At 41.0% G+C, this 115,343-nt stretch carries 113 protein-coding genes and 1 pseudogene (2 of these 114 running past the window's edge); 6 read left to right on the top strand and 108 right to left on the bottom strand.

Features of this window, described 5'->3' with window-relative positions; all coding sequences use genetic code 11:
• The 28 genes from ACKVDP_RS00615 to ACKVDP_RS00745 form a co-directional block, all read right to left on the bottom strand.
• Nucleotides 1-99: the beginning of a head maturation protease, ClpP-related gene (locus ACKVDP_RS00615; RefSeq protein WP_023387662.1), read on the bottom strand. Its footprint begins 600 nt before the window's first position; only the first 99 of its 699 coding nucleotides appear in the window; the start codon lies at nt 97-99; the stop codon falls past the left edge of the window.
• Between the two features lie 152 nt (nt 100-251).
• Nucleotides 252-1,310 carry a tyrosine-type recombinase/integrase gene (locus tag ACKVDP_RS00620; RefSeq protein ID WP_409226867.1) on the bottom strand — a complete coding sequence of 353 codons (1,059 nt, stop codon included), beginning with the start codon at nt 1,308-1,310 and terminating at the stop codon, nt 252-254.
• Complete coding sequence (locus tag ACKVDP_RS00625; protein WP_409226868.1) at nt 1,297-2,289, bottom strand: tyrosine-type recombinase/integrase; 993 nt, start codon at nt 2,287-2,289, stop codon at nt 1,297-1,299. Before ACKVDP_RS00625 ends, ACKVDP_RS00620 begins: the two co-directional genes overlap by 14 nt.
• Complete coding sequence (locus tag ACKVDP_RS00630) at nt 2,282-3,514, bottom strand: site-specific integrase (RefSeq protein ID WP_409226869.1); 1,233 nt, start codon at nt 3,512-3,514, stop codon at nt 2,282-2,284. The genes ACKVDP_RS00625 and ACKVDP_RS00630 overlap by 8 nt, the downstream gene beginning before the upstream one ends.
• A gap of 120 nt (nt 3,515-3,634) precedes the next feature.
• Nucleotides 3,635-4,870 (bottom strand): phage portal protein, encoded by a 1,236-nt coding sequence (locus tag ACKVDP_RS00635; RefSeq protein WP_409226870.1) that lies wholly within the window; start codon nt 4,868-4,870, stop codon nt 3,635-3,637.
• 70 nt (nt 4,871-4,940) lie between these two features.
• On the bottom strand, nt 4,941-5,243 hold the full coding sequence (locus ACKVDP_RS00640) for a hypothetical protein (protein ID WP_169788236.1): 303 nt from the start codon (nt 5,241-5,243) through the stop codon (nt 4,941-4,943).
• 130 nt (nt 5,244-5,373) lie between these two features.
• Nucleotides 5,374-6,909 (bottom strand): terminase large subunit, encoded by a 1,536-nt coding sequence (locus tag ACKVDP_RS00645; protein ID WP_458306232.1) that lies wholly within the window; start codon nt 6,907-6,909, stop codon nt 5,374-5,376.
• Nucleotides 6,910-7,084: 175 nt separating this feature from the next.
• Entirely contained in the window at nt 7,085-7,309 is a 225-nt protein-coding gene (locus tag ACKVDP_RS00650) for a DUF7678 domain-containing protein (RefSeq protein WP_023387159.1), read from the bottom strand.
• A gap of 14 nt (nt 7,310-7,323) precedes the next feature.
• Complete coding sequence (locus ACKVDP_RS00655; RefSeq protein ID WP_023387160.1) at nt 7,324-7,680, bottom strand: DUF7698 family protein; 357 nt, start codon at nt 7,678-7,680, stop codon at nt 7,324-7,326.
• 104 nt (nt 7,681-7,784) lie between these two features.
• Complete coding sequence (locus tag ACKVDP_RS00660; protein ID WP_023389182.1) at nt 7,785-8,096, bottom strand: hypothetical protein; 312 nt, start codon at nt 8,094-8,096, stop codon at nt 7,785-7,787.
• 2 nt (nt 8,097-8,098) lie between these two features.
• Nucleotides 8,099-8,341 (bottom strand): DUF4314 domain-containing protein, encoded by a 243-nt coding sequence (locus tag ACKVDP_RS00665; protein WP_023389183.1) that lies wholly within the window; start codon nt 8,339-8,341, stop codon nt 8,099-8,101.
• The gene (locus tag ACKVDP_RS00670; RefSeq protein ID WP_023389184.1) at nt 8,325-9,008 is read right to left on the bottom strand and encodes a hypothetical protein; all 684 of its coding nucleotides are present in this window, start codon (nt 9,006-9,008) and stop codon (nt 8,325-8,327) included. The genes ACKVDP_RS00665 and ACKVDP_RS00670 overlap by 17 nt, the downstream gene beginning before the upstream one ends.
• An 82-nt stretch (nt 9,009-9,090) precedes the next feature.
• A complete protein-coding gene (locus ACKVDP_RS00675) occupies nt 9,091-10,323 on the bottom strand; it encodes a site-specific DNA-methyltransferase (protein ID WP_023389185.1) in 1,233 nt (410 codons plus the stop codon).
• Nucleotides 10,313-11,479 carry a methionine adenosyltransferase gene (gene metK / locus ACKVDP_RS00680; protein ID WP_023389186.1) on the bottom strand — a complete coding sequence of 389 codons (1,167 nt, stop codon included), beginning with the start codon at nt 11,477-11,479 and terminating at the stop codon, nt 10,313-10,315. The genes ACKVDP_RS00675 and metK overlap by 11 nt, the downstream gene beginning before the upstream one ends.
• A gap of 21 nt (nt 11,480-11,500) precedes the next feature.
• Nucleotides 11,501-12,052 carry a P27 family phage terminase small subunit gene (locus tag ACKVDP_RS00685; RefSeq protein ID WP_023389187.1) on the bottom strand — a complete coding sequence of 184 codons (552 nt, stop codon included), beginning with the start codon at nt 12,050-12,052 and terminating at the stop codon, nt 11,501-11,503.
• A 104-nt stretch (nt 12,053-12,156) separates the two neighbouring features.
• Complete coding sequence (locus ACKVDP_RS13820; RefSeq protein WP_458306234.1) at nt 12,157-12,267, bottom strand: HNH endonuclease signature motif containing protein; 111 nt, start codon at nt 12,265-12,267, stop codon at nt 12,157-12,159.
• Nucleotides 12,222-12,596 carry a hypothetical protein gene (locus ACKVDP_RS00690; RefSeq protein WP_458306235.1) on the bottom strand — a complete coding sequence of 125 codons (375 nt, stop codon included), beginning with the start codon at nt 12,594-12,596 and terminating at the stop codon, nt 12,222-12,224. The genes ACKVDP_RS13820 and ACKVDP_RS00690 overlap by 46 nt, the downstream gene beginning before the upstream one ends.
• Nucleotides 12,597-12,649: 53 nt before the next feature.
• Nucleotides 12,650-13,288 (bottom strand): endonuclease domain-containing protein, encoded by a 639-nt coding sequence (locus ACKVDP_RS00695; protein WP_023389189.1) that lies wholly within the window; start codon nt 13,286-13,288, stop codon nt 12,650-12,652.
• Entirely contained in the window at nt 13,275-13,712 is a 438-nt protein-coding gene (locus ACKVDP_RS00700; protein ID WP_012065077.1) for a DUF1492 domain-containing protein, read from the bottom strand. The genes ACKVDP_RS00695 and ACKVDP_RS00700 overlap by 14 nt, the downstream gene beginning before the upstream one ends.
• Entirely contained in the window at nt 13,709-13,930 is a 222-nt protein-coding gene (locus ACKVDP_RS00705) for a hypothetical protein (protein WP_023389190.1), read from the bottom strand. Before ACKVDP_RS00705 ends, ACKVDP_RS00700 begins: the two co-directional genes overlap by 4 nt.
• A complete protein-coding gene (locus ACKVDP_RS00710; protein ID WP_023389191.1) occupies nt 13,927-15,171 on the bottom strand; it encodes a DEAD/DEAH box helicase in 1,245 nt (414 codons plus the stop codon). Before ACKVDP_RS00710 ends, ACKVDP_RS00705 begins: the two co-directional genes overlap by 4 nt.
• A 109-nt stretch (nt 15,172-15,280) precedes the next feature.
• Nucleotides 15,281-15,790: an HNH endonuclease signature motif containing protein gene (locus tag ACKVDP_RS00715; protein WP_023389193.1), complete on the bottom strand. Its 510-nt coding sequence runs from the start codon at nt 15,788-15,790 to the stop codon at nt 15,281-15,283.
• Nucleotides 15,768-16,052, bottom strand: coding sequence for a VRR-NUC domain-containing protein (locus ACKVDP_RS00720; protein WP_040907347.1), 285 nt, complete (start codon nt 16,050-16,052; stop codon nt 15,768-15,770). The genes ACKVDP_RS00715 and ACKVDP_RS00720 overlap by 23 nt, the downstream gene beginning before the upstream one ends.
• A gap of 155 nt (nt 16,053-16,207) precedes the next feature.
• Nucleotides 16,208-18,556 (bottom strand): virulence-associated E family protein, encoded by a 2,349-nt coding sequence (locus ACKVDP_RS00725; RefSeq protein WP_409226871.1) that lies wholly within the window; start codon nt 18,554-18,556, stop codon nt 16,208-16,210.
• Entirely contained in the window at nt 18,553-18,987 is a 435-nt protein-coding gene (locus ACKVDP_RS00730) for a DUF7768 domain-containing protein (protein WP_409226872.1), read from the bottom strand. The genes ACKVDP_RS00725 and ACKVDP_RS00730 overlap by 4 nt, the downstream gene beginning before the upstream one ends.
• Nucleotides 18,974-19,195 (bottom strand): hypothetical protein, encoded by a 222-nt coding sequence (locus ACKVDP_RS00735; RefSeq protein WP_409226873.1) that lies wholly within the window; start codon nt 19,193-19,195, stop codon nt 18,974-18,976. Before ACKVDP_RS00735 ends, ACKVDP_RS00730 begins: the two co-directional genes overlap by 14 nt.
• Before the next feature lie 14 nt (nt 19,196-19,209).
• Nucleotides 19,210-19,872: a Rha family transcriptional regulator gene (locus ACKVDP_RS00740; protein WP_409226874.1), complete on the bottom strand. Its 663-nt coding sequence runs from the start codon at nt 19,870-19,872 to the stop codon at nt 19,210-19,212.
• A 64-nt stretch (nt 19,873-19,936) separates the two neighbouring features.
• Entirely contained in the window at nt 19,937-20,509 is a 573-nt protein-coding gene (locus ACKVDP_RS00745) for a hypothetical protein (RefSeq protein ID WP_409226875.1), read from the bottom strand.
• Between the two features lie 453 nt (nt 20,510-20,962).
• On the opposite strand from ACKVDP_RS00745, the gene ACKVDP_RS00750 reads away from it, so the two are divergent.
• Genes ACKVDP_RS00750 through ACKVDP_RS00765 form a run of 4 tightly spaced genes read left to right on the top strand, consistent with a single transcriptional unit; the run spans nt 20,963 to nt 25,033 of the window.
• Nucleotides 20,963-21,829, top strand: coding sequence for a hypothetical protein (locus ACKVDP_RS00750; protein ID WP_409226876.1), 867 nt, complete (start codon nt 20,963-20,965; stop codon nt 21,827-21,829).
• 14 nt (nt 21,830-21,843) lie between these two features.
• Nucleotides 21,844-22,479: a hypothetical protein gene (locus tag ACKVDP_RS00755; RefSeq protein WP_409226877.1), complete on the top strand. Its 636-nt coding sequence runs from the start codon at nt 21,844-21,846 to the stop codon at nt 22,477-22,479.
• A 20-nt stretch (nt 22,480-22,499) separates the two neighbouring features.
• Nucleotides 22,500-24,788, top strand: a complete 2,289-nt coding sequence (locus ACKVDP_RS00760) for an AAA family ATPase (RefSeq protein WP_409226878.1) — start codon at nt 22,500-22,502, stop codon at nt 24,786-24,788.
• Between the two features lie 26 nt (nt 24,789-24,814).
• Entirely contained in the window at nt 24,815-25,033 is a 219-nt protein-coding gene (locus ACKVDP_RS00765; protein WP_025434906.1) for a helix-turn-helix domain-containing protein, read from the top strand.
• A gap of 112 nt (nt 25,034-25,145) precedes the next feature.
• Here ACKVDP_RS00765 and ACKVDP_RS00770 read toward each other — a convergent pair whose 3' ends face one another.
• From ACKVDP_RS00770 to ACKVDP_RS01025, 52 genes and pseudogenes are all read right to left on the bottom strand, one after another.
• Complete coding sequence (locus ACKVDP_RS00770) at nt 25,146-26,858, bottom strand: AlwI family type II restriction endonuclease (RefSeq protein ID WP_409226879.1); 1,713 nt, start codon at nt 26,856-26,858, stop codon at nt 25,146-25,148.
• A gap of 12 nt (nt 26,859-26,870) precedes the next feature.
• On the bottom strand, nt 26,871-28,781 hold the full coding sequence (locus tag ACKVDP_RS00775) for a Dam family site-specific DNA-(adenine-N6)-methyltransferase (RefSeq protein WP_409226880.1): 1,911 nt from the start codon (nt 28,779-28,781) through the stop codon (nt 26,871-26,873).
• Nucleotides 28,774-29,004: a helix-turn-helix domain-containing protein gene (locus ACKVDP_RS00780; RefSeq protein ID WP_025434903.1), complete on the bottom strand. Its 231-nt coding sequence runs from the start codon at nt 29,002-29,004 to the stop codon at nt 28,774-28,776. The genes ACKVDP_RS00775 and ACKVDP_RS00780 overlap by 8 nt, the downstream gene beginning before the upstream one ends.
• A gap of 536 nt (nt 29,005-29,540) precedes the next feature.
• Nucleotides 29,541-33,395 carry an InlB B-repeat-containing protein gene (locus tag ACKVDP_RS00785; RefSeq protein WP_409226881.1) on the bottom strand — a complete coding sequence of 1,285 codons (3,855 nt, stop codon included), beginning with the start codon at nt 33,393-33,395 and terminating at the stop codon, nt 29,541-29,543.
• A 567-nt stretch (nt 33,396-33,962) separates the two neighbouring features.
• On the bottom strand, nt 33,963-34,757 hold the full coding sequence (locus ACKVDP_RS00790) for an alpha/beta hydrolase family protein (RefSeq protein WP_409226882.1): 795 nt from the start codon (nt 34,755-34,757) through the stop codon (nt 33,963-33,965).
• Nucleotides 34,758-34,997: 240 nt separating this feature from the next.
• Nucleotides 34,998-35,525, bottom strand: a complete 528-nt coding sequence (locus tag ACKVDP_RS00795; protein WP_409226883.1) for a hypothetical protein — start codon at nt 35,523-35,525, stop codon at nt 34,998-35,000.
• 116 nt (nt 35,526-35,641) lie between these two features.
• Nucleotides 35,642-37,636, bottom strand: coding sequence for a RecQ family ATP-dependent DNA helicase (locus ACKVDP_RS00800; protein ID WP_409226884.1), 1,995 nt, complete (start codon nt 37,634-37,636; stop codon nt 35,642-35,644).
• Nucleotides 37,629-38,615, bottom strand: coding sequence for a hypothetical protein (locus tag ACKVDP_RS00805; RefSeq protein ID WP_409226885.1), 987 nt, complete (start codon nt 38,613-38,615; stop codon nt 37,629-37,631). Before ACKVDP_RS00805 ends, ACKVDP_RS00800 begins: the two co-directional genes overlap by 8 nt.
• 319 nt (nt 38,616-38,934) lie before the next feature.
• On the bottom strand, nt 38,935-39,246 hold the full coding sequence (locus tag ACKVDP_RS00810; protein ID WP_409226886.1) for a hypothetical protein: 312 nt from the start codon (nt 39,244-39,246) through the stop codon (nt 38,935-38,937).
• A 34-nt stretch (nt 39,247-39,280) separates the two neighbouring features.
• Nucleotides 39,281-39,589, bottom strand: coding sequence for a hypothetical protein (locus ACKVDP_RS00815; protein WP_409226887.1), 309 nt, complete (start codon nt 39,587-39,589; stop codon nt 39,281-39,283).
• 16 nt (nt 39,590-39,605) lie between these two features.
• Nucleotides 39,606-40,367, bottom strand: coding sequence for a DUF2089 family protein (locus ACKVDP_RS00820; protein WP_409226888.1), 762 nt, complete (start codon nt 40,365-40,367; stop codon nt 39,606-39,608).
• A 138-nt stretch (nt 40,368-40,505) separates the two neighbouring features.
• Nucleotides 40,506-41,849, bottom strand: coding sequence for a recombinase family protein (locus ACKVDP_RS00825; protein WP_409227181.1), 1,344 nt, complete (start codon nt 41,847-41,849; stop codon nt 40,506-40,508).
• Nucleotides 41,776-43,053 carry a recombinase family protein gene (locus ACKVDP_RS00830; RefSeq protein ID WP_409226889.1) on the bottom strand — a complete coding sequence of 426 codons (1,278 nt, stop codon included), beginning with the start codon at nt 43,051-43,053 and terminating at the stop codon, nt 41,776-41,778. The genes ACKVDP_RS00825 and ACKVDP_RS00830 overlap by 74 nt, the downstream gene beginning before the upstream one ends.
• A 167-nt stretch (nt 43,054-43,220) precedes the next feature.
• Nucleotides 43,221-44,201 carry an N-acetylmuramoyl-L-alanine amidase gene (locus ACKVDP_RS00835; RefSeq protein WP_409226890.1) on the bottom strand — a complete coding sequence of 327 codons (981 nt, stop codon included), beginning with the start codon at nt 44,199-44,201 and terminating at the stop codon, nt 43,221-43,223.
• A complete protein-coding gene (locus tag ACKVDP_RS00840; protein ID WP_409226891.1) occupies nt 44,188-44,604 on the bottom strand; it encodes a phage holin family protein in 417 nt (138 codons plus the stop codon). The genes ACKVDP_RS00835 and ACKVDP_RS00840 overlap by 14 nt, the downstream gene beginning before the upstream one ends.
• Before the next feature lie 61 nt (nt 44,605-44,665).
• Nucleotides 44,666-46,021 (bottom strand): hypothetical protein, encoded by a 1,356-nt coding sequence (locus ACKVDP_RS00845; protein WP_409226892.1) that lies wholly within the window; start codon nt 46,019-46,021, stop codon nt 44,666-44,668.
• Nucleotides 46,022-47,491, bottom strand: coding sequence for a hypothetical protein (locus ACKVDP_RS00850; RefSeq protein WP_409226893.1), 1,470 nt, complete (start codon nt 47,489-47,491; stop codon nt 46,022-46,024). It abuts the gene before it with no gap.
• Nucleotides 47,492-47,502: 11 nt separating this feature from the next.
• A complete protein-coding gene (locus tag ACKVDP_RS00855) occupies nt 47,503-48,420 on the bottom strand; it encodes a discoidin domain-containing protein (protein ID WP_409226894.1) in 918 nt (305 codons plus the stop codon).
• Nucleotides 48,413-49,711, bottom strand: a complete 1,299-nt coding sequence (locus ACKVDP_RS00860; protein ID WP_409226895.1) for a hypothetical protein — start codon at nt 49,709-49,711, stop codon at nt 48,413-48,415. The genes ACKVDP_RS00855 and ACKVDP_RS00860 overlap by 8 nt, the downstream gene beginning before the upstream one ends.
• Entirely contained in the window at nt 49,708-50,076 is a 369-nt protein-coding gene (locus tag ACKVDP_RS00865; RefSeq protein ID WP_409226896.1) for a hypothetical protein, read from the bottom strand. The genes ACKVDP_RS00860 and ACKVDP_RS00865 overlap by 4 nt, the downstream gene beginning before the upstream one ends.
• Nucleotides 50,076-52,259, bottom strand: coding sequence for a phage tail protein (locus ACKVDP_RS00870; RefSeq protein ID WP_409226897.1), 2,184 nt, complete (start codon nt 52,257-52,259; stop codon nt 50,076-50,078). Before ACKVDP_RS00870 ends, ACKVDP_RS00865 begins: the two co-directional genes overlap by 1 nt.
• 75 nt (nt 52,260-52,334) lie before the next feature.
• A complete protein-coding gene (locus ACKVDP_RS00875) occupies nt 52,335-52,820 on the bottom strand; it encodes a Csac_0668 family 2Fe-2S cluster-binding (seleno)protein (protein ID WP_409226898.1) in 486 nt (161 codons plus the stop codon).
• 269 nt (nt 52,821-53,089) lie between these two features.
• Nucleotides 53,090-53,488 (bottom strand): hypothetical protein, encoded by a 399-nt coding sequence (locus ACKVDP_RS00880; protein WP_409226899.1) that lies wholly within the window; start codon nt 53,486-53,488, stop codon nt 53,090-53,092.
• 13 nt (nt 53,489-53,501) lie between these two features.
• Nucleotides 53,502-54,353: pseudogene (locus tag ACKVDP_RS13825) on the bottom strand (major tail protein); the annotation flags it as partial.
• Between the two features lie 133 nt (nt 54,354-54,486).
• The gene (locus tag ACKVDP_RS00890; RefSeq protein WP_409226900.1) at nt 54,487-56,277 is read right to left on the bottom strand and encodes a reverse transcriptase/maturase family protein; all 1,791 of its coding nucleotides are present in this window, start codon (nt 56,275-56,277) and stop codon (nt 54,487-54,489) included.
• Nucleotides 56,278-56,857: 580 nt separating this feature from the next.
• Nucleotides 56,858-57,202, bottom strand: coding sequence for a hypothetical protein (locus ACKVDP_RS00895; RefSeq protein ID WP_409226901.1), 345 nt, complete (start codon nt 57,200-57,202; stop codon nt 56,858-56,860).
• Nucleotides 57,199-57,633 carry an HK97 gp10 family phage protein gene (locus tag ACKVDP_RS00900; protein WP_409226902.1) on the bottom strand — a complete coding sequence of 145 codons (435 nt, stop codon included), beginning with the start codon at nt 57,631-57,633 and terminating at the stop codon, nt 57,199-57,201. Before ACKVDP_RS00900 ends, ACKVDP_RS00895 begins: the two co-directional genes overlap by 4 nt.
• Before the next feature lie 5 nt (nt 57,634-57,638).
• Nucleotides 57,639-57,974: a head-tail adaptor protein gene (locus ACKVDP_RS00905; protein WP_409226903.1), complete on the bottom strand. Its 336-nt coding sequence runs from the start codon at nt 57,972-57,974 to the stop codon at nt 57,639-57,641.
• Entirely contained in the window at nt 57,971-58,282 is a 312-nt protein-coding gene (locus ACKVDP_RS00910; protein WP_409227182.1) for a head-tail connector protein, read from the bottom strand. Before ACKVDP_RS00910 ends, ACKVDP_RS00905 begins: the two co-directional genes overlap by 4 nt.
• Nucleotides 58,283-58,300: 18 nt before the next feature.
• Complete coding sequence (locus ACKVDP_RS00915; RefSeq protein WP_409226904.1) at nt 58,301-58,522, bottom strand: head fiber protein; 222 nt, start codon at nt 58,520-58,522, stop codon at nt 58,301-58,303.
• A 10-nt stretch (nt 58,523-58,532) separates the two neighbouring features.
• Entirely contained in the window at nt 58,533-59,732 is a 1,200-nt protein-coding gene (locus ACKVDP_RS00920; RefSeq protein ID WP_409226905.1) for a phage major capsid protein, read from the bottom strand.
• 18 nt (nt 59,733-59,750) lie between these two features.
• Nucleotides 59,751-60,446 carry a head maturation protease, ClpP-related gene (locus tag ACKVDP_RS00925; RefSeq protein ID WP_409226906.1) on the bottom strand — a complete coding sequence of 232 codons (696 nt, stop codon included), beginning with the start codon at nt 60,444-60,446 and terminating at the stop codon, nt 59,751-59,753.
• Nucleotides 60,443-60,919, bottom strand: a complete 477-nt coding sequence (locus ACKVDP_RS00930; RefSeq protein ID WP_409226907.1) for an HNH endonuclease — start codon at nt 60,917-60,919, stop codon at nt 60,443-60,445. The genes ACKVDP_RS00925 and ACKVDP_RS00930 overlap by 4 nt, the downstream gene beginning before the upstream one ends.
• 11 nt (nt 60,920-60,930) lie before the next feature.
• Nucleotides 60,931-61,059, bottom strand: a complete 129-nt coding sequence (locus ACKVDP_RS00935) for a hypothetical protein (protein WP_409226908.1) — start codon at nt 61,057-61,059, stop codon at nt 60,931-60,933.
• A gap of 35 nt (nt 61,060-61,094) precedes the next feature.
• Nucleotides 61,095-62,357, bottom strand: coding sequence for a phage portal protein (locus ACKVDP_RS00940; protein WP_313119630.1), 1,263 nt, complete (start codon nt 62,355-62,357; stop codon nt 61,095-61,097).
• 60 nt (nt 62,358-62,417) lie between these two features.
• On the bottom strand, nt 62,418-64,010 hold the full coding sequence (locus ACKVDP_RS00945; protein ID WP_409226909.1) for a terminase large subunit: 1,593 nt from the start codon (nt 64,008-64,010) through the stop codon (nt 62,418-62,420).
• Nucleotides 64,010-64,483, bottom strand: a complete 474-nt coding sequence (locus ACKVDP_RS00950; protein WP_409226910.1) for a phage terminase small subunit P27 family — start codon at nt 64,481-64,483, stop codon at nt 64,010-64,012. Before ACKVDP_RS00950 ends, ACKVDP_RS00945 begins: the two co-directional genes overlap by 1 nt.
• 79 nt (nt 64,484-64,562) lie before the next feature.
• Entirely contained in the window at nt 64,563-64,784 is a 222-nt protein-coding gene (locus ACKVDP_RS00955; protein WP_409226911.1) for a DUF4314 domain-containing protein, read from the bottom strand.
• A complete protein-coding gene (locus tag ACKVDP_RS00960) occupies nt 64,774-65,232 on the bottom strand; it encodes a gamma-glutamylcyclotransferase family protein (RefSeq protein WP_409226912.1) in 459 nt (152 codons plus the stop codon). Before ACKVDP_RS00960 ends, ACKVDP_RS00955 begins: the two co-directional genes overlap by 11 nt.
• Before the next feature lie 133 nt (nt 65,233-65,365).
• On the bottom strand, nt 65,366-66,256 hold the full coding sequence (locus ACKVDP_RS00965; RefSeq protein WP_409226913.1) for an amidoligase family protein: 891 nt from the start codon (nt 66,254-66,256) through the stop codon (nt 65,366-65,368).
• A 110-nt stretch (nt 66,257-66,366) separates the two neighbouring features.
• Nucleotides 66,367-66,690, bottom strand: a complete 324-nt coding sequence (locus ACKVDP_RS00970) for a hypothetical protein (RefSeq protein ID WP_409226914.1) — start codon at nt 66,688-66,690, stop codon at nt 66,367-66,369.
• On the bottom strand, nt 66,680-67,459 hold the full coding sequence (locus tag ACKVDP_RS00975; protein ID WP_409226915.1) for a hypothetical protein: 780 nt from the start codon (nt 67,457-67,459) through the stop codon (nt 66,680-66,682). Before ACKVDP_RS00975 ends, ACKVDP_RS00970 begins: the two co-directional genes overlap by 11 nt.
• Nucleotides 67,460-67,553: 94 nt before the next feature.
• Nucleotides 67,554-68,132 carry an HNH endonuclease gene (locus ACKVDP_RS00980; RefSeq protein WP_409226916.1) on the bottom strand — a complete coding sequence of 193 codons (579 nt, stop codon included), beginning with the start codon at nt 68,130-68,132 and terminating at the stop codon, nt 67,554-67,556.
• Nucleotides 68,133-68,167: 35 nt separating this feature from the next.
• A complete protein-coding gene (locus ACKVDP_RS00985; protein ID WP_409226917.1) occupies nt 68,168-69,421 on the bottom strand; it encodes a site-specific DNA-methyltransferase in 1,254 nt (417 codons plus the stop codon).
• A complete protein-coding gene (locus ACKVDP_RS00990) occupies nt 69,414-69,896 on the bottom strand; it encodes an RNA polymerase subunit sigma-70 (protein ID WP_409226918.1) in 483 nt (160 codons plus the stop codon). The genes ACKVDP_RS00985 and ACKVDP_RS00990 overlap by 8 nt, the downstream gene beginning before the upstream one ends.
• Nucleotides 69,897-70,174: 278 nt before the next feature.
• The gene (locus ACKVDP_RS00995; protein ID WP_409226919.1) at nt 70,175-70,534 is read right to left on the bottom strand and encodes an HNH endonuclease; all 360 of its coding nucleotides are present in this window, start codon (nt 70,532-70,534) and stop codon (nt 70,175-70,177) included.
• Nucleotides 70,535-70,539: 5 nt separating this feature from the next.
• Complete coding sequence (locus tag ACKVDP_RS01000) at nt 70,540-70,953, bottom strand: hypothetical protein (RefSeq protein ID WP_409226920.1); 414 nt, start codon at nt 70,951-70,953, stop codon at nt 70,540-70,542.
• 121 nt (nt 70,954-71,074) lie between these two features.
• Entirely contained in the window at nt 71,075-71,674 is a 600-nt protein-coding gene (locus tag ACKVDP_RS01005; RefSeq protein WP_409226921.1) for a DUF1492 domain-containing protein, read from the bottom strand.
• Nucleotides 71,671-72,198 carry a hypothetical protein gene (locus tag ACKVDP_RS01010; RefSeq protein WP_409226922.1) on the bottom strand — a complete coding sequence of 176 codons (528 nt, stop codon included), beginning with the start codon at nt 72,196-72,198 and terminating at the stop codon, nt 71,671-71,673. The genes ACKVDP_RS01005 and ACKVDP_RS01010 overlap by 4 nt, the downstream gene beginning before the upstream one ends.
• A 258-nt stretch (nt 72,199-72,456) precedes the next feature.
• The gene (locus tag ACKVDP_RS01015; protein ID WP_409226923.1) at nt 72,457-74,823 is read right to left on the bottom strand and encodes a virulence-associated E family protein; all 2,367 of its coding nucleotides are present in this window, start codon (nt 74,821-74,823) and stop codon (nt 72,457-72,459) included.
• 31 nt (nt 74,824-74,854) lie between these two features.
• Nucleotides 74,855-75,100, bottom strand: coding sequence for a hypothetical protein (locus ACKVDP_RS01020; protein WP_409226924.1), 246 nt, complete (start codon nt 75,098-75,100; stop codon nt 74,855-74,857).
• 63 nt (nt 75,101-75,163) lie between these two features.
• On the bottom strand, nt 75,164-75,373 hold the full coding sequence (locus ACKVDP_RS01025; protein WP_409226925.1) for a helix-turn-helix domain-containing protein: 210 nt from the start codon (nt 75,371-75,373) through the stop codon (nt 75,164-75,166).
• Between the two features lie 172 nt (nt 75,374-75,545).
• Here ACKVDP_RS01025 and ACKVDP_RS01030 point away from each other — a divergent pair, with 172 nt between their 5' ends.
• Nucleotides 75,546-75,974 (top strand): helix-turn-helix domain-containing protein, encoded by a 429-nt coding sequence (locus tag ACKVDP_RS01030; protein WP_409226926.1) that lies wholly within the window; start codon nt 75,546-75,548, stop codon nt 75,972-75,974.
• A 60-nt stretch (nt 75,975-76,034) separates the two neighbouring features.
• Here the strand turns inward: ACKVDP_RS01030 and ACKVDP_RS01035 are convergent, their stop codons facing one another.
• From ACKVDP_RS01035 to ACKVDP_RS01155, 25 genes are all read right to left on the bottom strand, one after another.
• Nucleotides 76,035-79,262, bottom strand: a complete 3,228-nt coding sequence (locus ACKVDP_RS01035; protein WP_409226927.1) for an SIR2 family protein — start codon at nt 79,260-79,262, stop codon at nt 76,035-76,037.
• A 55-nt stretch (nt 79,263-79,317) separates the two neighbouring features.
• Nucleotides 79,318-82,566 carry an N-6 DNA methylase gene (locus ACKVDP_RS01040; RefSeq protein ID WP_409226928.1) on the bottom strand — a complete coding sequence of 1,083 codons (3,249 nt, stop codon included), beginning with the start codon at nt 82,564-82,566 and terminating at the stop codon, nt 79,318-79,320.
• Between the two features lie 14 nt (nt 82,567-82,580).
• Nucleotides 82,581-84,578, bottom strand: a complete 1,998-nt coding sequence (locus ACKVDP_RS01045; protein ID WP_409226929.1) for an N-6 DNA methylase — start codon at nt 84,576-84,578, stop codon at nt 82,581-82,583.
• Between the two features lie 3 nt (nt 84,579-84,581).
• On the bottom strand, nt 84,582-86,360 hold the full coding sequence (locus ACKVDP_RS01050) for a DNA methyltransferase (RefSeq protein ID WP_409226930.1): 1,779 nt from the start codon (nt 86,358-86,360) through the stop codon (nt 84,582-84,584).
• A gap of 24 nt (nt 86,361-86,384) precedes the next feature.
• A complete protein-coding gene (locus tag ACKVDP_RS01055; RefSeq protein ID WP_409226931.1) occupies nt 86,385-86,600 on the bottom strand; it encodes a helix-turn-helix domain-containing protein in 216 nt (71 codons plus the stop codon).
• Nucleotides 86,601-86,843: 243 nt separating this feature from the next.
• A complete protein-coding gene (rlmD, locus tag ACKVDP_RS01060; protein ID WP_409226932.1) occupies nt 86,844-88,196 on the bottom strand; it encodes a 23S rRNA (uracil(1939)-C(5))-methyltransferase RlmD in 1,353 nt (450 codons plus the stop codon).
• A gap of 126 nt (nt 88,197-88,322) precedes the next feature.
• The gene (locus tag ACKVDP_RS01065) at nt 88,323-89,672 is read right to left on the bottom strand and encodes an MATE family efflux transporter (protein WP_409226933.1); all 1,350 of its coding nucleotides are present in this window, start codon (nt 89,670-89,672) and stop codon (nt 88,323-88,325) included.
• A 96-nt stretch (nt 89,673-89,768) separates the two neighbouring features.
• Entirely contained in the window at nt 89,769-90,275 is a 507-nt protein-coding gene (locus ACKVDP_RS01070) for a TDE2712 family protein (RefSeq protein WP_409226934.1), read from the bottom strand.
• 9 nt (nt 90,276-90,284) lie between these two features.
• Nucleotides 90,285-91,121, bottom strand: a complete 837-nt coding sequence (locus tag ACKVDP_RS01075) for a CvfB family protein (RefSeq protein ID WP_409226935.1) — start codon at nt 91,119-91,121, stop codon at nt 90,285-90,287.
• An 82-nt stretch (nt 91,122-91,203) separates the two neighbouring features.
• On the bottom strand, nt 91,204-92,871 hold the full coding sequence (locus ACKVDP_RS01080; RefSeq protein ID WP_409226936.1) for a phosphoenolpyruvate carboxykinase (ATP): 1,668 nt from the start codon (nt 92,869-92,871) through the stop codon (nt 91,204-91,206).
• A 148-nt stretch (nt 92,872-93,019) separates the two neighbouring features.
• Entirely contained in the window at nt 93,020-95,179 is a 2,160-nt protein-coding gene (locus ACKVDP_RS01085) for a DNA topoisomerase III (RefSeq protein ID WP_409226937.1), read from the bottom strand.
• Nucleotides 95,180-95,211: 32 nt separating this feature from the next.
• The gene (locus ACKVDP_RS01090) at nt 95,212-97,089 is read right to left on the bottom strand and encodes an ABC-F family ATP-binding cassette domain-containing protein (protein WP_409226938.1); all 1,878 of its coding nucleotides are present in this window, start codon (nt 97,087-97,089) and stop codon (nt 95,212-95,214) included.
• Between the two features lie 20 nt (nt 97,090-97,109).
• A complete protein-coding gene (locus tag ACKVDP_RS01095) occupies nt 97,110-98,471 on the bottom strand; it encodes an MATE family efflux transporter (RefSeq protein WP_409226939.1) in 1,362 nt (453 codons plus the stop codon).
• Nucleotides 98,472-98,581: 110 nt separating this feature from the next.
• A complete protein-coding gene (locus tag ACKVDP_RS01100) occupies nt 98,582-99,685 on the bottom strand; it encodes a YkvI family membrane protein (protein WP_409226940.1) in 1,104 nt (367 codons plus the stop codon).
• Between the two features lie 49 nt (nt 99,686-99,734).
• Nucleotides 99,735-101,033, bottom strand: a complete 1,299-nt coding sequence (locus ACKVDP_RS01105) for a glycine/betaine/sarcosine/D-proline family reductase selenoprotein B (protein ID WP_409226941.1) — start codon at nt 101,031-101,033, stop codon at nt 99,735-99,737.
• 15 nt (nt 101,034-101,048) lie between these two features.
• On the bottom strand, nt 101,049-102,335 hold the full coding sequence (locus ACKVDP_RS01110; RefSeq protein WP_409226942.1) for a glycine/sarcosine/betaine reductase component B subunit: 1,287 nt from the start codon (nt 102,333-102,335) through the stop codon (nt 101,049-101,051).
• Nucleotides 102,336-102,734 carry a GrdX family protein gene (locus ACKVDP_RS01115; RefSeq protein ID WP_409226943.1) on the bottom strand — a complete coding sequence of 133 codons (399 nt, stop codon included), beginning with the start codon at nt 102,732-102,734 and terminating at the stop codon, nt 102,336-102,338.
• Between the two features lie 211 nt (nt 102,735-102,945).
• Complete coding sequence (locus ACKVDP_RS01120) at nt 102,946-103,587, bottom strand: GntR family transcriptional regulator (protein ID WP_409226944.1); 642 nt, start codon at nt 103,585-103,587, stop codon at nt 102,946-102,948.
• 140 nt (nt 103,588-103,727) lie between these two features.
• On the bottom strand, nt 103,728-105,485 hold the full coding sequence (pyk, locus tag ACKVDP_RS01125; RefSeq protein WP_409226945.1) for a pyruvate kinase: 1,758 nt from the start codon (nt 105,483-105,485) through the stop codon (nt 103,728-103,730).
• An 11-nt stretch (nt 105,486-105,496) separates the two neighbouring features.
• Nucleotides 105,497-106,456: a 6-phosphofructokinase gene (pfkA, locus tag ACKVDP_RS01130; RefSeq protein ID WP_409226946.1), complete on the bottom strand. Its 960-nt coding sequence runs from the start codon at nt 106,454-106,456 to the stop codon at nt 105,497-105,499.
• 36 nt (nt 106,457-106,492) lie between these two features.
• Nucleotides 106,493-109,963, bottom strand: a complete 3,471-nt coding sequence (locus ACKVDP_RS01135; protein ID WP_409226947.1) for a DNA polymerase III subunit alpha — start codon at nt 109,961-109,963, stop codon at nt 106,493-106,495.
• Between the two features lie 80 nt (nt 109,964-110,043).
• Nucleotides 110,044-110,430, bottom strand: a complete 387-nt coding sequence (locus ACKVDP_RS01140) for a GrdX family protein (RefSeq protein ID WP_409226948.1) — start codon at nt 110,428-110,430, stop codon at nt 110,044-110,046.
• 14 nt (nt 110,431-110,444) lie between these two features.
• A complete protein-coding gene (locus tag ACKVDP_RS01145; RefSeq protein ID WP_409226949.1) occupies nt 110,445-110,705 on the bottom strand; it encodes an HPr family phosphocarrier protein in 261 nt (86 codons plus the stop codon).
• A gap of 1 nt (nt 110,706) precedes the next feature.
• Nucleotides 110,707-111,657: a DNA-binding protein WhiA gene (whiA, locus tag ACKVDP_RS01150; protein WP_409226950.1), complete on the bottom strand. Its 951-nt coding sequence runs from the start codon at nt 111,655-111,657 to the stop codon at nt 110,707-110,709.
• A 3-nt stretch (nt 111,658-111,660) separates the two neighbouring features.
• The gene (locus ACKVDP_RS01155; protein ID WP_409226951.1) at nt 111,661-112,071 is read right to left on the bottom strand and encodes an NUDIX hydrolase; all 411 of its coding nucleotides are present in this window, start codon (nt 112,069-112,071) and stop codon (nt 111,661-111,663) included.
• A 142-nt stretch (nt 112,072-112,213) separates the two neighbouring features.
• Between ACKVDP_RS01155 and ACKVDP_RS01160 the strand changes: the two genes are divergently transcribed.
• Complete coding sequence (locus ACKVDP_RS01160) at nt 112,214-113,251, top strand: M42 family metallopeptidase (RefSeq protein ID WP_409226952.1); 1,038 nt, start codon at nt 112,214-112,216, stop codon at nt 113,249-113,251.
• A gap of 228 nt (nt 113,252-113,479) precedes the next feature.
• On the opposite strand, the gene ACKVDP_RS01165 is transcribed toward ACKVDP_RS01160, so the two are convergent.
• The 3 genes in view from ACKVDP_RS01165 to ACKVDP_RS01175 are tightly spaced (at most 14 nt apart) and all read right to left on the bottom strand, a layout consistent with a single transcriptional unit that may run on beyond the window.
• Nucleotides 113,480-114,466, bottom strand: a complete 987-nt coding sequence (locus ACKVDP_RS01165; protein ID WP_409226953.1) for a gluconeogenesis factor YvcK family protein — start codon at nt 114,464-114,466, stop codon at nt 113,480-113,482.
• A 14-nt stretch (nt 114,467-114,480) separates the two neighbouring features.
• Nucleotides 114,481-115,332 (bottom strand): RNase adapter RapZ, encoded by an 852-nt coding sequence (rapZ, locus tag ACKVDP_RS01170; protein WP_409226954.1) that lies wholly within the window; start codon nt 115,330-115,332, stop codon nt 114,481-114,483.
• A gap of 4 nt (nt 115,333-115,336) precedes the next feature.
• On the bottom strand, nt 115,337-115,343 hold the 3' portion of the coding sequence (locus tag ACKVDP_RS01175) for a PHP domain-containing protein (protein ID WP_409226955.1). It continues 764 nt past the right edge of the window; 7 of the gene's 771 nt are visible here — the last part of the coding sequence; its start codon lies off the right edge, out of view; it ends in the stop codon at nt 115,337-115,339.

Genomic DNA, 115,343 nt, shown 5'->3' on the forward strand with positions numbered 1-115,343 from the left:
GTCATCATCAAACCATGAATCTTCGGCAATAACGCCGTCTAGATAAAGTGTTCGGACACCAGTGTTTTCATCTCGTGCCCAGTTCCAAAACTTCTTCATTAAGGTTCCTCCGTTTCTTTGATATTTGCGAACGCATTATGTGTAGCTACACATAACGCGTTTTATGTTGAGTAAGTGATTATGTTGAGAAAAAGAAAAGCACTGACATAAATCAGCACTTTTCAAGCTTCTTATTATTCAATTACTCAACATTATTTTTTACTGAAGTTCTTAAGCCAGTTAGCCATATCATCTTCAACTTTGTGCTCAGCAAAATCTAATGTTGACCGAGGCATTGGATCAGCTGGCTCCGGCATAGGAATTTCAACTTTGGACAAAGCATCTCTTTTCATTGCTGTATCTGCTCTTGCATACCGCTCAGTGGTATTGAGGTCAGAGTGCCCCAGAATATCACGGATGTATACAATATTATTTCCAGCCTGCAGCATATGCATGGCTTTGCTATGCCTTAAAGTGTGTGGTGAAATTTTTTCAGTAAAGAGTAGTGGATTGCTTTCTTTACCTGATTTCACGTATTTGTCCAGGATATATTTGATACCGTAACGGGAGAGTTTACCTCCTGAACGGTTTCTGAACACATGCTGTTCCTGGGCATCCATAAGATTTATACTCGATCGCTTCATATATTCAGTGAGATATTTCACTGTCTGTGGAAGAAGTGGAACAATTCTGGTTTTATTGCCCTTCCCCGTGATTTTTACGATAGGTGGGGCTTCAAAACGTATGTCCTTAAATTTAAGGTCAGTTATTTCGCTGACCCTGGCACCTGTATCGTAGGTGAATGCCAGCAATGTCAGGTCCCGGAGGCCGTCACTGGTAGCTGAATCTGGTTGGGAAAGCAAACAGCCCATTGCATCAGCAGACAGATATGACATGGAAGGCTTTGGTGTTTTCTTGAGTTTAACTGCATATACATCCTCTGAAAGTTTCAGGAATTCAGGATTTTCAATTGAAAGCCATCTGCAGAAACTTCTTAGAACAACAAACCGCTGATTACGTGAAGAAAGGCTGCATCCACGTGTCGTTTCAAGCCATTCAGCGAATTCCATGAGAATATCTTTTGTTAAAAATGACATTGGAAGCCTTTCGGGCATTATCTGTTTTTCTGATTTCATAAATATGATAAGTAGCGAAAATGTATCCCGGTATGAAAGGATGCTGTTTGTTGAAAGCCCGCGCTGGCCCGGCAGATATATAGTAAGGTATTTATTCAGATAGAATCCAAAGGTTTCTGCATTAGAATTCTTCATTTTCTTTCACCTCCGGAAAAATTTCTGGAAGGTGGAATTGCATACTGTCAGTTACTGTTGACAGCCGGTCTTCCGTCAATCGGATATACCGCTCAGTTGATTTGACACCTGAATGCCCAAGGTATGCTGCAAGGATAGGAAGTGCAACATAAAGGTCTTTGCCCTCATCACAGAGACGGTTCATTGTTACGACAGCAAATGTATGCCTGAAATCGTGTATCCTTGGCCCGCGTAGTTTTCCCTCATAAGGAATTCCGCTTTTCTGCAAAATCAGCCTGAACCGTTTATAAATGGAGCCCTGAGTAAGCACCTGTCCTGACCGGTAATAAAAAATAGGTGAATCTGGTCCTACATCATCTGACTGCCCGTCAACGTATTTTTTCATGACTTTTGCAAGAGAGCCACACATTGGAATTAGACGTTCTTTGTCAAGTTTTGTGTGTTTCAGTGTAATGATATTTGTATCAAAATTTATATCGTTAGCGGTAATGGCTAAAGCCTCTGAAATTCTGAGGCCGCAGCTATACAACAGGCGAAATAGCACCGGAATGCATCTATGAAGATTTGGATAAACCTTGGATTGCTCGAAGTTATCGACTATGCTCCATATAGCATTTAACTCATTGGCAGTAAAAACATGCGGGACAAAGGCAGTATTCCTTGAGTGCCTGATGTCAGGAAGGCGCATCTGGATATACCCAAGCGAAAACATGTATTCTGCCCATATCGCCATGGTTGCTGAATAATTGGATTTCGTTTTCAGGCTCCTGTTGTCAGATTCGTTAATCCAATTAAAAATAGCATCTTCGGGAAGGTTAGCCTCTGGATACTTCGCATTACAGTAGCGGATGAAATAACGAAATGATTTCTCTTCTGATGTGTACTTGAGACCTGTTGCCCGCTTAAATCTCAAAAAATCCTCGCAGAGCGGACCTAATTTAGTTACAGGTATCGGTTTTAATTTATTTTCATTATTCATAATCCGGTACCTCCAGTGAGCATTGGCGAAGTTTTTCAATATCAACCTGGATGTAAGTCGAAGCTGAATCCGAATTGACATGGCCTAAGATATTGCCTATCACATTTACAGGTGTATCCTTTTCAAGCAGCCTGCTGGCAAGGCTATGACGGAAAGAGTGTAGTCCGTGCTTTCTGCTATCTGTAACCTGGACTCCACTGCTTTCGTAGTACTTGTTAAACATGTGGTATACCATTCCAGGGGTCAACTTTTGGTATGGAAGCGTATGTCCTACAAAAATTTCTTTGGCAACAGTATTAGGCCTGCCATTCATCCAATAATCAATGATGGCTTTCCCTATTTGCTCTGACAAAGGAAGGGTCAATGGTTCACCCGTTTTTTGTTGTGTTAAATTGATGCAGCCGCGGTTCCAGTCTAAGTTCTCAATGGTCATCCCAAGGATATCTCCTGTACGCAACCCAAGATTTGCTGCTATTGCCATGATTGCATAATCACGTTTTCCGGTGGGATTTGCACGATCAATAGAATTGAGCATCTGTTCGATTTCTTCCCCGCTCCAAACTTTGTTAATTTTTGCTTTTGCATAATAGTGAATTCGGGGCACATGCTCTGAGAGGGTTTGCGATATTACCCCCTGCTTCAGGAAAAATTGAAGGCTGTGAACAAGCGTTCCCCGGATATTCACCAAATGTGCTTTTGAATAATGGGCTAGTGTCTTGAAGTATTCATACAAATGAACTGCTTCTATTTTATCTGGAGATACATCTCGTGTATGCAGGAAACAGGCGAAATGATACAGATTCAGTTCATGCTTCCTACAGGTCAGGTCAGCATAACCTAAGGATTTGCGTTCTTCTAAAAATTGGGTGCAAATATCCTTATACTCGTCCGGCCATTTTATTACTTCGCCGCGTGTGATTTTGGGAACAAAGCCATGCAGTTTGAAATCTGTTAGGGCTCTGAGAGCACGGACCTTTTGGGTCATATACGGGGATAAAGCAGTTCCGTCAACTTCATTTTCCCCAATAGCCATGTGATATTTTTCGAGCATATATTGCTCGGCTAGTTCGGCGCTGTATTGTGTAATGCCTCTACTAAGGCCAAAATTATACACGCTGCGCCAAGTTCGCATATAGCAAGTTACGGATGTGTAGGAATAGTTATTTTCCTCCATGTGGTTCCTTGCCATTTGCATGAGTTCTAGAAACTCAACATTGCTGTTCATAAAGAATCACCTCCATGAACATTATAAAAAATAATGTTGAGTAACTTTATAACTATTGATAATTTATGCGCTAAAAATCGATGTTTTGTAAGTTCGTTTATGAGAACTCAACATAATCACTTACTCAACATAAAACGCGCCTGCGTCCTGTAATTTAGTCATGGCGCCGTTGATGAGGTAGAGGTCGCCACCTAATGACTCTGGAATTCTATCCAGATTTTCAAGCTCTCTGATATCATTGGCACTCATCCAACCGTTTTGACGTGCCGTTGCATAACCACTCATTCGACTTACATAATCACCACGAAGAAGTCCATCCACATTGAACTTGATAAATACATTAGGTTTTTCACTTTCCATGAGTAGAGCTCTGCACATGGACTGTTCCCAGCGGACCACCCAAGGGTCGAGGGTGTATTTTACAAACTCCAGTGATTGCTGCTCGATGTTACTAAAGGATGACTTCTCAAGGTCAGCAAGCATATGAGGGGGCACTCTAAAGATACGAGCGATCTCATTGATCTGAAACTTTCTAGTTTCAAGGAATTGTGCTTGCTCAGGAGAAATGCCGATAGGCTGGTACTTCATACCTTCTTCAAGGACAGCCACTCGGTGAGAGTTTCCACTCCCTTGGTAGGCTGCATTCCAGGATTCTTTGATCCTTGCAGGGTCTTTTATGGTGCCGGGGTGCTCTAAGACACCGCCGGGTGAAGCTCCATTCGCAAAAAACTTAGCTCCATATTCTTCTGTAGCAATGGCAAGGCCCACAGCATTTTTCGCCATGGCAATAGGTGAATAGCCTACCAACCCATCAAATCCAAGTCCGGGGATATGAAGGACATCAGAGGGTGAAAGGTAGACCTGATTCTCTCTACCAAGAGTAGGAGCATCTTCGCTACCACGTTGATACAAATAGAAAAGCCGACCACTTGAATCGCGATCGACTGACATTTTGTTTGGCATTAATGGGTAGAGGGAGATCACTTCACCTCGTGCATTCCGAATAATCTGTGCATAGGCATTTCCCCATAATAAAAGATGACTCATCAGCGTCTCTCTAAAGGCAAAAGAAGTCATCTCTGGGTTTGGTTCGTCATGAAGCAGCTTGTATAACGGGTGCTTGAGGTTCTTTTCCTTTCCACCGGAATCATTGTATTTGTAGACATGAAGGGGTAGTCCGGCCAACGTCTCGGATAAGATTCTCACGCAGCTGTACACTGCGGTCATTTGCATAGCGGTTTGTTCATTGACCGGTTTTCCAGCGCTGGTGCTTCCAAAAAAGAAGCTGTAAGGGCTGCCGCCAAGAGCATTTTTAGGCTTGTCTCGGGCCTTAAATATCCCTTGCAATATTCCCATGGACATCACTCTCCTTAAAATGGGCATGAAAAAAGCACCTCTACTGAGATGCTCATAAATTTGTGCATTGTTATCTAGATGATCTGCAAAACTCAAAATACTTTTTAACAGCGGAACGTAATGATGACATTCCGTTTTTAATATTTGAACCTGGAGAAAAACTAATACCATCAGGTGCTGGACGATTAAGGCTCTCATCTTCAGAAGAATATTCTAGCAAGTTCACAAGGCTTCGGCCACCATCTTTTGCAAATTCTTCATCTAGGTCTAGTCTTAAACTTTCTTCAATCCTTCGACAACGGCTAATACTATCAGATATAGGACGACTTGAAATTTTGCCCTGTAGCCAATTTCTATAAGCATCATCACGCATTTTCATCACCTCAATAGTATTTTACCCTAAATATACGTGGATGTATTTGACAATTGAAAATTGATGAAAACTGATTGCATGATGGGGTTGAGGATGATGCATTGCGTATGGGTGTTATGCAAAACTATTCTTAGAAAACTAATAACCCTCTATCATCATAAACAGAATTACCAGTTTCTCCACCACAGCGGATTGCACGGTCAAGAGCCATGATTGTGGCAACAGCACCGTCAATCTTCTCGGTGGATTTCTCTTTATCTGCTTTGATATTTCCAGCAGGATCAGTTCTAATGAAGATATTATCCATCATCCAACGAAGTACAGGATGGCCACCGTGGGCTATCTTTTCTTCCAACGTCAGCTTCATCAATTCCTTTGTTGGAGGAGACATATCTTTGAAGCCCTGTCCAAAAGGAACGACTGTGAAGCCTAAATTTTCTAAGTTCTGCGTCATTTGAACTGCGCCCCAGCGGTCAAAAGCAATCTCCCGGATGTTATACTTCATTCCAAGCTCCTCGATGAAAGTCTCGATAAAACCGTAGTGGACAACATTGCCTTCGGTAGTTAGAAGAACGCCTTGTTTCTCCCACACATCATAATTCACGTGATCCCGTCTAACCCTAAGATCAATACTGTCTTCTGGTATCCAGAAGTATGGCAGAACCACATATTTGTCATCTTCATCCTGTGGAGGAAATACAAGTACAAAGGCCGTAATGTCAGTGGAAGAGGAAAGGTCCAGTCCGCCATAGCAGACGCGGCCTTTAAGGGCTTCTGGATTAACCGGAAAAGCACAGGCATCCCATTTATCCATAGGCATCCAACGAATAGCCTGCTTCACCCATTGATTGAGTCGAAGCTGCCTGAAGCTGTTTTCTTCAGCGGGATTTTGTCTTGCAGACTCGTAGGCCATTTTTACTTTATCCATGCTGACAGTTATGCCAAGGGATGGATTTGCTTTCTTCCATACCTTTGGATCAGACCAGTCATCTTCAAGAGCTGCTCCATAAATGACAGGGTAGAATGTAGGATCATTCTTTCTTCCTGCCATGATGTCTAGAGCTTTCTGATGAACCTCCCAGCAGATGCTGTTCTGGTTATCACCTGCAGTGGTGATGAGAAAGTACAAGGGCTGCATTCTGGCATCACCACTACCTTTGGTCATAACATCGTAGAGCTTTCTATTCGGTTGAGTATGAAGCTCATCAAAGACAACGCCATGGGTGTTAAAGCCATGCTTGTTTCCTACATCTGCAGAAAGCACTTGATAAATGCTTCCCGTGGGTTGATAGATCAGTCTTTTCTGTGAGTCCAGAATCTTTACCCGTTTGGACAAGGCAGGGCACATTCGCACCATATCTGCTGCCACATTAAAAACGATGGAGGCTTGGTTACGATCCGCAGCGCAGCCATAAACCTCAGCACGTTCTTCATTGTCTCCACAGGTTAGGAGCAGGGCAACAGCCGCCGCGAGCTCACTTTTCCCCATCTTCTTTGGTATCTCTACATAAGCTGTATTAAACTGGCGATAGCCATTTGGTTTTATGGTTCCAAATAAATCACGGATGATTTGCTCTTGCCAATCTATAAGTTCAAAGGGCTTTCCTGCCCAAGTTCCTTTGGTATGGGAGAGGCATTCAATAAAACCTACTGCATAGTCCGCCATCTCCTTACTGTAATGGGAATCCTTCGCCATGTAAGAGGTTGGTTTATACTTCTTTAGTTTTCGGATATGCGGACACCTCCTTTAAAAAAGACATAAAAAATAGACCATAAGGTCTTCTGTAACGAGGAAAAGAGCTATAATACAGCCCTGTTCCATTGTGCTTTTAATCTTGTTGTTAATTGTATTCCTTCATCAATATTTCAAGTGCAGCCTGCGCATTGCCGTCGATGGGTTCAATGTCCCAGCCTCTATCAAAGTTTGCTATGATCTGGCCTTCTCGCTTTAGCATCAGCTTTGATATTCTACCCTCATCAATGCCGTAAGGGGAGCCTAAGTCAAAGCTTTTGATCCAGTACTGAATGGTTCTGTTTTCGACTTCGATTTTGCCTTCTCTCCACATGGTCTAAGCCCTCCTTAAATCCTAATCACAATCGCCGGTAGAATTTGCTTTTCACCGGTCTGCCAGTCGGTGTGGCTCGTCTTAACCTTGGTAAGTCCCTCCATCCTGCAACCGTGCTTTTCAAATTCGGCAAGGGTTGCGATCAGCCCTGAGAAGGTGCTTGAAATGGTGATGTGGTCGATTCCATAGGCTCTGCAGGCGTTAACAATGGGTTCGATGTCGTAATCCCAAATGACCTCAGAAAAGTCGATGGTGTCGTTTCCTGCTTCCTTGCTTCTTTCGTAAGCCCAGTACATGGTGCTGTTGATTCCAGACTCCTTAAAGTTTGCGCCGGTTGCTTTGGCTTCTTCAAATGCCTTGATTTTTTTCATGTTCTCATCCTCCATTTAGTGTGGTTTTGTTTTGGTATTACATATATCACTCTAAACGAGAATAATAGCAAGTCATTTCTGTAGTAATAGAGCAGGTTTTCAGTTTAATCTTCAATCGCTGTGTAACGCGAGAATTCATAACCTTCCGTATTAGACAATATCTTTTCACCGGTGTCTTTGTTAATGACCCTAATGCATCGAAGCTCACCTTTTTCATTGGTCCCGCCATCTGACTTCTTGATCCAGGGCTGATCTTCTAGAAAATTACTGGTGAACTTTTTAAACTCTGAATCACTGAGTTCAACTTCTCGAATCACAGTGTAATCAGAACCAATGACGCCATCTTCCTTTGCTTCTTCAGTTGCCTCTCGTAGTTCCTTGATGTTATAGAACTTTCGACCAAATAATGCCTTCATTGCTATGTCTCCTCCCTGGACTTTTCATCGATTACCTTACAGGAATCAATGCCGTAAACCACATTCAAGCTGCTGCCGTTGTCCCACTGAACCATGATGGAGCCTGTGTCATCAACGCCCCACACGGTGCCTGTTGTGCCCGCAGGTGGTGCTTGCACATCATCCATGCTAAGGAGCTGGACTCTGGCACCAGCAGGGTACTGCTTGCGTAGGTGGGCCAGTCTTTCTTTACTGATCGGTTTCATTAGGAGCACCTCCTTTGAAAGCACTGCTGCCTGAAAGGTTTTGAAGGAGAATCTTTCTGTGGGTTTTGAACTCTTCTCCAATAAATCCAAGGCGGAGGAGGAAGCAGCGGAATGCGTACTTTTCATTATCGACTTCTTTTTCTTTCACAGTGATTCTCTTTTGTGTTTTCGCCATCTCACAAAGCTTTGTGATGAATTGGGAGTAGGCTTTTATCGCATCTGGATTTGGCAGCTTTGAAAACCAAGGGAAGCTAACGCGTTCTTCATCGGTTTTAATGGGGAGGGCATCCACATTCAGCGCTTTCTTGATGAGGTTTCCTTTTGCTTCTAACAACTTTGTTAGCTTTTCCAAATCTTCATTGGAAAGGGAGTCTTTTGGTATCTGGATGATGAGTCCCGTTTCCTCAAGTTCATCTTCAGCAGGAGCTGGTTCATCCACCTCAGCTTCAAACCCTGCATCTTGTAGCTTTTTCATCAGCGTCTTGATATTGTCCTGATCCAATTCGTTGTCAAAGGTTAGCTCTCCGTCTTTTCCGATTTGGTAGGGTCCGACCTGGTAAGCACAAGATGGAACTCCCAGGTATTTTAAGGGAACCTCTGTGATTTCGCTGATGAGCTTCACCAGCTTCTTCCGTTCGTTACCGGTTACGTTGTAACTGATTTTCATGGTATTGACCTCCTTGTTTTTGGCTTACTACATATATCACTCTAAGTGATGTTAATAGCAAGTCTATCTTTCGATAGTTATGTTATTTATTTTCAGGGAGGTCACTGTAGCGGTATTCTTTGCCATCACGCAGGAGATAGACATCATCTGAAGTCTGTGCTCCAGAAATGAACCTTTCGACTATGACGTCACAAAACTTTTCATCAAGCTCAATGGTGTGACAAATCCGCTGGGTCTGATCACAAGCAATGAGGGTGCTACCAGAACCGCCAAAGGGATCCAGGACAATGCAGTTGCTGAGACTTGAATTAAGAATAGGATGGGCCACAAGAGCCACAGGCTTCATAGTTGGATGAGAGCCATTCTTCTTAGGTTTTTCAAATTCCCAGATGGTCGTTTGCTTTCGATCTGCGTACCAGTTATGCTTGCCTTTTTTCTTCCAGCCAAAGAGCACAGGTTCATGCTGCCACTGGTAAGGAGACCTACCAAGGACCAACGATTGCTTTTTCCAGATGCAGGTGCCGGAGAGATAGAAGCCAGCTTCAGAGAATGCCTTTCTAAAGTTCAACCCTTCCGTATCTGCATGGAAAACATAGATAGATGAGTCCTGCGTCATCACGGTTTCCGTATTGGTAAAAGCCGCCAATAGGAATTCATAGAAGGCAGAATCACCCATGTTGTCGTTTTTGATTTTACCGGCGGAGCCTTCATAGTTTACATTGTAAGGGGGATCTGTCACCACCAGGTTTGCCAGCTTTCCATCCATAAGAAGCGTGAAGGTTTCAGCCTTGGTAGAATCACCGCAAACCAGTCTATGGGGACCAAGCTTCCAGACGTCACCCAGTTTTGTCATGGCGGGTTTTTCCAGCTCTGCATCCACATCGAACTCATCATCGTGGATGCCTTCTTTCAAGGAATCCTTAAATAAGTCATCCAATTCAGAGGGATCAAAACCTGTAAGGGAAACATCAAAGTCTGCACCTTGCAGGTCAGCGATAAGAAGGGCTAGCTTATCCTTATCCCAGTCGCCGCTGATTTTATTAAGGGCAATGTTTAGCGCCTTTTCTTTATCTTCATCCATTTCAATGACCACACACTCAACTTCGGTCATTCCTAAATCAAGGAGCACTTTTAATCTCTGGTGGCCGCCTACAACTCTGCCAGTGGTCTTGTTCCAGATGACCGGTTCAACATAACCAAACTGCTCAATGGAGCGTTTTAGTTTATCGTATTCTGCATCCCCGGGTTTTAAATCTTTACGGGGGTTATAGTCAGCGGGAAGTAAGAGCTTAGTTTTCAGTTTTTCAATCTTCATATCTTTCCGCCACCCTTCTTAAGTTTAGATTGAAATCCACGTTCTCCCACGGGAAGAGTGATGAGTTAAAATGACCGTAGGTTGCTGTATCAGAGTAGATCGCATTTCTTAGGCGTAGCTTTTCAATGATGGCCGCAGGACGAAGATTAAAGATCTCTTTTACCAGTTCACCTAGATCTTCATCACTGATTTTCCCCGTACCAAAGGATGTCACATTAACTGCCACAGGGTTTGCTTTTCCGATGGCATAAGAAATAGCGACCTCGCATTTTTCAGCAAGCCCGCTCCAAACAATATTCTTAGCAATGTACCTGGCCATGTATGCACCACTTCTATCAACCTTTGTTGGGTCCTTTCCACAAAGAGCACCACCACCATGGGAAGCCAGACCGCCATAGGTATCTACCATGATTTTTCTGCCAGTCAGCCCGGTATCAGCAGCAGGACCACCTTCAACAAACCTACCAGAAGGATTGATGAGGATCTCGGTTTCATCATCTAAGGGGAAATCCTCGAAGCACTGCCAAAGCACATTATTTAAGATATCTGATTCTAATTGCTTTTGAGTTTTGTCCTTATGGTGCTGAACAGAAACTACCACAGTCTTAACGCGGATAGGTTTATCCCCATCATACTCAACGGTAACTTGTGCTTTGCCATCGGGCAGGATACCCTTGATTATTTTTCCTTTGCGACATTCATCAATACGCTTTACGATTCTATGAGAGAGAAGTAAAGGCAGAGGCAGCAGCTCACGAGTTTCATTGGTAGCATAGCCATAAACAGTGCCTTGATCACCAGCACCGATGGAACCATAAGGATCACTAATTCCATTTCTTGCTTCAAGTGCTGTATCTACACCAGCAGCAATATCTACACTTTGATGATGTACAAACACGAATACTGTAAATTTCCATGGACTGTATCCAACCTCACGAAGTACATTTTTTACGATAAGGCGGATGTTAATTTTTTCGCTGCAGGTGATCTCGCCCGCCACGATGATTTTACCTTTGGTAGCCATGACCTCACAGGCCACACGTGAAGCTTTGTCTCTGCGAAGGCAAGCATCCAGAATGCTGTCAGCGATTAAATCAGAAAGCTTATCAGGATGTCCCTTGCAAACACTTTCTGCGGTTCTGTAGTTTTTACTCATATCATTATCTCCCATCTTTTTTTATTTGCCCCTACGAGCAGAAAGAAGTCTTTCCATCACATCATCCTGAGGATTTGTTCCTTTGTAATCGCCAGTACAGTTTTCTTTTACAATCTGGAATATCTCAAACCACAGACGATTGGTCTGGTTCATGTAGTTCTGGCCCATGGATACATAAGGACTTTGAATGGCATTTCCTGTGGTGGGGTGCTTAGCAAGAAAGCCATACTCCGTAATGGCCTCTTCACACTGAATCCACCGGGCAACACTCATAGCGTACCGTTCAAGGAGCTGCGGAGAAACCAGAGCAGCGCATCCACGCTTATCCAGCCACTGCCATGTGGCTTTGTAGATTTCGCCTGCCACCAGAGCCTTTCCATCTTTTTGAATGGCTTCAAGCATCTTATTAGGTTCAGGCATTTCTTGTCCCTCAAGGTCTGCAGTGTCGGAAAGCTCCATCACGGTCAGTTTCCTGCCACCGAGATTGCCTTCAGCTATTTTGTCAGCCAGAGGTTTCTTTTTTGCCCCTGCACCAACACGAGCGCCACCTCTGTTCGTACCGTCTTTTGCCAATGATCACACCTCCTTTGCAAAGTGGGGGCTATACCCTCGTTTGAATCTGCGTTTTTTAACACGACACCCCAGCCCGCTGTCCGGATTGAAAAGTTGTAGAGATTTTACCTCCCCCACCGGTCGCCACTCTCAGCAGTGATCTTTGAGTGACATGACTTACAAAGGGCCATCAGGTTACTGGTTTCATTGCCACCGCCTTTGCAGAGAGGGAGGATGTGGTGGACTTCTTCAGCAGCTTTAATCCTTCCATTCCTTTCACACTCCTCGCAAAGAGGATGGGCTTTGATGTAGCGGTCCCTGATACGTTTCCAGGACCTGCCGTACCGTTTATTGGAAGCAGGGTCACGTTGGTATTGGTTGTATCGTTTAGCGACCATCTTCTTATGCTCGGTGCAGTATTGCTCGCTGTCTGCAAGCCGACCGCAGCCTGGGTAAGCACAAGGACGCTTAGGTTTGTATGGCATCGGTTCACCTCCTTTTGGGCATAAGAAAAGCCCTCGTGGGGTGTTCCCCATGAAGGCTTGTTTACATTATTATCTCTCAATTATAGAGTACTAAAAAATTCAACTGCACTCAAGTGGACTCATGTGGACTTTACTATCCACTTTGACATTTTCTTCTTTTAAGTACTGCATTGATACCAGGGATTAGCTTGGTGACATTCTTATTGATGTTATCTGTAGAAATTCTGATTATCTCCCAGCCTTCACCGAGTTTATTGGTAATGACCTCATCTCGGATACTCTCATATTTTTGTCTGTCTTTCCCGTGATAAATCTTGCCATCAATCTCAAGAGCAACTTTCATCTCAGGCAATATGAAGTCAACAGAGTAGTCGAAGATCTTCACCTGATGGAACGCTTTAACGCCACGTCGGATAAGTTCAAGTGCTACCATTATTTCTTCAGTACTCTGATACCATCCAGTCTGGTTCAGACTCTTTTCCACAAGACGAATGGCATCGTTGTAGTGTGCAATATCGGTGACCTTAGAGATTCTCTTTAAAGCATTCTGCAGCTTCATCTGTTTCTTATCAGTGCTGATTGCATTCCCTTCTTCACGCGACTGTCGCACCAGCTCAGACCTGCAGTCTTTGCAGGTATACTTTGTACCACGAGTGTATGTCCAACTATAAACAGGAGTAGAACAGATGTGGCAAGGTGGATAATAACAATTGGAATCTCTACTATCCTTACCAATGGTTATTCCGTCTTCTACTGCTTCATGCCATCCCATTCTTATTCTCCCTTCCAGCCAATACAGCATCTACAGCTCTAAGCGCTTTACGGTGAAGCTTTAGTACCCAGCTTACAGAATAATCAAGGTCATAAGCAATGTCTTCCCAAGGCTGATATGACAGGTAGCGTTTCTCAAGAATCAGCCTGTATTCAATATTATTCACACCTTGGATGATCTCAATAATGTTAATCTTGCACTTTAGTAGTTTGGCGAGATCATCGTTCAAATTATTTTTAATATCTATAATCTTACAGACAGCATCTGCCATATGAGATACTGATTTGCTAGGGTTGTTAGGCATTCCATTTATGGCCGAAGTACAGTTCATAGCCATATTCTCCAGGGATGCAACTTGCTCAAGCTTACTGTTTATTCTTTGATCCAATCGATATGCTTTACTAAGATATTCTTTAGCATTCATTGTTTGGCCTCCTCTTTAAGTTTTCGGATTAGTATCTCCGGTTCTACCGTGGTAAGTTCTCTATACCAATCAGAGTGGAAGAACCTCTCCACCTCGGCTTTTGTATATTTTGCAGATTCATGGCGTGGATGCTTCATCAGCTTCTTTAGTGCATCCCTATAGTCCTTGACGGCTTGTAAGACTATGGCGTTGGCTAAGTTTTCATACGGATCAATCATCGACTCACCTCCAGTTTTGCTTTTACTGCCTCAATCAAAGTTGCCTGAGTTTTTTCTTTTTTACTTAGTGCAGCCATAACATTTTCATCAATAGTGTCTCTAGCAATGATGTGATGAATGACAACCGTGTCGTTTTGCCCTTGCCTATAAAGACGGGCATTGGTTTGCTGATAGAGCTCCAAGGACCAGGTAAGACCAAACCATATCAGGGTGGAACCACCACTCTGAAGATTAAGTCCATGTCCAGCACTTGCTGGATGAATAACAGCTACAGGAATCTCTCCTTCATTCCACTCTTCAATGTCCTTTGATGACTTTAGCTGCCTTACAGGAAATCTCTTCTGGATGCGTTCCAGATCATGCTTGTACCAATAAGCCACAAGGACCGGTTTTCCGTTGGTCCCTTCAATTAAATCTTCAAGGGCATCAAGTTTTCTCTCATGAATAACATGTGCTTTGTTTTCACCATCATAGACAGCACCGTTTGCCATCTGCAGGAGTTTGCCAGAAAGCACTGCAGCATTTGCCGCATCAATCTCTTCCTCACCTAAACTTGCAACCATTTCATCTCTAAATTTTGAATAAATGCTCCACTCTTTCTCATTCAGATAAACATCTACTTCATTCATGATGCATTCTGGCATTTTGAGATAATCCGAAGACTTCATGGAAATCGTAATATCCGATATTTGGTTATAAATTTTCTCTTCTGCTCCAGCCATAGGTTTATATGAAAAGATGATCTGACCATTGCGCTTATCCGGCGTGAAGTAAGCATTCCGGTAGTGAGTTATATACCTACCGAGTCTTTGGCCTAAGTCCAGAATACGAAACTCTGCCCAGAGATCCATAAGTCCATTTGTTGAAGGCGTTCCAGTAAGTCCGACTATTCTTTTCACTTTGGGCCTTACTTTCAGAAGGCTTTTAAAGCGCTTTGCTCCATAGGACTTAAAAGAAGATAACTCATCAACGACAACCATATCAAAGTCAAAGGGTACACCGCTTTTGTTTACAAGCCAATCTATATTTTCACGATTGATGATATAAAGGGTGGCTCTTTTCATAAGGGCATCTATTCTCTCTTTTTCAGTTCCAACAGCCACTGAGTAAGATAAGCCCTTTAGATGATCCCATTTTTTAATTTCAGAAGGCCAAGTATCCCTTGCCACTCTTAAAGGGGCTATAATCAATACTTTTCTGATTTCGAACCGATCAAGGCATAGACTGTAAATAGACGACAAGGTTATAACGGTTTTACCAAGACCTAACCCATGTCCAAAAACAGTGCTGATATCTCATTCTTATCGATATAGTCGATACAAAATTTCTGATAGTCATACGCTTTGAACATCATAAGGGCATCACCTCCTCTATCACCTTCGAAGGTATTTCTCCTTTATCAAAAAACTTTCTAATCTGAGCGTGATATCTCATATGATCTGAACTTGAAGAGAAAACCATTAAGTTATCAGGATCATTATTTCTTCGATTGCCATCAATGTGATGCACAACTTCATTCTTGTTTAATTTTCTACCAAGTTTCTGTTCTGCCACCACCCTATGAGCATGTCTCCCATAATATTTTGTATATGTTTTTCCTTCACCTGTACCTAGCCTAGCTTTTCTCATTTTTGCTCTCATCTCTTTTGTCATTTTTGTGGGGTTTAACTCGCGATTTAACTCTGAGAGATGAACTGACATATTTGTATAGTCTTTGAGTTCATGATATCCAGTAGGGTTTATACTTTTATTGCTAAAATCAGATAAACACTTGCGAGAACAAAAATTATGCTTTTTTATTTGTGATGGGTATTTATAAGTTTCTTTACCACACCAATTACATTTCATTTTTGATTTCATCAAGCACCCCTCCAATCTGCTCTATCCCATCAATGCAGTAGACTAAAAACCCTAACGCTTCCAGTTGCCTTTTTCGCTTTACTTGTATTGGACGCATCTTTTTTCCCGGTGCCTTTAATTCAATAAAGGCGATTCTTCCCATAGGTAAAAGTACAATGCGGTCTGGCACACCATCTAACCCCGGACTTACAAACTTTGGTGCAATTCCTCCCAGCTCTTTCACTGCTTTCACCAGTTTTTGCTCTATATATTTTTCAGTCACTTGTTTACCTCCCATCTGACACAGGAACACAAAATCACAAGCATTTCCCTATATTTACTAACGCGCGTGTACATGCACAGGTATCTACTATCTACTTTTAAGAAAAAGCATTTTTAATATAAGGGAAAATCTTGTGTTGTGTTGTGTTGTGTTCCCTATTCACCATAATGATAAAGTCGCTGCCTGCCATAAATCGGCAAACGCTTAATACTGCTGGTTCGTTCCCAACCTGGAATCTGCGCCATGAGTGCTGCGATCTGATAACTATCAGTAGTCTTTAATTCTGGAAGATTACGATTGAAGCATTCACACCAAATCTCAGCATTGCTTACAGAGGTTCGCGTAACAGTTCCTGTATGCTTAGCGCCTCCGAATTCGCAACCGCTTAGGTAATTTCTTCGGGCAAATAAATCCATACTGTCCCAGTCATCTGGAAGCAGTGTATTCAAGTACTCTTCCACCATACCAACACGCTCGTCAGCCTCCATGGCACCTTTCTGCGCCTTTTCCGCCTCTTCTAAAACATCACCTTCGAGATACAGTTTTTCACCAGAGTTCCATATTTCTTTTGCTTCAGCCCAGAACTGCTGTCTATATCCTTCTGTAAAATTCCAGGTCTTTTTCTGCTTTTTCTGATGCACCTTGATGATCCAAAAGCGGCGGTTACCGGTAATGTCGCGTAAATATCCACGCTCGCCATTTACTGTTGCAATGACGATGCACTGCCTTGGATGGCTTTCTACCACTCTGCCGTAGGACGGTCTGTACTTATCATCTGAGGTAGAGAGGAAGGCTTTCACTTTTTCAATGTCCGCTTTCTTCATTCCAGCAAGCTCACCGATTTCAACTACCCAGAACCCCTGGAGTTTTTCAGCACCCGACTTGTCGTCCATATCCGTAAGGGATAGGGTTTCAGAGTAAAAATCTGCTGTTACCAGGTCTTTTAAAATTGTGCTTTTGCCAATACCCTGATCGCCATCCAGCACTGGAACGCAGTCAAACTTAATACCAGGGACATATATCCGCGCAACCGCCGCTGCAAAGGTCTTTCTAGTCACTGTGCGTATATATTCGGTATCATCCGCCTGGAGATATTTGATGAACACATCTTCCACACGCTTTACCCCATCCCATGTAGGAAGGGAATCAAGATAATCCCTTATGGGATGGAAACGCCTATCATCAGCAACTTTGGTAAATGCAACATCATGGTTTCTGCTTGAAAACGGAAGGTAGCGAATATCCATAATTGACTTAAGCTGGGCTGTATCGGCATCTCTCCAAAACACATTACCTTCCGGCCTTTCCCATGGAAGCGGTCCAGTGACCTGGATACGGTTTGATAGCTCGTTGAATGCAAAATTCTTAAAATCCGGATCATGATTAAGGATAAGGTTTAAGTTGTACACGCTGTTTTCGAGCACTTGACTTCGAGGCTGATATTTCAGTTTTTCTTTCCAGTTGTCACCAATATCCGTAAAGTCCGCTTCAGCTTCTGCAAGTTTCTCGTTGGTAGCAAAGACCTTCACCTCATCAATCTTCATGACAAAATCACACATGCTTTTGAAGGACTTCTTATCATCGTCATCACCAAACTTATGAATACGGACGATGTCAAAGGCATTACATAATTTAAGGTATGCAGGATCCTTGGCATGATGGCTGTATACAAATTTCCCACCATCCTTGATTTCAACACCGGCCATACTGCTTGACTCTATAAAATGATAGCGGGCCTCATTTTCTGTTGGCTCGTATACATCTGACAAAAACGCATCGATTGCTTTTGTTACAGGAAAGTAGACTCTATTGAAAAGCCCGACAACACCCTCCTTATCAAGAGGATCATGCACCTTCTGGTATGCTACCGTATTGGCTTTGCTCTCTCTCGATGAAGTGGGAAGTCTTGTAGGATCAGTCCATTCCGGATGAGCAGTTAAAATATCATCTGGATTAAGCCAATCCTTGTCCACTTCCTTATACACAAAATCTCCATTGGATGGTGTGCTTGGCCAGTACATCAGCTGATTTGGCAGATAGGAGCATTCATCGAAATAATCCATACCGAGCATCTGTGCAAGATACCGGGATACTGCTACAAACTCCTCAGGGGTCACATCTCTTGATAGAGGCAGGATAATGCGCACCCTGGGATTTTCCTTGGTACTGCTATGGGTGGAGTAAAGAACAGAGGTATAGGGAGCATTTGATTCATAGTTTTCGAGAAATTCTTTATCAATTCGGTCACCATCTAAAGCAATCATTGAACGCAGCTCCACGGTTTCAATTTCCCTTCGACCGCCTTTTAGAACACCTGCAACAAAACCACCATGATCTTTTGCATCATCTTTTTGAGCTTTGGTGAACTTGGCATATTCTTCAGCTGATTCTGTTGTTCGTATTGGAGTCTTTAACCTAGCTTTAAGCTCATCAAATGTGATTTGTTTATTCACCCACTTCTTTGCCTGGCGGCTGTTCCCATAGGCAATGGCTAGTTTTCTCATAAAGAGTCCACCTCCTCAAAATCCCTATTGAAGTATCTGATCAGCTGTCTACGCTTTTTCGCCTTCTCAATTTCAATTCTCATGCCTCTTGAAATGACATCACCTAGCACCCACACTTCCTGGCATTTACCCATGAGGATGATGTCCATGAAAATTGCCAGGTCGCGTTCTTTTTCATTGTTGTCATCCATAAACTGTGGAAACATAAGGTGTGGGGCCAGTGGGATATTCCCTTTTTCTAATGCAAAGCGGCAGAAGTCCTGCGCTCGTTTAATATTTTTTTCGGTGTCCCCGCTAAAAGGAGAACAAATATAAACAAGAGGCTTGAAGGCAGCTTTTGACGCTGCCTTTTCCTCTCGAGATACATTACTTAGTGCTTCATATGGAGTAGGGTCATAGTATCCTTCAGCATTGTATTTATTTACGCTCATAATACTGCCCTCCACTCCTAACCTTTTTGCTGCATTCATCACAGAAAACTGCTGTACCATAAAGGTCACTTTCACCATCACTTAAAATTTCTCCAATATCTACCGACACCTCAGAGCCACACATTGGGCAGCGGCAAAATACATTCTCATCTGTTATTTCAATGGATATTTCCATGGAATCATTCAATCTTTCTTTCACACAAAACATAGTTGTAGCCCTCCTTAGTTCTTTTCTAATTTGGTTTTATACCATTCCAGATGACGCTTGCGCTGTTGATAATCTGGAACAGCTACTAACAAGCCAACATCTACTTTTTGTAAAGTGTCCAGCATCGTAATCTGCTCATCAGATAAATAAGGCCTGATGCTTTTTCCTTTCTCAATACCATTTGCTAATCTAAACTGCTTTGCAGTCATTCCAACAACGATGCGATTTAACATATCGCATTCATTACTGAAGTGATATGGCTTAGGATTTTCATGCAGTAGCTTTATGTTGGCGGTTAATAAAGGGAATTCTTGTCTTGCAGAAACGAGGGTTTTAATAAAACACTCCATCTCGTTGAACCTACGGATATAAAGTTCTTTGAATTTCATTGCTTTTTGCCCTGAGTATCCCATTACAAGCATCGTGAACCCATCACGCGTCATGAAATAACAAGGTAGCTTTCTTCCAGTACTGTCCTTATAAGAATCAGCTTTAAAGTTTGTATGAATGAAATTTTCGCTCAGCCCAGATTTGGGCTCAGTGATTCTTGCAATATCTCGCAGAACGTGTTTGTGTTGTTTTTCAAAGAACTCCGCCACAAACAAACTATCCACTCTTGCCGTATCATTGGTGTCGGCAAACACACCATATTGGTCTTTAGGTATTAATTCTCTCATCAGAATTACCTCCTTAAATTTTTTGAAGGTCTTGACCCTTCTAAGTGGTAGCCTTGGGAGAAGGTCAAATCTGACGATTCTGATATTCTTCTTGTAATTTTTTTGTTGCTCGCTTCAACTTTTGAGTGATATTGTTCTCATCAGCACCGATGGACTTGGCATACTCACGTATTGGCGTACCTTCAATACGAACTGCAATAAAGGCATCTGCCCATTCTGGTTTCTTTACAAGAGTTTTGCGAATCCAGTCGCAAATAGCCTCGCATTCATAATCTCTACTGCGTATTTCATCATCGGAAGTGGTACAAAGATAATCCATAATGTTAAAAGACTCATCATCCGGTTCAGCTTGGATAAACCCTATCTTGCCATTTGATTTTTTCATCTTAGGAGTAGGGTCAATCCGTCTGGTTTCTCTCCTCCAACCGTTGTATTCTTTGGAATTCAACAGGTCAAACATCTCTTGTACCGTTTCACAGCGTTTGACTTCATCTTTCTTTTCAGGCTTAGCCTCGGCAAGACGCTGCTCATAGTCAATGTCCAGCATGATGCTATAATCTCCATCTGGAATTTCAATTGTGGTGTAGTTTTTGTGACCGTTCTTGATGTTGTCCTCATACAGCACTTTAATTTTCATTTTGTACTCCTTTCCGTCCTGGCATTGACGGCGGAATACAAAAAGAGCCTGTGGAGAAGATGACCACAGACTCCGCTTGTCCTAAAAACGGGCACACGAAATCACGGTGGGTGCATCTTCATTCCAAACACAGTCTTTATCACTGTGTTCTGAACTCTTATGCATCCCGCCGTCCGTATGCGCACTAGGACATTGAGATTGATTTTGATAGTGGAGAGAAAATCGACTTATGCGAGATAATATTCACGATCGCACTGCAATACTTCATTAATCGTGTCCAAATTCACTAAATTTTCTGTTATAATAGACTCAATATAGTTTTTATAGGTTACTGGGATATCGTCTCAAAATCTTACTCTCTACTTTAAACTTATAGTAGATACAGTTACCTTCAAGAGCCTTCAACGGTTACTTTAGTTGATATAGTTACTATTTTTGAAAGGGGGGCTATGGATGGCGAATACTAACACTCCATATCTTTGTGGAGGAACTTTTTTTGTTCTTTTGTTACAAATTAAAAAATTACGTAGTAAAGCAAGAGATAAATTCAACGGTGGTTCTGATGGTCTCAATGATACAGATCTAATGAAAGGTCTTATTTATGTCGTTACTGGACAAAGTGTAAACCCTTACAATGATTCATTTAAAAAGAACACATCAGAATATAAATCTTGTAAATATAATGGTGGTACGTATATCCCATTTAATGATGTTTCTACGGTAAATAGTTTTGATACTGCTGTAAAACAAAAAAACTCCGACACCTTAAAAAGAATGTCAGAGTTCGCAAACGAATATTTGATTGTTGAAAATATGGTTAAAAGACAATGGCTTGTTAAAGCTTTACTGGAAGTCATTGAGCATGATGTAGAAATCAAAGACGAGGATTTACTTTACATTAATAGTGATGGGGATCCCGTTCCAAAATCGGAACTATTAGGAATTAATAACTTCGAACTTGAGCCTTTTCTAATAGGGGTACTGCACTATATTTTGTTATATCGTAAAGCTAACACAATGGGCCGAAAAACGTTTGAATCATGGCACTCTAAAGAATCCCCCCATTCAGAGTGGACTTTTGTCAGTACGATCGGGAACGCAAATCAACGTCAATTAACAATATCCATGATGGATGTAGAAAAAGAGGATCCTACTGGATATTCAAAAGATAAAGAAGAAATTCCAGAACCTGAAATAATAATCGATGAGGCTGAATCATCAGCAAAAAATGTAACGCAGATAATTAATAACCCTACAATTGTGAATCAGCATGGGGAGAAGAATATCCACATAGATCACGTGGATACATTAAACCTGTAAGGGAGGTGTAATAATTGAAAAATGAATTGCAACAAATAACCTCGCATGGGGTACCCACTAATCAAAAAACAGTCAACCAATATGGTGATAAAAATGTCCATGTAGACCATGCAGATAATATCCACCAGACTGTCAATTTTAATTTTATAATGCGAACGCCCGGTGGCAAACGTGAGAGTGTCAGCCAAACAATAAGTACCGATTATTACAACCTATTTGTTATTGCCGGTGAGACTTTTGAACATGATCATTTTCTTGTTCCTAAAAACCGTGCTTTAATTAAGGGTAATATTTCCAATGAACTATTTGAACGTTTATCATCTCTTACACCAGAAGCAATAGAAGAAATAAAGACTTTTCCTTCATTATTCGCAAGTGAGAATACCGATCATTGGGGCAGGACAGATCCAGAACAAGAAGCCATTTACGGTATTGTAAGAGATATAAGAGTTCAAGATAATGGAATCATGATTTATTACAAAGAATTGAATTATATACCTCAACATAAAATTAATGAAATCTCTTTCAACCTCGGAATGGGTCACCCACGAGCGCTAGTTCCGTTAAATACTACACAATGGACAATAAAGAAAATCAACCTTATAGAAGCATTAACCGATGCGGGCATAAGTGTTTTAGCACCAACCTAATAATAAGAAAGGAAGGCGATATGATGCAGCAAAAGATATCCTCTGAAATCACCTGTATTTCGTTAAATGATGCTACCTATAAAGACTGCGGTGTTTCCATTCAGCCTACTCTTGTGAATTTCTTTTTCGGGAATAACGGTACTGGTAAATCTACAATAGGAAAAGCTATAAAAAATGATTGTGGCATATCATGGAGAGGCGGAAAATCAGCTTCAGACTATAACGTACATGTATACAACTTGGATTTTATTAACTCTAATTTACAAAATTACCACTGTATGCCTGGAGTTTTTACTGTAAATGAGTTGAATATTGAAATCCAAAAACAGATTGAAGTTAAAACTAAAGAAAAAGAAACAGCATCTGAAGCTCTAGTAAATATGACTGATGAAAAGAAGAATAAAGAAGATGCCAATACGGCTTTATTTTCTATATTTCAAGATGAATGCTGGGAAAAAACCAGAGATCTACGCGAGTCATTTTCAGGAACCCAAACAGGAAAGAAAAGAAAGCAGCAGTTTGCTGAAGCTATTCTTGATACTAAAACTCCAAAAGAGCATGATCGTTTAGTTTTGAAAAGACTATATGATGCTGCCTTTTCCTCCGATTCCAAAAGGTACGATTCGTTTAATATCATAAATGACCCTTCAGTTCTTGATACACTTGGAGGATTTGATATTCTTGAGAAATCTATTGTAAGTAGTACTAACACGCCTTTTGCTGAATTCATTAGCGCATTAAATGCTACAGCCTGGGTTCGTCAAGGTCATGAACAATATCATAATACTCCTGACGGTAAATGTCCCTACTGTCAGCAGAAACTTCCCGATGACTTTGAAAATGACATAAAAGCTTGCTTTGATGCTCAGTATGAGAGTGACACCAGAGCACTGAAGAATTATTATGAAGATTATAAACAAAAATCTCATGATTTATTCTTACCTCTACAATCAATACCACAAGAAATTTATCCCGAAATCAATATTACATTCTACAACGATAAACTTGCAGCTTTAAAGGGTTTGATATCCTCTAATCTTCAGCAAATATCAGAAAAAATCGCCGACCCATCTATTATTGTTAGCATCAATGAAACTGAGCCTACACTAAAAGACCTTAAGGACATCATTAATGGATTTAATAAACTCATCAGTGAGAACAATGACATCATTGATTCGAAAAACAAAAAACAGGCAGAATGTAAAATAAGTGTATGGGAGTTACTTGCTTTTACAGTGAAAGAAGAAATTAATCGCTACAAAACAAGTAAAACAACAGTGGAAAAAGAGATTGCGAATCTTACCTCGCAAATTACCACTACAAAAAATACTGTCCAACGTATAACTGGAGACATTTCAAGCCTCAATAGGCAAATTGTTAATACAACATCTACGATAGACAGCATAAATACTCTTTTACGTGATTCTGGATTTCAAGGGTTTAGTCTAAGAGAAAAAGTAGGAACCCCAAATGTGTATGAAGTCATTCGACCTGATAAAAGTATTGCAGAAAATTTAAGTGAAGGTGAACGCAATTTCATAGCCTTTCTATATTTCTATCATCTAGTACGTGGAAGTGAAACGGTCGAAGGGGTTAGCCGAGATAAAATCGTGGTCATAGATGATCCTGTATCCAGTATGGATAGCAGTTCGCTGTTTATCGTAAGCGCACTTGTAAGAGAGCTGATTGACATTTGTGAAAACAATGCTGAAGAACGAGAACACATCGTCAGCGGCGATTTTATAAAGCAGATTTTCATTTTAACCCACAACGCTTTTTTCCACAGAGAAATTACATACAACCAAGTAAAACACTATCAATACGTGAATTTCTACCTAATAAATAAATTGCTTAATAAGTCATCAATCAGATTATGTGAAAAGCAGAACACGGAAATCCCAACTGAAAGGATTAATGTTAATCCGGTTCAAAACTCATATGCAGCATTATGGGACGAGTATAAAGAGCTTTCATCTTCAATACCACTTATGAACGTTATGCGACGTATTCTAGAATACTATTTTTTGCAACTATGTGGGTATGACGGTATATCACTTCGAAGGAGGATATTATTGGAAAACAAAGACCATTTTATCATCCAAAAAGAAGATGGCAGTGAAGATACAACTCAATATCAAATGGCATCTGCCATGCTTTCTTATATTAGTTCAAACGCCATTAGTATGAACGACGGAATGAACTATATTGATAACTGCATTGATCTCACAGAGAGTCGCATAACGTTTGAAATGATTTTCAAGTTAATGGGACAAGAACAGCACTATAAAATGATGATGGGCATCAAGTAGATTCTAGGAATTGAGGAGGCCACAATATGTTAAGAATCAGCTACAACAAACTATGGAAATTATTAATTGATAAAAACATGAATAAACAAGACTTAAAGGAATTAAGTGGTGTTAGTGCCGCCTCCATAGCTAAGCTAGGGAAAGGTGACAACATTACAACTGATGTACTCCTTAAACTATGTGAAGCTTTAGACTGTAACCTTGAAGATATTATCCAAACGGTCCGAGATAAAGAAAAATTATGAAAATGAAAAAGTCACTATCCCCTTACATCTGTTCGTTTGCTTTCTTATCCAATCAAAAAACCCTACTCTTTAATTGAGCAGGGTTTTATCTATTGGAAATAATTAATTCAAATCAGCCGACTGACATATTACTAACAAGACTCTCAACTGTATTGTTAATCATATTCTTCCACTCAGGAGCTTCACATCTATCTCTGTGCTGTTCGCACTCATTCATTAGATTGATGACTTCTTGAGGATTCGCTCTACTATTAATAAATAGAGCTCTAAAAAACATATTAAACTGCGTGATTGTTATTGGGATAATACTTAAACTCATTTTCTCATCATTACGTGAGTACCAAACACCAATTCTAAACGTCTCCGCTGTGTTTGAGTCAATATTATTCGCAATAAACAAACCATAGACGGGCTTCCCATTTTCTTCAATATAGTGATTCATTAAATCAGCAACATGACGTCTTACAGGCTCTCCTTCTGCAGCTTCTTGCCTCGAATTTTCTGTAAGAGTGACTTCAATAACTATCACAAAATTTTCGAATTCCATAATTAGATCCGGACCATTTCCGGGAGCTGTGCCCACCGGAAGAAAATCCTGATCAATTTTAAATCTTCGTGCTTCATACGGTTTATTTGTCAAACTGTCAATTGCTAGAAAAGCTCGCCACAACACCCACTCTAGATATGCTGGCGTTTCACTTCGAGGAATCACGATTTCCGTTTCTTCGTCAATTCTCTTTCTCTCTCTTCTTGATGCTATTAGGTCTATGTAGGCAGCTATCTCTTCCCATTGTTCAGCTTGCTCACTCGCATAAATCTCTTCTTTAACTTTAAAAATGATATCTTCAATCTCATGTCTAATTATAGCTATATCTGCAGGAGTATCTGTTGATTTGCCTCTTAAATCAAATGGTATTCCCATGGAGGATAATTGGCCTAATAAATCTTGTAGAACTTCAAATGCTGCATCTTGGCTATCAGTTGGAAGGATAGCACCATTACACATTGAACGATATCTTTCTAACTCACTAGTGGGGACAGAAGTGTCATTTGCCATTAATTCAGAAAAATATCGTTTCTCATGAACTAGCGCTATCCCTTTCCCCTTATTTTGAACCAGTCCCGTTGCTTTTAAATATCTAAAATTTGCATCTGCATAGTCTCTGAAAGTGGACGCTTTCAAACCATGAAGATCAGCAGTTTCGTTGTATTTTAGATTGTCAAATCTACGCTTTGACTCTACATCGTTTCTCTCATTTCTAAAGTTTAGAATGTTGTCAGTTATTGCGTTTTTATCATCGGCACTACTAGTTGTTTGAACGAAAAGAGCCATTTCAATAAAGCTAATGGATGCCTCTCCAGTTTTTCTCTCTATTTCTAACAAAATTGCCAGAGTATGTCTCAACGGTGAAAACCATATTTTTTCGCCTCCTGATACCTCAATTTCAATAAACTGGGCAGCTAAAGCTCTCAAAAAACACTCTTGCATAGCAGGAACCGTCTCTGATCTGATTAATCGCCATCCATTCGGTGTTATTGTATCCAAGGCCCCTATATCTTCCTGACGTATATCTGAAGATCGTGGGATTTCTGGATACAAAAACCCTAGTTTGCCAAGGGCTGATCTCCACTTTCTGCCAACACTATTTGTAGCATCCGTTCCTAAAGAAACAATTCCATGTTGTCCAAGTAAATCTCGAAATGCTCGATCACCTTCTTGTTTACGAATATTCCCCTGTAAATGAGAAGATGATAGTGCGACTAAACCGTCTCTCAACCTAAATGCGCTTCGTACTGAAGTATTTCCAATATACCAAATAGCCACAATATCACCCCTTTAATATCCGACAAACAGATACTCTTGAACTTTGTTGTTGTTATCTCCAACCTTGTGCCCTTGATTTCCAAATGAATATCGGTAATCTACAGGTATTACTTCAACATGTGATTTATGTTTAGATAGAATAGAAACCATTTCATCTAACGTTGGTAAACTATTAGAAGAATATGACACAATTATTATGCTGCTTTCATATTTTTTGAACAATACATCAAAAGCATCTGCCGCACCATTTCTTGTTGAGAAAGGAGTTGGATAGGATTTAAATTTCTTTGTTAGAGTGTGTTCTTGAATTTCTACATCCTTCCAATCTCTCGCTAATCCTTCAACAAAATGATATCTTCTAACATACTCATTATCTGAATATGGAGAGTAGTAAGGTGGATCAATATACACCAAATCTGGTTTTTTAATACGTAGTTTCATCGCATCAGAATTTTTTGATTTGTTCTTTTTTCCATTATCGAAAATCGAATTATTTATATCTTTCACAGCATCCAGAAACTGTTCTTCCAATGATTTCCGTAAATCCTTTCTTCCATCATTATATCTATCACCTGTATATGTAAAAATACCTCTTGGTCTTTTTTTAATACAAGCACGTATCAGTGCGGCCATTGCTATTGCTCTTTTATATGGACTTCTGATTTTTGAGATATTTAGGCGAAGTGTATCAATCAGATCATTCTCAGAATCAGTAAAGTAAAGGTCTTTAAATGTTTTTGAAACAAAACCATCAGACTCTCTTGATTTAACTAAAAGCTTTTCGGCTTCGATCTCGGGCAATGTGATTGAGTTATTTTCAATCATAGCTTTTGTAAATGTTGCCGACATCGCCATGTAGTCATTGCTAACTACAGTTTTCCCTTGTGCCTTAAACATGTAACTTACAATTCCTGAACCGGAAAACAAATCACATACACTCTCAAATTCAAACTGAGAAGCAATATCCCAAATTTGTGTTAATAGCTTGCTCTTAGAGCCCATGAACCTTGTTGCTGGATATTTATCAACTTGCCTTGGTAAGGGTTCAGGTACCAAAGATAAAGTAATATTTTTCTTAGGTGGAATATTTACAATAACATCTTCACCTTTTCTCCCACTACCATTACATGAAATATATCTCTTTGTTTGATATACATCTATATTAAATGAACCATACAGGTCATGTACAAGTGGATGGTTTGAATTTGTAAGGATAACATGACATCCAATTTCCTGCAATCGTTGGACTTCTTTAGCTAGTTCAATGTGATCTTCTTCATAAAACTGTTCCTTGGTGTATCTTTTGAAATCTGAGTACTCGGACACAGGTAAATATGGAGGATCTAAAAAGATTAAATCATCTTTTTTTGCATGCTCGTTTAATATGTCCAAATAATCGCCGCAAACAATCGTAGCCCGTCTTAACATATTTGAGGCTGCATACAACGCTTCTTCATCACAAATATTCGGATTTTTATATCTTCCAAAGGGAACATTAAACTGTCCTTTTTTGTTGACTCTATAAAGCCCATTGAAACACGTCTTATTCAAATATATCGTTCTGGCAGCTGCATCAACTGAAGATAATGAGTTATAGTCTAAAGCCCTCATATTATAAAAAAATTCTTCGTTATTCTCGTATTTTTTAAGTTTACTTATAATTGCTTGAACATTATTGGCCACTTCTGTATATAAGTTTATTAACTCAGGATTACTATCTGCAATGATTGCCTCTTCAGGATTAAGCGCAAAAAATACAGCCCCGCCACCAAAAAACGGTTCAATATAGCGCCCATATTTAGTAGGCATCTTGGGTATAATATCTTCTAACATCTGTGTTTTCCCACCAGCCCACTTGAGTATTGGGCGTGCTGTGTTATTAGAATTGTCATTTTCAGTGCTGATTTTCAGTGAATTACTCAATATATGTCGCCCCCTCATTATCGTCGTTTATTATTTCCATAATATCACCGATGTCACAATCCAAGGCTTTACAAATTCTAAGCAATACATCAGTTGTAATATTTTCGTTCTTTCCTAGTTTTGCTATTGACGCATGACTTATACCGGCCACTAAACAAAGATCCTTCTTTTTCATATCACGATCAATCAACATCTTCCAAAGTTTTTTATAACTAACATGCAATTTGGCCACCTCACTATAACAACGACTTTAATCTATGATATCATCAAAATTCAGTGATCGCAATATAAATTTCAGCGTTTGGTGAATTAAATAAACATAACGCAATTTCTAAGTTGTTGCCATTTTATCTGTAATTTTATATTCATCTTATCAACTCAGCACGTTTTTGACAGCAATCCTATCAACTCACAAGCCCTAAAGTAAATCTAACCACTCAACCTTACAAACTGCCATTCTTAGATAAGTTCCCACAAAATAAAAAACCGTGATTATCCTTCTGGCTTGAAGCCAGTTCTCAAATCACGGAGAGTCCTTATTTACTAACACTTCTACATTATTACTTCTCTACTCTTGATAGCAATACTACCGTCTCAACGTGCATCGACACATTACTCTTATACAATTTAACAAATGAAATACAAAAGGGGGTAGATTTTTAGTTTCTACCCCCACTCATATCAAATAAAACTTTTAAACTAATTGGTTATATTTCTTTTTTTATGAGATTCGTAAGATTTGCTGACACAAAATAGTAGCTATGGTAAATCTACTTTCAATGGGTTTGCTGTTATTATGCCTGCTACACTAACCCCACTTTTATCATAACTAAATCCTATTGTACTACCTCCGCCTGTCAATTGAAGGTTACTGTAAATATTGGTTTTGTAATTGCTTTCAATGCTTATATTTTCCTGAGTTAATGGGTTTTCTATATGAATATAAAAGTTTGTATCATTACCACTTGACCATTTCCAAATATTTCTTCTAATATAGGCAATTACAGGATTACCTTCATTGTCTACTGATATAGTGTACCCACTTTCTATATAGTCTGCTGCCCAGGAACCACTACTGCTTAAATCTTGATATGCTCTTTGTACTAAGATTTCAGCTCCATCGGAAGTGTTGGAATACATTAAATCCGGTCTATTGTAAGGGTCAGGGCTTCCCTGTGAATCAAGATAAGTGAAATGAATTATTTCATTATATGCTACCGTGTATTCAATACCACTTATGACTCCATACGCCTGTACTATTGAATGTTCTGATTCAACTGCATTTTGTCCTATTGCAACAACTCTGGATACTTCAATGTTTCCTTCCCACATATATATCAATGCTACCGAATTATCCATTGAAACAATATCAACTACTGATGTGTAGTTTTCAGCAACCACATCTCCAATAGTGCTGACCTGTCCTTCCAATACTGCTATCAATCCTGACTCACCCATATAAAAGCTAATGTCATTACCCTGATAGCTTCCCGTACCCAGTTTTGTTCCATTGGGATTAACCATAACTCTTACAAGAGCAGAAGATGTTCCACCGTTTCCATCACTTATCTCATAGCCAAATTCATCCATTCCAATAAAGTCAGTATTAGGATCATATCTTAAACTGTCCACTTCTTGTGTTACTATTCCGTTTGTTCCTTGAGTATAGCTTGTAATACTAAGAGTATCTCCATCTGCATCAGTGTCATTGGCTAGGACGTCTATTAATATTGTCATATTATTCACAGCAGTTACTTCATCATCTGCTGCCACTGGTGCATTATTGATTAAATCCAGTGTGATCATATGATTTGAAGGCCCTATCATACTTTGGGTATCTGTATGTGTTGTATATCCTTCTTTTTCAACCTTTATATCATACAGTCCCACTGGCAAGTCATATGTCCATTGGCTGTTCGAAGCTGTAAATGTCCCAATCAATACATTGTCTGAAGAGTCTGTTACTGTAACAGTTGCATCGCTTGGAGTGACCGTAATCCTTAATGGATAAGTAACAACTGGAATCTCTTCAAACTCCGCTGTCACATTTGTGTCCTCTGATACAAAAGTCAGCTCTACAGCTAAACTTGCACCCATAGATGTCCCGTTAAGTTTCCAATCCTTGATTCTGTACCCATCGTCAGGAACGGATTCAAATATTAATGACGTTCCTCTGTAAACCTTCATTCCATCTGTTACATTTGCATAGGTGGTACTGGTTGCTGTTATACTACCGTTTCCTCCTACTACACTAAAATTTAGATTATACTCAATTGTTTCAAACTCAACAGTCAAGTGGATGTTTTGAGATACCGACTCCACATCAAGAGTATTTGTTTTTCCCACTTCTCCACCATTTAAGGTAATCGTCCTTATTTGCTTGTTTTCGTCTGGGGTTATTATAAACCTGAAGTTAGTTCCCTGCGGAATTTCATCTCCACTGCTTATTAGTGCATCAGATGAATCAGGTTCTATACTAAGACCTTCATAAGCCTGTATTGTTCCACCTTCGCCTATAACTTCATATGTTACGGTATACATTATTGGTGATACTGGTATTTCTTCAAACTCTACTTTGACATCCACATTTCTATCCATTTCAACGGTATATTCTGTAGCTGTAAAATCACTGACGATTGTTTCGTTTACAGTCCAAGCTTTTACGCGGTATCCTTCGCTTGGTGTTGCTATGATTCTTACTGTGTTCCCAGGGTAAGCTTGGGTTCCACTTGGCACTTCTGCTGATAGTGTACCACCGTCACTAACTACTGAATAGGTTAATGTATAGGTTTCTGGTGTTGGGTTGATTAATTCAAATTCTACTTTGAAATCTACATCCATATCCATATCTCTTGAAACTTCTAAACCCGTTAGCCAATCAATTACTTCTCCATTAACTGTCCACTCTTTAAGTTTGTATCCTTCATCTGGTACTGCTGTAAATGATACTGAACTTCCTGCTTGTGCTTCTCCTCCATTAGTAACTGAGGCTATTAGTGTACCACCTTCGCCTATAACTTCATATGTTACGGTATACATTATTGGCACAACTACCATTTCCTTAAATTCTACTGTTACTGTTGTATTTTCACTTACTGTTCTTGTTAGTGTGTTTCCATTTTCTACTACAGCCCCATTCACTTTCCATTCTTTAACCTCATAGCCTTTGCTTGGGGTTGCTGTGAATGTTACCGATGTTCCTGTGTTTACACTGTTTCCACTTGTGGCTGTTCCTGTTAGTGTCCCATTACTTCCTACCACTGAATAGTTTACTGTGTAGGTTATTACTGTTCCACCACTTGAACTACCTCCACTAGTTCCACCTGTGCTTGGTGATTGCTCTAATGGTTTTGCATCTTGTGTTTCTGTTTTTCCATTTACATAAGTTTCATTTGGCTTAATCTCTACCCCACCCGTGCCAATTACATCATTGGCTCCCTTATCTACATTGATTTGGGTTTGTGGTGTCGTTATAGATGATCCACTTCCGCCTGCTTCTACTTCTACTTCTTTAACTTCTCCACTACCCTCTATTATTACTCTATTGGCTTTAATTAAGACTTTTTCAATTTTGGAATTTTCATCCACTATTACTTTACTTCTTGTTCCGTTTACTTCAACTTTGTCTATTTCCGTATCTCTTGCCAATACAGTAATATCAGGTGACTGTACGACCACATTCTTAAATTTACCCTCTAATATAACATCGGCTTCACCTTCTACTGTTGCTACTGCTATCTCAACACCTGTTTCATTGAGTATTCTTACTTTATTTCCGTTTTTAACGATAATTATTGTATCTATCTCTGAGTCACCCTTGATTATGATGGAATTTTCCCCACCACCTCTAACCAATACCCTACCCTCTACTTTTACATTTTCTAATGTTACTTCACCTTCACCTACACCATCTGCAATAATCAAATCACCCTTGATTACTAGGTTTTTTAATGTGGCATTTGGCACATTAACTACAACATTTCCTTCACTGACTTCTTCATAGACTTCTGATGTGTTTACATAATCTTTTATAATATTGTGCATTACTTGTGCAAATTCTGCTCTAGTTATATTAGCTTTAGGATTCAACTTCCCATTTGAACCACTAATATACCCACTATTAACCATTCCGTTGACACTTTCTTTTGCCCAATCTGACACTTCAGTACTATCCATAAATATTTTGTTTGATGTTTCTGCTTTTAAATTCAATGCTTTTGATAGTACACTTAATACTTCTTCTCTTGTAATTGGGTCATTTGGTCTTAATTGGTTTGCATACCCTTTGAATGTTCCCATTCTTACGGCTTTTGTCATAGCATCATAGTACCAATCTGTTACTAATACATCTGTGTAGCTTGAAATATCTACACTCTCTGTTGCTCCAAAAGCTCTGTTAATTACTGATGCCATTTCTGCTCTCGTTAGGCTCTTTTCTGGATATATTTTTCCGTTATAACCTGACATTAAACCATTATCTACTGCTTTTGTTAATGCCTCTGTTGACCAGTTGTTTGGCATATCCACAAAACCTTGTTGCTCTTGCGCTAATGCTTGCATTGGTGATGCAAACATTAAAATGATTACCAGTAATATTGATAACTTCTTTTTCATAAATATAACTCCTTCCTATATTTTTTGGCTCTGTCACAACTAATGGTTGATTTTTAACGACTTTATAAACATTGCTGTTACTGCGTTTCAAAACGATGCAAACGTAAACACCTATGATTCATAGATTGTAAAAGTGAAAATCTTTGCATTTCTTATAAAAAGTAACTTAATTTCAACCATAAATAGTGACAGAGCCTATTTTTTTAAAATAACAGATGCCTAGATATTGTCTTGTTAAAAATTATAAGATATTTCTGAATGTTTATCAATATAAAAAATGTTTACCTTGACTTTGATCAAAATTTTTACTTATGTTATTTGGGTTCAATCAATTAGGCAAAACTCGCTAAGAGGGGGTAAATCATAGAAAACTTTTTATTTTTGATATAGGTACACTAAAAAACATTTATCTGATTATTATTTCAAACTCCCTATTATTAAGAATTACTTCGTTGTTGGAACCTATAATTTCTTTAGCTAAATGTATTGCGTTACCACATAACCTTTATATAAAATAGCAAATCGTACTGTTACCGGGGTAAATACTCATTTTCTATCCCCCCAATTTTAAATATTGATGGCAATCCAATCAGCTGTATCTTTTATAACTTTATCTGCAAATGCTTTATCCTTCTCAAGAATATTGAAAGTATGATTTGCATTATCAATGATTCTATACTCACTGATTTTTCCATTACAGGCACTCGCAATTTCTTTAGAGTGTATAAATGGAACTAGTTCATCCTCTGAGCCTGAAACCGCAAGTATTGCTCCTTTGTATTTTGATAGACTGTCCATTGGATTTGAATCGCGAATATCATCAAACCATTTCTTAGACAAAATCAAATCATCACGCCAATACATTGGTATTTGGGCATATCCATTTCTAGCTGCTTCTTCATAAAATTCTTCAAACCAACCTTCAAAAACACCTGCTCCATTATGGCAAGCTCCGGACCAGCTCACTGCAGCTTTAATTTTCTCAGGATACTTCCCGATAAATTCTGCCATTACACGCGCCCCTTGGCTAAACCCTAAAATCCCGATTCTCTTTGAATCAATCTTATGGCAATCAAGGAGATATGAGTATATCTTTTCAGTATCGCTAACTTCTCCGTAAAATGTTAAATCCTGTTGTTTTGCCAGACTTTCACCACATCCTGCAAAGTCAAAGCGTATAGATGCTATTCCTCTTTCTTTTAGAGATTCTGAAAGTTTAATAAATAAATTTCCTACTTCATCCTTAAAAGAACCTGTCCCATGACACAAAATAATAGCAGGATATTTTTCACCTATGTTAGGACTGTTTAATATAGCTGGAATATCATATAATTCACTCTTTATTGAAACTTTCTCTTCCATTTTACCTACCCTTTCAGTAATAAATAATCTTTACTTCCTATTTATCTATTATTATTCTTTAACTAAAACTCTTTTCACTAACCTCTCTCTAATTGACTTGCATTACCTCTAGTACATTGCGGTTGATGTTAGAATCACATAACCTTATTATAAAATAGCACATTGCACCATGACAGGAGTAAATACTCATTTCCTATCCCCCCACATTTTTTCTTCTAAAAGTCAATGTGGGTGCTGAATTTAGTCATATTCCTTCGAATCTTCATCTGGTTCTTGAGCTTCTTTACCGGCCATCAAGTCCTTAATCCATATTGGTACATTTTGAAGTGGCCTTCTCTCTTTAAGATGCTTGATCACATCTTCAATATCTTCATCTCGCCAGAACCTATCTCGAATGTAGCATCTGCGGCAACAGTAATTGCCACTCTTTGATTTATTCTCAAACTTAGTTCCACAATAATAGCATCCATGCTGATAGATAATTGGATTCTTATGTTCCCAGTCTCTTTTACATTCTATAGAGCAATATGTCTTTGGACGCCCTTTCAGCTTCTTCTGATTAATCCGCTTTCCACAGTTTTTACAATGTTCTCTGATTACCTTTTCAGGCTTTGGCTTACTATAATCCTGCCCAAAGCCATCCAACCCTCGGCTCTTACAAAAATTCCTGACACTATCTCTACTTAGATCCATGGCAGTGGCTATACTGCGGTATCCTATGCCTAGTTTTCGTAATTCAATTATTTTCTCTTGTTGTTCATTAGTCATTTGCATTACCTCCAATCTTTTGATTGGTATCTAGTAATGCGATAGAATTTTTGTAAAGTCAAGATATATTGCGAGCTAAGATAACTATTAATTTTACCTATATTTAGTTAATTGAATTAGAAGTTATTTTTCTTAATAACATCAAGGGCATTATTGGTTATATTAGCCCCTTCATAGGTAATGATTAGCTTGTCAGGAAAATATTCTTCATAAATGTCTTGCTTTTTAAGCCACCTATTATCGTAACTTTCAACCCCTAACATTCCTAGATGCTCCCAGTACAGCTCAGTTCCATCTTCTTTTATGATGGTAAAGTCAGGTTCAATCCAGCGACCATTCGCATATTCTAATTTTTTCTCGTATTCATAAATGATGCCATTATCAGCTAGAAGATTGGCAATGATAACTTCTGATTTACTCCTAACCTTATCTCCTTTAACTGTTGAATAAATTCTATTAAGCATGTGTTTTTCTACACCTAGATATTTGGCTATCTCTTGATGTAGCTCGTTTGAAGAATCGCATTCATTTATTAGATAGACAAGGTAATCTAGCAGCTCGTGCTTATATTTCAATTTTTCATTTATCTCATCCATGATGTTTTTCATTTTCTCATCTGATATTTCCTCTTGAAGTACCTCAACCACTAACCGTCTATCTAGCGGTTTTTTCGTTGTAGCCATATTTGTGACAACGGCTTCATAAACCTTGTCTATAATGGTTTGAACATCTAACTTTGTTTTCTTTACTGTAGAAATCAAATTCTTTGTTTTAGTACTATTTATAATGTCTAACAAATTATTTTCTTTTATATCATCTAAATTTTTAAGTCCAGAAAACCCCTTAGACTTGATTGCCAATACCCCACTATTTAAATAATATGGCAAACAAAGTTGTATCTCTTCGTCTTCAAAATATGGCAAAGTTCTTAGACCTAATCCTTGTTCAGCTATTTTCTTATAAACTCTTCTTATTTTTTCTTCATCAGGAAAAGAACCTTCTATGAAATATTTTCTTTTTACATCAACGTTCTTGTTAGAATATAGTAAATATGCGTTGGCAACTCCTCCATCTCTAGCGGCTCTTCCTATCTCTTGGTAATATTGCTCAACTGATTCCGGGATCATATAATGAATAACTACTCTGATGTCTGGAATATCAATTCCCATACCAAAGGCGTTTGTTGCAAAAATTAAGTTAATCTCATTCTCCTTATACTTTGAAATAACTTCTTGTCTTTCTTTGGAAGTCATTTCGCCATGGAAATGAATAGACCTATACCCTTTATCAGAAGCTTTCTCAGCTAATCTTTCTACCCCTCTCTCGCTCCCAATTCTATATACATAAACAAGTACTTTTTCATTCTTATGGATTTTTACTATATCCCACAACTTATCTTCTTTTTCATTTTCATTGATAAACCTAAGTACTTTAAGAGATATTTCAGACCTCATTAAAAGATTGTCTCTAACTATGTTCTTCTTATCTATTTGAAATTCCGTGCATATATCCACTACTTCCTTTGGGTTTAATGTTGCAGTCAAAGCTAAAGTCCTTGGCTTATCTTCCTGTGTTCCATAGACACGTTCCAGGAAGTCAGGAATCCTCTTATAAAAAGGTCTAAAACTGGTCCCCCATTGACTTACACAATGAACTTCATCAATCACAAGAAGTTTGATTTCATCTTTTCTTTTCTTAATACAGTGTTCAAAAAGACCATCAGTAGCAATTTTTTCAGGGCTAACAAAAATGAACTTTGGTGTTATAATACCATTTGCAAAATCTAAAAGTGTTTTTTCTTGATTTGCAGAACTCATACCTCCATGAATACTTAAGACATTGAACCCTTGCTCCTCAATTTTTTCAGCCTGTTCATCTATTAACGCTATTAAAGGAGATATGACGATAGTTATTCCACCCATTAATATTCCAGACATCCAGTATATTAAAGACTTCCCACCGCCTGTGGGCATAATACAAAGGGTATTATCTTTTTCAACAACATTAGATATAACTTTCTTTTGAAAAGCTTTTAAAGAATAATTGTTTTCTTCAAATTCCTTGGATAGTGTTGGAAAATGATTCTTAAATTCTAAATCAAGATTAAGCATAGCCAAAACCTCCATCTCGTATCTGTTGCTTCAGAAATGATATTTCCTCATCATGTTTCTGCGCAACATACCCCAAGAAAGAGTCGACAAATACATACCTGTATTCAGGGTCCAAATAAACATCATTTAAATCAGCTTTCTCTTTAAGCATTTGAAATATTTGATGTGCATAATAAGCAAATAATTCATACGGGTAGAAGTAATTCTGCTGAGTAATAAATTTATTAATATCTATCATAAGAAATTCGGAGTCTTGTTTGCAGCCAAATGTATTTTTATCAGTTAAATACCAAAGTGCCCATATAGCATCTCTGCTTCTATTTGGAAAAACAGCTGGATAAACTTTATAAAGCATGTGAGTTTTTATCCCACCACCAATGACACCGTAAACCGTATAATCATCTGTATCAAGTATTCCATATCCTAGATCTTCATAGTTATTTATTTGATCGTATGATTCTTGATCATATATTTCGTGGTAGTATTCTTCTGCAAAGTTGTGCAAATTACTTACAACTCTTAATAATTCATTCGGATCTGAGACATTAAATTCATAACGATATTTATCAAGTTCTTTTGCTCTTTTGTTATGTATCGTAGAGTGAATAATAGGACATTCATTTTTAAGAACTGTAGATTTAAAATATTGTGGGTCATCTTCATATTCCTCTAGAGATTCCTCATCAAAAATTGCAACGTACTTTTCTCTGTCCCGCTCAAAGTTGCTAATGCATTCCTTAATAATGTTAATAAATTTCTCCTTATGATTAACCTTATTGCTTGTTTTTACATTTTTAACACCTAAATTTCCAGCAATTTTTTTGACATCATCAGCTGTTACAGCATTGCCAGCTTCTGATTTGATAAATTCATCGTAATATTTACTAAAATTATTTCGAATCGCTTCCAACACCTGCTCTACATGCTCGAACTCATAGCATTTTGCCTCTATATTTCTCTCCTTTTGATGTGTGTACATTTTTCCCCCTCCATTTCTATTAATTTAAATTTGCATCACTATATAAAACTTCCTTGTGATCAACTAAAACTCTTCCCGCTAATCTTCTTTATTAACCTGCAAAACTGATCCCACTCACCCGGAAACTTGTTATCACCATACTTTTTTATATTTCGACCACTTTTGATGATTTCTAAACTCCACTGAGTTCCATCACAAACGCCAGGTTCAATATACTTAGACTTCCAGTTTAGTAGATCCAGCAATTTCAACTCATCAATAAACTTATCAAGAGTGTTCTGCCGGATTATCTTTGCATAATAATCTTTAGAGCCGTCACCTAAATGGTTCCATTTAAGCTTTCTACTTTGAAAACTATTTCCACTTCATAATAGCCACCAAAGTAACCACCAACGGATGCTGTGATTCCTTTTATCTCCTTGTAAGCATTATCAATGGCTGTCTGTCTATCCCATTCATTTTCACAGTCCTTACAGTAATATTCAGGATCAGAATCAGTGATACAGCAGCCACCAAGTTTTATTTTCTCCTCTTCAGCCATTAAAAAAGCTTCATGAGTTGGCATCCCATAGAGGATCTTGATTACATTCAGAGAACCACATTTAGGACATTTCTTGTAGTTAATTGCCATATCATCACCTCTTTACTCAATAAACTTATCAAACTCAATCAAACTTATATCCGAATTCTATTAATCTTTTCCGGCAGATTTCTCTTTCTTCATCAGTAAAGAAGTCATTATATTCAGGCTTTAAAACTAATGCCTCCACAGACAAGTCAAGACGATTATTTTCCCAAAGAACTTCAAATCCATAAGTACCTCCACTTTTAGAGATAAGTTGTTTTGCAGCTTTTAGTCCACCTTCCCTTGCCACAAGCTGAACAAATCTCGAAGCGTTATATTTAAGTTCTTTCTTAGCAGTAAAATATATGTTATTCATTTCTTCATGGAATTTGTTTTCTAACGAACTCATTTCACAACCTCCATTATTATATTTCACTCATAAAACTTTGATTTATTGTTAGATACCCTCTATCATTATGACAAACCTCCGCCCAGTCCAAAATGGCAGCTATTACAAATCCTGGTCCAAACGCTGTCTCTCCTATTTGTGCACCATGCACCTTATGTGCTATATAGCCTTCTACTGAATCTAGCGGTAAGTCATCACTTCCAAGTTTAGCACCTGAACGAGCTTTACCCTTCATAGCTTTGCCCCCATTTTGAATCACAACTTCAACAGCTGCATCAAACACTTCCCAAAGAAGTTGATTAGGTACAGGAATCTTATTTGACACTAGTCCCTTTCCGTTGGGGTCAAAACCTATTTCACAAAGATCTCCACTATACAGTGGAATGGAAGTAATACCACCACTATCATTCAATTTTGTTTTTATTCTTTTTACGACCAAGCTATCATTTTCTGTAATTGGCTGATTATCCACGGTCATCATATTGCTTTCACTCCTCTCTTCTTTATTTGTGGGAGACAAATCTAATTTTGCTAAAATGCTACTGAATTTTTTCTTTACAGCAGGGTATGATAGACCTTTTTCATTTTGAAGAGTTTTGAAGTTTCCTTGTGCCTTAAGAAAGCTCTCTATAAAGTCAATTTCATCTGTAGATAGGTAGTCAAATTTACTTAGAGGAAAATCACCATTTAATTCTAGTTCACAATTATTACAACTCAATTTTGTTGCTATCAATTTTTCACTGCATCTTGGGCATTGAGCCACTAATTCTCTTACCATAATATCCCTCCTAATAGTTAAAGTATATACATGTTATTAGTAGTTGTCAATATAGTTGTTAATATTATTTCCAACTACTTTGAATTTAATAAAAAACAACTGACTTAGGATCACCCCTAAATCAGTTGCTCATACTGCTTATTCCCCATTACACTCCATCTCAGTTCCATCCATGAAGCGGATGATAATTTTTCCCGTCTCAAAGACTTTGATATGGTCCAAGGTTCTTAAGATGAAGTCCGTACCGATTTCTTTGATGTGTTTCGCCCCTTCGGTCAAATCTGCAAACTGAACAGCCCTGTACTGTTCCAGTGGGTTTCCAAACTCTGCGGTGGTTTCCCATTTCTTTTTTAGTTCTTCTCTGTTATCAAGGAGGGCATTCCATGAAAGGATGAAGGCATCAATCAAAATCACTTCATCAATGTGCCTGTTGGTGCAGCCCTGTACCCCTTTGACCTTGTAGCGTTCTTGGCATTGCCATACCTTTCTGTAGCTGTTCTTCGACTTCCAGCCTTTTCTCGTGAATGCCTGATTGCAGGTTCCGCAGACTACTTTTCCTGCAAAGAAGTTTTTTTCTGGATTGTGTGAATATGAGTTGGTCCCATGTTCCTCGATGTAATTGCCTCTTCTATCGTATTCCAGCTGGACCGCTTCCCAAATCAGCGGATCAATAATGGCTTCATGGTTTTCTTCGATGTGGTACTGCTGAATATGGCCTTCATTCTTTGCTCGCTTTTTAGTCAGGAAATCAACGGTATAGCTCTTTTGCAAAATGGCATCGCCCTTGTACTTTTCATTCTGAAGCATGCTTTGAATCGTCTTTGCATGCCACTTGGTCGTTCCATTCCAGTTCTTCACCTCTTCTCTTTCAAGTATTCGCTTGATGTGGTCAACAGTCTTGCCTGATAGGTATTCATCGTAAATCTTCTCTACAATTTTAGCCTGCTCTCGATTTATGACCAGCTTGCCATTCTCATCAGTGTCGTAGCCTAGAAAACGCTTAGTGCTCATCTTGAACTGTCCGTTCTCAAAGCGTCTTCTAATCCCCCATGTGGAGTTCTCACTGATGGATCTGCTTTCATCTTGGGCAAGGGATGAGAGGATGGTGAGTAGCACCTCTCCTTTGGCATCAAGTGTGTTTATTGCCTCCTTCTCAAATATGACTCCTACACCTAGCTCTTTCAATTCTCTGACAAAGTTCAAGCAGTCCAGTGTGTTCCTTGCGAATCGGCTGATGGATTTGGTAATAATCATGTCGATTTTCCCTTCTCTGCAGTCTTTTATCATCCGATTGAAGTTCTCACGCTTCTTTGTATTGGTGGCTGAAATCCCCTCATCGGCATAAATTCCAGCCATAGTATAAAGTGGGCTGTTGTTGATGTGTTCCGTATAGTATCTTACCTGATTTTCATAGCTTAATAGCTGTTCTTCGTTGTCTGTTGACACTCGGCAGTACGCTGCCATTCTTTGTAGCTGGGGCATCTGGTTCGTTTCTGATTCCCCTGTCGTAGTCTGTCTTGCTGGTATAACTGTAATGCTTCTCGCCATCGATCATAACCTCCTCTATCACTGTTTGCTCTGTAATGTTTTTCTTTGATGCGATTTCATCAGCTATCTTTATCCCTTTGCAGGTGGATTTTCCTTTAGTAATGTAGGTGGAGCACCACCACTCAATGCGCTTGTTGTAGACCTGCTTTCGTCTTAGGGCCTTTCCGCAATGTGGACAAATAAGCATCCCCGATAAGGGGTATCTGTTCTTGTACTTCTCTACTCCACCTGTACCTATTTTTCTTTTTCTCTTTCGCTTTTCCATGAGTTCCTGAACCTTCTCCCAGTCCTCAATGCTTACAATGGCTGGATGGTTTTCTTCAATGTAGTAGGCTTGAACCTCACCGTTGTTCCTGACGGTTCTTCCTCTCATGTTTTCAGGAGTGTAGTATTTCTGAAGAATACAATCCCCCTTGTACTTCTCATTTTTTAGCATCCCTCTGATTGTAGTATCCTGCCACTTCTTTCCGGTTATCGTCTGAACCCCCTCTTCATTTAGCTTTGCAGCTATTTTGAATGACCCAATTCCCTGAAGGTACATGTCAAAAATTTTCTGTACGATCTTTGCTTCCTCAGGGTTGATGATCAACTCACCATACTCGTTTTTGTCATAGCCCATGAAGCGCTTGGTGTTGACCATAATCTCACCCCGCTCAAATTTCTTCTTCATGGTCCACTTGTTGTTTTCACTCATGCTTCTGGACTCTTCCTGGGCAAAAGAAGCGAGGACAGTAAGCATCATTTCACCGTCCCCTGATAACGTATTGATATTTTGTTCTTCAAAAAAGATACCGACACCCAGTTCCTTAAGTTCTCTTGCAACTTTTAGAACGGTGACGGTATTTCGTGCAAATCTTGAAACCGACTTTGTAATGATGAGATCAATCTCTCCTGCCCTGGCTTTCTCAATCATAGATTTAAATGCTGGTCTATTTTCTGAGTAACCGGAGATGCCTTGATCTGCATAAATGCCTACATATTCATAGGCAGGATTTGATGTAATACTACGCTCATAGGTCGATGACTGATTTTCTAAAGAGTCTTCCTGCTTCAAGCTATCTGTTGAAACTCGAGCGTATGCACATACTTTTAATTTCTTCTCTTTTGGTGCAATCGGTTTGATTACCCTAACTCGCATGCTGCGTCCTCCTTTCTATTTGGGGTAGTCTATATATCACTCTAAAGCCCCTATAAGTCAAGCATTACAAGGGTTTCCACCCCATTAATAATCAGTCTTAGCAAACAGCTAACCGGCAAAAAATAAAGGCCAACCAAACATTAAATTTTGTTTGATTAGCCTTATTTTTATTCGTATTTCACATAGCACTTGAAGCCGGCTTTCGTCAGTTCTTTAATGAGGTTTTCTGCATTTTCACGATTGCTAAAAGCCCCAACCTGTACTCTATAGTATTTCTTTGACTGGATATCTTCCTCGATGTCATCTTTAATACGATCCACGAGAATCAGCTCATCTTCATTTACCCATGTCATAATGCCCGCTGATTCCTGCTTTGTTTTCTTATCCACTCGCTTACCAAGAAGGACGCATAGCTTTCTTGCATGAATTACTGGCTTATTGTTGAATTCCGTCTGTGTTACCTTATGGTGAAGCTCTTTGACCCATGCCGGAATAGTAGGCCCACCGGGATAATACTTAGAAGCTGACGGCTTAATAGAAACCACATCACCAATCTGAAAGCTTTGGACCTTTTCATCCGTTTTTGATAGAGCCTTTTTTACCGCTGCCCTAAAGGTATCCATGTTCTCTCCATGCTTTGGAAACCAATGGCCAACATCGGAGTGGTTTGATGCAATCCCTTTTTTATTCCCTTCTGCATGGCTGATGATGTCTTTTTCAGTTAGACCGTACTCTTTACAGAGGAACACACAAAGGTCTACTGCATTTTGCCATGCTTTTCTAAAGTAAACTTCATTTTTCTTTGCATCATAGCCTACCATCTGATTCTTAGAATAAGAAAACCCACCCGGCTCACATATCTCAAAACCGATGTGGGTATTATTCGCATCTCCTCCTGCATGCCAACCTCGATGGTTCCAAGGCAGGTACTGCCAGATTTCCTTATCGTCCAGAAAGGCATGGACACAGACTTGACGGTTGATTTCTCCAGCCTTATAGGATTTGTTCCATCTGCTGAACCAATCAGCAGCCATCACACCAGGTGTTGCAGTGGAATGAACCATAATGCCTTTAGGTTTAATCTTTCTTCCGGCTGTATAACAATCATTTCTGGTCATGTACTTTGTTTTTAAATTACTTAGTGCCATCCTTATCCCCTCCGTCTTTTAACTGCTCCAAGATGTCTCTTAGCTTATCCGGGATTGGAAGTCCAAGTCTTGTTGAATTTTCAATAATACTGATTCCTTCATTGGATAGATAAAAGAAAATCACTGCAGTCCTAATGGCACTGCCATCTCCGATGATGTTCTGATCAATGATATGGGCTACCCCTACCAAAGAAAAAATCACCACTTTCTTGAAGATGCCCTGAGCACCTACATCGCTGGACAGGTGTTTTTCCAAAATGGCGCACATCACTCCAAGAATATAGTCAATCACCACAAAGGCGATCAGGGCATATAAAAACCCATCGTATCCTCCAAGAAACCAACCAAGCCAACCACCAATGGCTGCAAAAGCCATTTGAATAAAAGTCCAAATATCTCTCATGTAATTTCCTCGCTTTCATTTTTGTGTATAAAAAAATGCCCTATTTATAAGGCATCAGTTCTTATTCATAAACCCTGCTACTGCTAGTTTTATCTTTTGTTATCTTTCCGATGTAGTCACTAAGTCTTCCTTTTCCAATTCTTCCTCCGCTGTCCACTGTAAAATCAGTGTAGAATCCGTCCTTCCCAAACCTGTGAGTTATTTCAGTTATGAGTCCAAGGTTTGAAGAACCTTTATCACTAACGATTACTGCTTCGTCTCCAAGTATAAGCTGCGGCCTAAAAGGCCCTGAAAAACTCTCGATCTTACCCACATATTGAAGGCTTAGAGCTATCTGGTTTGCATAGCTTTCACCATCGGTTAGTGAGGTTCCTTCAGGTACATTCACATACAGAGTTTTATTTGCCTGTAAGTTCCATCCGGTATAGGTTTCAACATCCTTATAAACCTTAAGTGAGAAGTCTTGGTTGTGGACGCATACTCGTCTATAGGCTTCTTGATCATCCCGTACAATGCTTCTTGTAAAAATGTCTTTACCCCTGTAAAAGGTGTAGGTGGTATTTCTTGTAAAGCCAGCATAGTTTGATGAACCTATTACTACCGTTCCATCTACAAGTTCTTTTACTTGCCAACCATCCAGAGCCTTTAGAATCTCCATGATCCCTTCAAGACAGCTCATATTCGCATCAAATTGATAGCCTGCATAAGTGCTGGTGTTTTCTACAAGCATCTCATCTGAGCTTATGTTCGCCCTAAACAGTATATCCTTCAAAATCTCATGAAGGACCATGTATGAGTATGAGTTCTCCTCATCAAAGCTCTGATCCCCTAGGGCTTTTCCGATTATGTTTCTACCATCCACACTGACAGCTTCAGATAGAAGAGAAAAATTGCTTCGATCCACATAGAATACTCCCATTGGGTAAGGTTCACTATCTCCCAAAACTAATTCAAATTCGACCTTGCTACCAGGAGAAAGAAGACTTGATTCTTCTGATATGGCCACATTACCTTCATACTCAGGATTTTCATTCATAGGATTATCAAGACTTAAGGTAAAAGAAGCAATAGGGGTATCCATGGAATGCTTAATGGAACCGCTGTTAAGGTATCGCTCCATTTCAAAAGTAAACTCATAGATTAATAGCTTATGGGTATCAGAGGTTCTATAGCTTCCCACAACACCAAATCCCTGAAGAATTTGAAGCTCTAGCTGCTTGATTGTAACATCAGGACTGATCTTTATAGGAGAGAGCCAGGTGGGAGAGCTATACTCACCGTTCAATTTTTCAGTAGGCTTTCCATATAATTCTTCACCTGTCAGATAGAAAAGCTGCCCTTCTGTCTTTGGAAACTGAAGAAAGTCAGGGTATTTTCCCTGACCAACTATTCCTGTTGTAGAAAATACAAGATCCAATTAAACCCCCTCCCCAAGTACTAAAACAGCCTCGGCATTAAGAAGATAATTGGTACCCTTAGGTATCTCGTTGATATGGTGCCTTTTAATGAGCACGATATCTCCTTCTTGAAGAACTGTAGTATTGAACTTCATAATTGGAAGCAGGTAGCTTTGCCAATCGAAGAACTCCATGCTTCCATAGCCTTCTGTGATGTAGCAGTTAATTCTCAAATACTTCTGAGTGGTGTTGATATGGATATATCTATAGGTAGTTTCATTGGAACTATATCCCAATCCGGTAACGTAATTGACCCATGCATCTTCAGAGTTATCCTTTGTGGCAAAATCATAGTAGCTTCTGGCATAACCTTGCCTTGTCCTAAAGCTGATAACAAAATTAAAGCCTTCCTCTGAATAAAGCTCAACCATCCCGCATTGTCTCGTACTACTAATTGTCCCGGTGTGGAAATAATGATTATTGATAACCTCAGTCCATTTTGCATAAGATGTTGGAATAACAAGGACATCAAGAAAACTAAATTCCTCGCTTGCATAGTTAAAATCTCCAAATTCGGTGAAGTAGTGGTCTGTGATCACATTTCCATTTACCTTGACTTCTTCAATATCAGTTGTCTTAAAGTTTAGAAACAGCTTGTTGGCTGCGGCTTCCTCCGCAGAAACCACATACTCATAATACATATCTCCATCGTAAGTCACAGGAAGAGAGCCAACACCTGTCCATATCAGCCTATCCACTGGGATGTCCAGTTTTCTATCCTTGAAGGTCTTACCGAAGTATCTGCTGCCTGTAGCCTCGATTCCAAGAACTGCATAATTGCTGAACTGACAATTTAGCTTTCTTGTTCTCGCTACAGCATCTGTGGTAGCTGTGGCACTCATGCCAACATTGGGCTGGCATAGATATTTGCTGGTTGATATGGCCAAGGTGTTAGAGGGTACACTTCCTGCACCAGCTAGATAGTCTCTTAGAGTTGTATACCATTCACCACCATCTGTAAACTCATCAAACTCAACAAACACTGTGGCATAAATATCTATGATCCTTACCGGTGTCTTTTCTATGGTTAGTTGATTTCCTTCTGCGTCTGTTATCATGGCGTGGGTGTTAATACTAGTTGTTGTTTCGCTGATACCAACTTCTGTGAGAATATTTCCGTTAAACTCAGTCGCTTCAAGCCTTATGGATTTGGTCCATTTAGATACAGGAAATGCCCTGATCAGCTCTACGGTGGAGCAAGGTTTATTGCCCACTCGGTTAAAAAGTGTGGTTCTTGTTGGATCCATGGTTCCACTACCAGTACCAAATACGATTTGGTCAAAGTAACTGCTAAAGGCCACAAGCCTGGTATAAATCCTATCAAGGACCATATTTTCAGCTTGGCCTCTTAATTCCACTTCACCCGTCTCGACATTAGTTACTACAATGTCAAATCTATTGTGAAACCTTGGTTTTATCTCTGTCCTCATGATCATTCCTCCTATGGATTTTCAATACTTGAGTAGATCAGCTGGGTTGTTATGGTAAGTCCCACAACTCGAATTCTTTCAGAAAGGTCAAATATATCGTGATAGGTTATAGAGACTAGAACAGTCAAAGTATTTACGGAGACTGTTAGTATTTCTTCGATTCCAGGATTGGGGGAGGGGATGAGCTCTGTTGGATAAAAGCTTACTGTAAAGTCCTCCAAAGCTCCACCATATCCGATGAGGTTTCCCAGCTGACCTTTGTATTGAATCGTAATTGCACCTTCTACTTCATCAAAGGCTTCCTGGTAGTTGTCATGCAAGGTAATTAGAAGGGCATTTTCCTCGGTGGGGTGGTGCTCGATTTCCTTAATAGCATAGTCTACTTCCTTAAGTTCTCCACCAACAAAGTCTCTTTGAATTCCAGTTACCTTAATAGCCTTTTCATCATGAACGAATGCCTCTATCTCATAGAGGTAAAGGTAGCTTGAATATCTGGTGGTTATGGTCCATCTGTGGTAAAGATAAGCATCGGAATACTGCCAATAGTATTCCTTCCATCCTTGTGTATCATCACTTGTTCCAATAAATAGATCCGTCCAGTTAACTCCATCGTCACTTCCTTGAACCTTGAAATCCTTTGGTCTATAGCTGCTTCCCAAATACCACCTGAAGCCTCCCAGTCTTATGGGTCTTACTGTACTTACCTGAATCCATTGCTCACCGGTCGTCCTTGTATACCACATGGAGGAAGTAGCTCCATCAAATGCATTTGAAGGATAGTATGAAGAATAAGTACTGCTTGCCGCATAAAAACCAAACAGGTTTACGAACTTTCCAACGATGAAGGGTAGTTTAGGAAGTATCTCAAGGTTTCCCATCACCCTGTCACTAAATTTAATGGCAATCTTCTTTCCTTCACTCTTACTCATTCCACACCTCCTCCACCACAGGTAGCGGTATCTCAATGGGCACCAGATTATCTGGTGTGAACTCGATAAAAAAGTCATCCATCATAAGACCAAGCTGTGTTTTAAGGTTCTTAATGGTGAGCCTTACACTCCCTTGAGCATTGTTCATACCAACCAGAGTCTCCTCAGACACTGAAGCTTGATACTTGGTTCCTCCAATATGAGTCACACTACCAACAGGAATCACCATTCCAAAGTACACATCTTCCAGAAATAGGTTAACCACCTGTAGTTCATGCATTGGGTAAAGAGTTTCAAACTGTATGGTTCTACCCCAGTCACCGCCTCCGTCATCAACGTTCTCGATCCATAAGAATTTATTATAAGCATCATGAAAAATGTGCTCTAAACCCGATGAATAAGGAGAGTAGACCCTAATGGTTTCTGCAGGCTCAAACACATCATGATAGGTAATCTTTATCAGTTCTGTCTTTGACTTCTCCAAATATGGCTTTATGGTTTCTGTTGCTATGGCCATACCAGCCCAGTTTCTCTCTGTGACCATCCAGTGGATGTTTCCTGAAGAATCCTCAATGGTAAACCCCATCCTAAAGTCATTGGTGATAAACATATTAAGGGATATGGCAGTGGCAGTGAATTCCACAAGTTGTCTTTCAGGCTCCCACACATTTGTAAAGTCCACAGTCTGGCAGTAGCTTGAATAATATACCTTCCCATCGGTTTTAATATAGGAAACGATGACGCCTTGGTCCTTGTCCGGGAAATTCACGTTCTTCCAGCCTCTTATGGCTTTAACTTTCGTAACTGAAGAGGAGATCTGCCTTTTTGTCTCACTTAAATCCCACAGCTGACTCCATAAGACTCCATCTGAATCTACCCAGAAAATAAAGGGCTTCTCATCCGTTGCAAGTCTCCATTTTCTTCTATGAAGCTGCCAGTTACCGTTAAAGGCTATGGCCACAGCACTTCCTTCTCCAAGTTCAAACTGCTGAACCCATCCTAGCTTAAAGTAATCAGGATATTTCCTGATTGAGGTTTTAACGATACCACCTTCTATGTGGATTTCGTAGATACTGTCCGGAGACCCGTAGGGAACTCTTCTTCTTGCAGCCAAGGATATATCCCCTAAATTATCCGCAGTCCTTATGGTTTCAACAGTCCAGTAGTCTGAATCCATTACGGTGGTCCTGGCCCTGCTTACCCTTATACTCATCTTTGGGTCAGCCTTGTTAGCTGGTGTTTGCTGAGGGCTTTTTAGCTTTTCATTCAAGTGGGAGGTGATACTTCTCATGCCATCACCTCTTCTTTAATAATCATAAGAAGCATGCCTTCAAAGTAGCTTTTATCCTTATCACCATGAGCAAAATTAATTCTTTTCCACTGGATCGGTTCATCTATATAGATCAGATACTTTTTATCTAAAAAGATTAAGACCAGGGGAGTACCCTGGTCTATTAACGTATTAAGTTTATCCGCTTGATTATTGGATGAAATGATGGTTCCTTCCATGCTCTTTAATGGACTACCAATAATTTGAACATGATATGTTCCATCAAGGAGTCTGTTTACCTGTTTATTGGAAGCACACTTTATTGGAGAGACTTCCTTTAAGATCCTTGAAAGAACTTCACCATTTGATGTTTCAAGTCTTATCATCAGATCCTAGCCTCCCTTCTAAATTGGTCCATGATTATTTCCACAACACCTGTAAGCTCATTCTTATTATTTATTCCTCTAACTTCAATGACACCGGTATGTTCAACAATTGACCTCACACTGGTCTCTTGTCTAAAGCCTTGAAAGTTTTCGTTCATGTTTAAGTTCGTATCAAAATCAAAGTCAGTTGGAACAGATTTCTTCATATCCTTTGATACTTTGTTCATAATATGACTAAAACCTACTCCGATACCTTCCCCCATGTTTTCACCAATTCCTGCAAATACTAATGAAGGTGAATTAATACCTAATATACCTTTAACACCACCAACAAGCCCATCAACAAAGCCATCCACCTTATCTTTAATCCAACCAACCATAGAGGAAATACCATCCCAGAGACCTCTTACAATATCTTTCCCAATACTAACAATTGAAGTTGCTGCGGTACCAACTCCTTTTAGAATTGCAGTAACGATTTGTGGTAGTTGTGCTACCAATTGAGGTATTGCTTTAATGAGTCCTGCAGCCAACTGAACCGTTAGTTTTACTCCCATCTCGATAATCTTTGGAAGGTTATTTGTGATGAAAGTGATGATTCCATTAATGATTTGAGGCAAGGCTTCAATCAGCGTGGGTAGAGAATTTAGTATTCCTGTAGCCAGTCCCTGGACAAGTTGAAATGCGGCATTAAGAATTTGGTCCATGTTTGAAATTAGCGTATCTACAATAAGAATGATAGCTTGTACGACAGATGGAATCAGCTCTGGAAGTGCTATACCTATCCCCTCAACTAATGTAGTTACTAGTAAAATTGCTGCTTCAATTAGCAGCGGTAGATTATCGATTAGCGCTGCCACTATGGTCATCACAGCATCCACAGCTGCTGGAATCAGTTCTGGAAGCAAACTGAGTAATGTCCCAAGGACCTGTCCAAAGAGGTCTGTTACCGTACTTAGAAGCACTGGTAGCAGTTCAGCAAGTGCAACTAAAATGGCATCCATAGCAGGTGGCAGTGCAGTCACAATGTTCTCAATGATAGGCACAATGTTTTTAACCACTGATTGGAAGGCATCCACGAGATTTTCTGTCAGATTTGTCATGTCCGCATTGGCATTTCCTAATCCTGCTGTAAATGAACCGAGAGCTGCTTGTAAAAGCCCAATAGATCCTGTAACCGTCTCTGTTGATTCACGAGCGAAGTTTCCAGCGTACTGCTCTGTGTTTTCAAAGAACATCTGCATGGCTACCTCAGCTTTCTCTGCCTGAGTAGCTGTGGTCCAAGTGAAATCAAGTCCCTTTGCAAGAGCATAGGCTTCGATATTTGTCGCATTCATAGCCACGCCTAGATTATCCATCATGGTAAAGTTGCCCTTTGCAGCGCCAGCAACAGAATCAAGCGCAGTCTGCATGTCGATACCCATAACGGATGCCATATCAGCGGCTCGTTGCATAGCCTTTTCAGTAAGCTCTAGACTCTTTTGCTGTTCAACACCGGATCCTTGAAATAAAGCACCCATCTTATTGGCTGTGGCAAGATAATCACTTTGAGATACACCCAAGTTCTTATAAGCTTCTTCTCCAGTCTTTTGAATGGAAGCTGCATGCTTACCAAATACAGCCTCTGAGCCACCGAGATTTTGTTCCAACTCACCAAACTGCTGAACAACTTCCTTTCCAATTTTAATAGCTGCAGCTCCTGCCGCCACAGCCACAGTTCCCATTGCCACACCGATGCCTTTAAGGATTCCACCCATCTTGTCAAATCTTCCACCTGCATCATCTGCGGCTTCTCCAGACCTTATTAACTCTTCACCTAAATCTTCAGCACTGGCTGCAGAATTCTCAAGTTCACGCTCCATTTTGATAAGATCCGCATTGGCGTTATTCAGCTGAATCTGCCAGGCTTTCGTACGCTTGTCATTTTCCCCGAAGGACTCAGCGGCGTTTTTCAATGCAGCTTCTAAGGTGCTTATTTTATTTTTCTGTTCATCAATTTCTTTATTTAGAACTTCATTTCTCGCAGTTACCGCCTGTAGTGATTTATCTTGTTTGTCAAACTGGGACGTGACTAGATTCATCTCAGAGCCTAACACCTTGAAGCTTTGGTTAATATCCCTTAAAGCGTTCTTAAACTCTCGCTCCCCTTCAATCCCAAGCTTAAATCCAAATGAATCTGACAATCTCCTCACCTCCTCCTTCAGGGCATGAAAAAAGACACCTCATCAGAAGTGTCTTGATTAATGAAATTTTATTTATTATTCTGCTAGTGCTTCGTCAATTGCCGTTTGAATTGTCTCATGGCAACAAACTCCCAGTGGATTTTTAATTTCGCATTTAGAATTTTTCATAGCACCTGTGATTGCTAATACATCTTTCATCTTTCGTGCGCCTTTATCTCTTACTGCTTCTTTCACCTGGTTAATAGTAACTTGACTGCAATAGCAAGCATACCTAGGGTCCGCATCTTTCTTAAACCAAATAGGAACTTTTACTTGCTCTTTGCTAAACTGAATTCCTTTGTTTTCACTAAAGTATACAGTATCACAATCTTCGTTCATACAAATTGAATAATTCATAGTTTCTACTGATTCTACATATTCTTCTTTAACTAGGTGTTTAACTGTTATATTTTTCACTTTTTTGCCCTCTTGGTTACAAATAGGACACTTATTCATATCTTCAGTAGTCATGGTTAAATCTACAATGTCACCACAACAACTACAGCCTGTATTATTTGACATTTTATCCCTCCATTCAGTTCGCCATACACATTATTATATATGACAAGATTGAAATTTAATAGGAATAGTTTATAGAAACTCAGGAATAACATCGTCGATGTAGTATTCCTTTCTTGGTTTTGAGATACCAATAAACTGTTTATGGCATTCCCAAAGGTCCATCAAGTAACCGATGGGCATCAGCCACACTTCATTTTCTCTTCTACTTAGATGAGTCGTTCCATAATAAATCAGTCGGGTAAAGAGTTCCTGATCACTTACCCGACCTCCTAGTTTTTTGAGGGTTCACTCTCCACATTCCTCTTGGTGCCTTTCATCATGCTTGCCATAATGGCATTCTTGTAGTTAGCTAGATCAAAGGGCGTGGTGAGAAGCTCTACTTCTTCTTCTGTAATCAGCTCTCTTTTATCATCTTTATTCTTGATGTTATGAATCTGGATAGACTGATTGGCCAGAAGTGTAATAAGCCACACAACCTCATCCAGTGCGAGTTCAAAGCTCTCACTTTTCATCAGCTTCTCACCCAGGTTTTCAAGCCCACCATACCGTTTAGCAATTTCCTTTGTAGCTTTGGTGGTGAGAACCAATTTAAACTCAGTACCCCCAATATCGATTGTGGTGCTTCTTTCTTCAGCAGCTTCATCAATCTTCAATTTTTCATCTGCCATGATCATTCCTCCCTTACGATACAACAACAGTAGCTACTGAGGTTGTTACACTCTCTGCCCCACTAGAGCTTAAAACACAGTAATAGTAGTAAGTGTCTGCCAGCAGGTCTGTTGGTATATCAAAGCTGACAGATGTTTCCCCGTTGATGCTTGTACCGCCAGTAGAACTGTCAACGGTATTTACATACCACTGATACGTCACAGGATTTGACGTGTTGGTGCTTGCCACCACAGAAAGACTTCCTGTGATACTACCAGCTGTTACTTCAGTCAAGGTAGCTGGTTGTGTTGCTATGGTTATGGTTGGGGTTACGGCTGTAAAGTCTGGTTCGTATACGGATGTGAACCAGCTGGAAATCGTAGATGGTGCTACACCATTGTCCCCTTCAGTGACTTCTGCTTTCCAAGGATGCTTGCTTTCACCGTCTAGTTTGTTTCGTCTGAACACCGTTCCTTCTATGGTGGGACTGCTAAAGGTAATAGAGTCTCCTTTTGTAGCAAGGCTTGTGGCAGGAACGCTAAAGATGACCCTGTAAAGCCAAAAATAACGATATTTCCCATTGGCCTTCTTGGCGCGAAACCCTATGGCCACAGGACTTCCGCCATCTTCGCTTCTTGATACCACTACATTGTTGCTGTCGATTTTACAGCCCGTCAAATCCTGTGCCACCAAGGACCCAATATCATCAATCCCTAAGCTTAGAGATCCACTTTTAAACTCCTTCACGACCTCAGATGCTCCGTCATCCGCATAAAGGATTGCTTCAATCAGCTCCACACTAAGCTCTGCTGTCATGGCTTTCGCCAGGACTTTAGGTGTACCATAGGTTTCGATGCCATTCTGGTCTTCAGTTATCTTGGCGTAATATAAACTGTAGAGTAGGAAAGAACCGCCTTACCGTCTTTCGATGGCAGGTTTGTCCAGTCCTCTCTCCGAACCGTGCTTACCCCTCTCGAAGTACACGGCTCTCCATTGTTCTTCAATTTTAGAAAACTCATCATTTTGGGTGGTGAATATTTTGGTGGCACTGATGGCAAACAACAAGCGTTTTTCTTTTCTTTGAAATCATAGCACGTTCCCAAAGTTCCTTACCTTTAAGGTCTTTTACTTTGTGAATATGGTGAATTTCATATTTTCCTGCGCCTGTTTTACCGCACAACTCACATATATCCGCATTTAACCGTTTATCAAAAGTGTTTCTGTTATAACCAATTGTAACTGCCGCTTTTGTTACGGTATCAGTTGCATTTGCACCCTTGCAATTGGTGTATTTTGCGAAATACATAAGTTTCTTACCTGCTTTTGTTTCATAAGGAATAGCCCACGAACCTTTACCGTCCTTAAACTTTTCCTTAATCTTCGTAATGCGGGTTTTGTGCTTTGTCGCCAGCGTTTTCAGACAACTATATTCCATTAAATAGTTAAAGTAATTTAAGTCGCTAAAATTACTTGCTAAGGAATAATAGTTGCATATACCACGTAGTTCGGCATTAAAAATGGTGATGATTTCCAAATCAGTAGAGTTCCTGAGTGGCACTTTGCTAATCGGAAACATCTCATCGCATTTCTTTTGCCTAACAATGCCTTTTGAAAACAGAAACTTGCTGATTTTATCCTTGGGTATGAGCAATTCCACTTTGTTGTTAAGCGTTCTTTGTGTGGGTCGCCCTTTTCCATGGGGTTTAATCGAACTATTCCTGCGGATACTAACATCATAGCCGAGAAAACGGGCTTTTTCTGAACTGTGTGTAATAAGAGTTTTTTCATCGCTGAGTTCCATTTTCAGCGTTCCGCTGATAAACTCAGCCAGTTTTCTCTTGATTTCCACACAATCCTCACGGTTTCCCTTAACGGCGATTAGAAAATCGTCTGCATAACGAATATATTTGATTTTCTTGTCGTCCTGCGGAGTATATGGGGTTCTCATCATTTCTGCTCTCACTTGTTTATATTGTTTGAGCAAGTCCTGCTTTTCTTCCCCGTCCGCACAATCAATCAGCTTTTTCAGTTTGACCCTCTGTGTGAACAAACGGTTATACTCTTTTGTCCTTACAGTTTCATTAGGCTTGTCAAATTCTGATTTCAGCGTAATCACAAACTTGTCCAGTTCGTGCAAGTAGATATTGGCGAGCAATGGCGAAATAATTCCGCCCTGCGGCGTACCGCTGTAAGTGTTGTTATACTGCCAGTTTTCTACAAAGCCCGCTTTCAAAAATCTGTAAATCAGCTTAATCAGCCTTGCGTCTTTGATTTTCTGGTTGATAAACCCTACCAATACGGCGTGGTCAATATTATCGAAACAACCTTTAATATCTCCCTCAACAAACCACTTAGCCCCTGTAAACTCCTTTTTGAGAGTTGAGAGAGCCGTGTGGCAACTTCTTTTTGGGCGAAAACCATGAGAGCAATTTAGAAATACTGGTTCATACACTGCTTCCATGACCATTCTCAAAACTTCTTGGACGAGTTTGTCCGTGAAAGTTGGTATCCCGAGTGGTCGCATTTTTCCGTTTGCTTTTTTGATATAGGTTCGTCTTGCGGGCTTCGGCTTATAGGTTTCATCTGCAAGGGAAGCGATAATTTTATCTATCTTTTCCTTGCTGAACCCGTCTGCGGTGTCGTTGTCAACTCCATTTGTTGCCGCTCCGCTGTTGGCATACAAGTTCTTATACGCCTCAAACCAAATATCTTGACGCAAGAGGTAGCGATAAAGCCTTGTAAAGACTTCTTCACTGTTTTTCGATGAATTTTCCTTAATGCTTGCTAAAATTTCCATTGTTGGTTTCATTTTGAGGTTTTCCTCCCTAATCAATTTTAATTTTAGTACAGAACAACTGCGTCCCTTCGCCTTTATGACGGTGTTACCGTCCCTGACTACTACGAACGCTCCGTAACCTTGCGGAATATTCAAACCCTTAGAGGTCATAGCCTTACGGCGTTTCCGTTTAGGTTATCCCCAGTTAGCATGATGTGTTGGAAATTGTGGATTCTCGGTTTTGCTTTCGTTTCGTTAAAACAGGTTCTCCTGCTCGTTGCGCAAATTATTGATAACAATAAGAGTCAAGATACTCCTTTTATTTGTCTTTGCACCATAGGTTTCAGGCACTTTCCTATGTCCAATCGGAACGGAAACTTGAAACTCACATTCGGTAAACATAACCTAAACCTTATATCCACTTTACCTTGCAGTTCAGTCGTGTTATATTGCCTTAAACAACTTACTGCTTTCCTGCCATGCTCTGTTCCCGTGTCAGCTTTCGCCTTTCGGTTAGGCAGGTGGTTTACCGCGTTATCTTACGGTGTAGTTCCCACACTACAAAACAACATCATGCCCTATCTGGGCGCACATCCAATCCGATTGTTGCCATTTAATCTTCCTCCGTTTCATATTCTTTCATTACGTCAATGGCGTAATGATGAAATTTTGTATCGTTCTCGTAGCCCACATACTGCCTATCCGTTATGGTCATACCGCCTGCTTGCAGAGCTTTTGTCAGTTCCTTTTTTCGCTTGTTATAGTTCTTCTTTGTAAAAAGAGACAATCTGGCTTCTGACACGATCATATAGCTTTGATTATCTGCAAAGAGATCAAGCCTATCTGACATAGGTGTGATGACCAAGTATTCCTCTGGTGGTGTATCTGAAAACACACCGGTCTCCACAGGAATGTTTAGGGGCGCTAGTATGTGGTTTATATCTGCAAGTAAACTCATAGTTTTTCAATCTCCTTATCCAGAGCACTTTTCATTGCTTCCATACAATCCTTTTTAGATGCTCTTTTTGAGGGCTTGAGCCATGGCTTTGGCGGTTGACCGGACTTACCATACTCGATAACCGCAGCCTTTAGTGCATTGGATACACCTTTACTGTCTTTGGTTGTCGGAATACCAACACGAAGCGTCCAATCCCCTTTATAGTTCTGTACCGGCTTCGAGGATTCAAGAGATTCTAGTAGCTCACCCGTTGACTGGGATGGTCCCTTTGTTCCCTGACCAATGCGAAGGGCTAGATTGCTCTTTGCTTTCTTGATGGCTGGCTCTGCACCTTCTTGAAGGACCCTCGGTACAATATCATCGAACTTGTTATTTAGCTTTGAGAGCTTATTGATAAAATCCTCTGGCATCTTGAAAGTTGCTTTCGCCATGTTCATCACCCCTTTGAACCTGTCACTTTTTCCGCCAGCACCTCGACATACATCCCTTTTTCCCGAATATCCTCCACACTCAGAATATTATACTTTTCACCCTTGCACACCAGTACATGAGCCGTACTTATTTCAATGGAAGGTGGCTTGCGAAACCTGAAAAGGTCAGTGGCTGTCGTAAAGCTCGCCCTGTTTTTCCAGGCTTCACTGCCATGCCTGTTTTCTTTATAGGCTCTGGTCTTTAGTAAAAGGACTTCTTCTTTTGTCACAAATCCTTCTTCGTCTTTTACCGAGTTGGTGCTATAGATTTCAACAAAGGTCTGCATCATTCCAAAACTCATATGACCACATCCCTATTCATGCGAAGGAGCATGTTCACCACACGCCAAACCTGCTCACTGGCATCCACCTTATCCTGAAAAAAGCCGCCAGTGCTACCATCTCGGCTTTCGTAAAAGTGGGATGATAGCATGATGACAGCCTGTTCTGTAGTAGGATCCATGGGATTTATCTCATAGAATCCCGATACTTTTTTCTGATATCCTTCTGCATAAGAGGTGGCGGCGGTGATGTAGCTTGCTATGAGTTCATCGTCCTCATTATGATCAAGTATCAGATTCTTTTTCACTTTCTCAAGTAAAGCTGACATCACCGTCTACCCCCTTCCCTATTCTGATGCCATAAGTCCTGCAGCTTTAAGCTTTGCAAGAAGTGCATTAAAATCAGAAACCAATGCCGGCACATCAGCTGCGGTGCTTTCTGCCTGAAGGGCAGAGGGTTTAACCTCCACCCCATCAAAAGTAAGCTTCCCTTCAGCGGTGATTAAAAGCTCGCCACCGATAACCGTTTTTTCTCCACCCTGCTCGGTATAGTTCTTAACATTACTCATAGAGCATCACCTACGCTTTCTGCTGAAGAACCTTGATGGCTTCAGCAAGAATCAGTTTCCCATCCACTCTCTGGCTTGCCTTAAATCCTACCTGACCAGTGGCTGCAAAGAGCTCATTAAGTCTCTGGAAGGAACGACCTTGTCTGTCGGCTACCCAGTAGTACCCAAAATCACCGAAGGCGATGGACTTGGCCCCTGCTGCAATGGTTGGTACATAGGCAGAAGTCTTTACAGGTCGATTCAAGATGGTATCAGGCTGGCCGGCAGAGATAGAAGGCTGCCACAAATACTGACCATTCCCATCCTTCAGTTTTCGAATGGCTTTTACTGTCGCATCGTTCATGACGAAGATGGCATTCTTTCGATAAGGTGACTTCAAGCTGTAGAAAAGATCCATAATCTCATCAACGGTGATGGCTGTAGCAGAAGCTGCAGTCACACCAAGCTCCGCTCCACCAGTGGCATTGAAAACACCTGTAGGTTTACCGGAACCATCACCAACAAAGAAGGCTTCTTCTTCCTTGGCACCGATTCGTCTTGCAAATTCCCTAGCAATGTAGCCTTCAAGGTTAAAGACGCTGTCATTAAGAAGCTCCTCAGATACTTTGATCATGGTTGCAAGCTTATAGGCACCAATGGACACTTGAGTGAAGGCGTCATCAGATTCAGGAATCGGACCTTCCTCATCCACCCAGGACGCAGTTCCTTTGGATGCCACCACTGGAATCTTTCTATCCCCGGATGAAGTGGTGATGACCTTGGCGATGCTTCTGAAGATGTTCTCTTCCTGAAGGGACTCAATCAAGGTTCTTTCAAACTCGTCAGGCACCAGGTAGCCGCCCTCTGAATCCGTACCAATCTGTAGAGCATTCTGAACATCATAACTGTTCTTGTTTCTCATGGCTTTCCAGAATGCTTGTCTATACTCATTGGAGGCTCTACCCTTTTTCTCTTCTCCGCCCATGGCACTTCCTGGCTTATTGGTAATAGGAGATGAAGTTGGACGGGCAAGCTCCTCGTCAATGGACGCTCTGCGCTCCAGTCTTTCGATTTCTTTTCCCAGGTTGACTACTTCCGCTTCCATTTTGTCGTATTTGGCAGTGTCTTCAGCAGAAAGCATACCATCACTACCTCTTTTACTATCCAGGAAAGCTTTCGCATCTTCCCAGGCTTTTGCTCTCTTTTCTCTCAGTTCAAGAATTTTGTTCATATCATTTTCCTCCTCAAATTAGTGAGCGATCAGGCTCAGTCTTTTTTCCAACTGTTCAATAGGTGTTCTGTTCTCTGGTTTGGGTGGAATAAGCTTAGTTAGTAGTGAATTTGCTACTGCGGCTCTGGAAAACATCACAGCTTCCAGCGGTTCACCCTCCACTTTCTCCTCCTCACCGGAAAATAGAATAGTATCTGCAAATCCCAGCTCCACTGCTTTTCTTGCATTGAACCAGGACTCTGCATCCATCAAGTGGGATATCTTTGTTCTTGTAAGACCTGTCTTGATTTCATAAGCATTCATGATGCTTTCCTTAACCTCCGACAGCATCTCACTGGCCTTTTGCATTTCCTTTGAATCTCCAATGGCTACCGTCATGGGATTGTGGATCATCATCATGGCTACAGGTGACATCTGTACTTCCGTTCCTGCCATTGCAATAACAGAAGCAGCTGATGCTGCCAGACCATCAATCTTCACCGTTACATTGCCTTGGTAGTCCATCAGCATGTTGTAAATCTGTGCGGCTGCAAAAACATCCCCGCCTGGAGAATTGATCCAAACGGTGATATCTCCCTGAGCCGACTCAAGTTCCTCCTTGAATAACTTTGGAGTCACTTCGTCCCCATACCAGGTTTCATCTGAAATTTCTCCATTTAAAAAGAGGGTTCTTTCACCCTCATTCTTGACCCAGTTCCAAAATTTGCGCTTCATCTTCTTTCCTCACTTCCCTTCTTATAAGAATTTGTCTTGGCATATTCACCAAAATAAAAAGAAGCGGCTCTATCATAAGCTTGAGCTGCTTCCTCTGGTTTATCGTAATATCCTAGAAATACTGTTCTTCCACTTGGGTGTATTGAAGATAAATACTTCCCTCGCCTTTTGTCAAAACATACACCCTTAAATCCTGTTGTATTGGTTTTAGGTTTGGATGAATTATAGGTGTTCTTCCGCTGGGTCGCTAGCCGTAAGTTTTCACGCCTGCAATCACTGGGATCCCCATTCATGTGATCTACTACCAAATGTCTAGGTGCATCCATTAACAGTCTGTGTAAACGTACTCTTTTGCCCTTCTTAATGCCAAGCACATACCTGTCTTTACCCACGGACCATGAATACTCTGATACCAAATCAAAGTCAGATGGATCAAATATAAAAGAACGACCACTCTTTACAATACATCTCACATAAGAATCTTCTAACTCATATCTATTACACCTCCCACATGATCTAGTATGACCATTACGGAGAAAACTTCCTCGCACAATTGTCTCATTGCCGCACTTACATTTGCATCGCCACCTTGTATCATGTTTTCGATATACATCGTATTTCTCTAGCACCAGCAGCGATCCATAAATTTTATTCACCATCTCTATTCGTTTCATACTGATCACTCCAGTTTCCAGCACGAGCCAAGTCCACCATATTTCCATTACACAAAAATTTGTTCCCGCCTTTTTCATCTGGTATCAGATTCATGTTTTCCAGCTCTCTCACATCATTTGGACATAAGAATCCATTTTGTATTCCAACAGCATATCCATTCATACGACTTTGGTAATCACCTCTGAGAAGTCCATCTACATTGAGCCTAATAAAAAACTCCTGCTTCTCTTTTGGAAGTAGGAGTGAACGCTGCATGGCTTGTTCCCATCTTATGACCCAAGGATCCAAGGTGTATTTTACGAACTCTAAGGATTGCTGCTCAATATTTGAGAAGCTGGATTTCTCAAGATCACCGACCATATGAGGCGGAATACGATAGAGCCTTGCTATTTCGTTAATCTGAAACTTTCTTGTTTCAAGAAACTGTGCTTCTTCCGGTGGAATACCAATCTGCTGATATTTCATTCCTTCTTCAAGGACGGCAATCTTATGGGCATTGGCTGTTCCTCGGTACACTTCATTCCAAGAATCTCTCACTTTTTTTGGATCTTTAAGCACCCCGGGATGTTCAAGCACCCCTCCGGGATTAGCTCCATTGGCAAAGAAGCTGGCTCCGTATTCTTCAGTGGCTATGGTCATACCTACAGCATTCTTCGCCATAGCAATTGGCGAGTATCCCACCAAACCATCAAAGCCTAGTCCTGGAATGTGAAGAACATCCTGTTTTCTTAACACCACTGAACCATAATCCTTAAAGTTGGGATTCTCATCACTAGTCGTGGTGTAAATGTAGTAGATTTCTCCATTTTTATCTCTGCTAACTGTCATCTTGTTTGGTAAAAGTGGATACAAAGCCACCACTCGACCAGCACCATCACGGATAATCTGCGCATAGGCATTTCCCCAAATAAGCAAATGGCTCATCAATGTCTCTCGAAAGACAAAAGAACTCATCTCTGTATTGGGTTCATTGTGTAGGATATGGTACAAGTGATGGTTATACACGCGCTCTTTACCATTTTCTTTATATCTGTACACGTGTAACGGAAGAGATGCTACTGCTTCTGCTAGAATACGCACACAGGAATACACCGCTGTGGTCTGCATGGCAGTAAATTCATTAACTGTCTTTCCGCTTGTCGTTGGCCCAAACAGATACGTGTAATTTGAGCCGGAGTAGTAATCTTTAGGCTTATCACGAGCCTTTATTAACTTTGAGATAATTGGTATGTTCATTGACCTACCTCCTGAAATTGAGCATAAAAAACACCTGCCATAAACAGATGTTCAAATGTATTAAAAACTGATGATACCTCGCTCATCATAAATGCTACCATCATCGTCTTTATTTCTAATACAGCGATCAAGGGCCATAATTGTAGCAACTATACCATCGATCTTCTCTACCGACTTTTCCTTATCCGGTTTGATGTTCCCTGCCGGATCTTGACGCATGACTACGTTTTGAGCCATCCATTTAAGCACCGGGTGACCTCCATGATTGATGTTTCCTTCCATAAGAAGCTTATAAAGTTCTTTACTTGGTGGGGACATGTCCTTATAGCCCTGTCCAAAGGGTACGACTGTAAAGCCCATACCCTCAAGGTTCTGGACCATTTGAGTGGCATTCCAACGGTCAAAGGCTATTTCCTTGATGTGGTACTTTTCCCCTAACGCCTCAATGAACTTCTCAATAAAACCATAATGGATGACATTTCCCTCTGTGGTTTGGATGTAGCCTTGTAGCTCCCAAACATCATAGAGCACATGATCTCTTCTGCACCTCAGCCCCAAGGTATCCTCCGGTAGCCAGAAGAATGGTAAGACGATGTATTTCTCATCCTCACCCCTTGGTGGAAAAACCAGAACAAAAGCTGTGATATCTGATGTGCTGGATAGGTCCAGACCACCATAGCATTCACGGCCTTGCAGTGACTCCATATCAATGGGTAGATTTCCTCGATCATAAATGTGATCGGGTATCCAGCACACTGTCGCTGAAGTCCAGATATTGAGTCTGAGCTGTTTAAACACATTCTCTTCCGCAGGGTTTTCAAGAGCGCTTTTGTAGGCTTCTCTCACCCGATCTATAGAAATGGTATGTCCAAGCGAAGGATTCGCTTTGTACCAGTTGGCTTCATCATTCCAATCATCTGCTTCTGTTAGTCCATATACCACCGGATAGAAGGTATGGTCTTTTTTTCGACCGGCCTTTATATCCAGGGCTTTACTGTGGAGCTCATAGCAGATGCTATTTTTGTCGGTTCCTGCAGTGGTGATGATAAAAAACAAGGGCTGCTCTCTGGCATCCCCGGAACCTTTTGTCAAAACATCATAGAGTTTTCTATTGGGCTGTGCATGAATCTCATCAAACACAAGACCCGATACATTCAGTCCATGCTTGGTTCCCGTCTCAGCTGATAACACTTGATAGAACCCTGCATTGGAATAATTGACGATTCGTTTGGTGGCAGCTGTAATCTTTGACCTTTTTAGCAACGCCGGTGTCATCTGTACCATTTGCTTTGCTACATCAAATACAATGGACGCCTGGGATCTGTCGCAGGCCGCACCATAGACCTCTGCACTGGGTTCATTATCTGCATAAAGAAGATATAGTGCAATTGCAGCTGCCAGTTCAGACTTCCCCTGTTTCTTGGGTATCTCAACATAGGCCGTCAGGAATTGACGCTTCCCGTTTTCTCCAACGATACCAAACAAGTCACGAATGATCTGTTCCTGCCAAGGTAGCAGAAGAAACTTCTTCCCTGCCCATTTTCCCTTGGTGTGTCTAAGGTTTTCAATAAAGGCTACTGCCCTGTCTGCCTTTGCTTTATCATAATGGGAAGTTTCAAGCATAAAGGGTGACGGTGTGTATTTATAGTCCATTACGCACCACCTCCTAGAATCTTCTCCATCTCATCTGCGGGATCCACAGTACCTTCACCTGCGACAATTCTGCTTCTTGCAGATGGTGTCAGTCCAAACTGCTCACAGAACTTGAGCATGATTTTCAGATTGGTTTGCGCGATGGAAACCTGCGGCACCTGTTGTAAATAACCGTTAGGGGTTCTGATCATGGTTCCATGCTGGGTGATAAACTCCTCTGCTTCCTTCCATCTGGCGTATGCCTGACAGTAACCCGCGAAAGCGGCCATGTCCATTTCTGTCAGGATTCCCATCTGCTCAAGAAGCTTCCCCATTCGTCTCCATTCTTTCTTTGCTTCCTGCTCTAACCATGAAGGACAGCGTGGGGCTTTCCTTGGCGGCTTTGGTTCTTTATCGTTGAGTGCACGTTTCCCAGGGTTCCCTTCTAGTTCTTTTAATGCTGTCGGTTTGGGTTTTCTTCCTCTCTGTGCCATAAGTCCCACCTCCTCTCATTGGCTAACAGCAAGAAAAAAGACCTCCGAAGAAGTCTTTGATTTGGCTTATATCTGTGTTTTAACCTTCTAGTTTTCTGCAACTGTCCTCACCATATACCACACTAAGGCTACTGCCATTGTCCCAGGAAACCATGATGCTTCCGATATCATCCACTCCGATTACCGTTCCCTGTGTTCCCGTTGGTGGTGCCTGTATATCTTCCATTCGAATCAGTTCCACCCTTGTTCCAGGTGGATATTGTTTTCTTAGTTTCTCTAGGATTTCTTTTCTAATAAACATCTTCATCCCCCTCTACCGAAGAATCCTCAAGTGCTTTTTCTAGGATTCCCTTATCAAAGCCAAATCTCTCATAGGCATCTTCCAGGGTTTTATAATAGTTGTAGCTTGGTTGTCCTAGTTTCCTGTCTTGATCCATCATGTAGACCATTCCTTGAACCTTCTCACCATCAAGGTCTAACTCCATCCATTCTTTGTAATAGAATGTCGGGAAGCCTTCATAACGATCAAGGTTATGTTCGTCTGTCGGTTCGATCTCCCAAACCACCACCGGCACCTTTTGCCCTTTTTCTTTTTCAATGGTAGCGTAGGCACCTGTCTTTGAGCCTTTGAAGATAAGCCTGTGATCTTCAATTTCTGATACGCCTCTTAGCTTTGCTCCTGGGCATCTGAAAGCCATCTGACTTTCATCCATATTGCTCCCGTAGGCAATGTACAGTTTTGTTTCCATTCTTTTTCATCCTTTCCTAAAGGGCGATTCTTCCCCGCCAGCTTGGCCTGTGTCGGCTTTTTGCGCCTTTGGGGAACCCTTCTACCACCTTAAGGGCGGTTCTCCCGCCCCGGTGAGCCTGTGGCTATTCATTTTATCCTGCTTGTCTCCAAGCTGAGTTTCCATCAAGGTACTTTAGAAAATGGAGTCTGCAGGTTTTAAACTCGTCTCCGATCAGCCCAAGTCTTAGCATCCAGCATCTGAATGCGTATTTCTCATTGTCCGTCACCGTTTTTCTAGCAGAGGCTTTCTTCTGACTTAAGGCTTGGTGGCTCACTGCCAGGCAAAATTGAATGTATGCTTTTACCTCTCCAGCGTGGGTGGTAGAGTTGAAAAGTCTAAATTCTACAGTGCCTTTGGTAAAGGTGGCGTGTAGGTTGAGTCCTCGATATCTAGTTGTATTGTACCTCCTATCTCTTCCGTAGGGATCCTCTGCGTACCAAATGTCTGAAAGCTCTCTCATGGTCTTTGGCTTTTTCTTGTTGATGGTTTCCAGAAGCTTCTCGTTGGTTTTCTTGCAGTACCGGATTCTTCCTCGGTCTATCTTAAGCGCCTTGTAAAGGATATCTTCCTTGCTGGCGATGATGTTGACAATGTTTCTTAAGGTTTGCGGTGTGAAGCGTTCTGCTCCAACATGTACATGTATTCCACAGGAGTTATTTACAATGGCTCCCTTGTGTCTTAGCTGCCTAACCAGTTCCTGCAAATCCTCTATGTCCTCGTAGGTGAGGATGGGACTGACCACTTCCGTTTTGTACTCATCTCCGGCTGAAACTCTGGTTCTTCCTTTTTTCTTTTGAGGGACTATGCTTGAGTCGTACATAGCTTTCCAGGTTCTCCCCTTGTTGTCCATGACCTCGTAGGTTCTATAGCCGCCTCCCACATAAATGTTTCTCGTTCCAAAGTAGTCTGCAATGACCTGCCCTGCCTGCTCTCTTGTAATCCCAGTTAATTCAATTTCCACTCCAAAGGTTTGCGTTTTCATATGCTCTCATCCTTTCTCTTACCTGTGTTTTAAGCTTTTTGGTAGTACTATATATCACTCTAAACACAGGTAATAGCAAGTTAAATGTGCATATGAAACGCATATTTATTTCATTCTTCTAGGGCTGTATACCGGCAATAATCGTAACCTTCGCTGGAGATAAGAAGTCTCTCCCCAGTCTCGGTGTTGATTACCCGGATGCATTTAAGTTCTCCATTTTCATTGGAACCACCATCTGACTCATCAATCCAAGGTTGTTCATTGAAGAAATCTTCAGCAAGGGCTTTAAACTCATCACCACTTAAGGGTACCTCCTTGGTCACTTCATAAAGATTGCCTGGCTGGCCAGCTTCCTTTGCACTAGCTGTAGCTTCTCTTAATTCTTCAAGATCATTGAGCTTTCTGCCAAATAATGCCCTTGGTTTATTCGTCATGACTTTCACCTTCTTTTCTTTCACGCAGTCTCGCCTTGTGCTTCTCGGCGTCAGCAGGGGTACGAAAGGCGGTGTGCCCTTTTAAACCTTCAAGCAGGGCTTTCCTTGAGTCCTTTGCCCCTTTGCTTCCTAGTCCAAGTCTGACCAGCCATACCCGAAGGTAGTATTTCTCATTTTCAGGTTCGCTGGCTTTTGGGCTTATTCGCTTTGCCTCTCTTACATGGGCCACCATCATGGCAGCCAGTTCAACATAGGCTCTGTTCTTCTCAGGCTTTTCTGAACCTGGAAAAGTGAAAGTTACCTTGTCATCTTCAAAGCTCAGTCCTGAAATGGCTTCAGCACTTTCACTGTATAGGTTAAGGAAGTCTTCTTTGGTTTCTGGCAGATTCGTTTGCAGGGTATTAATAAAATCATCGCTGATAGAAAAATGGTCTTTCCCCACCACTCGGTTGAGCAGGTACTGTTTGCTTCTAATCATGTAGATCAAGTTTTGAAGCTGGGGTCCTTCCATATCCTCTAAAGGAACGGTAACCTCCAGACTTTCAAGCTCTTGTCTTGGTTCTGCAAATCCATGTTCTTCTAAGTGCGCTCTCATCCTTTCACCATCCATTTCTGTTTCACTTACCACCGTTCCATCTCGTTCAATGGTGTAGCCTTCCACCTTGTATGCATAACTCGGTGGGCCTACATACTTAGGTTTCTGTCCTGAAAATTCACCGATACTTTTCACCAGTTCTTTTCGATTCTCGCATGTCGTTTCAATACGCATTGACTTATACCTCCTTTGTTTTGGGTACTACATACATCACTCTAAAGAAGATATAAGTCAAGCATTCCTGGGCTATTAAGGGGTAAATCTCAGGCTAAACTGCAGCTTTATCAAAATGGCGGCTGCATTTATCAAAGACCATCTCTTTAATCCATTTTGGTGCCTCCGGTACATCATTAAGCCTTCCATACTCACCAAACATCAGCTTGATCCCTTCGTTCCTTGCTTGTACCGCCTCTAAGAAGGTATGAAAATATCCCAGATGAATGTCATACTGGGATGCTTTGATTCTCGCTCTATACTTTTGTCTTGGCCGGTAAAAGCTTACGCCTGTTACGCCAGAAGTGTTATTCACTTGAGGGGGTTGATTACACTGATTTTGCTGATGGGTACAAACCCTCAGGTTCTCTCTTCTGTTATTAAGTGGATCCAGGTCAATGTGATCAACCTCATATCCCTTTGGTGGTTTGAGTAATATCTGATGGAGCTGATTGCCCTCTCTATCAATGACATACACAGTTCCTTTCTCGCCAAACTTGCGATTTGGATACCAGTTTCTTGATTTTACAATCTTGAAGTCCTCTCTATCAAATAAAAACACATGTCCTCCGGAAAGGGTCCCGGCCATGGTTTTGCCATCTTCTAATAATCGATATCGATTTTTTTGTGTCATCCCATTAAAATCACCTCCACAGTAGTTTCTAAGGTTTATTCCGCCTCAGCTTCTTCGGCCTTTAAATCTTCATAGGAGATTTTCTCTCCATCTCTTATAAGAAAAACATCTGCGCTTGTTCCTGCATGAAGCACGAACCTTGATACAATGACATCCACAAATTTCTCATCAAGCTCTATCATGTAACAAATCCTGTTTGTCTGATCGCTGCTAATAAGTGTGCTACCAGACCCGCCAAAAGGATCCAAGACGATGCAATTGGCGAGACTTGAATTCTTAATGGGATAAGCTAACAGCTGCAATGGCTTCATAGTTGGATGGAGTTTTGATTTTGTTGGTCTGTCAAAATTCCAAATAGTTTTATGCTTTCGATCCCCGTAAAACTTATGGCTTGCTGTCGGTTTCCATCCGTATAGAACAGGCTCATGGGCATAGAGATAATCTGATCTCCCTAATACCGGAGCATTCTTCACCCAGATGCAAGTCTGGTGACAAAAGAAGCCAGCTTCCTTAAAAGCTGACCTAAAATTAACTGTCTCTCTATCAGCGTGGAATACATAGATTGCTCCACCATCGACGATATTTTCAAACATATTGGAGTAGGCTTTTAAGAGAAACTCATAGAACTCTTTATCGCCCATATTGTCGTTTTTGATTTTCCCAGCAGTGCCCTCATAGTCCACGTTATAAGGCAAGTCCGTGAGGATCATGTTGGCCTTTTTCCCATCCATTAATTTTTCGTAGGTATGAGGTATTGTGCTGTCTCCACAGACTAGGCGATGCTTTCCAAGGAGCCAAAGATCTCCCTGCTTTGATATAGGTTCTTCCTTCAACGCCTCATCTACATCAAAGTCATCGTCTTTGATTTCTTTGTCGTGGACTTTAGAAAAAAGCTGCTCTATCTCTGGAGGCTCGAATCCAGTGAAGTCCGTATTGAAATCTGCCCCTTGAATATCAACAAGGAGATCCGCCAGCATTTTTTCATCCCAGTCACCTGCAATTTTATTCAGTGCGATATTAAGAGCTTTGACCTTTGCATCTTCTTTAATCTCTAAAACTACGCACTGCACTTCTGTATGTCCTAAATCCCTAAGCACGGTTAATCTTTGATGGCCACCAATCACTGTCATATCGTAATTGACGATGATCGGTTCTACATAACCAAACTCTAAGATTGAGTTCTTGATCTTCTCATATTCCTTATCACCGGCTTTTAGCTTCTTTCTCGGATTATATTCAGCTGGTTTTAAATCTCCCACCGGTATCGATTGCCATTTCATATCACTCATAACATGCCTCCTTTATCATGGAAGGTCCAATGTATGGTGCTCTTCCTTCTTCTTTTCGCCAAAATCTATCATGTACATAGCAGCTGTGGCTGCAGTATTTTCTATTCTTATTTCCATAGACCTTGAACTCTTTCCCACAGTAAGTACAGGTCAGTTCATAGTAGGCAGTTTCTTTTCGCTTGATACTGTCTGAGTGATGAAGCCACCATTCCCGCCTGCAGGTATCTGAGCAGAACTTTCGCTTTCGTCCAGTGGCCGGCTGTTTCAAATCCCTGCCACAGCTCAAGCATGCCTCTCCTTTTTCCATCTTTTCTTTGATGTTGATTCTCACATCAGTGGCTAAGCCATCCAGGTCATGGGTCTTACAGTAATTTCTCACGATATCTCTTGAAAGTCCGACAACTGAAGCAATGGCACGATACCCAACACCTCTCATTCGAAGTTCCCTTATTTGTTTGGCTTGAAAGTTCGTCACCTGCTTCACACCCTTTCGTTAATTAATTGCATAAAAAATGCCGCAAAACGCTGCTCTTGGCAGTTGTTTTACAGCAAATGTGGTAACTATATGGCGAAACTATTCTATCTTTAAGCCTATGACCCCCTTGTAGTTTCGCTATTTCATTTAGTTTTTTCAGGCGGTTAAGCCCTTTTTAGGTATCCCCCCTATTAAATTCTGCGTTTTTTCACACGAGAGGGGGGCGCGGTCTCCAGTTGAAAAGATTGTAGGGATTTAGACCGCCCCTGGGGGTAACATTAGTATTTATATTCTTGATATCTATCTTCAGTCATGGTTTTCTTATCGTGACAAGACTTGCACAGCGCTTGCCAGTTGCTCTCGTTCCAGAAGAGTTGTTCATCTCCACGATGTGGTTTGATGTGATCTACTACTGTGGCCTTGACATACTTCCCTTGCTTAAGACACCGAACACAAATGGGATGGCGCTTTAAGTACCTGGCTCTCGTCTTTCTCCACCGGCCATCGTAACCTTTCTCCTTAGTGGTTCTGGAATCGACTCGGTGCAGCTCGCCATGTTCCTCACAGAACTTTGTCCCGGGTGGTACCAGCCGACTACATCCAGGATGCTTACACGGAATGTTTGGTCGTCTCGGCATTTGGATCACCTCTCAAGGATAAACGCTTCATGAAGGTTTTCAACTCTTTCTACACCCATTCCAATGACCTCAGCGATTTCTTCAAAGCTTAAAAAATGAGCATACCTCAGTGTCAGTATCAGCTTTACTTCAGGCTCTCTCACCGTTTCTAAGAATCGGTAAAGCCTCTTAAGTTCAAGTTTGCATTGACTCGCCAGCGCTTCTCTTTGTCTTTCCACAAACACCAATGAACTCTCCAGATCCTTTTCTTCCAAGTGATCTTTCCCATAAAGCGTGTTCTCCACTTTTTCATGGGTCAGCTCCAGCATGGTTCGCATTAGACTCTCATGCTCCTGATGGATTTTATTTAAGCGATTAAGTCTTTTTCTAAGATCTTCGACTGAGGGTTTTCTTCTTAGGTCTTTCCATTCCGGTTTCATCTTCTCCATCCTTTCCATGAAAAAAGCCCTCGTGGCTTTTCCCACAAAGGCTTCTCAAATATAAAAGCCCTCAGGACCTTTGTCCATCAGGCTCTACCGTTTTTTTATATCACTTTACACCTTATACTCTATCATAGTTGCCAGGTGTCTTTCTATGTCTTTTAGTGTCCTCTTTTAAAATCCTATCGATTTTTTTCAAAGCTCTCGCATGAAGTTTCATGGTATACCGCTTGTCGTATCCTAAACTTTCAGCAACCTCATTCCAGCTTTTCTTGTTGAGATATCTCATTTCCAAAACAAGCTGATCCAACGGGTCTTCCACTTGTCTGATCTTACACCTGATTTCTTGAGTCAAATCCACAAGTCGGTCAATGATCTCATTGGTTTCGTGTTTTAGATCAATGAGTTTCACATTGTTTTCTTCACGAGTGTTAATGTGCTGTCCATTTGATACCTTTACCTCAGCATAGGAAGGTGTCATCTTTTCAGCTAATGCCTGAAGTCTTTCTTGCTCTTCTAGCTTTTGAATGATAATGCTATCCAGCCACATGGCCTGTGATAAATATGCTTTAGCTGTCATCTCTGATCCCCTTTCATAAAATCTGTAATAGGCTTCCTTCCACCCACGATAGGATGAACCTAAGCCTAGTTGCATTGATGTTAAACCCCTCACCTCTAGTGCCGCGTCTAGCATCTCAGGTACTCTAGCTCTTATGCTCATGGCCTCATTATCCTTTCAACTGGATCCACAAGGTCAAAGGCGGCATATACAGCTGCCAGGAAACTTGTTATGGGTCTTCCTTGATACTTCCATACAATTTTCCCGTTGTAGCTGACGCCATAGTGTTGATCATTAAATTTACTATGAACCATCTTTATCCACGAACCTTTATGCATAAGGATATAAGTGCCATAAGGGGTCTCTTTCCATTTTCGCTTGGGAAAGTTTCTTTTTCTTTTAGCCCTGTTTTTCATGAGGCGCTCCCTCTCTTTAGCTGCTAGAACATCCCCCTCCATGATTCCTGCGCAGATACAGCCTACACGGACATCCTCAAAATAGTCATCATGTTCCATCACGTGGACAAACCTCACTCTGCTGCATCCGCAGAGTTCGCAGGTAAACAGATCTGTATCTGATGCTTCTTCTTCAATATCAATTACATCTATGCAATACCAATCACTAATGGGGGCATGCCATTCTTCAAGTCGCTTCTGACATCTTGCTTCATATCCATTTGAATTCATCTGATCAACCTCCTGTTCTTGTTGTTCTCAAATCTCTAAAACCCCTATACGCGCGAATATACGGGTATTACTGTATATAGGGCCTATTCTATATATTTTTAAATTAATAATAATTGTTAGGAATATAAGAACACATCCTCTCCTAAGGCTTGCCGCTAGTGGAGTTTGAGGTGTTCCATAATTTGTTCCTAACCACTTTTTAAGGAACATCCATAACTCCGGAACATGTACCCAAAACCAACATTTTTAGGAACACTGCTAGGAACAGCTTTTAGGTACAAAGATATACTGTGGACCATAAAGCGTCGTTCGTTCTTTTTTATCCTGCCTTACCCAGCCGAGTTTCGTTAGAATAGCTGCAAGGGTATTGGAGTCTGCTCTACCTAAATTGGCTCTGTCCTTAACGAAGCATTCACACCAGATTTCCATGTTGCAAACACTGCTGCGTGGAATGGTTCCCGCTCTAGGTGCTGCTCCAAACTCATTTCCACTTAAGAAGTTACGTCTTTCAAAGAGATCCATCTGGTCCCAATCATCAGGGAGAAGGGTATCAAGGTACTCTCTGACTAATCCTTCCCGCTCATCGGATTCCATGGCTTCACGCTGTTCAGCCTTGGCCAGCTGCTCCATGGAAGCATCCAGATAGAGTTTTTCGCCAGCCTTGACGTATACCAGGGCTTCTGCCCATATCTGCTGGATCTCTTCAGCGTTAATCTGCCATGAATGTTTACTGCCACCACCTGGAGTTTTAACAGGCCAGAAACGACGATTGCCTGTTGTGTCTCTAAGGTAGCCGGACTCTGCGTTGGTGGTACCGAAGAAGATGCACTGACGCTGGTGAGGGGTTGCGCGTTTTCCAAAAGCTGCGCGATAGATATCATTTTGTCTTGAGAGGAAAGAACGCAGGGTTTCTACTTCAGCTTTTCTAAGACCTGCCAGTTCTCCAATCTCAAGTATCCAGTAGCCCTGAAGTTTCTCTGCTGCGGTTTTGTCTTTGGTATCTCCAAGGTTCAAACTATCGGAGAACCATTCGCCAGCGAGCTTTGAGATGAGTGTACTTTTGCCGACGCCCTGCGGACCGTTTAAAACGAGCATGGAGTCAAATTTACACCCAGGATTTTGAACACGACTGATGGCAGCACATAGGGTTTTTCTTGTAACAGCACGGACGTACTTATTGTCATCAGCGCCGAGATAATCAATGAGCAAGGTATCAACTCTTGGTACTTTGTCCCATTCCGGTAAAGAGTCCAGGTATTCTCGAATGGGATGGTAGGATCTATCGTCAGTGACTTTGGCAACTGCAATTTGATAGTTTCTCTGTGAGAAGGTCCCGTAGTTGGAGTCGATATAGCTGATGAGCTGAGCATCATCGGCATCCCTCCAGTACTTTGAAGGATGGTTCCAAGGGACGCTGCCTTTGATCTCCATACCATCAAGCTGCTGATTAAAGACCAATGCTTGTAGATTGGGATCATTCTGTAGAATGAGCGTGATGTTGTGCAGATTGTTTTTAAGCACCGTGGAGCGGGACTCATATTCTAGTCTTTTCTGCCAATCGTTCTCTTCACCAAAATCCTCTAGCGCACGATGCTGCCTCTCTTGAAGAAGAAGGAGTTTGACCTTTTCATCCTTTGATGCAAACTCCATCATGGCCTTATAGGAAGGTAGTTTAGATGTGGTCGTGTCTTCCGGACTTTTGTCATCAAGGTTTCTAAAATGGTGGATGCGGACTAAATCAAAAGCGTTTAGCATCATCCCATAAGCAGGATCAGTGGAGTGATGGGAGAAGGAAAACTTATCATTCTCTATCCACACCCCTGCGGAAGAATCCGCTGGGATATAATCATAGCGCTCTGAGGCTGCACTTGGCTCGTAGACCTCGGATAAATAAGTCTCAATGGCTTCTCTTATGGTATAGCTCCTACAAAAAGCTCCGATAAGGCCAGACTTTGAGAGTGGATCCTGCTGCTTCTTTCTTTCTCTTTGGGCAGCATCTGTTTGTCTATCTGAACCTGGCCATGATGATATGTCTTTCCAGTTATCGTATTTTGCCAGTATGACATCTGGATCTAGAAATGGCCCTTTCATCTCTTCAAAGACATATTCTCCATCACTGGGTGTACTTGGCCAGTACATAAACTGGCTTGGCTTGAAGGAAGCTTCGTCAAAGTATTCCATACCAATTTCAAAAGCAACCATCCTGCTAATGGCTTGATATTCATCAGCTGAAACCGGTCTAGAAAAAGGAGCTACAGTTCTTAGCCTGGGTTTCTCAGATGCATGGCTATGGGTGGAATGAGTGCAGGAAGCATATTTGAACTTCAGTTTAGTATCAGCTATATATTTATCTGGTGATTTTGCATAGTCCACATCAAGAGATAGCATCGTTTTTGATTTGATATTTTCATTCAAACGACGTCCATCTTTTAACTCTGCTGCAATATAGCCGCCCACATCTTTGATGTCATCCTGCTGCTTTTTCTTCATGTGGCGGAATTCATACTGAGTCTCTCTTGTATAAGTGGTACGGGAGAGTTTTTTTACAAACTCATCCCATGTCACAGTTTGTTTTTTCCAGTACTTGTCATGTCTGGTGTTACCGGTGGATATAATAAACTCCATGATGACCTCCTTTCTGGTGATGTGTAACCACCTAGTTTTCCTTCCAGGGTTCACTCGTAATTGCCACTTCATCAGATGCGTAGCTTACAAGGTTTGTGTATTCACAAAGATTGAAGATGTACTCCGTATCACAGCCTGCATCATTTAGTGCAGCTATGACCGCTTCTTTGACTTCTTCGCCATCACTGAAGGCTAAAAGCTTTAGCTGCTCTAAGATCCTTCCAACAACCACCTCTTCACCATAAGTTTCAAATAATTCTTTTAAAGATTTGTTCATGACCTATTCCTCCTTTTGCTATTTTTTATGTTGCTGTACATATAGAACTTAGGTGTTTTGCGTTTACGTAATTTCTTGAGCAAAAAAAATTTCATTAGGGTCTTCAATCTCAAGATAATTACAAATAGCCTGAATCTCACGCCTATAGAAATCACTGCTACCATTGATTTTTCTATATAGCGTGGCTTGATTGATCCCTAGTAAATCAGCAATATTCTGCATTGTTTTGCCCTTCATAACCAATAAAGCTTTGAACTTCTTTTGATTAAACATTTTGTCACCTCACTTATATTTTGCGTTTGCGTAACTTTATTCTAATATATCTCACTCTATCCGTCAATACGTAAACGCAACTTTTATATCAAATTTATAAGTTAATATTGCAAATACGCAAATTTTAATGTATAGTAAAGTTAATGATATTCTCATGAAAGCGGGTGAAGTAGTGGAATTTAAAGATAAGATAAAAAATCGAAGATTAGAATTGGGCTTAACTCTAGAGGAAGTTGCTAAGGCTGCAGGGGTGAGTGCACCTACGATTCTAAGATATGAAAATGGAGATATAAAGAACGTAAGAAAAGACAAGATAAAAGCTTTGGCTGATGCACTTCAACTCACACCGACCTATTTAATGGATTGGAACGAGCATCCAGAAATCAAAAGAAGCTTTGATTATTATATGGAAATGCAGCTCCACCTACTTGGCTATAAAATTATTTATGATGAAGAGGATGCCTATATTGTTTTAAAAGGCAAAGAAGGCGAGTTTGAAATAACTCGAGAAGATCTCGAAAAACTAAGTGGAGAGTTGCAATCGTTCTTGAACTTTAAAATTTTTGACCTAATGCAGAACTCCCGGAAATTTGGCAAATAAAATAAGCATCTACCTGGTCACTCAGGCGGATGCTTATTTTTTATATGATGCAAACATTATTCAATTTGAAATCGGATCACCGTGAATTTGGATTTCACCATTCTCTATTCTAATAACTTTAAAGCATAGTGGTAGGTAAACCGGACGACCATTAACTTGGTTTAAAGGTAAATGATACGAAGATATGAATAACACATCAATCTCTATGGCTAAACTCAGACTATCATAGTAATCTTGAAACTTTTCTAGAGCCCTACTGCCTCTTTTTAGAATACTTTCAATTGATGGAGATACGATTTCTATTTTTTCATTTTCACCAAGATATTGAATAATTTTTTGTAAAACCTCGTCACCTGTGTCACAATAATCTTTCTGCAACTGGTCTATTGTGGTGAACGTTAGAATGATTTTTTTGCAGTCTTCGAGAGCCTCTAACAAGCCCTCCTTGAAAATAATATAAAGTGAAGGGGCATCGATTATTACCTGTTGATCCTTTGGCAATTGAAGCGATTTGCTATTTTTAAAAGTATTATATGCATGCACACCAATTTGATGTGGTTTTCCAGTCGGTTTTATTTTTCTATGGCCTTGAAGAATGTCTAGTCTAGATTCTACTCTATTTACTAATTCTAAAGATCTTTGATCTACACGACCATTAGCTTTATAAATATCTAAATACTGTCTAGCTTTATCCAACTCTAAATAATGCATATATGCAACAGCAGCGTAATATGAAAATATGCTCTCTCCGTATTCATGGTACTTTTCAAAAATTCGGATAGAATTTTCTGCTACTCCTGTGAAATCCAATAATCTAATTTTTATTTCCACTTCCATAAATTTTATTACATCGCTGTTATCAATATCATTTGATGCTTTTTGAAACAACTCATAAGCTTTCTCGAGATTATTCATCTGCATTAAGTACTCATGATATACAAAATAAAAACTCTCTGTTTCTTGCGCCACAACCTCAGGCTGTTTCTCTAACACTTCCTCATATAGCTTTCCGATTTTACTTATTTGTCCAATTCTATAATAGAAACCCACTAGCAATGCATAGTTAGCCGTGGTAGGTTTGAACTTAATGATGTCTATAATATTACTCTCAGCATCCTCAATATTCCCATTAATCTCCAAGTGATAAATTTGTAACAAAGTTTGTTGTTGACTATCAGGCCATTTCTGTAAGTATTTTTCATAGTTTTTATTAAAATTATCTCTATCACTAGCGTGAAAATATATTAACAATAACTGTATAATGACGTTTTCATTTTCGTCAAATGTTTCTTCTGCTATTGGTTTGATATGCGATAATGCCTTATCATACAATTTTTTTGAAGCATAGTATTCTCCTAGAATCAACGCTTTATCCACTTTGTTAAGATTCTCAAGTTCTTTTGAACCAAGATTATCTAGTTGGATGTCAATTATCGCCTTCATACGAGAAATTTCATAATTATCCTTTTGACAATAATCAATCAATTCATCATAAGACTCTATGAATTTCACTGTTTTCTTTAAGTAAAACAAGCTTCTTAAATAGGGAATTGCAATTCTTGACTTTACTCCAATCTTAATGCTTCCTTTGGCACGAACTAGTGCATGTTCAAAGAATTCTACTGCCTTATTTAATATTCCAAAATCGATATTTGAAATACTTATTTTGGTACCATCATCGGCATTTTCTAGTGACTTGAAATAGTAAGCAATTCCTAAGTCCTCCAGATTGAAAATATTATCCTTAACTTCATAAGCCATTTGAAGATACCTGATTGCAAGAGAGTAATCTTTGAACCAAATACCTAATTCTCCAATCAATCGATAGATGAATTGAATTTCTTGTTTTTCAAGATCATCGAATATTAACTTTCCATCACTATCGACTAGCTGACTAATAGCTTTTTTGATTGATATATTTTTAAAAACAGTCTCTGTATATAATTTTAACCCTAATATCATCGGTTCATCTGGGCAATCTTCGTACCATCGCAATGCAACATTATATGCAGACTCAAATTCTTCCTGGTTAAAATAGAAATCTACAATATAAGAGAGTAAGTCAATATTTTCTTTGGAATGTGGCAACTTCATCGATATATTAATTAATGCATCCGCTGCTTTATAATCGCGAAGTAGTGTGTAATTATATAGCATTCCTTTAATAACTAAATTCTTTTCGGGTTCGGATATAGGCTCATAAATACTTCTTTGAAAAATCTTATTGTATTCAGTCGCCGCTTTTTCTAATTCTCCACGGTCTTGCAGCGTCTTGATTGCTTGAACTTCTTTGTACACTTTAGATTCTTTAATAATAGCAGGAATAGCCTCATCCATTAACGGTGATTTTTTCAAGCTCGTTTCATCTTTAATTTTTGAAAAACTTAATCCAGCTTCATTTTGATGTTGATTAGAATTTAAGAAAATTGAGTTGCTTTCATCTTTTACATCTACATGAATTATTTGAGAAAGAACTCGGCGTATCCCCTCAGTATGATTGCCATTAATAACAGGATACATTATAACCCTAATATCATATTTTCTTTCTAACTCGACTCTCTTTTCGTGGGAAATGTTATGAGACAATAGGTAATGTTTTGCTCTTAGCTTCCCCTTTATTACTTCCAGTACCTTTCGAAGATACTCATCATCAAAAGAAACCCCAATAAAAAGAAAAGTATATCTTTCCCTAAAATTTTCAAGAATTGCTTTGAACTCAGCACTGTCATTATATAGGGTATTATAAGAATTTCTAGATAAAACAATTGTAGATGACTTCTTATAATCTCCATGCAAATTATAAACCATTGATTCATAATGCTTGTTATCAATTTCGTTTATGTACTCATCATAAAGATGTCTTATGTCGCTTGGTCCGTTGCCGACATAGTCAGAGAGAAAATTATCGTAATTTGTTGTTAGATATTTGGTACAATTCATTCTCGCTAAATCTTTGTAAATATTGTCCGGTTCATTTTCTTTGTAGCCTGATTTTTGTTTGTGAATTGAATGGCTTATAGCAGACTTAATATCTTCTTCAGGGACACCTCTGGCTATCATCAGATCAACAGCATCTAAGTACTTGTTTTCTTCAATCAAAGTCTTAATCTGATCTCGATCTCTTATGAGTTCATCATAGTCATACATATCGCAAATATCATCAATTAGAGTTCCCCATCCAGGCATTTTGAAAGGAAATGACAATCCCGCACCGATAAATGGAACAAGTCTTTTATTTCTGTATGCTGTTTTTAAGTTCTCGATATTTAAGTTTGTATTATTGGGCACGATATCACTTCCTTTCTGTAATGGCTAAATCAATTTAATAATGTTTTCAGCCCTTTTACTGGTCTCTATCATTATCTACACCATAGATTTGTTTACATAGCTCTTCATAGGCAGAGTAATTTGTTAACTGTTTTAAGTGCTCTCTTACTTTTCTTCTTCTCACCTGAAGTGTTGATTTAGAAGGTTCAGATATAAGTCCTGACATTTCTTCATCTATGCTCTCTAAAAACTCTGTCATAAGCTTTTTTGTCATACGCACCAATTCAATATGTGATTCATTTTCTTCATCATATTGAGGTGTTATTGCATATGGCAATTTGTGAATATGTCTTCTCCCTTGTATCCCCTCTGGCTGGAATTCTGCGATGAGAGAGTCAAGTGCGGCACTATTAAGCAATCCAACAATGTATATAGCTTCGTTTTCATTTTGGGTTTGATACCAATATAATGTTTGATCCACAATAACTTTCTTAGCGTTAAAACTTGATATATTTACATATCCTGAACAAGTGTAGCTTCCACCCGCTCCGGCCAGAACTAAGAACGAATCTTCATTAAATTTTTGAGGGTTTAATTTATTTCTATAATTTAGCTTCTCAAAATAATCAGAAATAGTAATACCTAACTCAGCTGTTAAACTACGAATTGACTCTCTTACAGATCCGTTTCTTAGCGCTAATGAATCCTCTCTAATAGCATGAAGATTGCCATCTGAATCTCTATTGATCGGTAAAAAGGCATCAGCAGGTTGCAGAACATTAAAAGGAATCACATGATGAGATAGGAAACAATTGTACATTAAATCATCATCAATATTAACTACTTCAAGTTTAAAATCTTTATGTTTTTTTGCATCTTTTACTAAATATGACAAATCGTCATTTGTCCTACTTATTTTAGATAATCTCCATTTTCCGTTAGGTTGTTTATTGCCCCTATGAAAAACGACAGTTCTTGGCATGATATCTGCGCCCTGTAAAAAAGGAATTTGCTCCAAAACTTCTGTTACTTCTTCAACACCCGGTTTATTTGACCATGCACTTCTCTTTCCTTGTTTTAAAAGTTTATATTCACCACTTATATCTTTTTCTCTATAGACTAATTTTCCTGGAATGGTTGAAGTCGTACGAATTTCTTTATCATTATCTCCAAATATCACTATTGCTTTATTCTTAAATGTAGTAGGGTCAATTTCCCATATTTCACGTGTATTAATATCAACTGGTTGTGCAGCATTTCTATATTTTTCTTTCCTAAAAGGTTCATGATGGTACCCATTTAGTAAGCTGTCTGGCATAACACATGCAAATCTTGAATCTGGAGAGAGATAATGTCCAACAGACTGTATCAAAAATATTGTTGCGAGTTCTATATGGTGATGAGCACCTCCTCCAGGTTTAATGTTATACTCTATCGCCCTAGAAACAAGACCTGATTTATATGGATTTTCGTGAAGTTTACTCATTGCCATCCATGGAGGGTTCGAAACAATACCATTAAATTGCCCTTCAACTAAGGCTGGTCTATAAGTATTTTCTAGTATAAAAGCCCATACTCCATTTTTTCCCTCACGTTGCATTTTCTCTAATATCGCTGTTAGATTGCGACAGAAATCCTCTAGTTTAGATAGTCTATTATTTTCAATAGTATTCGGTATTTCTGTTAATGCGTTTTTGACTACAGCTTCAATCTGAAATTTCAATTCATTATTTCTTACATTCTTAGATCTTTCCATTGCTAATGAGTAGCACACATTTACTAAGTGATCAAAAAGAATTCCGCTATCCGGAGATATAAGAAACCCAGGCAAAACCACGTCTTCTCCATCAAAATTGAGAATAATTTCTTCAGATTGATCCTGCATATTTTTTGAAACTGGAGTAATCATAAATAAGGAGTCCGCATGAAAAATCGGTATTACTAAATCAGTTGAGGCAACTGTTATGTAATCACGCATCAGTAATACCCAGTTGATTTTTGATAGAATAACAGCTAGAGGGTCAATATCAAATCCAACTATAGACCTCTGAAGTATGTTAATATCATCATTCGAACAGTTTAAAGGATTAATCCCCAATCTCTCAATCGTCTGCCTTACTGTTTCAACCACAAATACACCTGATCCACAGCACATATCTAAAAATTGGGGGTTTTCTGTGCTAGGCATGGATTCTAATAATTTCTCAACCATCTTCTTTGCTAACCATTGTGGGGTATACTCTTGACCCAATAATAAACGTTGTTCACGCTGCGCGAGCTGAGCAACCAGAGGACCAAAGATATCTTCTTTAGGGATATTTCTAAAATCGTAAGCCAACAAGTCTTCTTGTATTTTTTGGGTTACCTCTAATAATAGTTCTGCGTATGGAGTGTCGTTAATCCACCCGAAATAGTCATATTCTATAAGATTCAACAATCCTTTTGACTTGAAATAATTACCATTTAAAATCTGTAGGGATTCGTCAGGGTCACTAATAACATTTTTCCCTTCCAGAATATTCACGCATAAATATTTTGCAAGTGTTATAATGTAGAACTCATTTATGTAGCTTTCCAAGCTAAAATACTTATCATTGGTATTCCCACCAATATATGAAATAAAATTACTCCATAAACTTTCTATCATACTTGAATAAATTTTTTGAGAATTGAATGCTAGTTCAATTACTTCACTTATTCGACCAATGTAATTCCTGCAAAATGTACTCTCTATTCCCATATCTTTTGCCAAGTTAATCGCATCTAAATTTCTAGAACCTTCTCTCGCAATGTAGCGCATTATGAAATTAACAAATTGTTTAGCTTCCAGCTCATTACCAGTTTCCAGTCGTATTTGGTCAATTTCCTCTAGCTCTATCATATCTTGTGCAAAAAGTTGGTCTGGATCTTTCTCTTGTACATTAGAAATCCTATATGCATACCACCTAATAGTATCTGAAAGAACTCCAATTACGTCATCTTTATCAACTCCTTCATTGAGAAGTCCTGCACAATAATCTTTGACTTGTAGATACCCCGTATTAAATACACTCGATATTTCAAGGTTCTTTTCATATTCAATTACAGTTTTTCCGACTAATGAATCTACAAAGCCCCTATTTGAACCGGATGAAGTAGCATATGACATTTTTGTTTCAGAACCTGAGATATGAACTGAAATCCACCAAGGATTATCATTAAACATCTGACGCATCCAAGATGACAAGTTATGTCTTATGACATCTTCCAAAGCATTATTTGAAATCAGTTGTTTTGCATCATGTACAAACTCTTTTACTTTGGTATAATCAATATTTCTATCCATCTCAATCCCCCTTTTTATTTTTTTCGATATATGATTTTCCTTCTCACATATTGTCTTAAAACACTGCCGTTAATATCTGTTTTTTTAAATAACAGATCATCTACATTGCCAATTATATCTAATATTTCTTTCTGCTCTTTGGCTTCAGAAAGTCGACTGCCGTAAACAGTAAGCTTCTCAAGTTCGATTTTATTCAGTAGCGGTATTCTTATTTTCTTAATATGGCTTGCTTCAACTTTTAGTGCACCACCACCCATAACTGTCGCTATAGATTCTAAGTAAGCTTTAACCCAGTACGAATTAAGAATTGCAAAGTAAGCAAGCTTATACTCTTTATGTTTTTCATCTATCCATAAAGTAGAAAAATTTGCATCTATAGCTATTTCTACGTCCTTTACCAAATAAACATTTGGCGAGTCGCTGTTAATTCTAGGTATGAAGAAATCAGGTAAATGCCTCTTGGTAAACCTTGGTAACATGTACCAATATCTTTTTATTCTTCTATTGTTTTTTTCTTCAAAACGTACATTTGGCTTTACTGCTGATAGCTGTGGAATAAATTTATTGGGGTTATTTTCATTTGCAGGATATAAAGATGCTGCCTCTATAAAATCGCCTATCTCATTATTTAACACTGAATAGTTACAAGTATACTTACGATCTGTATCAATCATATCACTTTTTGTTATAGCATCTTGAATATATAAAACACGTCCTTTAACATCATCTCCTGTTATATACAAACAATCAGTGAGTTCAGATTGCTTTCTTATTACTTTGTACAAAAATTTTGAAGGTATCCTAATCATCTTAGCTCCAAAATAATTGTCAGATTGAATTATCTCATAATCATTATCAGTTTCAATGCTTGTGAAATAAAAAAACTTATTGGCACCTGTTCTCAACCCTTGCCCTACCGATATTCCCAAATTTTCTAGATCTACAGTTTTGATTTTTTCGTGGGTTTTTAATAATTTGGTTAACTCGTATGGTATAGGTGTGAATTCATAGTCGTTCTCTCGCCCTTCTATTCTATCCAACCAATCCGTTTTACAATTAGCAAGAAAACTTGATACCATGTGGTCAATACTTCTTATCTCACATTTTAAGTTGTGAATTTCACTCGTCTTTCCAGATTTAAGAACTGATTTCAGGCACTTATTATCTATTGTAGACAAGTCAAAACCCAATTTTTGATTTTTACTGCCGTGAACTTCAATATGATGATACTCATATTTTTCAGTAGAGTAAATTGAGTTATTTCTAGGTATTCTTCTTGCAACAATCAAATTCGTTTTAACCTGTGCGTCTGAAAACCATACTCGATTAACATCCTCAACAATATATTCTATTTCAAACCACTTAAGTAATATATATTGTACAATGGCAGCATACTCCCTATTTAACCAAGTATCAGGAACTACTATTGCTAATTTACCACCTACTTTAAGCAACGCTGTGCATAGAATCCATGCAGGTACAGCCAGATCTGATAAGCCTGAGTATGCATTAATCATAATCTTATAATCTTTCTTATCTATTAAATCCATAAATTTAAGGCTATCTAATGTCTCTAACAGGTTCTTTCTTATTTCTTTTGCATTGGGTAAATTCATATTATCTTCTTCAGTTCTCAACATCGACTGATATCTCACATAAGGAGGGTTAGTTATAACTAAATCACAGCCATCCTCACAGATACTATCAAATTTACTATATGAGTTTTTATTAAAAGCGTTATCAATCACAAAATTCTGCAAGCCTAGTCTTTCCTTACAAAAGCCCCCTGCTTTAGGATCAATTTCAATACCATATAATTTATTTGGATCGTGGCCGTTTTTCAATAAAGGTTCTAGCATATTACCAATTCCAGCCATTGGGTCAATAACTTTGTCGGTTTCTTTTATATCGGTCAATATAAGTAAAAAATCTACGATGTTTGGATCAGTAAAGTACTGTCCCAATTTTTTCTTTGTGATTTCATCATTTAGATATGTGCTCGGATCAATCATGCTTCAAACACCAATCCTTTTATTAAAATAGTTATATGCTTCTTTAGCACTTAACTCTATAGTTATTCCTTCCTCTAAACACTTCGTAATGTATTCAGAGTATAAAAGTCTTACATTTACTTTTTCTCTATTCTTGGCTTGTTCCGTTATCGTTTCTAATATCTTTTTAGATGAACCGGAATTAGAATTTCCCTTGCCTTTTTCTATTAATAAAACTGGATCTCCTTGCACTGAGTCTTTTGATACCGTTTGTTTGAATGTCACTTGTGTTTTGTTCAAAATACTCGTGCTTTTAATATTGAAATTTGAAGTGTAAATAACCTTCTTCATTGCCTCCCACACTTCCGCTTTTGAAGAGTGGAATACAACTGTAGCCTTAGCATGATCTTTTAGTACCCTATTAGCTTCTAAAAATATTTTGGTCATCATTGATTGGTATATATCTATATCCTTGTTTTGTGAGCCACTAATAATCACTTCATCATCTTTATTGGTGGTTTGACCTAGCCAGAGTTCATTAATTTGATTCACTTCAGCATAAGGAATAAAATCTCCAAACGGAGGATCTGTAAATAAATAATCTATAGACTTATCCTCTAAGCTCAGAACTTCACTGCTTTGGTTTAGTACATTTACTTTTCCACTACAAGTATTAATATACTTGAATGCATCAATAAAATTCTTTAATTTTCTTTCCGCCCCAATAATTATATTTTTTTCTACTGGCAGGCTACTAATATATAAAACTCCACTTTGAGCACTGGTTAACACAAAATCTTTATTATTCTTTTTCACCACCACTCGTGTCATCAGAGTACTATGTGCCGCATTATAACTTAATAATACAAGTCTTAGTGCATCTCTGATTTTTTCAGAATAGTTATCTGTCATATCCCATAATTTCATCATTACATAATAATTTCTTTGCGTATAAAAATGATGCAAATGGGTTATTCCTGTATGGTAGCCCGAACGAAACAATTCTCCCCATTCGATATTTTTAGGCTCATAATTGTTATTAACAAATTCTTTCTTTATTACATCGATCAAGTCAATATCTTCTTTAGTAACAGTTCTCTTCCATTTGTTCTTATTGGTTTGACCATAGATTAAAACAGGCACTCTCGTTTTTTGCTGAAATTCTTGGTTTAGGATAGGATCCTTTATTGTCTCTAATTTATTAATAAATTCTTCCTTACTACCATCAAATGAGCAGCTTGGGCATATACCTGTATCTTTTATATTAATCGGATCATGCTCAACAAATAAGTCATGATATGTTATCTCCTGATTACAATTTGGACAAACTAACATATCTGACCAAACTGTATGTCTAATTTGTGACTCTTTCCCATACTCGTCACGGCAACTATATAACCAGTCAAGCTCTTTATGAGCTCTATTAAAGTAATCTTTTGCAGCCTTACGAAATTCTATTTCGCTAGGAGGATTACATAATACATTTGATGCAAAACTTCCATATCTTCCGACTTCATAAATTTCTGCATTTCTCGGACCCCAAGTTGGCTTAATCTCAAAATCTTCTGCAATGCTAAGCATTTTTTCTGTTGGATGCTCACACATTAAGGCAGCCAGCCCTGTAGATCCACTACCACCAAATACATCTAAAACCGTATCTCCAGGTTTGGTATGCATGGCAATGTAAATAGCCACCGCTTCTGGTGAAATTTTTGTGGGATACGAAAATGTATTATAAAACAACCCCGATCTTGATGACGGCAATGGTTTGCTATATAGTTTCTCAAATTTATCTGTATTCATTATAATCACATCTTCCTAATTCAATTATTTGGATTCTAATATTTTTGATACTATTTCATTTGGAAGTTCTTTATCCCTACATAAATCAAGCAAAAGCCTTTTAGCCATTTTACTAGGCGCAGATTTCCCATTTTCCCATCTATTGACTGTAGCAAAACTAACCTCTAATTCTCTTGCTAAATCTTCCTGGCTTAAGTTTAAGTGCCCTCTAATTAATTTGATAATTTCAGGATAATCCATGTCAAAACCTCCATTAATCTAATTGCATATATTATAACATCTGCAAGTGACTATCTCAAACAATTTCTTTTGCTAAACGGTTGAACCCTTAAAGCAAAACTACATTCCCATGGGTGAGCTCAGTTCAGCATCTAAACCATATTCCCTTAAAACACACCCGGAATCTATTATTTAACCCGCCTTCAAAAAATAAACAAACCCCTCAAAACACCGTAAATACGGCACTCTCAGGGGTTAATACATCTATTTTCTTGTCAGCAGACAGACGCACTCAACATGTGCGGAATGGGGGAACATGTCCACTGGCTGGACCTCTTCCACTCTGTAGCCCGCCTCAACAAGGAGCTTTAGGTCTCTTGCCAATGTTGAGGGATTGCAGGATACATATACCACCCTTTCTGGATCAAGCTTAATGATGGCCTCCATAAGCTCCTTGTCACAGCCCTTCCTTGGAGGATCAAGAATTACCTTGTTTGCCCTCTCCCCTTTTTCTATCATTTGTGGAAAGAGGTTCTCTGCCTTCCCATAGTGGAACTCAGCATTGCTGACATTGTTGAGCCTTGCATTTTCCTTTGCATTCATGACTGCTGCCTTCACCGACTCAATCCCTATGACCTTTTTCACATCTCCTGCAACAAAGAGGGATATTGTACCGATTCCACTATACAGGTCGAATACGAGATCATCCTTGTCTCCCTCCAGAAATTCCTGGGCCTTCCCATAAAGTGCTTTAACCTGCTGCCTGTTGATCTGAAAAAAGGAATCCGGAGAAATTTCAAACTGCAGGTCTCCAATGTAGTCAGTCAGCTTCTCCTTGCCAAATAGGTGGATATATTCCCTCCCATAGGTGAACCGGCTGTCTGTGGGATTTATGTTCTGGTATACACTTACAACTCCAGGGCAATCCTTTACAAGCATATGCACAAGCTGAAATTTGTTTGGAATCTGGGAGAAGGTTGTTACCAAAATTACCATGGACTCGTTGTTTTCATTTGTCCTTATACCTATGTGCCTTATTATCCCTTCACCTCTATCCCTGTCATATACTGATATTTCATACTTATCGATCCATGCTCTGACAATCCGTAGAATCTGGTCTGCCACCTCAGGCTGAAGGTGGTCCTCCTCCATGGGGACTATGTCCGATGATTTCCTGCGGTAGTAGCCTGTGACAACTTTCTCTTCCACCTTACCTGCAGGAACCTGGGAATGGTTTCTGTATCTGAAGGGATGACCCATACCAATAACCGGTTTCACCTGGGCATCTATTCCACCAATTCTCTTAAGGTCCTGGATAACCTTGCTTCTTTTCCACTCCAGCTGCTTTTTGTATGAGTACCCAATAAGAGGGACCCCTCCTCCCAGAGTATCAGTGTCAAATTTGTACTCCACCCTATCCTCTGAGGGTGTAATCAATGCTTCCACTTCTCCAATTGCAAAGCTTTTCTTCACAGCTGTAATTTTTACCTCAACCTTATCACCAATCAAGGCATCCTCAACGAAAATGGGAAAACCCTCAATCTTCATGACTCCGTTTCCCTCATGTGTAAAATCTATTATTTCACCTACTATTAAATCCCCAATTTTCATGTTCATCATATCCTCCAAATCTTTGGCGTACCTTAATTCTACATTATAATCCATTAGGTGTCCACATGGCAAAAGCCCGGATGACCGGGCTTTTTGGACTGCATTTTCTTGAGTGGATCCTTGACTCCTTTTCTATGTCAGGTTCTTTATCCATTTTCCTGATTTTATTATGGGTATTCCCAAAAACGCCTTTATTACCTCTTCCATTGTCACCAGCAGGAAGACATACTCCACTGGTAGCTTCAATAGGACCGCACCCATAAAGGCAAGTGGCACCCCTATCAACCACACTGTGCTCAGGTCAATCTTCATGGCAACCTTTGTCTCTCCACCAGCCCTGAGGACCCCCACTATGGCAATTGTATTGTAGACCCTGATTACAAAGGTTAGGCCCATAAATACAAGAAGTCTTCTTGATACAGCATAAAGTCCTGGATCTATACCTCTGAACAAGGATAGTGGTATATCCGGTCCAAGTGCCATTACTATGCCCAGAACCAAGCCTGAAATGGTTGATATGACTATAAAGCTTATGGCATATTCATATGCCTTCTCTTCCTCGCCTGCCCCTACCTTGGAGCCAACCATTACACCACAGGCATTTGCCAGTCCCCTGACGATTACAAAGAACACGTTCTGGATTGTATTCGTTAGCTGCACCGCAGCCGTTGCCTCTTCACCTATCCTTGCATATGCTGCAGTGTACATTACCTGTCCCAGGGCCCAGAAGCCCTCAGTGAGGATTACGGGATAGATGGTGTCGATGTATCTCTTCACAAAGTCCTTCTTCCAGCTCATAAGCTCCGAGAAGCTTGCGGCCAGTATGCTCTTGGTTCCATAAATTGCATAGACTATCAATAGGATTTCAACTATTCTAGCGATTAGCGTTCCAAGAGCTGCTCCCCTTATTCCCATTGCCGGCATTCCCAGCTTACCGAAAATAAGGATATAATTCAAAGCTGTATTTACAGTAAATGATATTATTGACACCTTAAGGGGCACCCTGGGTCTACCTGTTGTTCTTAGGGCGATTGAGAAGGCAAAGGATATGGCTGTGATTATATATGACAGTCCAACTATCCTCAAGTATGAGGCCCCAAGCTGGATTACCTCCTGCTCATCTATAAACAGACCCATTACAAATTCAGGCAGCACAAGGGCTATAAAGGTGAATATGGTTCCAGCGATTGTACTGATTGTTATGGCAAGACCCATTACCTTCTTTATGCTCAGAACATCATCCCTGCCCCAGAACTGGGCGATAAATATTGAGGATCCTGAGTTTATTCCAAAGGTTAGAAGTATATACAAAAAGAAAATCTGATTTGCCAGTCCCACGGCTGCAATGCTTGATTGCCCGAGGCTGCTTATCATCAGAGTATCTATCATGTTTAAGGATGAGGATATTAAGTTTTGAAGAGATACAGGGATTGCTATTGCCAGCATTCCCTTCATAAATTCCTTGTCTTTCAAGAATCTCATGGTGATGGTGTTCCTTTCACAAAAAAATTAAATCCCAATATGCATTCTTAATATGATAGCATATTGGGACCGCTTTGTGAAGATGATTGTTATTGATTAAACCTCAAGCACTTTCTCCTGGATGTATTCATTGAATTCCTTACCGTCGATTGTGACCCTTGTCTCCCCATATGGATTGATTGAGATCTTGAAGAAGTTCATAATAAGCTTGTCCCCTTCAATCTTGTATACCTCTGTTGTTCCAGGTATGAACACAACCTTGATGTCCCTATCTAGCTTGTCCTTCAAATGGTCTAGGTTCAGGGTCTTGACAAGCTGGACCATTTCCCTCATGTTGTCCATATCCTCAAGCATCCACATGTTAAGGTTCCAGAATCTGCTTTCCTTCTTTGTGGGATTGTTCATCAGCTCCCTATTTGAGATTGCCGAGAGGACCTTTCTGAAGGAATCCTTTGTGAACTCCTGGTCGTAAATGGGCTTCAGGTCTTCGTGGTCGGCAAGCTCAATAAGATACTTGTCGCTTACCTTGTCCCTGTCTGCAACTGACTCCCAGAAAAATATCATCATTTCCACGGTATTGAAGTTAACTGTTATACTAGCCATTTCATCCTCCTATTTCTTGAGATTTATTCCCTTTGATGTTATCTGGATGATGCCTTCCTTGTACAGCTTGCCAACTGCCCTCTTGAATCCGGATTTGCTCATTTTAAGAGTCTTCTTTATTTCATGTGGCGGACTGCTGTCATTAAGGGGGAGGAATCCTCCACTGGCCTTCATTGCCTTGAGTATAACCTCTGCATCCTCATCCATCTGAAGGTGTCCTCTTTCCCTGAGGCTCAGGTCAAGCTTGCCGTCCTCATGGACCATGTTAATCCTTACCTCGATCTCATCACCCATCTCATAGATGCCATAAAGGTTCTTCTTCTGGATAAGGCCGTCGTATTTGTTGTCAATTGCAACAAAGGCTCCGATATCCCTGTTTATGCTGTAGATAGTTCCCTCAGCCTTGTCATTCTCCTTGTAGGGTGAATCCGTGCTAAGGTAATCCTTGATCTTCATGGTAGCTGCTATTCTATCGCTTTTGTCTATATAGAGCGCCACAAGATAGCTTTTGAACTTCTCCACTGCTCCAACGGTTTCGCTGAAGGGCAGGAAAAGGTCCTTCTCCAGTCCCCAGTCCATAAAATATCCAATCTTTGAGGAGCTGATCACCATAAGCTTCTTGATTTCCCCAACCTCTGCAAGGGATTGGTTTGTTGTGGCAATAATCCTGTCCTTGCTGTCCCTGTAAATCATCACATTCACTTCATCCCCAACCTGGGCACCCTCCGGAACCTGGGAATTTGGAAGAAGAACATCGTCTCCCTTGTCCTCATCATCGTTTAGATAAGCACCTACTGAAGCAAATCTCTTAATCTTTAAATCCTGTCTTTTACCTAATTTAATCATAGTACACCTACTTTTCTTTATTACCTCTATCATATCACATGATTGAACAATATTAAATATCCTTTAAAAGAAAAACAGTGGTTTAACCCACTGTTTTCATGCTTTCCACCTGGTCTTCAAGCTTTTCAAGCTCGAGAAGTGCTTCATCTGGAAGCTTGTCCCTTCCACTCTTGAAGTTTGTCATATGCTTTATGAACTCTTTTCTGTACGCAATTGAGTTCTGCCACATTGAGATGTAGCTGTCATCAAAGTCTGGAACAAAGCCCTCCACATCAACTGTCTGAAGGTCCTCAAAGCTTCCAAGCTGCTTGAATTGGATGGTTCCTGTTGCAATTCCTTCCAGCAGATTCAAGGTTACCTCCTTGGGGATTTTCTTATCCAGGAAATGTCCTGTGTTGAATATATAGCAGTCCACATCCCTTTCTTCAAAGAGCTTCTTGAACTTATCATAATCGTTGCTTAAAGGATAGGTCCTGAATGGGTTGGCGTATGGCTCAATTACAAGGGCGTTCATATCAACATTCTTTGCAAGCCTTTCAGCAGTCGATCTCTTCGTTGCAAGGGTAGCCCCCATTACAGATGCCAGAACAGGGTTGTTTATCTTTATTACCGGTGGCAGGGTTGCATCCTTCATGAGCCATGCTATTGCATCCACCGGTTCATCTATCTTGTTGACCCTGTTTTCAGCCCATAGCTTGGATTTTACAGCCCTTCCGTTTCCATTTCTAATATCCTCCGTAACTATCACCTTGTTTCCATCCTGGTCCAGAGTAACTCCACAGTTCTGTACTGTAAGCAGGTACTTGTTGGCAGGGTGTGCAGGTGGATAATCCTGGGTCTTGTCGAAGTATGACGGCTCAAGGGCTACAGAATAGCCTTCCTCAGTTGAAATTATGTATGCGTCGTCATGGAGTATTGTTATATCATATTTTCCGTCATGCTTCTCATGGGTCAGTGTGGATTTACCCGATCCTGAAAGTCCAAAAACTCCCATGGTAAACTTGCTTCCATCCCTGAAGTTGTATCTTTTCATACCACCGTGGCAGGATGCAAAGCCGTTTCGGTTTGCCATACCCCACGCCAGTGTCAAGGTTCCCTTCTTGTGCTCACCAAAGTACCTCATTCCCAATAGTAGGGCGGTATTGTGCTCAGGATCGAACAGGGCCAGCCCGTCTGGATGTGTCGGGGGCTTGTAGTCGGGATCTGAGAATACGTATATGTCTCCCTCCGGATACTTCTTTGATTCCTTGTACATCCTCATGTATTCCTGGGTCAGGTATTGGAAGTTCAGCAGCCATGAATACATTATATTCTCGTGGTTTAGAGGTATCAAAAGATGGGCCCTTACCATGAAATCAGGATGCAGACCTATCAAGGCCTGGGCATGGTACAGTTTCTTGTATCTTGACTGATATACCGCTTCCCTGGCAATGGTGGTGTACTCAGTCTGATTTACATTGGCTTCTCCCATTATGACTCTGGCTCCGGCAAATCTTCCTGTTACAGCTCCATCATTGAAAAGCAGGACCTTTGAATCCGTCGATAGTCCAAGCTCTTCCGGTCTGTAAACAGACATATCCGTCACGATTGTTCCTGGAGAATCCTTTGCAAGCTTGTAGGCCTCACTGATTGAATTGACCTTGGTTACATTGTTACCGTAAAAATTGGTTTCAATGGTTGTTCTAAGCGAATCGATAAGTGGATTACCCTTTGTTATTTCCTCCACCTTGTAATTGGATGTAGTTGACATGTCTTCCCTCCGTAATATTCTCTATAAAACCCTCTGGTTTCCTATAATATGTAAATATCATTACACTCTTGTTATAACATATTACCCCTTCCTTCTCAAGGAAAATCCGCCTGATTTTAATGTTCAAGCGGATTATTTTATGTTTTATCTACAGCTTCAGCTTTGATAGGGCATCAGCTAGGCTGTTGTTGATATTGTCATCCTTTTTTTCCTGCTTCTTTATATACTGTGCAACTTCCCTTTTACCCAACTTGTCCTTTTCCTTCTTCTTTCTTTCCTCAAATTGGGAAAGCTTCTCCCTGTAACCACAGGAGCATGCAAATATCCTGTCATCTCCCTCTCCCCTAAGCTCCAGCTTCTTTTTGCATTGAGGGCATCTTGCATTAGTCACTGTTGAAATTGTCTTCTTGTGGCCGCATTCCCTATCCTGGCAAAGGTACATCTTTCCTCTTTTTGTCTTTACCTCCAGCATGAACTTTCCGCACTGGGGACATTTTGTCCTGGTCAGGTTGTCATGTCTGAAGGTCTCCTGGCTGTCCTTGATTTCCTTTGTGACCTTCTTGGCGTATTGGATGATGTCTCCCATAAAACTGTCCTTGCTTAGCTTCCCTTCTGCTATCTCTGAAAGCCTCCTCTCCCATCTTGCCGTAAGGTCGGGTGATTTCATATCCTGGGGAACAAGCTGCAGAAGCTGTTTCCCCTTTCCGGTAAGAAGGATTTCCTTTCCTCTGTGCTCAATAAGGTAGCTACTGAACAGCTTCTCTATAATATCCGCCCTGGTTGCTACTGTACCGATCCCTCCAGTATCGCTGATTATTCCCTTCAGCTCCTGATTGCTTGTTGACATGTATTTTACTGGATTCTCCATTGCTGACAGCAGGGTACCCTCAGTGAACCTACCTGGGGGAGTGGTCTTGCCTTCTGTTCCATAAATCCTTTTCACAGGCAATACATCCCCTACCTTGCGATCCGGCAGCTCCTGGGTTTCCTCATCATCATCTGCTGCAAAGACCTTCCTGAAGCCCATGTCCAGAACCCTTCTCCCTTTTGCAAACACCTCATGTCCCTCTATGTCCCCAGTCAGGGTGATCTCCTCATACTGGTACGGTGGATAGAGAACGCTTAAGAATCTCTTGACCACCAGATCAAGTATCTTCTTCTCCCTGTCGTTTAATAGGGAAAGCTCAACCGGCTGTTCTGTAGGTATTATGGCATGGTGGTCCGAGACCTTCTTGTCATCCACAAAGGACTTGTCGGCCTTGATTGTGTTTTTAAGAAGTGGTCTGGCAAGATCCCTGTAGCTACCGGTGCTTATGGCCTTTATTCTATCAGGAATCGTCTCCACAATATCTCTTGTGATGTACCTGGAGTCAGTTCTGGGGTATGTTAGGACCTTGTGGTTCTCGTAAAGCCCCTGCATTATGGACAGGGTTTCCTTGGCGGAGAAGCCAAATCTGCTGTTTGCATCCCTTTGCAGCTCAGTAAGGTCGTATAGAGCTGGAGCGTATTGCTTCTTGTTTTTCTTCTGAAGGGACGTCACTTTTAATGGCCCTTTTTTCATGGTCTCCATTGCCTTGTCCCTTGAAGGCCTGTCAAAGGTTTTTATGTCATTGTTTGCCGGATTTCTCCAGGTGAGAGTGATTCCATCTGCTTCCACCTTTATTCCGAAATAATCCTTGGGGACAAAGCTCCTGATTTCTTCCTCCCTGGTTGCAATCATCTGCAAGGTTGGGGTCTGAACCCTCCCGCAGGACAGGGGAGTGTTATATTTCACCGTCAATGCCCTTGTGGCGTTGATACCAACGTACCAGTCAGCCTCAGCCCTTGCCTGGGCCGATGCGTACAGGTTCTCGTAGTCCTTTCCGTTCCTTAGCCTTGCAAACCCATCCTTGATGGCCTTGTCTGTCACGGAGGATATCCATAGTCGTTTTATGGGTTTTCTGGACCCAACCTTTTCCAGTATCCACCTAGCGACAAGCTCTCCTTCACGACCAGCATCTGTGGCAATTACAATTTCTCCAACATCCTTTCTGTTCAGTGCTTCCTTAACGGATTGGAACTGCTTTCCGCTGCCCTTGATTACCTGCAGCTTCATTGGACTTGGCAGCATTGGAAGGTCCTCCATGTTCCAGCTCTTGTAGCTCTTGTTGTAATCCTCGGGCTCGGCAAGGGTTACCAGATGTCCAAGAGCCCATGTAACTATATATTTATCCCCTTCCATGTAGCCATTTCTTTTTATGTTCGCCCCAAGAACCCTTGCAATGTCCCTTGCGACAGATGGTTTTTCAGCCAATACCAATTTTTTCATCTTCTCTTCCTTTCAATCCCTGGTTACTTTACCTAGCTGTCCTTTTCCTTTTCTATCATCTCAGCCTTTTCAGAAAGGTAAAGCCACCTTTCCATCATTTTCTCCTGTTCCTCAAGCAGCTCTTCCTTCTTCTCCATAAGCTCCTGCAACCTGGTGTATTGAGACGCTGCCTGGTGCATTTCACCATCAACCTGATCTATCTTTTCCTGTAGCTCCTCCAACTCATCCTCAATGGTCTCCCATTCCCTGGCTTCATTGAAGGAAAACTTCAAGGCCTTATTCCTGCTGCTGGATCTCTCCCTCTTTGGTTGCTCCTCCTTCAATTCCTTCTTTTCCTCTTCCTTCCATATGGCTCTGAAGAAATCGTAGTTGCCTGTAAATCCCCTTACCTCTCCGTCCCTGAGCAGAAACACCTTTTCTGAAATCTTGTCCAGCAGATATCTGTCGTGGGATACAACAATAACCGGGCCTGGAAACTCTTCCAGATAATCCTCCAGAATCTGCAAGGTCTGGATGTCCAGGTCATTTGTTGGCTCATCCAGGAGAAGTACGTTTGGGGATTCCATCAGCACCCTTAAGAGATAGAGCCTCCTTTTCTCCCCTCCTGAAAGCTTCTCCAGAGGAGTGTACTGCTGGTCAGGTGGAAACAGGAATCTTTCCATCATGGATGAAGCTGAAATTTTGGTGCCATCTCCTGTAGTGATGAACTCCCCACCGTCCCTGATGTATTCAATGGCCCTCTGGTCACCATCTATGAATGGAGTCTCCTGCTGGAAAAACCCGATCTTTACGGTTTCTCCGATTTGCAGCTCTCCAGAATCCGGTTCCAGAAGCCCCCCCATTACCTTAAGAAGAGTTGTCTTCCCGGTTCCATTTTCTCCAAGTATGCCAATCCTGTCATCCCTTAGAAGGGTGTAGGTGAAGTTTTCAAACAGCCTTATATCCCCGTATGATTTGCTGACTTCCTTCAGTTCGATTATTTTCTTTCCAAGTCTTGTGGTTCCTACAGATATCTGCATATCAGCGGTGGACAGGTCCAGCGCCGATTCCTCCAGGGCGTTGAACCTCTGGATTCTGGCCTTCTGCTTAGTTGTTCTGGCCTTTGCACCCTGCCTCATCCACTGAAGTTCCTTTTTGTAAAGGGACTTTCGCTTATCCTCCATGGTCTTTTGATTCTCTTCCCGCTGAAGCTTCATTTCCATAAAATGTGAAAAGTTTCCCTTGTAGGAGTACAGCGAGCCACCTTCAAGCTCCATTATCTGATTTGTGACCCTATCCAGAAAATATCTGTCGTGGGTGACCATAAGGAGAGCCCCCTTCCTTTGAAGGAGTCTTTCCTCCAGCCATTCTATTGTCTGGTTGTCCAAGTGGTTTGTGGGCTCATCCAGGATCAGGATATCCGATGGCCCAATAAGGGCAGCTGCCAGGGCTATCCTTTTTCTCTGTCCACCTGAAAGATCACCAACCCTGGTGCTGAAGTCGGTTATCTGAAGCTTTGTAAGAATGGTCTTGGCGTCAGCCTCAAGTGCCCATACTCCATGGGTATCCATAAGACCGGTTAGTCTGATTATCTCCTTCTGATCAGAACCACCCTCCAGAGCCTTCCTATACTCCCTAAGGATCCTCATTGAAGGCCAATGCCCCTGGAATACCTGGTCAAGAACTGTCGAATCCTGATCGAATTCCGGGTTCTGGGGCAGATAGGATATGGTAACATCCCTTCCCTTTGTTATGGTCCCTGAGTCCCGTTCCTCCACTCCAGCCAGCAACTTCAGAAGGGTTGATTTTCCAGTGCCGTTTATTCCCACCAGACCTATCTTGTCCCCTTCGTTTATCCCAAATGTGACATTCTCCACAAGTGTTTTTTCAACGTATGATTTTGATAGATTTTCAACTGTCATCAGTACCATTATTTCAATCCTTTCACATATCAGGCGGAAGTAAGCACCTGCTCACTCCAGCTACCCCTTTTATAAATATACAATCCGAAAACAACCACCAGGAGGTTGCTGAAAACCATGGAGAACCAAATTCCTGTTGGACCTATATCTGTAAAGTTCTTAAACAGAAGTATCAAAGGAATCCTAACAAGCCAAAGCCTACCAATTTCCATGGCCATGGAGTACTTTGTGTGTCCAGATCCCTGAAACACACCCTGGAAAACACTGAACATTCCCATCATAGGCGTGGAGAAGGAAATCCAGCTCAGGTATACGATTCCCTGGGTAATTACGTTTGGGTCATCCTTTGACTGAATGAAGAAGTTCACTATTGGTTCCCTGAAAAGGAACATCACAAGCCCCCCTCCTATTCCAAGGGTCAGGGTGAGCAGGCTGGCCTTTCTGAAGGATTCCCTCACCCTATCGTAGAACCTGGCTCCGATGTTCTGTCCTATGACGGCCGTCAAGGCTGCACCTATTCCCATTGCAGGCTGCATTATCAGTGATGTTATTCTGTTTACCATACCAAATGCCGCCATTGTGGCTGTTCCGTAGGATACTATGAACCCGTTCAGTATAATGAATCCAAATGCTGCTCCCGACTGACCGATCGCTGCGGGAAATCCTATCCTTGAAAGCTCCCTGAGAATCTCACCGTTGAACCTGAAGCCCTTGAAATCAGGTCTTAGGGCATTGTCGTGTCCCAGAATCAGCCTTACTCCATAAATGGAAAGAAGAGCTCTTGAAAGAAGAGTTGCCCAGGCAGCTCCTGCTATCCCCCACCCAAAGGTGAATATGAAGATAGGATCCAATATCATATTTAGAATTGCTGAAATGCCACTTAGTACGGTTGGGGTTATGGTATCTCCCTGTGCATTCCTTATGGAATTTATGTTGTAGAACAGGAAGAGGAAGGGAAGATCCAAAAATGTGATCCTTAGGTATATGTTTGAATAAACCGCCAGATCCCCTGTTCCTCCCATGGCCTTTACAATCATGGGTGTGGCAGCAACCCCAAATATCGAAAAAAAGACCGACAGCACCACAGAGATCCCTATAAGCTGAGCTGCGTATTCCCTGGCCCTTTCCTCCCTGTCTGCACCTACCAGCTGTGAAAGTATTGATGTTCCTGCAACTGAGATCCCAATGCCAATGGCTATGAACAGAAAATTCACCGGAAACACAAATGCCGTAGCTGCAAAGTGGACCGATGAGATCTTGCTTACCCAGATACCGTCCACCAGATTGTACATGGTCTGTATCAGGTTGTTTATCATAATTGGCAGAGACAGTGTCACAAGAACCTTGTATATGTTACCTTTGAGTATCAATTCCTTCTTGCTGATTTTCAATTTAGACCTCCGAAATATTTCATTATCATATCCATTATACCAGTGTTTGCAAGAAAAATGTACCTGCAGAAAAAAATAAGGTATGGAACCTGTCCATACCCCATTTGTATCTATTCTTCAATTATTGCACTAAGGGAGTTCTTTTCCTTCATTACCTTGACTCTCTTTATTATCATAAAGCCCAGCAACAGTATTCCCACATAACCGTTTATAACATAGATTATATTCACAAGTCTGTCAAAGGGAACCCTTAGACCTATGAACACCCCAATGGCTGCAAAGACCACTGTCAGAAGCCTGAATCTGCTTGTCTTCTCCTCGGCAAATCTAGACACCACAGTCCAGAGCAATGGAACAGATGTTGTATAGATCCCAGCTACAACTATAAAGGAAAACACTATTGCAAGGGTTCCGCTGATATTCTCTGCAAGTATAAGGGAAGGTACCATTGTCCCTGCAAGCTGTTCAATGTTAGCCATTATTCCAAGTGTAATGATGATCAGTCCCACACTGAAGCCCAAGGCCCCCATGCTTGATCCCATTATGGCCTCCCTCTTGCTTATTGAGGTGGCACCCATGGAAGCCATAAACGCAGCCAGCCATAGCATACAGAATCCGACATAGGACCCGGCAGCATAGAACCAGTTTGTGGATGCCTTCATAAGTGTCAGCTGTGGAATCACCAGTTGTGCTTCAGTAATTCCAGTGGGGTTCTTGATGATTGCAGATACCCCCAAAAATATTGTCAATATTACTATTGCAGGACCTATTTTACCTATTACATCAACAATTCTTCCAAGTCCGAATACAACGGTAGCCACAGCCAATACTCCTATCAGAACCCCGCCAAAGGTTTCCGGCAGACCGTACTGCTGGTTTATGGCGGCCCCTGCTCCACCGATCATGACAATGAATGACATGTATATGAAGGCTATGGAAAAGTAGTCATAGAAGGTACCCACAACATTACCACAGTAGTACCTGTAGATTTCATTGCCCTTCTTGAACTGTTTTTCCTGCCCCACCAGCATGAAATCCGCTCCTACGTACAGGAACAATAGGAATACGACGACTACCCCCATTACTCCGCTGTATCCGTATGAGCTGAAGTACTGCAGAACCTCCTGGCCTGTTGCAAATCCAGAACCTATCAGAAATGCTATAAATGCACCTGCATAAGAGATTACCTTGCCCCATCTTATATTTTTCTCCATTCCAGTCCACCATCCTTTTAGATTGGCTGGAGGTCAGTTGACCTCCAGATTAGAAGTAAGTAGTCTCCTCTACCTCTGTGCCAAGAGCGGTTATGGCTCTTCTTACAAGCTTCTCTCTCAGGTCTTCCTCAACAACCTTTGAAAGGTTTGGATTTCCAACAGGATAAGGTATTGCAATTGTTGGTACTATCCTGTTTGCTCCAACAGACTCTGATATGGTGGTTATGGTTGACATGTGAACTATAGGAATTCCATATCTTTCAATTTCTTTTACCATCGTTGCACCGCAACGTGTACAGGTGCCTCAGGTTGAGGTAAGGATCGCTGCATCAACTCCAGCTTCCTTAAGCTCTTTTCCTATTTCCCTGCCAAAGGTGATGGAATTTCCAACTGATGTTCCCGTTCCTGTTGTGGTATAGAAATACTCATATACCTCTCCAATAAGTCCTTCCTTCTGGAATTTCCTCATCATATCAAGAGGTGCAACTCTGTCAGGCAGCTCATTTGCGTAAACCGGATCATATCCACCGTGAATTGTATAGAATTCTCCCTCCAGGGAGTCTTTGCCCGCAATGTTGTACTTGCCCCACTTCTGGGCACTTGCTGATTGAATTCTGTCAGGGTTTCCATTTGGAACGATTCCACCACTTGTAACAAGTGCGATTTTAGCCTTGGAAAGATCATTGATTGCGGCAGCTGGCTCCACCCTGTCAAACACAGGCATTGGAAGCTCTGACTTGAACTCCTCTCCCTTGAATCTTGCAAGTAGCATCTCCACTGCTCTCTCAGATCCCCTCTTGTCAGAGAATACAGTAAGTCTCTTGCCTTGAGCAAAGTAGCCTTCATCCTCGGGATAACCCAGCTTCTCTCCTTTAAGCATCTTCTTTGCCAATTCCGACATTGTAGCCAGTGCCTTTTTCATCCCTGCTGCTGAATCCGCTGTTTCAACAACAATAGCCTTTGTTCTGCTTGATTCAAGACCTGGGTTCTCTGCGTACATTCCAGTGATGACAGGAATCTTCAGCTCATCGGCGACAACCTTTGCAACCCCTGCACATGCCATTCCATACCTGCCTGCATTGAATGCCGGTCCGGCAACAACAAGGTCGGGATCCTTTTCACTTACGGCATCTATGATGAACTTTACAGCTTCCTCATTATTCTCGTTGAAGTAGTTGTCTCCACAGATTATTGTGCCTACAACCTCTACATCCTCTCCCATCAGCTGGTCAAAACCAAGAGCCGGACCTACCTTTTCGTCCTTCATCACTGGTGCCATCCCAGCCTTGTCTTCTCCTCCAACCTGTCCAAAAAACTGATTTACATAATATAGTACCTTATATGACATTTCCAGAACCTCCTTTTAGTAAAGTTCAACTGTTAGATTGTGGTATCCAATCTCAGAAGTAGCGCCTATAACGGCGTTAAGTTCACAAACCATGCTTCCGTCCTCCTGCAGGCAGCCTTCCCAGCCTCCGGCAAGTGTTGCAATTGCCTCTGCGCTTCCTATAACCCTGTCAGCAGGCTCAAGCTCGACAACGTGGCTTACATTACCTGTGGATATAACCGCTACGGCCTCAGGAGTGGTGTCGGCCAATGGTTGGCTCATTCCGTCCCAGCCTGAACACTCATCAGTTATAAGCACAGTCTTGATTCCTGAATCCTCTAGTCTCTTGCAGATCATCAGCAGGTCTGAGTCAGGATTTCCATAACCTTCCTCTGAAACCACAACTCCGTCAACTCCAAGAGTCTTGCAAAGCTTTGCCGTGTAGTCACAGGTTCTGAATTTACCCTCAAGGGTAGTGAGCTCAGGTGTCAGGATTACTCCAACAAAGTTGATATCCTTGCCGTGTCTGTTGTACAGGTCAAGGATTGCTGAGTTGTTCTGGTGCTGGTAGGTTGTGATCTTGTCACATGCAGCTACACAGTTTCCACTGATTACAGCTCCGTCAAGCTCCTCGTTTGGATGGATCAGGGTTGGAAGGATCTTCTGGCTGTTTACGCCATATATGTATCCATCATGTAGAAGGCCCTGTGAAATAAGCATCTCAACATATGCCACCTTTGGAAGGTCGGGATACTTGCTTGTCTCAGTGAAGATGTCGTCCATCGCATACCTATCAACAGTTGATGCTTCAGCGTCCTTTCCTGCCTTGCCTATGAGCTCTGCTGCCCTAAGGCCTGCAACCCTTACTGTTGCCTCGTGAGTGTGTGGATCAAGTCCCTCTACAGGCTCTATATCAACAACAATATTCAAGGTCTTTGAGAATGGTGTCCACTTGGCACCCTCGCCCCACATGTCGATTACGCCTTCCTGGAATCCAACGATGTCTCCGATTGTTACCACTGCAACTCCGTCAAGCACATTAACCTTACCGGATCCAAGCTGTACCATTTCTGATGTTACTCCAGGAAATCCATTTCCCTTTCCTTCAACTTTGATCCTAGGCTGAATTACATCCTTGACTGGAATGATTCTAGTCTTTTCTCCTGGTTTTGCAATATCAACCTTGATGCTCTTTACATTCACATCCTCCATAAGCTCATTGATGATATCCTGCTTGCATACAGTCAGAACTCCGTCCTTCACTCCGGTCTCTTCTCCGAAAACTACATCCTTGATTTCAATCTTTCTTAGCTCCAGATTCATTTACTGCACCTCCTGAATTTTTTCTCTTTGTATGATACCATGCTCCTTTATTGCCTCCTTAAGTAACTCAAGGTCAATTCTCGCATAGTCATCAGCGTTTACATAGTCAACATTTCTGTTGGCTGTACTTCTTCTAAAGGTGTCAATGCTGCTTTCAATGGTCAAGGCATAGACTTCCTTGGTTTCGGATCTTTCAGCGCCTACAAGTACTGACCTGTAGGGTGAGAACAGCATTCGCATGCTGGCTCCAATGGGATGGCTGATCAGCTGGTGACCCTCATATACAAGATCTCTTACCTTAAGAAGAACATCCTCAAAGGACCCATCCACCACCATTATCTCTCCCAAATCTTTCCCGACCACGGGGTTATTTGTTACAACTACAAAAGCCTGTTCCATAACATTCCTCCAATCCAGCTAGAACAAGGATTACAATGACATTCAATTCCGACAACTTCACTATTGTTATCTTTTTATCATTGTGTTCTTGTTTATTATTGTACTTGTTTTTCTTATGTATTTCAAGTGCATTTTATAAATATTCTAAATAATTAAACAAAAAAAATATCACCATCAGGTTCAAACCTGATGGTGACTTGTTATGGTGCTTCTAGAGCATTTCTTTTTTTATTTTCATGACAAACTGATCTATGTGTTCCCTTGTATATCTTTCTGCATCATCAACATTTCCCGACTTGATGGAATCCAGTATTTTTCCCAAGGTATCAGTGAAGAGTTCGACCTCATCGAAATAGTTTTCAGCATAATGCCACAGCCTCTCAGTCTGATAGTGAAGTCTGGTGAGTATCTCCTCCAGCCAAGGATTTTCACAGCTTGAATAGATTATTTCATGGAATTTCTCATCATCATCTATTGCCTTCTGATAGTCGGTTGGGATATCATAGTTGTTCAATCTCTCCAGTATGTCCTCAAGCTCTGCTATGCTTTCATCGCTGATCCTCTCCACAGCCAACCTGGTGGCAAAAGCATCAAGCTCCCGTGTAACCTCAAATACTGATTTCATTTTTCTGAAGTCCATAGGCGCAACCTGTGCTCCAAATCTTGGAATTATATTCAGTAGCTTGTCTGCCATAAGCATCTGGAAAACTCTTCTTATTGGAGTTCTGCTAATTCCAAACTCATCAGCAAGATCTATTTCATTCAACACCTGCCCTGGTTCATAATAGAGGTGAATGATTCTATCCTTCAATATCTCGTATATCTCCTCGGCTTGTATCTTATTGTCTCCCATTCTACCAAACTCCTTCAAATAATTTCGTAATTTTCCCCTGTTTTTTATTATAGCATGATTCAGGGATTGATTTCATCATATTTGGGAAATATTAAAACAAAAATGAGCAGATTCTCTAGGAATCTGCCATTTTTCTTATCTTAGAGTACCTTTGCCTGTCCTTTGTATATCTGACCGGTAGCTGAATCAACCGTCACAATATCACCATTTGAAAGCTCGCTTGTGGCTCCATCCACTCCCACTACAGTCGGCTTGTTAAGGTTAAGTCCAACTATTGCTCCATGGGATGTAAGTCCACCTTCCTCTGTGATTATGGCTCCGGCTCTTTCCATGAACTTGACCATATCCTTGTAGGTTGCTCTACATACCAGGATATCTCCATCCTCAAAGGTAGACAGGAGGTCCTCCTCTGAGTTCCCTATTATGACTCTACCTGTTCCAACACGGCTGCCGATTCCCATTCCTCGCATAAGAACCTTACCTATTGTGTGGACCTTTATCATGTTGGTGGTTCCAGCAAGCCCAACAGGTATTCCAGCAGTGATTACAACCAGATCCCCTTCATCAACAAAGCCTGCGTCCAGTGAGGATTTTATTGAAAGTTCAATGACCTCGTCTGTTGACTTGCTCTCAGGAGCAAGCACAGGGTATACTCCCCACTCAAGGGCCATTTTCCTGACCACTGATTTTTTTGTGGTTGCCGCAATGATTGGCGCCCTGGGTCTGAATTTTGAAATGGCCTTGGATGTATAGCCTGATGATGTTGCGGTTATTATTGCTTTGGCTCCAAGGTCTGAGGCTGTATTTACCGTGGCCTTGCTTATGGCATTGGTGGTGGTGATTTCATTGTCAATGGATCTTACCTTTAGCATCTCCTTGTAGTCAAGAGAGTTTTCAGTGTTGATTGCAATGTTGTACATTGTTCTAACCGACTCCAGTGGATACTTGCCTGCTGCGGTTTCCCCGGATAGCATGACCGCACTGCTTCCATCTATTATTGCATTGGCAACATCAGTTACCTCTGCCCTTGTTGGCCTTGGATTCCTTATCATGGAATCTAGCATCTGGGTGGCAGTAATAACTGGCTTGCCGGCCTTGTTGCACATTCTGATAAGATCCTTCTGGATCAGTGGGATCTCCTCAGTGGGAACCTCAACTCCAAGGTCACCCCTGGCCACCATTATTCCATCGCTTACATGGATGATCTCTGCAATGTTGTCAAGGCCCTGCTGGTTTTCAATCTTTGATATTATGTCGATGTTAAGGCCATCGTTTTCTTCAAGGATTCTCCTTATGTCATTTACATCTGATGCCTTCCTTACAAATGACGCTGCAATGAAGTCAACATCATTCTCTATCCCAAACTTTATATCAGAGATGTCCTTCTCTGTCAGTGCAGGCAGATTGATGTTTACATTGGGTACATTGACTCCCTTGTGGTTCTTCAATGTCCCTCCGTTCAAGGCCTCCATAACAATCTCTGTATCAGTCAGCTCCTTTACCCTGAACTCCACAAGTCCGTCATCGATAAGGATTATTCCCCCCACCTCAACATCCTTGGGCATACCCTTGTAGGTTACGCTTATTATTGTCTCATCACCAAGAATATCCCTTGTGGTCAATGTAAACTCCTGACCCTGCTGGATTTCAACCACGCCATCCTTAAAGTCTCCAAGCCTTATTTCAGGACCCTTTGTATCAAGCATTATGGCAATAGGCAAGCCCATTTCCTCTCGCACCTTCTTGACCCGGTCCATTCGAACCTTGTGCTCAGCGTGATCACCATGGGAAAAGTTCATTCTGCATACATTTACTCCCTGCTTAAACAGTTCCCTCAGCATCTCCTCGGATTCCGATGCAGGTCCGATTGTCGCCACGATTTTTGTTTTCTTCATCATACTAATTCCTCCTAAATAGATAGAACAGATGCAAGGTCATACAGCTCCTCATTAAACACCTTTTTCATACTCAATGCCTCATCTATGTCCATGTCAATAATTTCGTTGCACTTAAAGCCTAATACCCTGTTCTTCTTACCTTCAATCAGAAGCTCAACTGCCCTCTTGCCCATTCTGCTGGCCATTATTCTGTCAAAGGATGCAGCTGCTCCTCCCCTCTGGATATATCCAAGAACGGAAACCTTTGTTTCGATACCTGTTTTGTCCTCAATCTGCCTTGCTATATCAACTCCGCTTCCAGCACCTTCTGCAAGTACCACCAGATAGTGCTGCTTCCCTCTGTTCTTACCTGCCAGAAGCTTCTGACAAACAAGTTCAATGTCATAATCAACCTCCGGGACCAGTATGCTCTCCGCTCCTCCTGCAAGGCCTGCATAAAGAGCTATGTCACCACAATTTCGTCCCATAACCTCCACAACCACGCTTCTTCCGTGGGAGGTGGATGTGTCCCTTATGTGTCCGATTGCATCAACGGCAGTATCGACTGCTGAAATAAACCCAATGGTGTAGTCAGTGTAGGAAAGGTCGTTGTCAATGGTACAGGGGATCCCTATGGTTGGAACACCTGCCTGACTCAGCTCCTGGGCCCCTCTGAAGGTACCGTCTCCCCCAAGGACAATCAACCCGTCCATATTGTAGACATCTATTACATTCAAGGCCTTTCTGAAGCCCTCCTTGGTCATGAACTCATCTGACCTGGCACTTCTAAGAATTGTACCGCCTCTCTGGATAATGTCTCCAACAGATGCTGTGTCCATATCATCCAGGTCCCCTTCCAGGAGTCCCTGATAGCCTTCCCTGATTCCAAGCATTCTTATGTTGTTGTAGATTCCGGTCCTGACAACAGCCCTTATGGCCGCATTCATCCCCGGGGCATCTCCACCGCTTGTTAGCAGTCCAATGGTCTTCATCCTTATCCCCTCCGCAAGTATTTTTAATTTGAATCTCTAGTTGGATATCTTTACACTGCCACTTCCCAAACGGTCCTGAAGCTCAAGAATCAGGTTGTCCTGACTTCCGTCAATCCACAGACTCCGGTCGGCAGCGACTGTCTGTCTCTCTTTTTCAAAATACACATATACAGGGATATTCCCTGGGTATCTCCCTAGTATTTCCTTGACATCATCAAGGGTTCTCTTGTCATCCGTTCCAGATAGCTTTAGGTAAATCTTGCCCAGATTTATCTTTGTTATGGGAGATAGCCTGTCCGCTATGATCTTTGGATCCTCAACCTCAGATATGGCGAGGCGTCCCTCAAGAAGCACTATCCTGTCCTCTTCCACCAGCTTATAGTTTTTCTCATAAATGGCTGGAAATATTACGCACTCAATGGTTCCGTAAAGGTCTTCAAGGCTTATGAAGGCCATCATATTGTTGTTCTTCGTCACCTTGTTCTTCTTTTCAACGATTATTCCAGCAATTGATACCCTTTGGCCGTCCCTCACCCCTGAGGGATGCATGGAATCATCCAATCCCTGGGTTATAAGGTCCGCAGTACTGAAGTTTGATAGGAGCTTGACCTCCTTCTCATAGGGCATTAAAGGATGCCCTGAAACATATATACCCAACATTTCCTTTTCCATTTGCAGAAGTGTATTCTGGGGAAATTCCCTCAAATCTGGCAGTCTGTCCCTTGCTACGGAATCATCAGTCTGGAACAGTGAGAATTGCCCCTCCAGGTTTCTCTTTCTGTCAGAGTGGATCCCATCTATGGTCTTTTCAAATATAGACAGTAGCTGGGCTCTGTTTGCCCCCATTGAATCCAGGGCTCCAGCCTTGATAAGACTTTCCACAGCCCTTTTGTTCATGGAGCTGCTGTCCGTCTTCTCAATTCTCTCTATAAAGTCTGTGAATCCTTTGAATTTGCCATCCCTTCTTGCCTTTACAATTGCCCTGATGAAGTTTTCTCCAACATTCTTCACTGCTGAAAGTCCGTATCGTATACTTTTCTTCTCCACTGTGAACTTCCCTTGAGAATGGTTGACATCAGGTGGAAGTACGTCTATCTGGAGTCGCTTGCATTCCTGAATATAAAGTGATACCTGAGATGTATTCCCCATTATGGATGAAATCAGTGCAGCCATAAACTCCACTGGGTAATAGACCTTTAGCCACGCTGTCCTGTATGCTATTACCGCATAGGCAGCAGAATGTGACTTGTTGAATGCATAATTGGCAAAGTCTATCATCAGGTCAAATATCCTCGAGGCTGTCTTCTCGTCAACTCCGTTTCTGATTGCACCTGAAAGTATAACATCCTCATTCTCATCTGTCTGGCCGTAGATGAAATTCTTCCGCTCCTTTTCCATGACATCCATTTTCTTCTTGCCCATTGCCCTTCTTACAAGGTCAGCTCTGCCAAAGGAGTAGCCACCCAGCTTTCTGACTATTTCCATGACCTGCTCCTGATAGACTATGCAACCATAGGTCACATCAAGAATAGGTTCCAATGTTGAATGAAGGTATGATATCTGTGTTGGATCATGCTTGCAGGCCACAAAGGTGGGAATCTGATTCATGGGACCAGGTCTGAAAAGGGAATTGGCTGCAATCAGATCCTCAAACACATTTGCCCTAAGCTCCTTCAGAAATGCCCTCATGCCTGGACTTTCAAACTGGAAAATGCCCAGGGTCTCAGCCCTTGCAAACAGCTCAAGAACCTTAGGGTCATCGAAGGTGATCTCGCCAAAATCGATCTCCCTGCTGTGATTCTCCCTTATAAGATCCACAGCATCCCTTATGACCGTCAAGGTCCTTAGCCCCAAAAAGTCCATCTTCAAAAGACCCAGCTCCTCAAGCTCAATCATTGTGAACTGTGTTGTTATTGCATCATTGTTTCTCAGTAGGGGTGCATACTTTGTTACAGGCTCCTTGGAGATCACTACCCCTGCAGCGTGGGTTGACGTGTGTCTTGGCAGCCCCTCCACAGCCCTGGCAAGGTCTATTAGATTTCTCACATCCGGGTTTTCATCGTACTCCGTCCGGAGTGTCTTGCTTATTTCAAGAGCCCTGTCTATTGTTATGCCCAGCTCCGTTGGGATCTGCTTTGCGATGTAATCCACTTCACCATAGGGCATGTTGATCGCCCTCCCCACATCCCTGATTGCTCCCCTAGCAGCCATTGTACCGAAGGTGGCAATCTGGGCGACCCTGTCAGCCCCATACTTCTCAATTACATACTGGATTACCTCCTCACGTCTTTCATAGCAGAAGTCAATATCGATATCAGGCATGGTCACCCTTTCAGGATTGAGGAATCTCTCAAACAGCAGCCCATACTCCAAGGGGTCAATGTCTATTATATTTAGGGCATAGGAGACCACACTTCCTGCAGCGGACCCTCTTCCAGGTCCCACCATGATCTGGTTGTCCCTTGCAAACTTGATGAAGTCCCAGACAATGAGGAAGTAGTCAGTGTATCCCATCTGAAGGATTATACTCAGTTCATACTCAAATCTATTCCGAATTTCCTCTGTAACCTCTCCGTATCGTTCAACCAGACCGGCTTCACAAAGCTCCCTCAGGTATGACTCGTTGGTGTACCCCTCAGGCACTTGGTATTCTGGCAGGTGGAGGGTGTCAAAATCCATTGAGACATTGCATCTGTCAGCAATATCCTGTGTATTTTCCAAAGCCTGAGGCTGATCTGGAAACAGGGCCTCCATCTCTTCAGTGGATTTCAGATAGAATTCCTCTGTTGGGAACTTCATCCTGTCCTCATCTACAATGGTCTTTCCTGTTTGAACGCAAAGGAGCACGTCATGTACCCTTGCATCCTCCTTTCGAAGATAGTGCACATCGTTTGTTGCAATAAGCTTTATCTGAAGCTCGCGGCTCAGTTTTATCAGCTCTTTGTTTACGGTCTGCTGCTCAGGTATTCCATGGTCCTGAAGCTCCAGGAAAAAGTTGTCCTGGCCAAATATCTCCTTGTATTTCAAAGCAATCTCCCTGGCCTTTTCCAGATTGTTGTCCAGGATATGCTGCTGTACCTCCCCTCCAAGGCAGGCCGACAGACAGATTATCCCCTCACTGTGGTCGGCAAGTACCTTGTGGTCTACTCTCGGCTTGTAGTAGAATCCGTTGACATACCCCTCGGATACTATTTTCATAAGGTTTTCATAACCCTTGTTGTTCTCTGCTAGAAGAACAAGATGATACTGATTCTTGTCCTTTGGCTCCTTCTCAAGATGGCTGCCCATGGCAATGTATACCTCGGACCCAAGAATCGGCTTTATCCCCTGCCTCTTTGCCTCCTGGTAAAACTGGACGACGCCAAACATGGACCCATGGTCTGTAATTGCAATTGAGTTCATTCCCAGCTCCTTGGTCCTGCCTATAAGGTCCTTTATCCTGATGGACCCGTCCAGAAGGCTGTATTCAGTATGAACATGAAGGTGTGCAAATCCCTTTGCTCCCATAAACTCACTCCTCGTAATGATATACATAGATTTTACCACAAAACCACTTTAAATGAAAAAGCCTTCTCCAAGGAGAAGACCTAACTATGACCAAGCTTTTCAATTACATTTTCCATCAAGGACAGATCTATCACCCTGAAGTCCTCCAGTACGTGTTCTGGCCAGTCAGGGGTGGGTCTGTTGGTGATGAACTTCCTTGCTGCAATTATGCTATCCTCTACAATTGCCAGTCCTGAGGAATCAAGCTCATCCTTCCTTGAGGATAGGATAACGCTCTTGTAGGGTGTTTCGTTTGGTTTTATGCTTCCTGAAAGGGGATGGGTCAGAAGCTGGTGCCCCTTGTGAATCATGTCCCTTATATGCTCAAGTACCTGGATGTAACCATTGTTTTCAAGGTAATCAACCTGAAATTTATCATTGAACTTATCCCTTACATCTGGGTTGTTGGTAACCAGTATATTTTTCATAGCTCCTCCCCGACCTACTCAAAGCCCTTTTCAAGAAGTTGTGCAAGGCTATTTACCATATCTTCCTCGTCTGGACCGCTTGCTGAAAGGGTAATTTCTTCTCCGTGAAATGCTCCCAGTGACATTATTCCAATGATACTCTTTCCATTGACTCTCCTGTTCTCTGATTCAATTTCAAGATTACTTTCATATTTATTGGCTTCCTTGACAAATAGGGCTGCAGGTCTTGCATGTAGGCCCTCCGGGTTTGTAAGTGTTACTGATTTCTTTATCATACTATTCTCCTCCCAATTCATCTGCTATCTCTTCCAATTTGCGGAATCTATGGTTCACTCCGGACTTTCCGATAGGCGGATTCATCATTTCTCCTATCTCCTTAAGACTTGCATCAGGATTTGCCAGTCTAACCTCGGCAATTTCCCTTAGGTTGTCCGGCAATTTATTCAGTCCCATTCTTCCTTGAATGGTCTTTATGCTCTCAATCTGTCTCATGGATGCACTGATTGTCTTCCCCAGGTTTGCAGTTTCACAGTTGACCAATCTGTTGATGTTGTTCCTCACTTCCTTCAGAACCCTTATGTCCTCAAGCTTAAGAAGTGCCTGGTGAGCTCCTATTATATTCAGGAGATCCACAATCTGCTCCCCTTCCTTGATATAGACAACAAAATTGTCCTTCCTCTGGATGATCTTGGAATTCAGCTCAAAGGAGTTGATTATGTCCCTAAGACTTTTTGCATGCTCTTCATGGTTTGTGACAAATTCAAGATGATAGGTCTTCTCGGGATTGCTCATTGAGCCTCCACCGAGAAACGAACCTCTGATAAAGCTCCTCTTACAGCATCTGGATGAGACAATGCTCTTTGGAACGCCATATCTTGGATTGAAGAGGTTACTCCTGTCCTTGTCTATATACCCCACATCTGAAAGCACTTTTTCTGATATTTTTTTGTCATGGATTATTATAAGATAGTTGTTGTTTTTCTTAAGCTGCTTGTTCTTCCTGACCATTACCTCAATTTCTGAATGATACATCATTTTTAGTATGGAAAAGATCCTTCTTGCTATGGCTGCATTCTCGGTTGTAAACTTGAGATTGATGTTCTGCATCCCTGTAATCTGAACGGTACCGTTCATTCTCACCAAAGCAGCCAGCTCTGCAAGAGCACAGCATTCCTTGTCAATTTCTATCCTTGATAATTCATTTTTGGTAATGGATGAAAATGACATTCTTCATCCCTCCTGCCTTATTAGTTCAATCCCTTTGGATATGATTTTCTTCTCGTCAGAATACCTCAAAAGGTCCTTCGCTTTATTTATATGAACAAACCTGGCATCCACAAACCCTTCCTTCCTTTGTGGTACGCAATCCATGGAGCTGGTTCGCATTAGATACCAATGTACCGTTTTAAACACCGTCTCATTTCTTCTGAGATTCTTATATCTGTAATTGACTTCACCTATATATTCAATGACCTCGCCTTTAACCCCTGTTTCCTCCAACACTTCCCTAAGTGCTGCGGTCCTAATGCTCTCTCCCTTTTCAAGTCTACCCTTGGGCAGAACCCAGTCTCCGTTATATTTTTTTAACAGCAAGATAGCATTGCCAAATACAACAACTCCTCCTGAGCTGACCTCTATCATAATACCACTCCCAATAATCTACATTACTACACATCATATTAATTATACACCATTTTACTAGGTTTTTGTAAACATTTTCACAAATTTGACCTCTTGCTGTATAATAATAATTATAGGAATAAATCACATTGGGAGGTACACTATGAACATAAATATGAAGGACATAATCAGCAGACTTGAGGTGCTTTTAAAGACGCCCAGTCCAACTGGAAATACGGAAAAGGTCAATGCTTATGTTAGGGAGTTGTTTGAAGAAATACAGGTTCCCGTTAGGTTTACAGAAAAGGGAGCTTTGATTGCCACAATTGAAGGTCGTGACACCAACAGGTCTGTTACACTGTCTGGACACGTTGATACCCTTGGAGCCATGGTCAAGGAGTTGAAATCAAACGGGAGACTTAAGATATCCCAGCTGGGAGGATATGTAATGGATACCGTTGAAGGAGAGCATGTTGTGGTTGAGGCCATGGATGGTAGAACCTATACAGGCACGCTGGTCCTTACCAAGGCTTCAAGTCATGTCCATGGAAATGAGACTAAATCCACTGAACGGAATCTGGAGAATATGGAAATCCGTCTGGATGAAAGGGTTTCTTCAAAGGAGGATGTTGAGGAGCTTGGAATCCAGGTTGGAGATTTTGTGTCCTTTGACCCAAGGACCATGGTTACTCCATCTGGCTTTGTCAAGTCAAGACACCTTGATGACAAGGCAGGTGTAATCGCACTTTGGGGTATTGCAAAGTACCTTAGGTACAATGGAATAAAGCCAAATTACACCACCCACTTCTTTATCAGCAACTATGAGGAGGTTGGGCACGGTGCATCGGCAGCCATCCCCGAGGATACCTTTGAGTTTATTGCCATCGATATGGCTGCACCAGGTGAAGGACAGACCTCAGACGAGTTCTCAGTTACAATCTGTGCCAAGGACAGTACTGGCCCATATGATCTTGAAATAAGAAAGCGGCTTGTTGAGCTTTGCAGAAAGAATGAAATAAACTATAAGGTAGACATCTACCCCTACTACGGGTCAGATGCATCAGCGGCACTGAGGTCGGGGCATGATTTCAGAACAGGCCTGATCGGTCCGGGTGTCGATGCATCCCACTCCTTTGAACGCACCCATCAGGATGCCATAGAGGAGACAATAAAGCTTGGAATTGCATATTTGACTGAATAAAACAGTAGTAAAACAGTAGGGACGGTTCTTTTTGTTTGGAAAATCAAACAAAAAGAACCGTCCCTACTGTTTGGTGGCTTAGCCACAATATCAAAAAGGGTCAAGACTCTTCGCGATGCTCAAAGTGACAACTATCTTGTCTTCCCGAGTGAAACGAAGGATCTTAGACCCTTAAGTTTTCCCGAACAATTGTGAATCGTGAATTGAGAACTGAGAATTGAGAATTGATTACACCAGCTCCATAAGCATCTGGCTTAGAAGCTTTGTATCGTGTCTCACATAATCCCCTTCAACCTCTATGAGCTTCTCCTCAATCAGCTTGATCTTCCTTTTCTTCAAGGCCTTTCCCTCTCCCTTTCGGGGATTCACCGGAACAGCTCCGTCCCTCTCATATCGCCTTCTGACGTTTGCAGGCACCTTCTCTACGTTTGCTATCACATAGTCCACAAAACCCTCGTGAGAGTGCTTCAGGATCCCCTCAAGGTGGTCTGTGACCGTATAGCTGTCTGTTTCCCCCGGCTGGGTCATTACATTGCATATGTAAGCCACTGGAGCCTTTGCCTTGTCAATATATTCAACCATATTTTTAACCAAGAGATTTGGTACTATTGAAGTGTAAAGGCTACCTGGCCCCAATACTATAAGGTCAGCCTCTGTTATTGACTTCAGTGACTCCTTGAGCGGGTATGACATTTCCGGCTTCATTGAAATTCTTTCTATTCTGGCTTTTCTCTCCTTTACAACTGACGGAATTCTTGATTCACCCTCAACGGTGGTGCCATCGTCCAGATGGGCTATCAGGTTGACATTGTCCAGGGTTACAGGCAACACCTTCCCAGTGATGGAAAGTACATTACTTGTCTCCTTTATTGCCATTTCAAAGTTCCCATATATTTCGTTCATAGCGGCGATGAAAAGATTCCCGAAGCTTTGTCCCTTCAGGGAACCTTCGGTAAATCTGTACTGCAGCAGCCTTTCCATGGTGGGCTCCGTGTTTGCAAGAGCCACCAGACAGGACCTTATGTCTCCAGGTGGCAATATGCCCAGGTCCTGTCTCAATCTTCCACTGCTTCCTCCATCATCGGCCACAGTAACTATTGCTGTTATATTGTCGGTGTGCTCCTTTAGACCCCTGAGAAGGACTGATAAACCAGTTCCTCCTCCAACCACCACTATCTTGGGGTTTTCCTTCTTTTTGCCTATGAATCTATCCATTCTTATACATCCTCTCAACTCAGGTCTCTATGATCAACCAGTACCCTATGTCCGTTCTTCTTCAGAATATTCCCTATTTCCTCGGCAATTGCAACAGACCTGTGCTTTCCTCCTGTACAGCCAATCCCAATAACAAGCCGTGTCTTACCTTCAGTGACATAATTGGGTATCAAGAACTCCAACATCTCTATTGTTTTTCCAATGAAAATCTGTGTTTGTGTCCACTTGAACACATATTCCCTAACGTCCTTCTCCAGCCCTGAATGCTCCTTCAACTCAGGGATATAATACGGATTTGGGATGAACCTTACGTCAAAAACCAGGTCCGCATCAAGCAATACACCGTATTTGAAACCGAAGGAGGTGACTGAAATGGACAGCTTGCCCCTTTCCTCTCCTTCGACGAAAATCCTTGTCAGCTCCTCCTTGAGCATGCCCAGATTGAACTTGGAGGTATCGACTATATAGTCCGCTCTGCCCTTGACCTGATGCAGAATCCTTCGCTCCTCCTTGATTCCATCTATAAGGTTTCCTTCAGGATTCAAGGGATGTGGTCTTCTCAGCTCCTTGTATCTTTTTATGAGGGTTTCATTGGCTGAGTCAAGGAACAGTATCTTATAGCCCACTCCCATCTCCTTGAGCTCATTCAGCTCCTGAAAAAGGTCCTCAAAAAATACTCCGCCCCTTATGTCAACAACCACTGCAACCTTTTTGATTTCCTTGGTTGATTTGTAGGTCAGCTCGGCAAACTTTGACAGCAAGGCAGGTGGAAGATTATCCATGCAATAATAACCCATGTCTTCCATTACCTTCATTGCCTGTGATTTTCCGGCTCCCGACATTCCAGTTATTACGACAAAATCCATAGTCTCAATCC

It is taken from the genome of Gudongella ferriphila (assembly GCF_046224405.1).
Taxonomy (GTDB): Bacteria; Bacillota; Clostridia; order Tissierellales; family Tissierellaceae; genus Gudongella.

Excerpts from the sequence above, each read along its gene's own strand:
- ACKVDP_RS00620 (WP_409226867.1), bottom strand. The coding sequence starts at position 1,310 with ATGAAGAATTCTAATGCAGAAACCTTTGGATTCTATCTGAATAAATAC.
- ACKVDP_RS00625 (WP_409226868.1), bottom strand. The coding sequence starts at position 2,289 with ATGAATAATGAAAATAAATTAAAACCGATACCTGTAACTAAATTAGGT.
- ACKVDP_RS00630 (WP_409226869.1), bottom strand. The coding sequence starts at position 3,514 with ATGAACAGCAATGTTGAGTTTCTAGAACTCATGCAAATGGCAAGGAAC.
- ACKVDP_RS00635 (WP_409226870.1), bottom strand. The coding sequence starts at position 4,870 with ATGGGAATATTGCAAGGGATATTTAAGGCCCGAGACAAGCCTAAAAAT.
- ACKVDP_RS00640 (WP_169788236.1), bottom strand. The coding sequence starts at position 5,243 with ATGCGTGATGATGCTTATAGAAATTGGCTACAGGGCAAAATTTCAAGT.
- ACKVDP_RS00645 (WP_458306232.1), bottom strand. The coding sequence starts at position 6,909 with ATGGCGGACTATGCAGTAGGTTTTATTGAATGCCTCTCCCATACCAAA.
- ACKVDP_RS00650 (WP_023387159.1), bottom strand. The coding sequence starts at position 7,309 with ATGTGGAGAGAAGGCAAAATCGAAGTCGAAAACAGAACCATTCAGTAC.
- ACKVDP_RS00655 (WP_023387160.1), bottom strand. The coding sequence starts at position 7,680 with ATGAAAAAAATCAAGGCATTTGAAGAAGCCAAAGCAACCGGCGCAAAC.
- ACKVDP_RS00660 (WP_023389182.1), bottom strand. The coding sequence starts at position 8,096 with ATGAAGGCATTATTTGGTCGAAAGTTCTATAACATCAAGGAACTACGA.
- ACKVDP_RS00665 (WP_023389183.1), bottom strand. The coding sequence starts at position 8,341 with ATGAAACCGATCAGTAAAGAAAGACTGGCCCACCTACGCAAGCAGTAC.
- ACKVDP_RS00670 (WP_023389184.1), bottom strand. The coding sequence starts at position 9,008 with ATGAAAATCAGTTACAACGTAACCGGTAACGAACGGAAGAAGCTGGTG.
- ACKVDP_RS00675 (WP_023389185.1), bottom strand. The coding sequence starts at position 10,323 with ATGAAGATTGAAAAACTGAAAACTAAGCTCTTACTTCCCGCTGACTAT.
- metK (WP_023389186.1), bottom strand. The coding sequence starts at position 11,479 with ATGAGTAAAAACTACAGAACCGCAGAAAGTGTTTGCAAGGGACATCCT.
- ACKVDP_RS00695 (WP_023389189.1), bottom strand. The coding sequence starts at position 13,288 with ATGGGATGGCATGAAGCAGTAGAAGACGGAATAACCATTGGTAAGGAT.
- ACKVDP_RS00700 (WP_012065077.1), bottom strand. The coding sequence starts at position 13,712 with ATGAATGCTAAAGAATATCTTAGTAAAGCATATCGATTGGATCAAAGA.
- ACKVDP_RS00705 (WP_023389190.1), bottom strand. The coding sequence starts at position 13,930 with ATGATTGATCCGTATGAAAACTTAGCCAACGCCATAGTCTTACAAGCC.
- ACKVDP_RS00715 (WP_023389193.1), bottom strand. The coding sequence starts at position 15,790 with ATGAAATCAAAAATGAAATGTAATTGGTGTGGTAAAGAAACTTATAAA.
- ACKVDP_RS00725 (WP_409226871.1), bottom strand. The coding sequence starts at position 18,556 with ATGAGAAAACTAGCCATTGCCTATGGGAACAGCCGCCAGGCAAAGAAG.
- ACKVDP_RS00730 (WP_409226872.1), bottom strand. The coding sequence starts at position 18,987 with ATGAGCGTAAATAAATACAATGCTGAAGGATACTATGACCCTACTCCA.
- ACKVDP_RS00735 (WP_409226873.1), bottom strand. The coding sequence starts at position 19,195 with ATGTTTTGTGTGAAAGAAAGATTGAATGATTCCATGGAAATATCCATT.
- ACKVDP_RS00740 (WP_409226874.1), bottom strand. The coding sequence starts at position 19,872 with ATGAGAGAATTAATACCTAAAGACCAATATGGTGTGTTTGCCGACACC.
- ACKVDP_RS00745 (WP_409226875.1), bottom strand. The coding sequence starts at position 20,509 with ATGAAAATTAAAGTGCTGTATGAGGACAACATCAAGAACGGTCACAAA.
- ACKVDP_RS00750 (WP_409226876.1), top strand. The coding sequence starts at position 20,963 with ATGGCGAATACTAACACTCCATATCTTTGTGGAGGAACTTTTTTTGTT.
- ACKVDP_RS00760 (WP_409226878.1), top strand. The coding sequence starts at position 22,500 with ATGATGCAGCAAAAGATATCCTCTGAAATCACCTGTATTTCGTTAAAT.
- ACKVDP_RS00765 (WP_025434906.1), top strand. The coding sequence starts at position 24,815 with ATGTTAAGAATCAGCTACAACAAACTATGGAAATTATTAATTGATAAA.
- ACKVDP_RS00785 (WP_409226881.1), bottom strand. The coding sequence starts at position 33,395 with ATGAAAAAGAAGTTATCAATATTACTGGTAATCATTTTAATGTTTGCA.
- ACKVDP_RS00790 (WP_409226882.1), bottom strand. The coding sequence starts at position 34,757 with ATGGAAGAGAAAGTTTCAATAAAGAGTGAATTATATGATATTCCAGCT.
- ACKVDP_RS00795 (WP_409226883.1), bottom strand. The coding sequence starts at position 35,525 with ATGACTAATGAACAACAAGAGAAAATAATTGAATTACGAAAACTAGGC.
- ACKVDP_RS00800 (WP_409226884.1), bottom strand. The coding sequence starts at position 37,636 with ATGCTTAATCTTGATTTAGAATTTAAGAATCATTTTCCAACACTATCC.
- ACKVDP_RS00805 (WP_409226885.1), bottom strand. The coding sequence starts at position 38,615 with ATGTACACACATCAAAAGGAGAGAAATATAGAGGCAAAATGCTATGAG.
- ACKVDP_RS00810 (WP_409226886.1), bottom strand. The coding sequence starts at position 39,246 with ATGGCAATTAACTACAAGAAATGTCCTAAATGTGGTTCTCTGAATGTA.
- ACKVDP_RS00815 (WP_409226887.1), bottom strand. The coding sequence starts at position 39,589 with ATGAGTTCGTTAGAAAACAAATTCCATGAAGAAATGAATAACATATAT.
- ACKVDP_RS00820 (WP_409226888.1), bottom strand. The coding sequence starts at position 40,367 with ATGGTAAGAGAATTAGTGGCTCAATGCCCAAGATGCAGTGAAAAATTG.
- ACKVDP_RS00825 (WP_409227181.1), bottom strand. The coding sequence starts at position 41,849 with ATGCCCCAGCTACAAAGAATGGCAGCGTACTGCCGAGTGTCAACAGAC.
- ACKVDP_RS00830 (WP_409226889.1), bottom strand. The coding sequence starts at position 43,053 with ATGCGAGTTAGGGTAATCAAACCGATTGCACCAAAAGAGAAGAAATTA.
- ACKVDP_RS00835 (WP_409226890.1), bottom strand. The coding sequence starts at position 44,201 with ATGGCACTAAGTAATTTAAAAACAAAGTACATGACCAGAAATGATTGT.
- ACKVDP_RS00840 (WP_409226891.1), bottom strand. The coding sequence starts at position 44,604 with ATGAGAGATATTTGGACTTTTATTCAAATGGCTTTTGCAGCCATTGGT.
- ACKVDP_RS00850 (WP_409226893.1), bottom strand. The coding sequence starts at position 47,491 with ATGAGGACAGAGATAAAACCAAGGTTTCACAATAGATTTGACATTGTA.
- ACKVDP_RS00855 (WP_409226894.1), bottom strand. The coding sequence starts at position 48,420 with ATGAGTAAGAGTGAAGGAAAGAAGATTGCCATTAAATTTAGTGACAGG.
- ACKVDP_RS00860 (WP_409226895.1), bottom strand. The coding sequence starts at position 49,711 with ATGAGAAGTATCACCTCCCACTTGAATGAAAAGCTAAAAAGCCCTCAG.
- ACKVDP_RS00865 (WP_409226896.1), bottom strand. The coding sequence starts at position 50,076 with ATGATAAGACTTGAAACATCAAATGGTGAAGTTCTTTCAAGGATCTTA.
- ACKVDP_RS00875 (WP_409226898.1), bottom strand. The coding sequence starts at position 52,820 with ATGTCAAATAATACAGGCTGTAGTTGTTGTGGTGACATTGTAGATTTA.
- ACKVDP_RS00880 (WP_409226899.1), bottom strand. The coding sequence starts at position 53,488 with ATGGCAGATGAAAAATTGAAGATTGATGAAGCTGCTGAAGAAAGAAGC.
- ACKVDP_RS00890 (WP_409226900.1), bottom strand. The coding sequence starts at position 56,277 with ATGAAACCAACAATGGAAATTTTAGCAAGCATTAAGGAAAATTCATCG.
- ACKVDP_RS00895 (WP_409226901.1), bottom strand. The coding sequence starts at position 57,202 with ATGAGTTTACTTGCAGATATAAACCACATACTAGCGCCCCTAAACATT.
- ACKVDP_RS00900 (WP_409226902.1), bottom strand. The coding sequence starts at position 57,633 with ATGGCGAAAGCAACTTTCAAGATGCCAGAGGATTTTATCAATAAGCTC.
- ACKVDP_RS00905 (WP_409226903.1), bottom strand. The coding sequence starts at position 57,974 with ATGAGTTTTGGAATGATGCAGACCTTTGTTGAAATCTATAGCACCAAC.
- ACKVDP_RS00910 (WP_409227182.1), bottom strand. The coding sequence starts at position 58,282 with ATGTCAGCTTTACTTGAGAAAGTGAAAAAGAATCTGATACTTGATCAT.
- ACKVDP_RS00915 (WP_409226904.1), bottom strand. The coding sequence starts at position 58,522 with ATGAGTAATGTTAAGAACTATACCGAGCAGGGTGGAGAAAAAACGGTT.
- ACKVDP_RS00920 (WP_409226905.1), bottom strand. The coding sequence starts at position 59,732 with ATGAACAAAATTCTTGAACTGAGAGAAAAGAGAGCAAAAGCCTGGGAA.
- ACKVDP_RS00925 (WP_409226906.1), bottom strand. The coding sequence starts at position 60,446 with ATGAAGCGCAAATTTTGGAACTGGGTCAAGAATGAGGGTGAAAGAACC.
- ACKVDP_RS00935 (WP_409226908.1), bottom strand. The coding sequence starts at position 61,059 with ATGTATATCGAAAACATGATACAAGGTGGCGATGCAAATGTAAGTGCG.
- ACKVDP_RS00940 (WP_313119630.1), bottom strand. The coding sequence starts at position 62,357 with ATGAACATACCAATTATCTCAAAGTTAATAAAGGCTCGTGATAAGCCT.
- ACKVDP_RS00945 (WP_409226909.1), bottom strand. The coding sequence starts at position 64,010 with ATGGACTATAAATACACACCGTCACCCTTTATGCTTGAAACTTCCCAT.
- ACKVDP_RS00950 (WP_409226910.1), bottom strand. The coding sequence starts at position 64,483 with ATGGCACAGAGAGGAAGAAAACCCAAACCGACAGCATTAAAAGAACTA.
- ACKVDP_RS00955 (WP_409226911.1), bottom strand. The coding sequence starts at position 64,784 with ATGTTTATTAGAAAAGAAATCCTAGAGAAACTAAGAAAACAATATCCA.
- ACKVDP_RS00960 (WP_409226912.1), bottom strand. The coding sequence starts at position 65,232 with ATGGAAACAAAACTGTACATTGCCTACGGGAGCAATATGGATGAAAGT.
- ACKVDP_RS00965 (WP_409226913.1), bottom strand. The coding sequence starts at position 66,256 with ATGAAAACGCAAACCTTTGGAGTGGAAATTGAATTAACTGGGATTACA.
- ACKVDP_RS00970 (WP_409226914.1), bottom strand. The coding sequence starts at position 66,690 with ATGACGAATAAACCAAGGGCATTATTTGGCAGAAAGCTCAATGATCTT.
- ACKVDP_RS00975 (WP_409226915.1), bottom strand. The coding sequence starts at position 67,459 with ATGCGTATTGAAACGACATGCGAGAATCGAAAAGAACTGGTGAAAAGT.
- ACKVDP_RS00980 (WP_409226916.1), bottom strand. The coding sequence starts at position 68,132 with ATGACACAAAAAAATCGATATCGATTATTAGAAGATGGCAAAACCATG.
- ACKVDP_RS00985 (WP_409226917.1), bottom strand. The coding sequence starts at position 69,421 with ATGAGTGATATGAAATGGCAATCGATACCGGTGGGAGATTTAAAACCA.
- ACKVDP_RS00995 (WP_409226919.1), bottom strand. The coding sequence starts at position 70,534 with ATGCCGAGACGACCAAACATTCCGTGTAAGCATCCTGGATGTAGTCGG.
- ACKVDP_RS01000 (WP_409226920.1), bottom strand. The coding sequence starts at position 70,953 with ATGAAACCGGAATGGAAAGACCTAAGAAGAAAACCCTCAGTCGAAGAT.
- ACKVDP_RS01005 (WP_409226921.1), bottom strand. The coding sequence starts at position 71,674 with ATGAGCATAAGAGCTAGAGTACCTGAGATGCTAGACGCGGCACTAGAG.
- ACKVDP_RS01010 (WP_409226922.1), bottom strand. The coding sequence starts at position 72,198 with ATGAATTCAAATGGATATGAAGCAAGATGTCAGAAGCGACTTGAAGAA.
- ACKVDP_RS01015 (WP_409226923.1), bottom strand. The coding sequence starts at position 74,823 with ATGGAGTTTATTATATCCACCGGTAACACCAGACATGACAAGTACTGG.
- ACKVDP_RS01020 (WP_409226924.1), bottom strand. The coding sequence starts at position 75,100 with ATGAACAAATCTTTAAAAGAATTATTTGAAACTTATGGTGAAGAGGTG.
- ACKVDP_RS01025 (WP_409226925.1), bottom strand. The coding sequence starts at position 75,373 with ATGTTTAATCAAAAGAAGTTCAAAGCTTTATTGGTTATGAAGGGCAAA.
- ACKVDP_RS01040 (WP_409226928.1), bottom strand. The coding sequence starts at position 82,566 with ATGGATAGAAATATTGATTATACCAAAGTAAAAGAGTTTGTACATGAT.
- ACKVDP_RS01045 (WP_409226929.1), bottom strand. The coding sequence starts at position 84,578 with ATGATTGATCCGAGCACATATCTAAATGATGAAATCACAAAGAAAAAA.
- ACKVDP_RS01050 (WP_409226930.1), bottom strand. The coding sequence starts at position 86,360 with ATGAATACAGATAAATTTGAGAAACTATATAGCAAACCATTGCCGTCA.
- ACKVDP_RS01055 (WP_409226931.1), bottom strand. The coding sequence starts at position 86,600 with ATGGATTATCCTGAAATTATCAAATTAATTAGAGGGCACTTAAACTTA.
- rlmD (WP_409226932.1), bottom strand. The coding sequence starts at position 88,196 with ATGAACATGAAAATTGGGGATTTAATAGTAGGTGAAATAATAGATTTT.
- ACKVDP_RS01065 (WP_409226933.1), bottom strand. The coding sequence starts at position 89,672 with ATGAGATTCTTGAAAGACAAGGAATTTATGAAGGGAATGCTGGCAATA.
- ACKVDP_RS01070 (WP_409226934.1), bottom strand. The coding sequence starts at position 90,275 with ATGGCTAGTATAACAGTTAACTTCAATACCGTGGAAATGATGATATTT.
- ACKVDP_RS01075 (WP_409226935.1), bottom strand. The coding sequence starts at position 91,121 with ATGATTAAATTAGGTAAAAGACAGGATTTAAAGATTAAGAGATTTGCT.
- ACKVDP_RS01080 (WP_409226936.1), bottom strand. The coding sequence starts at position 92,871 with ATGTCAACTACATCCAATTACAAGGTGGAGGAAATAACAAAGGGTAAT.
- ACKVDP_RS01085 (WP_409226937.1), bottom strand. The coding sequence starts at position 95,179 with ATGAAAAAATTGGTATTGGCTGAAAAACCATCTGTCGCAAGGGACATT.
- ACKVDP_RS01090 (WP_409226938.1), bottom strand. The coding sequence starts at position 97,089 with ATGGTACTGATGACAGTTGAAAATCTATCAAAATCATACGTTGAAAAA.
- ACKVDP_RS01100 (WP_409226940.1), bottom strand. The coding sequence starts at position 99,685 with ATGGAGAAAAATATAAGATGGGGCAAGGTAATCTCTTATGCAGGTGCA.
- ACKVDP_RS01110 (WP_409226942.1), bottom strand. The coding sequence starts at position 102,335 with ATGAATCTGGAGCTAAGAAAGATTGAAATCAAGGATGTAGTTTTCGGA.
- ACKVDP_RS01115 (WP_409226943.1), bottom strand. The coding sequence starts at position 102,734 with ATGGAACAGGCTTTTGTAGTTGTAACAAATAACCCCGTGGTCGGGAAA.
- ACKVDP_RS01120 (WP_409226944.1), bottom strand. The coding sequence starts at position 103,587 with ATGGGAGACAATAAGATACAAGCCGAGGAGATATACGAGATATTGAAG.
- pyk (WP_409226945.1), bottom strand. The coding sequence starts at position 105,485 with ATGATGAAGAAAACAAAAATCGTGGCGACAATCGGACCTGCATCGGAA.
- pfkA (WP_409226946.1), bottom strand. The coding sequence starts at position 106,456 with ATGAAGACCATTGGACTGCTAACAAGCGGTGGAGATGCCCCGGGGATG.
- ACKVDP_RS01135 (WP_409226947.1), bottom strand. The coding sequence starts at position 109,963 with ATGGGAGCAAAGGGATTTGCACACCTTCATGTTCATACTGAATACAGC.
- ACKVDP_RS01140 (WP_409226948.1), bottom strand. The coding sequence starts at position 110,430 with ATGAAAAATATACTGGTTACCAACAACCCAGATGTAAGGGATAAGTTC.
- ACKVDP_RS01145 (WP_409226949.1), bottom strand. The coding sequence starts at position 110,705 with ATGATAAAGAAATCAGTAACACTTACAAACCCGGAGGGCCTACATGCA.
- whiA (WP_409226950.1), bottom strand. The coding sequence starts at position 111,657 with ATGTCATTTTCATCCATTACCAAAAATGAATTATCAAGGATAGAAATT.
- ACKVDP_RS01155 (WP_409226951.1), bottom strand. The coding sequence starts at position 112,071 with ATGATAGAGGTCAGCTCAGGAGGAGTTGTTGTATTTGGCAATGCTATC.
- ACKVDP_RS01160 (WP_409226952.1), top strand. The coding sequence starts at position 112,214 with ATGAACATAAATATGAAGGACATAATCAGCAGACTTGAGGTGCTTTTA.
- ACKVDP_RS01165 (WP_409226953.1), bottom strand. The coding sequence starts at position 114,466 with ATGGATAGATTCATAGGCAAAAAGAAGGAAAACCCCAAGATAGTGGTG.
- rapZ (WP_409226954.1), bottom strand. The coding sequence starts at position 115,332 with ATGGATTTTGTCGTAATAACTGGAATGTCGGGAGCCGGAAAATCACAG.